Source organism: Paraburkholderia dinghuensis (assembly GCF_003837865.1).
GTDB lineage: Bacteria > Pseudomonadota > Gammaproteobacteria > Burkholderiales > Burkholderiaceae > Paraburkholderia > Paraburkholderia dinghuensis.
On the sequence record NZ_RQIS01000007.1, the window covers coordinates 1 to 113261 of the forward strand.

Genomic DNA, 113261 nt, shown 5'->3' on the forward strand with positions numbered 1-113261 from the left:
CATCGCCCTCAACGAATCGCTTCATGAGTCACCCGGTCTCAGTGCGTTGATTCAGTTTAGGCGATCAACACGTTTTCACACAGGCTGGACCCGTTGCAGCCATTGAAGATTCTGGAAAGCAGACGGCTGTTTAATCTACTTTGCGGACATCCGTCGACGAGCGGCTGGCCGTACTGACTGTTGCTCACGAGCGGGGCCCTCCACGCTCGTTTTGCCTTTGCGTGAGACGGCGCGCTTGCTGGCACCCTTCGACGAGCGCTGACGATTGCCAACGAGTTCGACCAGCCGTGTCTCGCATTCGGAAAACGAGTACCCGCGCCGCTGCGAGATCATGAACGTGAGGGGCCGCATGTGCCATGCGCGCCGTTTGAGTTCAACAAGTGTGCCGTTCGCGAGGTCTTCCGCAACCAGATGATGCGGCATGTGCCCCCAGCACATGCTTCCCCTGAGCAGATCGTGCTTCGCGCCGAGGTCGTTCACCAGCCACTGGCGTTCACTCGCTACCCCTTGCTGTGTCTTTTCCGCATCGGGCTGATTGTCAGTTACGACGAGCTGGATGTGCCGGCCAAATTCCTCCCGCCGGATCGGCCCCGCGATTGCGGCCAGCGGATGCGATGGCGCACAGACGGTCACCATTTGCACTTCGCATAAATGCTGCCTTTCTATGGTGCTGGGGCTCAGTTCCGGCACGTCCATGATCGTCACCGCCAATGCGCACGTGCCTTCGAGAACCAGGCGCTCGCCACCCTGCATGGTCGTCATTCGCAGATTAATTGCAACCGTTGGAAAGTCCGCCTGCAGGGTACGCAGGCATTCGATCAGGTGTGCACGCGGAAAATAGGTATCCACGGCAATCGAGACCTGTGGGACCCCGGCTTCAGCAATCGAAACCGCGCGCATCTTCATTTCCTCGGTGCGTGAGATCACCCCACGAGCATCAGGCAGGAGGCTGCGGCCCGCGGCAGTAAGCGTCGCTTTGCGAGTGTTGCGCTCGAACAGCAACACATCAAAGGCGCTCTCGAGCGCGTTGATCGCGTGACTGATCGCCGACTGTGCACGCCTCAACTCCCGCGCAGCCCCGGAAAAGCTTCCCTGGTCACACACGGCGACGAACGCCCGAAGTTGATTAATGGTGACGTGGTCCAACATGGCTATCTAAAAACTAGATGGAAAGTATAGATATTTAGTCAATTGGCTTCATGAATCAAGAGATTCAGAATCGTGCTTGTCGCTTTTGTTTCGAAGGATGCATGACATGAACAGACTGAATGGAAAGACCGCCGTGGTCACCGGTGGCGCTACCGGTATCGGTCGCGCCGCAGCAAAGCGCTTCATCGAGGAGGGCGCCTTCGTCTTCATCTTCGGCCGCCGGCAGGAAGCGCTCGACGCCGCTGTGGCCGACCTCGGGTCCAATGCCCGCGCGGTAAAGGGCTCGGTCTCCAATCTGGCCGACCTCGACCGACTCTACGCGGCGGTGAAGGCTGAGCGCGGAACCCTCGACATCGTTTTTGCCAATGCCGGCACGGGAAGCCCGCTTCCGCTCGGCAAGATCACCGCCGAGCACATTGACGAAACCTTCGACACCAATGTGAAGGGTACGATATTCACGGTCCAGAAGGCGCTGCCTCTGATGGGCCACGGCGGTTCGATCATCCTGACCGGATCGAGCGCGGGCACCACAGGCGCCCCGGCATTCAGCGCCTACAGCGCGAGCAAGGCGGCAGTGCGCAATCTCGCGCGGACCTGGGCGGAGGATCTGAAGGGCACCGGCATCCGGGTCAACGTGCTGTCGCCCGGGGCGACGGCGACTGAACTCGCGAAGGAAGCGCTGGGCGAGGAGGGCCAGAAGGTCTTCGCGTCGATGACTCCGCTCCAGCGCATGGCCGATCCGGCGGAGATCGGGGCAGCGGCTGCCTTTCTCGCATCGCCGGACAGCAGCTTCATGACCGCCAGCGAGGTCGCCGTTGACGGCGGCCTTGCTCAACTCTGATGCGCTACGCGCTACGGCGCTCAATTCGAATGTTCGGAGAGCCGCAGTGCGTGACAGACAAGGAAACTATATGAGCTACGCAATTATCGGCTTCGGCGAGATCGGCCAGGCACTTGCCAAGGCGTTTGCCCGCAACGGCATCGAAGTATCCGTTGCGACCACGCGCGACCCTGCAAGCTTTGCATCCGACGCAGCCGCAATCGGACCCGAGATCATTCCCAAAACCCTGGCGGAAGCCGTCGAGGCAAACATCATCTTTTTGGCTGTCCGTTTCGAGTCGCATCCGGAGGTCGCGAAGGTGCTCCCCAGCTGGGAGGGAAAGACCATCGTCGATGTGATGAACACATTAGCCCCACTTGAGGAACTGAACGGTCTCCCGTCCTCTGCCGTCGTCGCGAAGGCGTTCACCGGAGCCAGGCTGGTGAAAGGCTTCAACCATTTAGTCGCTGCCGTCCTTGGCCAGGACCCGGCCGTGCAAGGTGGCAGGAGAGTCGTGTTCCTGGCGGGCGACGATGACGGCGCCGCAGCCGAGATCGGTGCGCTTGCGGAAAAGCTCGGTTTCGCGCCGATCAAACTTGGTGAGCTTTCGGAAGGTGGGCTGCTTGTCCATGCGCGCGGAAATAGCTGGGGTCACCTGATCTTCAAGGACCTGGTCAAGTTCGATTGAGGGACAACGGTCTCCGGATATTTCAAACGGGCCTCGGAGCGAACCTGAAAGCCGTCAAACCGATGTGGTTGGGCTCGCCGTCATGCGAGTGCTCCAGCGCCGAAGTGCGGGACGAACTCGTACAACTGGAGAAGAGCGATTACAACGCGAGGGACGATGTGAACTATCCGGCCAACCTGCAGCGCGCAGAAGCCATCCTGGCTGAGCAGAAGAACGGGATTGCGGCTTACGGGCCGGATGAACACGGTGGATCCGAATCCGGTAAGTAAGCGTCCTGCTCCAGTTCTAGTCGTCGTACCTATATAACGGGCCCGATCGCATTGGCGATCGGGCCCGTTTTGGTTGTCCGCGCAACGTTTTCCGCTCCTCTTACAGCAAATGAGATTTTCATTACGGCGAGCGTGGAACTTCTCGCCGCACCTCCTGTCTTGAAAACTCCTCGGCTGCTCTTCTCCCGGTAGCCACCTTGGCCAGTCAGGGCCTCGTGCACCCCTCACGCGTGTTCAGGCACACGTGAGGGTGCAAGGCACGGCGGACCGTTCCCATTTCTGCTCACGCTTTGCACGGACACGCTGGTCCGTCGACATTGAGCCGAAGCCGCACGGCGCATCAGGGAAGGCAAGGGGGCCGGGCCGCCTGCAACGGCGCACAGGACGATCCGGTCGTGTTCTGCGACGTTTTGTCTGAGGTATATCCCTAGTGAAAACGATGATGCGTTTCGCGACGGTTATTCTTGCGCGGCGAAAAGTTATGCTGGAGAATCTACAAAAAATTCCACGAGCCACATCGTGGCATACACAAAGCGCCGAGATGGCCGCGTGTTCGTCAAACTGGAGACACCACAATGAACGAATTGACAGCCCAGAGCGGGGTAGCCAGGTCGAGTAGCGGCTTGTACCGCAGCTGGTTCCTGTTGCTGCTGGTCCTGATCTACGCGTCGAGCTTCGTTGACCGGATCATCATCGCCGTCGTCGGTCAGGCGATGAAGGTGGAGATGAACCTGAGCGACCTGCAACTCGGGCTGCTGAACGGCCTCGCGTTCTCAATCTTCTATTCCCTGCTCGGATTGCCCATCGCGCGCCTCGCGGAACGCTTCAATCGCGTTGCGCTGATCGCAATTTCGATCACCGCGTGGTCGGTCATGACGGCGCTGTGCGGTACGGCCGGCGCGTACTGGCAGTTGCTGCTCTATCGCCTTGGCGTTGGCATTGGCGAAGCGGGCAGCACGCCGACCTCCCACTCGCTGATCTCGGACCAGTTCGGTCCACGCCGCCGCGCAAGCGCGCTTTCGATCTATGCGCTCGGTCCGCCCATCGGCGTGCTGTTCGGCGCGCTCGGCGGCGGCTGGGTGGTGCAGCACATGGGCTGGCGTCCGGTGTTTTTTGTGGTCGGATTGCCGGGTCTCGTATTCGGTCTGCTGGCCTGGATCACGCTGCGCGAGCCGAAGCGGGGCGGTGCCGAAGAAGGCGCCGCGCGCAATCTGGAAACGGTGCCGCCGCTTCGCGATGTGCTCAAGGTATTGCTGAAGAGCCGGGTGTTCGTCCAGATGCTGTTGGGAACCATGATCGGCGGGTTCGGCCAGTACGGCATCAATCTGTTCATCCCCGTCTACCTGACGCGCGTCTACGGTCTGAGCTATGCAGAGGCTGGTCTGATCTTCGGTCTCGTGATCGGCGTGGGTGGTCTCATCGGCAACCTGCTCGGCGGCCCACTGGCCGACTGGGCCAGTGCAAAGGACCGCCGCTGGTATGCCTGGGTCCCCGCGATCGGCACCGGGATTGGTTTTCCGCTCGTCGCGACCGCGTTCATGTTGAACCAGTGGCCGGTTGCCGTTGCGCTGCTGTTTGTCGCCACGATCGCGCTCAGCATGTGGAACGGCCCCACGTTCGCAATCGTGCACAGCATCGTCGAGCCGCGCATGCGTGCCACGGCATCGGCATTCGTGTTCCTCCTCATGAACCTGGTCGGCCAGGGCCTCGGCCCGGCAACGGTCGGCATGTTGAGCGACCGCTTCGCCTCGCGTCTCTTCACACAGGGCCAGTTCCACCTGTCCTGTGCAGTCGCTGGCCCTCACGGCGCGCATGGTCCGGCGGTGCAAATGCAGGGTCCGCTCGCTGCAGCCTGCCACGATGCGTCGGCCAATGGAATCCGCTACGCGATGCTGGCAGTGAGCATCGCGCTCGTCTGGTCGTCAGTGCACTACTTCCGCGCTTCACGTCATTTTTATCGCAATAAGCAGTCCTAAGAGGTAAACGTAGATCAATAGCAATAAAGCGTGCTCGATAGCCCGCGATACATGGAGATCATAAAGTGAAGAAGAAGTTCGTTCTGGGTGCGATGGCGGCCGCATTGGCAGGAACCGCACATGCGCAAAGCAGCGTGACGCTGTACGGGATCATCGATAACGGCCTCACCTATGTGAACAACGCTGGCGGACACTCGCTGTTCCGCATGGATGACGGCATCAACCAGGCTTCGCGCTGGGGCTTGCACGGGGTCGAGGATCTCGGCGGCGGCCTGAAGACAATCTTTACCCTCGAAAACGGCTTCTCGCTCAACACGGGGCAGGCCGGCCACGGCGGCGCGCTTTTTGGTCGTCGTGCTTACGTAGGACTGCAAAGCGAGACGTTCGGTACGCTGATCGCCGGTTACGACTACGACTTCATTTACGACTATGTGTCGTACTACACGAACGTTGCGCAGTTCGCGCCGTCTTACTCGTTCCATGGTGCCTACGACATCGACCGCCTCGCGGGCGAACCGGTCAGCAACATGGTGCGATATGAAACGCCGAACTGGCACGGCTTTGGCGCCGGCGTGATGTATGGCTTCAGCAACATCCCGGGCGCCTTCGCCGGCACGCCGTCCGGTACCCCGCGCGTGATCAGCGCGGGCGTCAAGTACAGCCCGACCGGCTCGTTCAATGCGCCGTATTCGATGGCTGCGGTCATCACCAAGACCGATGGCGGCAACGCGGCACGCGGCGTCGGGACGATGGCCCAGGTCGCGCTCGATGCTCAATCGATCTATACGGTCGCGGTCGGCGGTATGGTGAGCCTGACCGACAAGCTTGCGCTGAACGGCGTGTACACGTACACGAACGCTTCGAAGAGCCCGCTTGGCGTCGTCGTGGTCAACGCGTACGAGGCCGGCCTGAGCTACAAGCTCTCGCCGTTCCTCACGCTGGGCGGCGGTCTCACGTATGTGGACCAGCGCAAGCTCGGCAAATACAACCTCTACAGCGCCGGGATCGACTACCGCCTTTCGAAGCGGACCGACGTGTACACGTTCGGCACCTTCCAGCACGCATTCGCGGGCCAGAAGTTCGCCGACAACTTCCTCGTCTCGACGCCGTACTCGGTGCCGGGCGCGGGCGGTTCGCTGTTCGGCAACAACGCTTCGACCACGGCCAATCAGCTGGCCGTCCAGGTGGGTATCCGCCACACCTTCTAAGCGCGCCTGCGCTGCGGGTGCCGGTGCCGGTCAACCCGGCCCGGTACCCGCTGCGGCGTGCTCTGCGCCGCGTCATACGGACAGGATTGGGTCGCGTTTGGGTTGGGTATACCAACGCGGTATCATATGGACTTTCAATATCCCTGCAGGCCACTGGCTGGCCTGCAGCCTTCTCAAACCCCAATGTCCGCCATTCGATGAGTCAGCCCCCAAAAATGAGCCGTTCGGCCGAAATCAAGGTGCTCCTGGAATCGGAAATCGAGCGAGGTGACCTTGTGCCCGGCGCGGCGCTCGACGAGCGAGCGCTCGCAGCGCGCTTCAACGTGTCGCGCACGCCCATCCGTGAGGCGCTGCAACAGCTTGCCGCGCAGCAGTACGTACAGATCGTGCCGCGCCAGGGTGTGTTCGTCACCAAGATGACCGTGCCGCAGCTGCGCAACATGCTGGAGCTGCTCAATGAGCTGGAGGCCGTCTCGGCGCGATTCGCCGCACGGCGCATGAGCGATTCACAGCGCGTCGAACTGCAACGGACTATCGAAGAAGGCGTCGATGCCCTGAATCAAAGCGACGCGCGCCGGTTTGCCCGCAGCAACGCGGAATTCCACGAGGTCATTTGCCAGGCATGCCATAACGAATATCTGGCCGATCAGATCCGTTCGATCCGTCGCCTGATCTCGCGTTACCGGCCCAAGCCGTTTCTTGCGCCCAGCCGGCGCGAGAAGGTGATCGCGGACCATCAGAAGCTCGCTCAGGCGCTGGTTTCGGGCGACGAGGCCACCGCCGAGGCCATCATGGCCGAGCATTCGCCGGGCGGCGATGCCGGGTTTTCCGAGTTTCTCGCCACCTTGCCTGCTGAGTTCTTCAACGATGCGCCGGTCACCATGCCGCGCGAAATGTCGACGGCGGAAGGTGACCACGAAAATAACGGGTCGCACGTGAATTGATCACGCGGATGATTGCGTGGGCCCGACAAAAAACCCGGCATTGCCGGGTTTTTTCATTTGGGGGCGCCTGATTTGAGTCAGGTCTTCGCCGCGGAGGGAGAGCGACGTGGACCCCCGGCCACGTTTCGATGCCGGGGGCAAGAGCCAGGTGCTCAGAGATCGGCGAAACGGCCGTTTTCCGCTGCGAGCTTCGCGAGCAACGGGGCCGGCTTCCACCAGTAGCCGTACTCTTCGTACAGGCGCTTGATGTCCGCACAGACATTCGCGAGGCCGATCTGGTCCGCGTAGTACATCGGGCCGCCCTTTCTGGCCGGGAAACCATAGCCGGTCACATAGACGATATCGATGTCGCTGGCGCGCAGTGCGATGCCCTGTTCGAGCAGCTTCGCGCCTTCGTTGATCATGCCGTACATGCAGCGCTTGATGATCTCCTCCTGCGAGATCGGACGGCGCGTGATGCCCATGCGAGCCGATTCCTCGACGATGTACCGCTCGACTTCCGGATCGCGATGCGGCGTGCGGTCGCCGGCTTCGTAACGGTACCAACCCTTGCCGCTCTTCTGGCCGAGGCGACCCATTTCGGTCAGCTTCATGATCAGGTCGTTCCAGCGGCGGTCGGTCGGACGCGTGGCCATCTGGGCCTTGCGCGTCTGATAGCCGACGTCGTTGCCCGCCATGTCGTGCACCGCGAAAATACCCATCGCGTAGCCGAAATCCTTGAGTGCGGCATCGACTTCGTGCGGCAGGGCGCCGTCTTCAACGAGGAAATGGGCTTCGCGGTTGTAGTTGCGGAACAGCGCGTTGCCGATAAAGCCCGGATACACCTTCGCATAGACCGACACCTTGCCCATGCGGCGGCCGAGTTCCATCAGCGTGACCACGGCTTCGTCCGAGGTCTTGTCGGCCTGCACCACTTCCAGCAGGCGCATCACGTGTGCCGGGCTGAAGAAGTGCGCGCCGACCACGTCCTGCGGACGCTTCGTGACACCCGCGATCTCGTCGATGTCGAGACCCGAGGTGTTGGTCGCGAGAATCGCGCCAGTTCTGGCGTGCTGGTCCAGCTCGCGAAAGATGCCTTGTTTGAGGCCCAGGTCTTCGAACACGGCCTCGATGATGATGTCGGCGTCCTTGACGTCCGCGATCGCGGTCGTGCCGGTGATCAGCGCCATACGCTGGTCGCGCATGGCCTCGTCCAGCTTGCCGCGCTTGATGCTGCCGTCGTAGTTGTCGCGGATTCGCCTGAGGCCGCGTTGCAGGCCCTCATCGTTGGCGTCGACGAGCACAACCGGAATGCCGGCCGCCACGAGTGCCATGGCGATACCGCCGCCCATGGTGCCCGCGCCGATCACGGCGGCCTGCCTGATCTCCAGCGGCTTGACGTCAACACCGACCGGAATCTTCGCGGCGGCTTTTTCGGCGGCCTTCACGTGCGCGAGCGCGGCGTTTTCCTGCAAAGTGAGTTCTGCGGGTGCGTTCATGCGGGCGTCACTCCGGCTTGACGAGTTTGGCATTACCGTCCACGAAATTCTGCAGACGTGCGGCGGTTTCGGGGGAGCGCATCATGTTCGAGCTCATGTACTCGAGGAACAGGCCGTCCTCGTGCGAGAGATCGTTGACGCGCGGCAGCAGGTTGGTGATGCGCCAGTTCGTGTCGGGCACGTTCTGGGCGATCTTCGCCGCGATTTCCTTCGCCTTCGCGAGTGCGCCGCCTTCCGGCGTCACATAGGTGATGATGTGCTCGCGCTGGCCTTCTTCGGCGTTGAGCAGACGGCCCGTCAGCATCATGTCGGCCATCACGGTGTAGCCGACCACGCGCTGGATGCGCACGGAGCCGCCGCCACCCACGAAGATGCCGCGCTGGCCTTCGGGCAGGCCGAAGAAGCAGGTGGTGTCGCCAACGCGCACATGCGCCGCAGTCGCCAGTTCGAGGCCACCGCCGACCACGGCGCCGTGCAGTGCAGCGACGAACGGGATCGGTCCGCGCGCGATGATGTCGAACACTTCGTGCCACGAATGACGGCGGCGCTTTTTCGGCGGCGCGGTCTGGCCGGTGGCGCGCGACAGCGCTTCACGCAGATCGAGGCCGGCCGAGAAGTTGCCGCCGTGGCCGAAGATCACGCCGCACATGGCTTCGTCGCCGGCGCGGTTGACGGCGTCGCGCAGTTGCGCGATCACATCCTCGTTGATGGCGTTGCGCTTGTCGGGGCGGTTCAGCCCGATCATCGCGACGGCGCCGTCGAGTTCATAGGTAACCAGGGTGTCGCTCATTCTGAATTCCGTTTGCTGAATGCGTGGGGTAATGGCCGTGCGTTACAGGTCGAGCACGACGCGGCCGCTCTTGCAGCGCGACACGCACACCTGCATGACCTTGCCGCTCGCCTTGTCCGCGTCGGACAGGTACGTGTCGCGGTGATCGATCTCGCCGCTCGCGACCTGGACCGTGCACAGCCCGCAATAACCAGAGCGGCAGTCGTACATGACGTCGGTGCCGTTTTCGATGAGCGTGTCGAGCAGCGATTTGTCGGCGGGCACCGTGAGCAGCTTGCCCGACGACTTGAGTTCGACTTCGAACGCAGTGTCCCCTTCCTGCGGGGTGGCCTCGGTGAACAGTTCGTAGTGCAGATCGCACTCATGCCAGCCGCGCTTGCGCGCACTCGCGAGCACGGCGTCGATCATCCCCGCCGGGCCGCACACGTAGATCGGCTGGTTCACCTGCGCGTCGTCGAGCAGCGCGTCGATGGACAGGCGCGTGGCCGCGTCGTCGTCGGCGTGCAGCACGAGACGCTCGCCCGCGAGCTTGCGCAGTTCCTCGACGTACGGCAGTGCGTCGCGCGTGCGGCCGCTCAAATGCAGTTCGTAGTCGCGTTGCTGCGCGGCGAGTTCGGCGGCCATCGACGCCATCGGCGTGATCCCGATGCCGCCCGCGATGAGCAGCACGCGCGGGGGCGCGGCGAGCGGGAAGTGATTGACGGGCGCGCGCGCGTTGAGCGTCGCGCCGACCTCGAGGGCGTGCATGTGGCGCGAGCCGCCACGCCCGTCGTCTTCCAGCCGGATGCCGAGCCGGTACGCAGGTACGCCATCGCGCGGATCGACGGACGCGTCCAGATTGATGAGCGAGTACGATCGCCATTGCGGCACGCCGCCCGCGCTCGCGGGAATCTCGATCTGGAGGTGCGCGCCCGGCTCGTAGCCGGGCAACGGTGCGCCGTCCGCCGCTTCGAGCATGAACGACTTGATCAGCGAAGTCGTCGTGTCGACCGCGGCGACGCGCAGCGTGAGCAACAAGGGGGCAAGCATCGAAGTCATTCCCGGTTACGCGTTTTCGGTCAGGACGCGCCAGTCGGTGCCGGTCGGCAATACGCCGCCGATCGACACCGCGCGCGCGTAGTCGAGCTCGGGGTTGTCGGCGAGCGTGGGCGTCTTGCCGGCCATGAACTCGCGCGCCGACTTGAGCAGCAGCGCACGCACGCGCAGCACCGCGCCGTCGGCGGAGCAGAGCTGTTCGGTGGTGCGGTCCGCAATCGGGCCCTGTCCGAGGAACATCGCGAAGTCTTCCGTCCCGAGGTGCTGGTAGAAGCCCGTCGCGTGGCCGCGCTTCATCAGATCGCGGTTCTGGCCGAAGTTCTCGGCACGCGTGCCCGGCGGCAGCGGCGGGAAGTTCCACACGTCCGGCGTCGCCGACATGACGGTCATGCCGAGCTTGCGCGTTGGGTTGAAGTGCACGAACCATGCGCGGTGCGTGACGTCGTCGACCGGCGTCGAGAAGAACACCGTGCTCGGGCTGTTCGCATCGGGCGCGCAGATGATGCCGTACCACGGCATCACAAAGTTGTTCACGCGCGCATAGGTCTTGCCATCGGGCAGATCGCGCAGCGCGGCATAGCGATAGCCGTACGGACGGTCCTCGAATTCGAGGCGCGGCGCGAGCGCCTTCGTCATGTGCATGCGCTCATTGCCGCCGCCCGCGGTGATCTGCGTGGTCGATTCGTGCAGTACGCCAACGTGCGACGAATCCATCGACGCTTCCACGCCCTGCACCCAGTTCGTCGGCACTTCGACGCTCGTCACCGAGCGCTGTTCGGCGGGGAGGTTCGTGAACGGCAGGTCGGGGAAGCGCGGCGGCGTCTCACCCTTGCCGAGCCACACCCAGACGATGCCGCCGCGTTCCTCGACGCGGTACTGGCTCGTCTTCACGCGCTTGCAGAACTGCTCCTGGTCGCCGACCTGGTTCGGCGCTTCGACGACCTTGCCCGCGACGTCGATCTTCCAGCCGTGATAGATGCAGCGCAGGCCGTTGTCCTCGTTGCGCGCGACCATCATCGACGTTCCGCGGTGCGGGCAGCGCTCGTCGATCACGCCGGCGTGGCCGTCGGTGCCGCGAAACGCCACGTAGTCGGTGCCGAGCAGGCGCACGAGCACGGGCGCGCCGTCCGCGACGAGCTTCACCGAGGGCACGGCCGGAATCCAGTAGTGCTGGCGGATCATTTCGCCCATCGGCGCGCCGTTGTCGACGCGCGTGAGCAGGACGTTGTCTTCAGCGGTCATCGCCATGATCACGCTCCTTTGTAGTTGCGGAACGCGCGCGTGTAGACGCGTGTGCAGTTGCATTCGAAGATGTTCTTGCGCTGCTCTTCGGTCAGCCACTCGATGCTGTCGATCACCGGCTTCATGTCGTCGTAGTCGCGGCCCGTAACGGGATCGCGCGCGCTGCCCGTACCCGGCTTTTCGGTGCCGAACAGCACGTTGTCGGTGCCCGCCACCTTCAGCAGCAGTTCGATCGAATCCTTCGAGTAATTGCAGGTGTCGAAGTAGAGCTTTTTCAGTTGTTCGTCGAACGTCACCGGGCTGTTGCGGCGCACGGACCACGAACGGAAACGGCCCATCTGGTAGGGGATCGCGCCGCCGCCGTGCGCGACGACGATTTTCAGATTCGGGAATTTCTCGAACACCTTCGATTCGAGCAGCGAAATGACCGCGATGTTTTCTTCGTTGATGAACTTCAGTGTGTACGACTCGCGCGGATTGCAACTGCCGGCCGAGTGGATCAGCGCGGGCACGTCGAGTTCGGTCATCGCTTCGTAGAGCGGATACCAGAACGGGTCGCCGAGACCGGCCGGCGCGGGGCCTTCACCTTCGGTCGGGTCCGGATTCAGCAGCGTGCCGACGAAGCCCAGTTCGTTCACGCAACGTTTCAGTTCGGCGACGCACTTCTCGGCCGGCGATTCATTCATGTGTTGCGGCAGGCCCGCCACGCCGCGGAAACGGTCCGGGAACATGTCGACGAAGCGCTTGATCAGGTCGTTGCAGTGACGCGTCCACAGTTCGGTCACGCGCGCCGGCTTTACCGAGTGCATCTGCAGGTACGGGCGCGGCGAGATGAACTGGATATCGGTGCCGACTGCGTCCATGCTGCGCACGAGTTCCTCGGCCTGCTTGCGCACTGCCTCGTCGGGGATGTTCGGGTTCGTCGACGGGTTGGCGCGGCCGCCGACCAGTTCCGCCATGTAGCGGAAGCTTTGCGGAGGCATGACGACGTGGGCGTGGGAATCGATGATCATGGTTGAGCCTTGGGTATCGTGACGGGGATGTTCAGTGATGCGATCGATCGCGCCGTTCAGGCGATGACCGCGAGGGTTTCCAGTTGCAGCGCCATGCCGTGCTGAAGGTCGTGCACGACGATGTGGCGCGCCGGCCGTTGCGCCGGGTCAGGCCAGAAGGCGAGCCAGTGCGCGTTGATGTATTCGCGCACCGAATCGTCCTTGACGTAGATGGTGAGCTTCACTACGTCGGCGAGCGTCGCGCCTCCGGCATCGAGAAAGTGCTTGAGGTTGTCGAACGCGAGGCGGGCCTGGTCGGCGGGGACGGCGGCGAGCTTGCCGGTTGCCGGGTCCTTGCCGGCGATCGCCGACGAGCACAGCACATTGGCGACGCGCGCGCCCACAGGGATCGGGGCATTGTGCGCGAGGCCGGGGACGTCGATGGAGCGGGGCATGGAGTCTCCTCCGTATCTAGGTTTGTTCAGGACGGCCTGGAATCGCGATCCACGCCGAAATCGAAAAAGTGGCGCGGCACGGCCGCGAGGAATTCGGAAAAGCCGGTGGTGCCGGCGGGTACGTGACGCAGCATCACCTCGGCGGCTTTCTTTTCGTCGCCGGCCTGGATCGCGCGGGCGATCTCGAAGTGCTCCTGCAGCGAGCGGCTGATCTGGCTGCGGTTGCGGAAGTCGGCGACGCGATAGCGCTCCGACTGGCGGCGCGCTGCGCGGATCTGGTCGGCGAGGCATTCGTTGCGGCTGCCGTCGTAGATCGTGTTGTGGAAGAGCGCGTTGGCGCGCGCATACTCGGTGGCGTCACCCTCTACTGCAGCCTGCTGGCAGGCAATCAGCGCGCGGTCGAGCGCTTCGTGCAAGTCATCGCTCGCGCGGCGGGCGCAAAAGCGCGCGCAGAGCGCTTCCAGTTCGCCGATGTATTCGAGCATCGAGCGAACCTTTGCGATCGACAGACGTGACACGGCAACGCCCTGACGCGGCGAGATCACGACGAGATCGCGCGCGGCCAGATGCTGCAGCGCCTCGCGTACCGGCGTGCGGGACACGTTGAAACGTGCCGCGAGCGCGCGTTCGTCGATCGGCGTGCCCGGTGCGAGGACGCCGGTCTCGATCTCCGCCTGCAGCGTCTCGCGGATGTCGTTCGCAAGGCTCGCGCGCATGCGCGGCGCCGCTGCCGGCAGATCGGTCGTTTCGCTGTCGCGCTCGACGGAAAGGTCGTCTACAGGTTTCATGGAAGGCGGGGTTAGTGTTCTGATGGCTTAAATATACCAATGTGGCTTGCTGGTATTCAATAGCGGGTTTTTCTTATGCGCAGGTTTTGGGCTGGGCAGGAGCTCGCCATTTCCGACTAATATGTTGTAAATCAATTGGATATCGGCGATATATACATTCGCCAAGCCGGAGATAGGGGAAAACGCTAACCGCAAAAATTGGCCTCTGGTGTATTGAGAACCAGCTTCTGGTATGCCAGAATGCTCCTCATTCGACGTGATCCTGGTATGCCAGCGCCGGGGTCCCTATCAAGTCAAGAAGAGGCAAGATCCGATGAGTCAGTCATTACCCGATACCGCAGGCGTCCAGTCTGTGGAGCGAGTCCTCAAGCCGAAATCGATTGCGATCGTCGGCGCTTCCGCCGACCCGCGTGCGTTCGGCAATTTCGTGCTGCAAAACCTCGAACGGTTTGCTTACGCTGGTGAGATCCACCTCGTTTCGCGCAGCAGCCAGGAAATCAACGGCCATCCGTGTGTCAACAGCGTCGAGGCATTGCCCAGGGGCATCGATCTGGCGGTGCTCTGCATTCCGGAAGCGGGCGTGCTCGATACGGTGCGCACGCTCGGTACGCTGGGCGCGGGTGCCGCGGTGATCTTCGCGTCGGGCTATGCCGAAGCCGGTGATGAAGGCCGTGCCAAACAGGAAGAACTGGCGCGTGTGGCCGCCGAGGGTGGTGTTGCGCTGATCGGCCCGAACTGCATGGGGTTCACCAACTTTGAAGCCGGCGTGCCGGTGACGTTCGAGGCGGTCAACCCGTACCCGGCCGGCGGACGCCGCGGCGTGGGCGTGGTGGCGCAGAGCGGCGCGATGGCCGCTAACCTGCGGGACGCCTTCATGGGCCGCGGCCAGCCGCTCACAGCCACGGTGTCGACCGGCAACGAGGCCAACCTCGGTATCGAGGACTATCTGGCGTGGTTCGTCGCCGATCCGCAGACGAGCGCGATCGCGGTCTATGCCGAGCAGATCCGCCGTCCGCAGTTGTTCCTGCAACTGGCGCGCGAAGCGCGCGCGGCCGGCAAGCCCATTGTGATGCTGATGCCGGGCAAGAGCGCCCGCGCCCGCGAAGCGGCGCAGTCGCATACGGGCGCGCTGGCCGGCGACCACGCCACCGCAAGCGTGCTGCTCTCGCGCGAAGGCGTGGTGGTGGTCGATTCGCTTGACGAACTGTTCGATACAACGACGATTCTGGCGCGTTTCCCGGTGCCGCCCGCAGCCGGTACGGCCGTGATGACGGCCTCGGGCGCAGTCAAGAACATCACGCTCGATTTTGCCGAGGATATCGGCCTCGTGCTGCCGACCCTGACCGAGCCGACCATCAAGAAGCTGACCGATCTGCTGCCCGACTACGCGGTGGCCGACAACCCACTCGACTACACCACGATCGGTGTGCGCAATCCGGGTCTGATTGGCGAACTGATCGATACCGTGCTCGCCGATCCGAATATCGGCAGCCTCGTGCTGTCGATCATGGGCGGTCCGTCGATCGCGCAGCGCGACAAGGCCGACCACCTGGTGCCGGCGCTCGCGCGCGCCACCAAGCCGGCTGTGCTCGCCGTGATGGGCGACAACAACCAGCTCGAAGATTTCTTCACCGACGCGATTGCGGCGAGCGGCGTGCCGTTCTTCCGTTCTCCTGATCGTGCGCTGCGTGCCTGCGCTCGTGTGACCTCCTACGGTGAATCGCTGGCCCGCGCGGAGCGTGCCCGCAAGGACGAGCCGAAACCGATCCCCCTGCCGGGCGCGGTGCCGGCCAACGGCATCTTCGCCGAATACCAGGGCAAGGGCTGGCTCGCGGCTGCCGGTCTGCCGGTGCCGAAGGGCGGCCTCGCCACCTCGATCGACGAGGCGCTGAAGATTGCCGGCGACATCGGCTATCCGGTCGTGCTGAAGGCGCAGGCAAGCGAATTGCCGCACAAGAGCGACGTGGGCGGCGTGGTGGTGGGTCTCGCCGATGCGGCCGCGCTGCGAGCCGGCTGGGACAAGCTGCACGCGAGCGTGTCGTCGCATCGTCCCGAACTGAAACTCGACGGCGCGCTCGTCGAAGCGATGGGCCCGCGCGGTCTGGAACTCGTGGTCGGCGCGAAGCGCGACGCGGACTGGGGCCCGGTGGTGCTGGTCGGCCTCGGCGGCATCTTCATCGAAGTGCTGAAGGACGTGCGCCTCATTCCGGCTGACATGGCCGAGGCGGACATTGTCGTCGAACTCGGTCGTCTCAAGGCCGCTGCGATGCTGCAGGGCGTGCGCGGTGCAGCCGGTGTCGACGTGCGGGCCGTTGCGAAGGCCGTGGCCGCTATCGGCGACCAGATGCGCGCCAACCCGGAGATCACCGAAATCGACGTGAATCCGCTGGTCGCCTATCCGGATCGCGTGCTGGCGCTCGACGCACTGGTCGTGTGCGGCGCGCAGGGTCCGGCGCATCACTGAATACTGCAGAGAGAGGGGACACAAAAATATGAAGCTCGAATTCTCCGCAGAGGATCAGGCTTTCCGCGCCGAAGTGCGCGAGTTCGTGAAGAACAACCTGTCGCCGCGCCTCAAACGCAAGGTCGAACTCGGCCTGCGCATCGAGCGCGAGGACTACGTCGAGTGGTACACCAGACTGTACGAGAAGGGGTGGATCACGCCGTCGTGGCCGAAGGAGCACGGCGGTCCGGGCTGGACGCACGTGCAGCGCTATATCTTCGACGAGGAGACGCTGCTGGGCGGCGCCCCGCGTATCGTCGCGAGCGGCATCAACATGCTCGGACCGGTGCTCAACGCGTTTGGCACACCTGAGCAAAAAGCCAGATACATTCCGGCCATCCGCCGCAGCGAAACCTGGTGGGCGCAGGGCTTTTCGGAGCCGGGCGCGGGTTCGGACCTCGCTTCGGTGCGCACCACGGCCGTGCTCGATGGGGATCACTTCGTCGTCAATGGCCACAAGGTGTGGACTTCTTACGCTCACTGGTGCGACATGATGTTCGCGCTCGTGCGCACCGATCCGGCCGCCAAGCCCCAGGAAGGCATCTCGTTCCTGCTGATCGACATGCATGCACCGGGCGTGGAAATCCGTCCGATCAAGATGCTCGAGGGCGGCACCGATCTCAACGAGGTCTACCTCGACAACGTGCGTGTGCCGAAGGAGAACCTCGTCGGCGAGCTCAACAAGGGCTGGACTTACGGCAAGTATCTGCTCGGCCACGAGCGCACCGGCATCGCGGGCATCGGGTCCTGCAAGCAGCAGCTCGCGCGCGCCAGGCATCTCGCGAAGCAGCAGGGCCTGGACAACGATCCGCTGCTTCAGTCGCGCATTAGTCGCTTCGAGGTCGAACTGATGGCGCTCGAATTCACGGGCCTGCGCATGCTTAGCGCGAATCAGGCTAGCCGCGTGCCGGCCGTCGAGGCGCCGATGCTCAAGGTGCGCGGCACCGAACTGCGTCAGGGCATCTATGCACTCCTGACCGAAATCGCCGGTCCATACGCGTTGCCGTTCGACGAGCAGGCGATGCAGGACGAGTCCGGCTACGAAGGTCCGAGTCCCGATGAGCTGATCGCAGTCGCGGCGAACTATTTCGACGCACGCAAGGTGTCGATCTACGGCGGGACCAACGAAGTGCAGCGCAATCTGATCAGCCGCGCGTTCTTCAATGCCTGATTCGGAACACGGAATACGAACATGGATTTTTCTCTGACTGAAGACCACGTCGCGCTGCAGGATGCGGTACGCCGCTTCTGCGATGGCGAATATCCCGCGCATCTGCGGGGCAATGCGGAAGACCCGGCGCTTGCGTCGCTGCGCCGCAAGGGGCTGGCCGAACTCGGCGTGACGGGCCTGACGATCGACGACGAGCATGGCGGCAGCGGCTATGGCGCCGTGGAGACGATGCTGGTGGCGCAGGAACTTGGCCGCGCGCTGGGCGGCGCGGGCTGGCTCGCGAGCGGCCTGCCTGCTGCGGCGCTGATCGGCGCGGCCGGCAGCGATGCGCAAAAGGACGCGTGGCTGGCGGATGTCGCCGCTGGCGAGAAGGTGCTGGCGTTCGCGGTCGGCGAGGCCGACGCGCGTTATGACACGGCGCGTATTGCGGTCTCGGCGACCGAAACCGGCGATGGCTGGAAGATCAGCGGCACCAAGACCATCGTGTTCGACGCCGCCATCGCCGATGCATTCGTGGTGGCAGTGCGTACCTCGGGGCAGCGCGGCGACGAGCAGGGTCTGTCGCTGTTCCTCGTGGACGCGAAGACGCCGGGCATCAGCCTGCGCCACTTCGAAACGATCGACGCACGCGAGGCCGCGCACGTCGCGTTCAAGGACGTGGCCGTGAGCAACGCCGACCTGATCGGCGAAGCGGGTCAGTCATACGAACTGATTGAAGCCGCACTCGACCGTGCGAACGCCGCGCTGGTCGCGGAGTCGGTCGGCGCACTCGAAGCGTTGCTCGATCACACCGCCGAGCACCTGAAGACGCGCACCCAGTTCGGTGCGCCGCTCGCCAAATTTCAGGGCCTCCAGCACCGCATCGCCGACATGTTGATTTCGCTCGAGCAGAGCAAGTCGATGGCCTGCGCCGCTGCGATGGCCATCGACGAGAACGATGCCAGGCGTCGCCGCCGCTTTGTCTCGGCCGCAAAGGCCTATGTCGGCGATGCCTGCCGCACCGCGGGCGAATGGGGTATCCAGTTGCACGGCGGCATGGGCATGACCGAGGAATGCCGCGCGGGCCATTACGCCAAGCGCATGTTCGCGATCAACATGAGCTACGGCGATGCCAGCTGGCATCTGCAGCGCTTCACAGAGCAACGTCTTGCGCAACGGGAGGCCGCATGACGCTGAACGGAGCAGCCTACATCGTCGGCGCCTACGAGCACCCGACGCGCAAGGCCGATAACCTTTCGGTGCTGCGCCTGCATGCCGATGTGGCAAAGGGCGCGCTCGAAGACGCGGGCCTGACCAAGGACGATATCGACGGTTACTTCTGCGCGGGCGATGCCCCGGGCCTTGGCACCACGACGGTGGCGGAGTACCTGGGCCTCAAACTGCGTCACGTCGATTCGACGGAATGCGGCGGTTCGGCGCCGATCCTGCACGTCGCGCACGCGGCGCAAGCCATCAAGGCTGGCCGCTGCAACGTCGCGCTGATCACGCTGGCGGGCCGTCCGCGCGCGGCCGGTGCCGCACTCTCGCTCAAGGCGCCGGACCCGGACGCCCCCGAAGTGCAGTTCGAACTGCCGTTCGGCCCGTCCACGCAGAACCTGTACGGCATGGTCGCGAAGCGCCATATGTACGAGTTCGGCACCACGAGCGAGCAGCTTGCCTGGATCAAGGTGGCCGCGTCGCATCACGCACAGCACAACCCGAACGCGATGCTGCGCAACGTCGTGACGGTCGAGGACGTCGTCAATTCGCCGATGGTGGCCGATCCGCTGCATCGTCTCGACTGCTGCGTGATGAGCGACGGCGGCGGTGCGCTGATCGTCGCGCGCCCGGAGATCGCGAAGAAACTCAAGCGTCCGCTCGTCAAGGTGCGTGGCACCGGTGAGGCGCCGAAGCACTCCGCTGGCGGCAAGATCGACCTGACGTGGTCGGCGGCGAAGTGGTCGGGCGCTGCGGCGTTCGCCGAGGCAGGCCTGACCGCGCAGGACATCAAATACGCTTCGCTGTACGACAGCTTCACGATCACGGTGCTGATGCAGCTCGAAGACCTCGGCTTCTGCAAGAAGGGTGAAGGCGGCAAGTTCGTGATGGACGGCAACCTGATCTCGGGCGTCGGCAAGCTGCCGTTCAACACCGATGGCGGCGGCCTGTGCAACAACCATCCGGCGAACCGCGGCGGCGTCACGAAGGTGATCGAGGCGGTGCGTCAATTGCGTGGCGAGGCCCATCCGGCCGTGCAGGTCAAGAACTGCGACATCGCGCTCGCGAATGGTATTGGCGGCGCGCTCGCGTCGCGTCACACCGCAGGCACGCTGATTATGGAGCGGGAGTAATCATGAGCACGACGAACCAATCGACCGCAGGCGCGCCCGCTCAGGGCGCCACACTCGCGGCCGGTGCGAAACCCGCCGCGAAGCCGGCCGGTCCGCGCCGCATTCCGGCGCCACGCGTGCTGCCCGAGGCGATGCCGTTCTGGGAAGCCGCGAAGGAAGGCCGCCTGCTGATCAAGCGCTGCCAGGACTGCGGCGAGACGCACTACTACCCGCGCGACATCTGCCCGCACTGCATGAGCTCGAACACCGGGTGGATCGACGCGAAGGGCGAGGGCACGATCTATTCGTTCAGCACGATGGGCAAGGACGAGGCGCGCTACACGCTCGCTTACGTGACGCTCGACGAAGGCGTGACGATGCTGACCGATCTCGTTGACTGCGATTCCGCCGCACTGGCGATTGGCCAGCGCGTGAAGCTCGTGTTCAAGCCGAGCGAGGGCGACTATCCGGTGCCGATGTTCACGCCGGTCTGAGACTCAGGGAGGAGACAAGGCATGCCTGCCGATTTCAGGGAACAACATAGCCGGCACGACCCGAAGAAAGGTCCGCTGTCGCGCTTCACGATCATCGATGCTTCGCGCGTGCGCGCGGGCCCCACGGCCATGCGCGTGTTCGCCGACATGGGCGCCCGCGTGATCAAGCTCGAAATCCCGCCCGGCGCGCCCGGCGGCGACGACATGATCGGCGGCCGCGACCACAATCGCGCCGATTACGAGAATCTGCACCGCAACAAGGAAAGCCTGACGCTGAACATGAAGGACCCGGCGGGTCTGGAAATCCTGCGTGAGCTGGTCACTCGCGCGGACGTGTTCATCGAGAACTTCCGTCCCGACGTGAAGGATCGGTTGGGCATCGGCTATGAGGCGCTGCGGGCGATCAATCCGCGTCTCGTGTACGCAAGCATCTCCGGCTTCGGCCAGGACGGTCCGTATGCGCGCTGGCCCGGCTTCGATTCGATCGCACAGGGCATGGGCGGTCTGATGAGCGTGACGGGCAAACCGGGCGAAGGTCCGATGCGCGTCGGCATTCCGATCGCCGACCTGTGCTCGGGCCACTTCTGCGCGCAGGCGATCATGACGGCACTGCTCGAGCGCGAGGCATCGGGCGAAGGGCAGTGGGTGCAGACGTCGCTGCTCGAAGCGCAGATCGCGATGCTCGACTTCCAGGCCGCGCAATGGCTCGTGGACGGCAAGGTGCCGCAGCAGGTCGGCAACGAGCACCCGCTGACCGTGCCGACCGGCGTGTTCCCGACGAAGGACGGGTATCTGAACCTGGCCGCGATCGGCAACTCGATGTTCGCGCGTCTGTGCGAAGCGCTCGGATTGCAGCATCTGGTCGGCCAGCCCGGTTACGAATCGGACCCGGCGCGTGTGGAGAACCGCGATGCGGTCAACGAGGCCGTGAGCGAGCAGTTCCTCACGCGCACCACGCGCGAATGGACCGACGTGCTGATCAAGATCGGCGTGCCGTGCGGGCCGATCTACAAGATCAATGAAGTGTTCGACGATCCGCAGGTCCAGCATCTCGGCGTCGCGTGGCCGGCCTCGCTGCCGGGCAAGGGCGATGTGGCGTTCGTCGGCACGCCGTTCCGTCTGTCGCGCTATCCGCGCGCGGAGCAACCGCGTCTCGCGCCGGAGCAGGGCGAGCACACGCAGGCGATCCTGAACGAGCTGGGTTACTCGGATCAGCAGATTGGCGAGTGGCGCTCGGCCTACGTGGTCTGACGCGCATTCACGAAAGAAGATCAACAGGAGATAGACGAAATGGCACGACTGGTCGCCGGTTTCGGTTCGTCGCACAGCATCATGCTGGTTTGCCAGCGTGAGGACTGGCAGCACGGTTTCAAGCAGGTCGATCCGAAGAACCCGTATTACTTCGATCGCCTCGGCAATCCCACGACCTACGAAGAACTGCTCAAGATCGCGCCCGCCGACTCCGAAGCGATGGTGACCGCCGAAAAGATGGGCGAACGCTACGACCAGGCAGAGGCCGCGATGGACGAGCTGGGCGAGCGCATTCGCGCGGCGAAGCTCGACGTGCTGCTGGTCGTCGGCGACGATCAGACGGAACTGTTTCGCACGACGAACAACCCGGCCTTCGCGATCTACTACGGCGAGACGATCCGCAACGCGAAGCGCGTGAACAGCCCGAACGAAAGCTGGTACGCGCGCGCCCGCACGATGCGCCAGGAGCCGGACGCCGACGTGCATTACCCGGTCAAGGCCGACATGGCGAAGTGGTTGATCCGCGAACTGTGCGACCGCGATTTCGACATCGCCGCGATGGACGGCCTCGAGCGCGACCAGTACGAAGGCCATGCGTTCTCGTTCGTACACCGTCGCCTGATGGGCGGCGCGACCGACCTGCCGGTGATTCCCGTCATCATCAACACCTTCGACGATCCGAACCAGCCGACGCCGCGCCGCTGCATCCAGCTCGGCCGCGCGCTGCGCGAGCTGATCGAGGCGTATCCGGAAGATCTGCGCGTCGGCGTGCTGGCTTCGGGTGGCCTGTCGCACTTCGTCGTCGACGAGGAACTCGACAACAACATCATCGACGCGATCCGCCGCAAGGACAGCGACTGGCTCGCCGCGCTCGATCCGAAAAAACTCCAGGCCGGCAGTTCGGAAATCCGCAACTGGATCATCGGCGTCGAGACGCTCAAATCGCTCGACCTCGAATGGGTCACTTACGTGCCGGGTTATCGCACTGCGGCGCTCACCGGCACCGGTCTCGCGTTCGCGTCGTGGAAGACGCTGGACTGAGCGCTGGGCTGAACATCACTTCGCATTCAACGGAAAGAAGAATTCCATCATGGCTGACCAAAACGTACACCGTCTGCGCCGCCTCGACTGCTGCGCCGTGTCGGACGCGCTGGACAAACTGAAGAAGAGCGGCGTCGTGAGCGGCCTCCCGCAACGCGCGGGCGCCGGCCGCGTCGCGGGCCGCGTCATCACCGTCAAGCTCGGCACGGGCGAAGCGCCGCCGGGACCGCCGGTACACCTCGGCTGCACGGCGATCGAACAGGCCGATGGCGACAACGTGATCGTGGTCGAGCAGCGCAGCGGCGTGGAAGCGGGCTGCTGGGGCGGCCTGCTTTCGCTGGCGGCGAAAGTGCGCGGCGTGGCAGGCGTGGTCGCCGACGGCCCGGTGCGCGACATCGACGAAGCCATTGCCTACGAACTGCCGGTGTTCAGCCGCTCGACCACCGCGCGCACCGCGCGTAGCCGCGTGGTCGAGAAGGGCACCAACGTGCCGGTCGAGATCGGCGACGTGACCGTGCAAGCGGGCGACTACGTGGTGGCCGACAACAGCGCGGTGATCTTCATCGGTGCCGCGGATATCGAAGTCGTGCTCGAAGCTGCCGAAATGATCGTCGCGAAGGAAGCCGCGATGGCCAAGGCGATCCAGTCGGGCACGCCGGTCGGCAAGGTGATGGGCGGCAACTACGAGCACATGCTCAAGTAAGCGCTCTGATAAAAGTTCGGACAACTTTACGAATTCACGCAGGAACTTACTTTATGACCACTCAGGACAATAACGTCGAGCGCGCATCGAAGCTCGATACCGCGACGATTTCGGATGCACTGGACAAGCTCGGCATCGTCGGCCAGTGCTACAAAATCAAGCCGCGCAGCACCGATTTCCGCACCACGGGCCGCGCGTTCACGATCAAGTACGGCCCGCCGTCGACACCGGTGGGCACCGTCGGTGACTTCATCGACGACGTGCCGGTCGGCAGCATCGTCGTGCTCGACAACGGCGGCCGCGAAGACTGCACGGTGTGGGGCGACATCATGACCGAGATCGCGCATCGCCGCGGCATCGCCGGCACGGCGATCAACGGTATCTGCCGCGACGTCGCGCTGTGCCTGAAGCTCGGCTATCCCGTGTTCAGCCGCGATCACTGGATGCGCACGGGCAAGGACCGCGTGCAGATCGAGGCGACCAACATCCCGGTGAACCTCGGCGACGCGCGTGTGGCGCCGGGCGACCTGCTGCGCGGCGATGCTGACGGCATCGTCGTGATCCCTCGCGAGCACGAGGACGCGGTGCTCGACGTGGCCGAGGCGATTCACAACACCGAAGAAGCGATTCGTGAAGCGTGCCGTGGCGGCGTCCGCCTCGACGAAGCGCGCAAACAGTTCAAGTACCACCAGCTGCAAACCAGGGGGAAGTAATGAGCGCTGCGAATAACGTCAAAGAACACGATTCGTCGACCACGATCCGCGCGGACATCGAGCGCCTCGACGCGCGCGTGATCGAGGCCGCACGCCGTCTTCCGGCTGCGTCGCTGCATGAAGCGGGCGGCAAGATCGGCGCATTGCCGATGGCGCTCAAGCCGGTCGCGCAGAACTTCAGGATCTGCGGCTCGGCCTTTACGGTTCACTCGCCGGGTGGCGACAACCTGTGGCTGCACCGCGCGATCGACCTCGCGCAGCCGGGCGACGTGCTCGTGGTCTATGCGAGCGGCGTGTACGAGCATGGCTACTGGGGCGAGATCATGACCACGGCTGCGAAGGTGAAGGGCCTTAACGGTCTCGTGATCGACGGCTGCGTGCGTGACGCGGATCTGCTGGAACAGATCGGTTTTCCGGTCTTCTCGCGCGGCTTGTCGATTCGCGGCACCGGCAAGGACTATGGCGCGATCGGCTGGCTCAACGCACCGGTGATGATCGGCAACGTGGTGGTGTCGCCGGGCGACCTGATCGTCGGCGATCGTGACGGCATCGTCGCGGTTCCGCGTGCGCGCGCAGCCGATGTGGTCGAGAAGGCCGCGAAGCGCGAGACGGACGAGGCCGCGATCTGCAAGCGCATCGAGGCTGGCGAGACCACCATGCAGATTTACAGCTTCCACTGAGAAAACGATGACCTCGAAACCCTCCGCTCATTCGGCAGCGCATTCGGTCGGCCTGGCGCCGGAATTGATCATCGCCGGGCCCATCGCGACGATCACGTTGCGCCGTCCCGACATGGCGAACCGGCTCGAACCCGAGGACCTGCATCTCATCCGCGCCTACATTCGCAACGTGAATGCGCAGCGCGAAGTGCTCGTGCTGCGGCTCTGCGCCGAGGGCCGGCAGTTTTGCGCCGGCTTCAACATCGGCCGCATGGCGGACGGCAATGCGGGGGCGAGCTTCGAGGCGCTCACGAATGAACTGGAGCAGGCGCGTCCGGTGACGATCGCCGCGATCAACGGTGGCGTGTATGGCGGCGCGACCGATCTCGCGCTGGCTTGCGACTTCCGCATCGGCGTCGAGACGACTCAGATGTTCGTGCCGGCCGCGCGGCTCAGTCTGCTGTTTTATCGCGGCGGGCTGCAGCGCTATGTGTCGCGGCTTGGCTTGAACGTCGCCAAAAAGGTGCTGCTTCAGGCGGCGACATTCGATGCCGCGCAAATGCTCGCGTGCGGCTTCCTCGACACGGTCGTGGCGCCGTCGGCGTTGCGCGAGGAGACCGACCGGCTGACCGGCGAGCTGGCCGCGATGGCGCCGCTCGCGCTGCTTGGTATGAAGAAGCATCTGAACCGGATTGCGGTGGGCACATTCGACGCGGCCGCGTTTGAACGCGACATAGCAGAGGCGGACGCATCGGACGATTTGCGTGAAGGCGCGTTGGCCTGGAAAGAAAAGCGCAAGCCCGTGTTTCGCGGTGAATAAGTCGCCTGAAAAAAAGAAATGGAGAGCATAGGTGGAGACCAGCGAAAAGCCGACACTCGCGCGCCTGTACGGTGAAAACGGCGCGCCGCCCATCACGACGACGCTCGGTGCCACGTTTGTGTCGCTGAGCGAGGACACGCTCGAAGCGCGGTACGTGGGCACGCCGGCGTTTCTGAATCCCGCGGGTCAGATACAGGGGGGCATGCTCTGCGCGATGCTCGACGATGTGACGGCAACGCTCGTCACTTCGACGCTAGCCGTTGGCGAGCATTGTGCGACGCTGAATCTGAGCACATCGTTCCTTCGGCCCGCGAAGCCCGGAACGCTGACTGGCCGCGCAACGCTAGTACGCCGCGGGCGTGGCGTCTGCAACGTCAACGGCGAGCTGTGGCAAGACGACCGCCTTCTCGCAACGGCAACGGCGGTGTGCATGATCGTCGCACGCTGAGGCCCGCGCGCGCACTGCAAAGCGCCGGGACATCTTCCGAAGTATTTTCGTCAGCCTTAAAAAAGAAAAAATGACGTTAAACCGAAAACTCCTTTCGATGATCGTCGTGCTGTGGATTGGCCTCGGGGCAATCGGCGGGTTCGGCGCGTGGAAAACGCGCTCAACCATGCTCGCCGACCGCCATGAACAGTTGAAGACGCTCGTTCAGCAGGCACAGACGCTCACCACGCACTACTACAATCTCGCGCAGCAGGGCGCTCTGAACGACGCCGAGGCGCGCAAAGCGGCGCTCGCGGCGCTCGCAGAATTGCGCTACGGCCAGGGCGGCTACATCGGGATCATCGATTCGCATCTCGTGATCGTGATGAATCCGTTTTTGCCGCAAATGGTCGGCAAGGACGTGAGCCACATGATGGACGGCGCCGGGCAGCCGCTCTTTCCGAAACTCGTGGCAGCAGGCAACGAGCCCGGCGGCGGCTTCGCGGACTACGTGGGCCGCAAGCCGAACAGCGATATTCAGGCGCTCAAGACTAACTTCGTCGTGCATTTCGAGCCGTGGGACTGGTACATCGCAACCGGTATGTACATGGACGACATCGACCACCAGTTCCATGAAGACCTGCTGATCTGGTTCGTCGTCACCGCGTTGCTCGGCGGCAGCTGCACGCTGGTGATGGCGTTGGTGGTGCGCAGCGTCTTGCAGGCATTGGGCGGTGAAATGGAGGTCGCTGTAGCGGCGGCGTCGCGCATGTCGCAAGGCGATCTCGTGGAAAGCGTTCCCGTGCGCAGCGCCGGGCGGCCCAGCCTGATGCTGGCGCTTTCCACCATGCGTGACGGGATCGTCCAGACCGTTGCGCGCGTGCAGGCGAGTGCGGAGAACATAAACGTAGGTGCCGGGGAAATCGCGGCGGGCAATACGGATCTCTCCAGCCGCACCGAAAAGCAGGCGGCGGCACTGGTGCAGACGGCGTCAAGCATGGAAGAAATGACGGCCAACGTGAAGCGTAATGCCGACAGTGCCGGACACGCAGCGCGCCTTGCGAGCGAAGCCGCCGACGTGGCACGGCGCGGCAGCGAGGCCGTCGATGGCGTCGTGCTGACCATGGGTGACATCACGAGCCGCTCGCGCGAGATCGCCAATATCGTCGGCGTGATCGACGGCATTGCGTTTCAGACCAATATTCTCGCGCTGAATGCTGCGGTCGAGGCGGCGCGCGCGGGCGAGACCGGACGCGGCTTCGCCGTGGTCGCAGCGGAGGTGCGCAGCCTCGCACAGCGCTCGGCGGCGGCGGCGCGCGATATCCGGGATCTGATCGGCGCATCCACACACGCCGTGGAAATCGGTGCCGGGCAGGTGTCGAATGCGGGCGCGACGATGGGCGACATCGTGCAGTCGGTCACACGCGTGCACGCCATCCTAGAGGAAATCAGCAGCGCGTCGCAGGAGCAGAGCGCGGGTATCGAACAGGTAAGCCGCGCGATCGGCGAGATGGATCAGGTTACGCAGCAGAACGCGGCGCTCGTCGAGGAGGCCGCCGCGGCTGCGCACTCGCTGCGCGATCAGGCAGCCAGCCTGCGCGTGGCTTTGGCAGGGTGGCGAACGTAGAGCCGCGTGACTGCAGTGTAAATATCGTTCTCAGAAGTCAGGGCGACGCGAAATGTTGCCCGATTCCAGCGCCGCAACGCGTGCGCGCATCTCTCGATTGACGTTTGGCCGTTTAGCCGTTTCGACGGACATCCGCCCCATAGCGCAATGCAACACCCTTCGCCACGCGAGTTTTGACGGACTGCCGGTTCGTCAACTCGTGGGCATCGCGATGTTCTTCCGGCCCTTTCAGCGCGGTTCTACCGTGTGGCAAACAGACTATTCGTCGCCGTGTGCATTCCATGCACATCGCCGAAAAAAATTTCGGCCGACGACGCACCTTCCTGGAACCATCTGGAATCGCCAGCCAGCCTGGAGACAAAGCTATCCGGCACGCGCCACGCGTGCGCGGCAACGCGATTGGATGCAACCTGATTTGCATCGGGTTTAATTCGTTCTTCTTCTGCAAAGCAGGTTGACGAGACAACAACTACAGGAGACCGGTTGTGACGACCCTCGAACTCAAATATCGAAGTGATGCCTGTGATCAGGAAGGGGCGGATGCAGGGCGATGGCATGGCGCGAACAGCCGCGCCGCAATTCGACTCGTTGCGTATATAAAAAATCCTGCGCGCGTAGGATAAAACGTACTCTTTCGTCAGTATCGCGACAAGACCGTTTATGTCAGGTGGTTTGAGCTAACGCTTGGTTGGCAGGAAGGCGGCGACGCCGCGCGGCTGCTGGCGTTGGTCGGGCCCTAAGCGATGCAGCCGTGACGTACAGGGAAAGCGATTTTACTTTTTTCATGACGCAATCTTGCTCGACCAGTTCGGCAACGTTACAGTGCCGTTTCTTGCAGAATTGGGATAGTTGATGCACGAATTGGATAGTTCACTAAAGGACGGTGGAATAGTCTGCGCGGAACGATCTTGATCTCGATCAAGTGGTGATCAGGCACTAAAATAGAGCGGTCGAAAAGATGGAGGCGGTGCGAATGCACATGTACGAAGACGGTATGCGGCTCCGCAATGCCAATTACACCCCGCTGACAGCTGTGGACTTTTTGGTTCGCGCACTGGACATCGATACCGAGTACGCATCCGTCGCGCAGGTCGTAGCCGAGGCTCAGAGCTGTGGCGACCTGATCGCCCATGGCGATGCGAATTTCCAGTATCTGCTTGCCCTCGATAAGGGGGACACCATCGCGTTCGACTACAAGTCAGGTACGACTGGCAATCCCAGGGGCGTGGTCTATCCCCATCGAGCGTATCTGACGGCGACGAGTCACGTCCTCGAATTGGACCTGGCAAAGCCGTCCGATCTACCTGTGGACGCTGCCCACACGTGCGCTTCTGTGAGTTGCCTGAGATATTGACGGGTAACTTTCCATAGTTCGCCTTGCGTAAGCAGCGGACTTCCGTCAGCGCAATTGATCAGGACTATTCCGCATTGTTGATTGGGGAAATGCATGGTTTGATTGTTGGTCGGAATGCAATACTGGCTAACATTTCAGTCCAGCTTCTGGTCGGACATTTCTGAACTGTGAAATAGGTGACACAAAGAGAGGACCTGAGTTGCAAGCTGAATCCAATGACGAATCCGACCCTTTACTTGCTGCCGAGCTGTTTCAGACACGTGACATAGAGCAAGCCCGGCAATGGGGGGTGCGTACGTTTTGCGAAAACGAACTTCGACACATTGACGTTCGCAGCGAGCTGAATGCACGCCTGCTATATCGGAAGTATGGCTCCATCGGCATCGGACGAATGACTTACGGTGGCGAAGTCACAATCCGACCTGATACGTTCGATGATTTCTATCTAGTGCAAGTGCCGCTGAGTGGTGGTGAGCGCATCACCCATGGCAACGAGACTATCAACTCGTCGCCCACTGTCGGTTCGGTACTCAATGCCAGGCAACAACACGAAATCAATCACAGGACGGGTACTGAGAAATTGATTCTCCGTATTGATCGCGATTTGGTGGAACGTTTGTGTGGGCAGCTTCTCGGTAACGGTGCGCAGACGAAGGTGGAATTTGAAACTGCTATGCCACTGGATTCCGAATCCGGCAGGCGGTGGGCTTCCACCATGCAATGGTTGTTTGACTACCTGGGGGGAACTCAATCGCCATCGCCTTTGTTGACGGCACAAATCGAGCACATGATTGGCTCGCTGTTGCTCATCAGCCAGGCAAGCAATCATAGCTCGGCACTGAATGAAGATCGCTCTCGTTCCATAACCCCGTCGTTTATCAGGAAAGCAGAACTTTTCATCGAAGAGCGGGCGCATGAGTCGATTACCGTAGGGAGCATTGCGGAGCACGTGGGAGTTAGTACCAGTTCGTTATACACAGGATTCCGTAAGTATAGAAACACATCACCCATGCACCTGTTAAAGAGCATCAGACTCAATAGGGTGCGGGAGCAGTTGTTGAAGTCTGATGCCAAAAACACAACAGTTACAGCAGTAGCGTACCAGTGGGGGTTTTCCCATCTAGGGCACTTCACCACTGACTACAAACGTTGGTTTGGCGAGAGTCCGGGTGAAACCCTGGCCCGCTAAGTCGATAAACCCACTGACTGCAACTGCCAATATCGGTCCCCGCTGCATCCGGAAATACCTCGGGACTGTCCTCGCGCTTGCGTTTCGCCTGCCTCGTCATCGTGGGCGGACTGCAATCCAGTGGGAAGCGTCGCTATTGACTCGATGCGCAGAACAGGATGCGGCTTGCGTCGATCACCCCTGTCGCCGACGATTCCCGGACCATGCTGACAAGCGGGCTGACTACCATTGCACCATGGGCTTGTCGGTCATCAGGGCACTGCCCGTCCGGCTCTATATCCTGATCCTTGAATCGCAACGGTTCTCTGCAGACGCCGACCCGGTCGCCGGCTTGAATTGCTGTTAACTTCGACGCACTCTGCGGATATTCCTGCTCTTTGGCGGGAATATCCGCGGGGACGCCAACAAGCTGGCGCTCGCTGAACTGCCGGTGCCGAACTGCACGACCTTGAGCCGTCGCGCGCAGACCCTCAAGGTCGCGCTTCCAGCGCAACGTCCGAATGAATCCATGCACCTCGTGCTCGACAGCACTGGCCTGACGGTCTGCGTCGAGGGTGCGTGGAAGGTAGGCAAGCGCGGCTGGTCCAGGCGCCGTACCTTGCGCAAGGTCCATATCGAGGTGGACGTGAACGCCGGTCGGATCTGCATATAGATTAGTGCGGGCGTGTTCAACCGCACGATGTCGCTCGCGCACCCGCTGTCCGCCGTATCGCCTGAGATCGAAAACAGAATGTTCACTTTGCCTTTGCGTTCTATTTGCGCAACAACGCCTCGCAGAAGCCCCGTTTTCTCTTATCAGGATAAACCCTGGAAATGTATGTTGAATGCACGGACGGGATAGATCGCGTAGTCATTGGAGTGTCTGAATCTGGGTGAGGAAATAGTATTTCCTTGCGGTCACTCTTTACCGGGTCCGCAAAAGATCCGGTGCAAAACCGTACCGGTAATAAAGTGTGTTCAACACACGCCCCCTAGATATCCAGGAGACACATAGATGTCCGATCAGCCGGCTGTTCGTCGTCGCGTTGTTCAACATTCGATCAGCGACAATCGTTACAACGATGCAAAGTCGCAATCGCAATATCAGCCCTACAAGGACGCGGCATGGGGCTTCATCAACCACTGGTACCCGGCGATGTTCAGCAAGGAACTCGTGGAAGTTGTCGACGGCGAAGGCGGTGATGAAGATATCATCCCGAGTGTGAAGGGCATTCAGATCGCAGGCGTTCCCATCGCGCTGCGTCGCGTCGACGGCAAGGTTTTCGCCGTCAAGGATCAGTGCGTGCACCGCGGCATTCGCCTGTCCGAAAAGCCGATGTGCTTCAATAAAGAAACGATCACGTGCTGGTACCACGGCTTCACGTTCAATCTGGACGACGGCAAGCTCAGCACCATCGTCGCCAATCCGGAAGACAAGTTGATCGGCACGACCGGTATCACGACTTATCCGGTTGAAGAAGTCGCGGGCATGATCTTCGTCTTCGTGCGTGAAGACGACTTCCCGCTCGAAGACGTTCCCCCGTTGTCGGACGACCTCCCGTTCCGCTTCCCGGAAAACTCCGAGCGTTTCCCGCACCCGCTGTGGCCTGCAGCTCCGTCGATCCTCGACGAGGGTGCCGTTGCGCACGGTATGCACCGTACGGGATTCGGCAACTGGCGTATCGCGTGCGAAAACGGTTTCGACAACGCACACATCCTGGTTCACAAGGATAACTCGATTGTTCACGTGAACGACTGGGTGCTCCCGCTGGGCATTCTGCCGGTCGCGGACGACTGCATTCAAGTCATCGAGGACGAAACGGGTCCGAAGGGCATGATGCAATGGCTGTTCACTGACAAGTGGATGCCAGTCCTCGAGAACAAGGAACTGGGCCTCAAGATCGACAACCTGAAAGGTCGCTTCTACCGTACGTCGGTGGTTCTCCCCGGCGTCCTCATGGTCGAAAACTGGCCGGAAGAGCACGTCGTTCAGTACGAGTGGTACGTTCCGATCACGGACGACACGCACGAGTACTGGGAAGTGCTGGTCCGCGTCTGCCCGACCGAGGAAGATCGCAAAAAGTTCAAGTACCGTTTCGATCGCGTTTACAAGGAACTCTGCTTGCACGGGTTCAATGATTGCGATCTCTACGCTCGCGAAGCCATGCAGCACTTCTACGCTGACGGCACGGGCTGGGACGACGAGCAGCTGGTGTCTACCGATATTTCGCCTGTCACGTGGCGCAAGCTGGCCTCGCGCCACAATCGTGGCATCGCGAAGCCGGGCAAGGGCACATACGGCTCGGTGAAGACCCACAGCACACGCTTCAAGGACACGGCTGACGGCAAGCGCCCCTCCTACTTCGTGAATCAGGTCTGGTTCTAAGCGTGTATTGACTGGGGTTCGACTCTCGAACCCCTAACAAAGCGGTCCTCGTAGCACCCCTGACGCCCGGTGATGAGGATGGAGTGAAGTTCACTCCATCCCTGGTCTTCATCCACATTTCTGCGTGCGTCAGGGCCTGGACCTGACTTAACTATCTTTAGCCTTCTAATCCGTAATGAGCAGCATTCCAGGCGAACTGCATAACCTCGAAATCTATGATCTTTCGCTGCTGATTCGCAATGGCGAAGTCAGCCCGATTGAAGTCACGAAGGCACAACTGGCCCGCATAGAAGCGCTGGATACGGATTTGAAAAGCTACGCGCGCGTGACTCCGGAAGTAGCGATGCAGCAAGCGCAGCAGGCATCGAAAGAGCTGCAAGCCGGGAGCGTCAGAAGTCCCCTGCACGGCATTCCGCTCGCAGTTAAAGATCTGTTCGATACCCAGGGCGTCGTTAGCGCAGGCGGTATGCCGATTCACGCACAGCGCGTGCCTGCGGAAAACGCGACGGTTGTGCAGCGCCTGCAAGATGCAGGGTCGGTAATGCTGGGTAAGCTTCAAATGACGGAAGGCGCATTTGCCATCCACCATCCGACGATCCCTGATCCCGTCAATCCGTGGGGGGGCGCGCATTGGTGCGGCGCTTCATCGTCGGGTTGCGGCGTCGCTACCGCGGCTCGGTTGTGCTATGGCACGATTGGGTCGGACACAGGTGGTTCGGTGCGCTTCCCTAGTGCAGCTAACAATCTGACTGGATTAAAAACCACCTACGGGACTATCAGCCGTCACGGTGCGATGGAGCTGGCTGCGTCGCTGGATCACGTGGGTCCCATGGCTCGCTCTGCCCGCGATGTGCTTCTTCTTCTTGCGGTTATCGGGGGCCACGATACACAACGGTTGCTCGCCACCATCGACGAGCAACGATTCGCTGATTTCCTGAAGGGCTTTAAGGGATTGCGAATTGGCATGGATGAGTCGTGGATTTCGGATGGCGTCGATCCAGTGATCCAGCGCGCGATTCAACAGGTGAAGGTCATCCTTGCCGAAGCAGGCGGGACGATCAAGAGCATCAAGGTGCCGGATACACGCAAAACCAGTTCCAACTGGGAGCTTCACTGCGGGGTTCAAACGGCTGTTGCTCATGAGGCGACGTACCCCGCCAAAGCCGGTGAATACGGTCCCGCACTGGCCCGGTTGATTGATCAGGGACGCGAACTCAAGGCCGTCGACTACGAGCGAATCATTCGCGATGCCAGACAGTTCACGCGAGAGATGGACGCCGTATTCGCCGACGTGGACATCGTATTGGCTCCGGTACAACCGTATGCGGCTCCGACTTACGAACAGTTGGCGGGCCTCGCTTCCGACCCGGAAGCTAATCGAAGGCTGATTCAATTTACGTCGCCGTTTAACGCCTCGGGTCATCCAGCGTTGTCGGTACCCATCGGATTTACAGAACCTGGATTGCCCATCGGAGGGCAACTAATCGGCCGCAAGTATCAAGATGACCTGCTATGTATGGTAGGCATGGTACTGCAGAGCCACAGTGATTGGCATCGTCAGGTCCCCCCTGGATTGGCTTGATTGTTTTTGAATACGTTTTATTTCTGGATTTAGTCATGACCCAAGCCCACCAGATCACTGTTAATTTCGCTGATGGTGTCAGCCATACCTTTGCCGCTGAACCGGGCGAAAACATTCTTGATGCTGCTATCAGGGCCGAAGTGCCCGTGCTGTATCAATGCCGGGCCGGTGCCTGTGCCTCCTGCACGTGCAAGCTCGCAGAAGGCGAGGCCACGAACATTGCCGGCGCGAGTTCGACGCTGCTGGCTTCGGAGTTTGCGGAAGGCAACCGTTTGCTGTGCGTTACCAAGGCCGATTCCGATTGCACGTTCCAGGTCGCATACAGCAGCGAAGTGGGATCGAGCGTTGCACAAGAGGTCAGCGTTTTTATCGACTCTATCGAGCGCATCGGTTCGAACGTCATGCGGCTGACGGTGGAACTGGCTGAAGGCAATTGGCTTGAATTCCGCCCCGGTCAGTTCATGCAGATCACGGTGCCGGGATTGGGCGTTCTTCGTTCGTACTCGCCGTCGTCTACGTCGCTGACGCTGCCCAAGATGGAATTCCTGGTCCGTCTGCTGCCCAACGGCGCGATGTCCACGTACCTCGAAAATCAGGCGCAGGTTGACGAAGTGCTGAAGCTGAAGGGTCCGTACGGTGCATTCTTCCTTCGCGAAGAACACAAGCGTAGCCCACACATCTTCGTTGCCGGCGGCACGGGACTGGCCCCCATCATGTCCATGATCGATAGTCTCCGGCAGGCGGGGGGTAAAAAGCCGCCGATGCTGCTCAGTTTCGGCTGTGCGGTTCCGGAAGCGCTTTTCGGTCTGGAGGACATCGAGTTGCGGCAGCATTGGTTGCCCACGCTGAGGACCCGCGTCTGCGTTGACCGTAATGCCACGGAAGGCCTGCATCAAGGTTCCCCGGTCTCGGCACTCAAGGAGGAGGACGTTACGGACCCCAATACCGTGGCCTACCTGTGCGGCCCCCAGCCGATGATCGACGCAGCAACGACGCGATTGATTGAATTGGGAATGAAACCGGAATTGATTTTCGCAGAGCAGTTTGTCGCGTCGAACTAAGGAAGCGAAGATGGAATTCAACCCTACGAAACAAGTGCCGTTTTCAGCTCAGCAGACCGAATGGTATGAGAAAGCGAAAGCCAGGCTGAACCCGAAGCGTCTGCAAAAACTGCTGTTCGAGTTGACGAATATCCATAGTCCTACGGGGGCAACGCGTGATGCTGCAGATTACATGCAGCGTCACATGGAAACGGTCGGCCTCGAAACGAAGACTCATGATCTGTCGCCGATCAGTCGTTCCGTGATGGGGGAATATCGCGGTTCGGGTGGCGGCGCATCGTTGCTCCTCTACGCTCCGCTCGACACGCACCTGGATCGCACGAAGGAGGAAGAGATTCTTTCTGGTGAGGGGCAGGAGGCGGATGTGCAGCCCTACGCACAGCAAGTCGACGACTGGGTATTTGGCCTCGGGGCTTCGAATCCCAAGGGCATGATCGCTACGCATACCGAGGTGTGCACGGCACTGCTCGAAGCGGGTATCCCGTTGAAGGGCAATCTCCTGCTGGGTATGGCGGATGGCGGCATGCCTGTCGATATCAAAGAGCGCCATTCGGGTATGTCCAACGGCGTGCTGGGATTGCTGAATCGTGGAATGTATCCCGATTTCGCGATCATCATGAAGCCGTGGAACTGGGTTTACCACGAAGAGCCGGGCATGGCCTGGTTCAAGATTCGCGTGCGCGGCACCATGGGCTACGCAGGCATTCCCCATGATGTTCCGGGCTTCCGGTCGTCCGTGGTTCCCGCAGCTACGGTGATTCAGGAATTGCAGGCCTGGCTCCCCGAGTACACGAAGCGCAATACCTCGGGCGTCATCGCCCCGCATGGCTGGATTGCAGGGGTGCGCGGTGGCCAGATGGAAAGGCCTGCGTTCCCTTCGGCTGTAACCGACATCTTCTTCGACGTGCGCGTCAATCCGCGAGTCAGCCCCGCTGATGTCAAGGCGCAGTTCGCAGCGTTCATTGCCGATCTGAAAGCTCGCAAGCCCGAACTCGAACTCGATTGGGAAATGTACGGCTCGGTCCCTGGCGGTACCACCGATCCGGACAACTGGATCATCCAGTCGGCCAAGCGCGGTTGGGAGCATATAGAAGGTCGTCCGCACGGTACGCCTGATTATCTGGCTGGCCAGACTGATGGCGCAGCGCTCCGTCGCTACGGTGTGCCGACTGCGCGCATCGGTTGGCCGTGGCCAGCTACTGGCGCTCCGATGCCGGTCGCTGAAGGGTTGGGTGGTATGGGGGCCACCTACGTGCCAGATCTCATGCCCTGCGCTGAAAAGATTCTGTACGCAGTGGTCGATACGCTTACGCGCGATCGAAGTGAGCTTGGTCTGTAAGTGCGTAATCCTGAGCCAGAAAACGAGAACGGAGACAAGAGATGAAGAACGACAAGGATCAGCCGTTCGTCGATTTAACGATGGCAGACGCCGCACGGGCTTTTCACGACGGTTCGATGACAAGCACGCAATTGGTGTCGGCATGTCTGGAACGCATTGACTCAGGTAAAGACCTGAATGCGTTCGTTACCGTCGACGCCGAAGGTGCGCTGAAGGCGGCTGCAGCGGTAGATCAGGCCCGGAAGATGGGGAAGCCCATGGGGCCTTTGAGCGGTATCCCAATCGTCGTGAAGGACAACATTCATAGCGCGGGTCTTCGCTGCACTGCGGGTAGTCCCGCTTTCGAGAAGTTCGTTCCTGCTGCGGACGCGCCGACATTGCGCAAACTGCGTGAAGCCGGGGCCATCGTGTTGGGCAAGACGAACATGCACGAACTGGCCTATGGCGCTACGGGCTATAACGGGGCATTCAATACCGGTGTGGGTCGTGGCGTTCGTAACGCATACGACCAGTCGAAGATTGCCGGTGGCTCATCCTCGGGTTCGGCTGCGGCTTTGGGCGCTCGTATGGCGCTAGGCGCCCTGGGTACCGATACGGGTGGTTCGATGCGTATTCCCCCGGCCTTGAACGGCGTGGCATCGCTGCGTCCGACATGGGGACGCTACTCGGGTCTGGGTGTGATTCCGATCGCCAGGACCCGGGATACGGTCGGCCCCATGGCATTGAATATGAACGACGTAGCGTTGCTTGACGGCGTAATCACCGACGACTACGCAATGCCCTCCGTCAAACTCAGTGAACTGCGGTTGGGGCTCCCCGCTGAGTTCTGGGAAAACCTCGATCAGGATACGCGTGAGGTAGCGGGATCGGTCGTTACAAAACTCACTCAGCTGGGTGTGACCTTCGTTGATCTGGGGCGTACGGGATTGATGGAGCTGAACAACGCCGTTGGCTTCCAGGCCGTGGTTGGCGAGTCGCGATCCAGCATGGAGGAATACCTGAAAGAGAATGGTCACACGATGACCATTGAAACGCTGGCGAAGAACATCGATAGCCCAGACGTAAAGTGGATTTACGAAAACTGGGTGCTGCCCGGGAGGTTCCCGAATGCACAAGGCGAACTCGCGGATGTTGCCCCAATGTACGAACAGGCACAAAAGGCAGGCGGCGGACGAGATGCCTTGCGCTCTCGCTACGTCGAACTGTTCGAGCAACATCAGCTGGATGCGCTGATGTTCCCCACGACCGCCTGCGTGGCACCCGCAGCTGATGACAGCATTTACGAGGAAGAGAACTTCCGTCGCCTCATTCAAAACACTGAGCCGATGGCCAGTGCGGGGCTCCCCGGATTGAATCTGCCCGTGGGCAAGGGTTCGAGTTCAGGACTTCCCGTCGGAATGGAATTCGATGGCCCCACGAATTCGGATCGACGCCTCCTGGCCATCGGGATTTTGCTGGAAAGCATTTTGGGCTGCATTTCGCGACCCTGATGAATTTCTGTCGATGGAGTTGATTGCGGTGCCCGAGCACATCCCGGCCCCGTGACGGACCTGTGAGTTGCTTCTATTGGGATTGAACAGAGATGATTAACGCGCTGAGTTACATCGTGGTGCAGACACCGCATATGCAGGCATGGATCGATCAGGTGACAAACCACATCGGCATGCAGGTCGAAGTACTCGAAGCTGGCAAGACCATGCGCATTCGTGCGGACGAAAAGATCCAGCGATTCGTCGTCACTGCAACCAGCGGGGAGTCGACGATGGGCATGGGCTTCGAAGTGCCGGATGCTCCGACCATGGCGGCCTGCACGATGGCACTTGAAGCCGCGGGGTACAAAACCACGCCGGGTACCGCTGAGGAAATCGAATTTCGTGGTGTGCAGGACATGGTGCACTTCGTGGACAACGATGGTCTCAGGCTGGAAATCGCCCATGGCTTGAAGGATGCATCGACTGAATTCAAACCCGGTCGTCCTATCGGTGGATTCCGCACCGGCAAAATGGGCCTCGGCCATGTGGCATTGATTACCGGGCACTTCGAAGCGATTTCGAATCTTTATCGCAACGTGTTGGGCATGAAGCTCACCGATTACACGTACAAGCCGTTCAAGGTCGAGTTCCTGCACTGCAATCCCAGACATCACACGATTGGCATTGCTCATACGGGGCAGCCAGCAAAGATCTATCACCTGATGCTGGAATACAACGACTTCGATGACGTGGGCAGGGCCTACGACATCGCGTTGCCGAATCCGGATTCCATCGGTGTCACTTTGGGTCGCCATATCAACGATCACGCGACCTCGTTCTATCTGAAGAATCCTGATGGCTGGATGTTCGAACTCGGCTGGGCCACTCGCACCGTGGGACCGGACTGGGAAGTCGAAGAACTGAAGGGCATGAGCTTGTGGGGCCATGATCGGACATGGCTTCCCGATCACAAGCGCGAAGAAGCACGACAAATTCTGAGGGATCTGGCAGCCGAAGGTATGCGAGCGCCCGTCGTTCTCCCCGAGAATCAAACGCAGCTGAAACAAAATACGAAGGATTGAAGATGAATGCCACTGTAAGCCCCGAGATTGCGAATCAGATTGAACTGGGTGAGTTCACGCTGAACTATCACGATCAAGGTCACGGCGAACCGATTCTGTTGATTCACGGTTCAGGTCCTGGCGTTACCGCATGGGCTAACTGGCGCGGCATCATTCCCACGCTGAGCCAGAAAGCACGGGTCGTCGCTCCGGATATGCTGGGGTTTGGCTATACGAAGTGCTCCCCCGATGCGGTGCTCACGCCTGCCACGTGGGTGCAGTCGCTGATTTCCCTGCTCGATGCACTGAAAATCGACCGGGTGTCAGTGGTGGGCAATAGCTTTGGCGGTGCCATCGCATTGGCACTGGCCAAGGCGCACCCGGAGCGTGTGAATCGTCTGGTTCTGATGGGTGCGGCGGGTATCAATGCTCCAATCAGCGAAGGGCTTGAGAAAGTGTGGGGCTATACGCCGAGCCTGGAAGCCATGAAGGGATTGATGGAAGTGTTCGCCTACGACCACTCGATCATTACCGAAGACCTGATTCGCATGCGCTACGAAGCCTCGATTCGTGCCGACGTACAAGAGCGATTCGCCCGTCTGTTTCCGGCGCCGAGGCAAAACGGCGTGGAGATGCTGGCCCTTGCGGAATCCGACTTGAAGGGGATCACGAACAAGACGTTACTCATCCACGGCCTGAACGATCAGGTGATTCCGGTCGAATGGTCGGAGCGCATGGTTCGTCTGCTTCCCCATGCTGAACTGCACACGTACGGCGAGTGCGGCCACTGGGTACAAATTGAAAAGGCTGAGCAGTTTTCGCAGCTGGTTTCGAATTTTCTGATCGGCAACTAACGGGGCGCCAGAAACAGTATGGAAAATCTCGACGTTAAGGGCCGCTGGCAAATCCTCGCGTGGGAACAGATCTTCGACGATGGTCGCGTCACCTATCCGATGGGCCGGGAACTGGAAGGGTTCATGGAGTACGGTCCGAACGGCATGTTCTGTGCCATCACCAGGAAGGATCGAGCGAACTTTACGACCGGGGGCCAATGGAACGCGTCGGACGCGGAAAAGGCCGGCGCCTACAACACTTATCTGACGTATGCCGGTGACTGGAACGTCGAAGGCAACGTAGTGACACACAAGGTCAAGCATTGCCTGTTTCCGAACTGGGTAGGCGGTGAACAGAAGCGCTATGCAGAACTCGACGGCGATCAGTTGTCGTTGACCACGCACAAGCTGGAAGCAGGGACGTCGGAAGCCCGCGTTGCCCGTCTGACGTTCAGACGCGTTTAAGGCACACGTATGCCAGCTATTCTTGAGTGCCTGTCCCATACGCCTTTGCATGGGTATTTCGACCCTAAGCCCGAAGTGGTGGCCGAAGTTGCCCGGGTCAATGCAGCCTCGCGGGAACGTGTTCGTGCCTTCGATCCTGAGCTGGTGGTCGTGTTTGCTCCCGATCACTACAACGGATTTTTCTATGAGTTGATGCCCAGCTTCTGTGTTGGCGCGAGGGCCGAGGCCATTGGCGACTACAAGAGCCTGGCGGGGACGCTTCCCGTTCCGGCAGAAGAAGCTCGGGCAATGGTCGAGTATGTGCTGAGCCGCGATATCGATATGGCGATTTCCTATCGTATGTCGGTGGATCACGGCGCAGCTCAAGCCCTGGAAGAAGTCACCGGTGGACTCGATAACTACCCAGTTATTCCGGTGTTCATCAATTCGGTGGCTCCACCGATGTCGACGCTTCGACGGTCCCGCATGATGGGGCAGGCCATTGGCGAGTTTCTGAAGTCGACCGGCAAACGCGTGCTGATCCTGGGTTCGGGTGGCATATCGCATGAACCACCGATTCCCGAGTTGAAGGGCGCTACTCAGGAAATTTCTGATCGCCTGATTTACACCGGGCGCAATCTCAGCCCTGAGGCCCGGGATGCCAGACAGGAGCGGGTGATCAACGCAGCCAAGGCGTTCACAGCAGGAGAGGCCCCGAACATGCGGGCGCTGAATCCTGAGTGGGATATGGCATTCCTGAAGATGATGCAAAACGATTTGCTGGCCGTTGACCGGTTGAGTAATGACGATGTATCGAGGGACGCAGGCAAGAGTGCACACGAGATCCGCACCTGGGTTGCGGCCTTTGCCGCGCTGTCTGCGTTCGGCGATTACACCGCAGAGATCGATTTTTATCGCGCCATTCCTGAATGGATCGCGGGATTTGCGTGCATGCACGCATCGCCTAACGCCTAAGGAGCGCACGGATGCAACAAGAGAGACTGAAGGCAATTGCGGCCCGCCTTAAGGAAGCCGAAGCCAGCCGCCAGGTTATCGCGCCAGTGCGCGGTGAAATCGCATTGGATGACATGCAGTCTGCCTATGCGGTGCAGCAGATCAACGTGGATGCGCGGGTCGCTCAGGGCGAGCGAATCGTGGGTCGCAAGATCGGCTTGACATCGCTGGCGGTGCAGAAGCAGTTGGGTGTCGATCAGCCGGACTTCGGTGCGCTGTTCGCCTCCATGACGTACGGCGACTCGCAGCCGATCCCGCTGTCGAAATTGATTCAGCCAAAAGTCGAGGCCGAAATCGCACTGGTGCTCAATCGTGATCTGACGCACGAGCGCCATACGTTTGCCGATCTGATCGGCGCCACGGACTACGCAGTGGCCGCGCTGGAAGTCGTGGACAGCCGAATTCAGAATTGGGACATCAAGTTCGTGGATACCGTTGCGGACAACGCTAGTTCTGCGGCTTTCGTGTTGGGCTCGCGTCCGATACCGCTGTCGCAAATCGATCTCACCGGTTGCGCAATGCGGCTCGAATCGGTCGGTCAGGTTCTATCCACGGGAAGCGGTGCTGCATGCCTCGGCAATCCGCTGAACGCTGCAATATGGCTGGCTGATCGTATGGCCGCACTGGGTACGCCGCTGCGTGCTGGTGACGTGGTATTGACCGGCGCATTGGGTCCCATGGTTGCAGTCACCAAACCGGGTACTTACACCGCAGTGATCGAAGGTCTGGGCAGCGTTCGCGCAACTTTCATCGAGTAAAGAATATGACAAAGAAACTCAAAGTAGCAATCATCGGTTCGGGCAACATCGGCACCGACCTGATGATCAAGGTGATGCGCAACAGCAAGTACCTGGAGATGGGTGCGATGGTCGGTATCGATCCGAAGTCGGATGGTCTGGCTCGCGCGGATCGTCTGGGCGTTGCCACCACCCATGAAGGCGTCGAAGGACTGACTCGTCTGCCGGTGTTCGCCGATATCGATTTCGTATTCGATGCGACTTCGGCGGGTGCTCACGTGAAGAACGACGCGTTTCTGCGCGCCTTGAAGCCTGGTATCCGGATGATCGACCTGACGCCGGCGGCAATCGGTCCGTACTGTATTCCCGTGGTGAACGGCGAGGCAAACGTCGATGCACTTAACGTCAACATGGTGACGTGTGGTGGTCAGGCCACGATCCCGATGGTGGCTGCGGTTTCCCGGGTCGCCAAGGTTCACTACGGCGAAATCATTGCCTCGATCTCCAGCAAGTCGGCTGGCCCCGGTACCCGGGCGAACATCGACGAGTTCACGGAGACCACGTCGAAGGCTATCGAAGTCGTGGGCGGTGCATCGAAGGGTAAGGCCATCATCGTTCTGAACCCGGCCGAACCCCCGGTCATTATGCGCGACACGGTTTATACCCTGTCGGAGCTCGCAGATCAGGCAGTTGTAGAGGCCTCCATTGAAGAAATGGTCAAGGCCGTGAATTCGTACGTCCCGGGCTATCGTCTGAAACAGAAAGTGCAGTTCGACGTGATCAGTCCCGAGGCACCGTTGAACGTTCCGGGGTTGGGCAAGTTGAGCGGATTGAAGACGTCGGTATTCCTCGAAGTGGAAGGCGCCGCACACTATCTGCCCGCCTATGCCGGCAACCTGGACATCATGACCAGTGCAGGTATGCGTACTGCAGAGCGCATGGCTCAATCCATGATGAACGCGTAAGGAGCCATCGCAAATGAGCAATCAAGGCAAGAAACTCTACATCTCCGACGTGACGCTGCGCGACGGCTCGCACGCCGTTCGCCATCAGTACTCGATCCAGAACGTGCAGGACATCGCACGTGCGCTGGACAAGGCAAAGGTGGATTCGATTGAAGTTGCACACGGCGACGGCCTGCAAGGTTCGAGCTTCAATTACGGCTTCGGTGCTCACTCCGATCTGGAGTGGATCGAAGCGGTAGCCGATGTCGTCACGTACTCGAAGATCGCCACGCTGCTGCTCCCCGGCATTGGCACCATTCATGATCTGAAGGCGGCATATAACGCTGGGGCACGTGTGGTTCGTGTCGCTACGCACTGCACGGAAGCGGATGTGAGCAAACAGCATATCGAGTACGCGCGTGAACTCGGTATGGATACCGTGGGTTTCCTCATGATGTCGCATATGACGACGCCGGAAGCACTGGCCCAGCAAGCGAAGCTGATGGAAAGCTACGGCGCTACCACGATTTACATTGTCGACTCCGGTGGCGCACTGTCGATGAATGATGTGCGGGATCGGTTCCGTGCCGTTAAGGCTGTATTGAAACCCGAAACGCAAACGGGTATGCATGCTCACCACAACCTGTCGCTGGGCGTTGCCAACTCCATCGTTGCAGTGGAAGAAGGCTGCGATCGTATCGATGCGTCGCTGGCGGGTATGGGTGCCGGTGCGGGTAACGCCCCGCTCGAAGTGTTCATTGCCGCCGCCGAACGCATGGGCTGGAATCACGGCACGGATCTCTACACGCTGATGGATGCGGCAGACGATATCGTGCGCCCCCTTCAGGATCGTCCGGTGCGCGTGGACCGCGAGACCCTTGCTCTGGGTTACGCAGGTGTCTACTCGTCGTTCCTGCGCCACTCGGAAGTCGCGGCTGCAAAGTACGGCTTGAGCACGGTCGATATCCTGGTCGAGCTGGGCAAGCGTCGTATGGTCGGCGGTCAGGAGGACATGATCGTGGACGTGGCTTTGGATTTGCTCAAAGTGAAAAATTAAAAACGGTGACGCTCAGGCTTCGCTGCAGGAGGCGACTCCCTCCAAAGTAGAGGGAGTCATACATCGCGGTCCCCATGGACATAGCGTAAATCACAGTGCCGCAGCAAAGGGCGAGCGCTGACAGGTGAGGAGAATCAGGTAGTGAAAATCAAACAATCTGCACTGCTTATCGGTGTGATGGTGGCAGCCACCGCCAACGCACAATCCGTTTCAATGTACGGGCTTATTGATTCGGGTGTCATGTACACCTCGAATGTCGGTGGTAAAAAACTGTTCTCCATCGATCCGGATAGTCAAGCGCCTGATCTGTTCGGCTTGTTCGGAACTGAGGATCTGGGTGGCGGCACCAAAGCGATCTTCAAGCTCGAAGGTCAGTTCAACATGAACACCGGTGCGATGGTGAACGGACTGTTCGGTCACTCTACCTACGTCGGCGTCGAGGACGAAAAGTGGGGCAAGCTGACGGCCGGCAATCAGATCGACTTTATGTTCGATTCGCTGGTTGTGGACCGGTGGGGCCCTGCATTTCCGATCGTCAACGCAATGAATCTGCGTCAGAGCTCGTTCCAGGGATTGAACAGTCCGCGTATTCCGGGCAACGGTTCGTTCGACTTCGACCGTCTCCTGGGCTCGGCGGTGCCGAACTCGATCAAGTACCAGAGCCCGACGTACGACGGTTTCTCCTTCGGGGGCCTGTATAGCTTTGGCGGTGTTGCGGGTAGCTTCGGTACGAATTCGGCACAAAGCTTCGGGGTCAACTATCACAATGGCGGCTTCTCGCTGAACGGTGCCTATACGTACATCAAGTATCCGGAACTGAACAACGGTAACGACGGTATCCGGAATTTTGGTGTCGGCGCATCGTGGATGTTGGGCGCTGCTGAACTTGCCGCCCTGTATACGAACACGGCTAATACGCAGAACGGTGCGCGCATTAACGTGTACGAAGCGGACGTCACATACGCGTTTTCCACTCCGCTGCATGCCCACCTCTCGTATCAGTACCAGAAGGGCAACGACGTGTTGAATGAGCAACACGTGAATCAGGAAACGCTGTCGCTTATCTACCTGCTGTCGAAGCGCACGAGCCTGTACTCGACGCTGGCATTCCAGCAGTCGTCCGGTGGACCGGCATGGATTCTGATGGCATCGGGTCCCGCATCAGGCGGCCGTCAAACCGCGTTCAGCCTCGGCCTTATCCACTCGTTCTGATCTGGATCGGCAGACCTGTAATGAAAGTTCCTGACGCGCAGAGCATCAGGAACCATCTGAAGGAGACACAGAGATGAGCAACAATCGAACGATGCGCGCTGCACGCGTTCACGACGCATCGGGTAGCTTCACTATTGAGACTATTCCGTATCCGAAACTTCAGCGTCCCACGGATGTGATCGTTCAGCTGAAGGCATCGGGTGTGGTTCCGAATCTGCGCAACGTCATCAGCAACTATGCGAATGACAAAGCATATCTGACGCTGCCCGATCTGCCGGCAATCTTCGGTCTGGACGCATCAGGCGTCGTGGCCGAAGTCGGTAATGCAGTGACGGGCCTCAAGGTCGGTGATCGCGTATACATCAATCCGGGTCGCTCATGCGGTTCGTGCCACGCATGTCGCGTAGGCGAAAGCATTTTCTGCGAAGCCTATACGTTCCAGGGCTACTTCGGCTTCGGTCCGAAGTCGAAGAAAGTGTACGAACAATACCCGTATGGCGGTTTCAGTCAGTACGCTACGGCACCGGCGGATGGCCTGGTGAAGCTTGGTAACGAAGTCAGCTTCGAAACCGGCGCACGTTTCGGCTATCTGGGCACGGCATACGCAGGTCTGCGCAAGGCTGGTGTTGCAGCTGGTAAGAGTGTTCTGATCATCGGCGGTACGGGGACGCTGGGTCTGGGCGCAACGCTGATTGCACGGGCTATGGGCGCGACCAAAATCCTGGTCGTTGCCCGCAACGAAGAAACACTGGCCCGCGTAATGGCTATCGATCCCCGGCGAATCTCCACGTTTGCATCCGGTTCGGGCGACATGGCTGCATGGGTCAAGGAGCAGACGGGCGGCGTTGGCGTTGACGCAGTGGTGGACGCAATCGCCCCGAGTCCGACCAACATGCACGTGACGAAAGACGCATTGGGTTGCCTGCGTCGCGGTGGTCGCCTCGTGGAAATTGGCGCACAGATCAATGAAGTGCCGATCAACATGCACGAAATGATGTGCTCCGCGCTGTCGGTCATCGGGTCACTGTGGTTCACGGTCGGTGAAGGCCAGGATCTGGTGAACATGATCGAAGCAGGTACGCTTGACGTATCGGTTTTCGAGAACCACACGTACACGCTGGATCAGGCAAACGAAGCGCTGCGCGATGCAGAAAAGCGAGCCGGTGGTTTCGTCAATGTGGTCATCACTCAGTAACCGGGAGTAAGAAGATGGTACGTCGTGTTGTTACTGGTCAAAAAGACGGTAAGTCTGTGATCCTCAGTGATGGTGAAGCGCAAGGCCATGAATTCGCCGCGGTGCCGGGATTCAAGACCACACAGGTGTGGGCTACCGATCCGTCAAACGTTTTGCCGCATACCGGTGGTGATCCGGTTGGACAGTCTGTTTCAGTGCTGCCCGCGTTGAATGGTTCGCGATTCATGATCGTGCAATTTCCGCCGGATTCAGTGATGGCGGACCCTGGGTTCGACGGAGCCGCTGCTGGTGCCGAATATGCCACGGTGCTGCCGGGTCTCGCTGAGTGCTTCGAGCCGGATGGTTCGGGATTTCACATCACCGATTCGATTGACTACGATATCGTCCTGGCCGGTGAATTGACGCTTGAACTGGATGACGGTGAAACACGTGATCTTCGGGCGGGTGACATCGTGATTCAGAATGGCACGAGACACGCCTGGCGCAATCGCAGCCCGCAAGCGGCTGTGATGGCTTCGGTTCTTCTCGGCGCCCCGCGCAAGTAACCATTAGTCAAGAATCGTAGTGGGAAGTCAGAATGAGCAATCTGCAATCGAACGAACATCACGCACACCATACACAGCGAACGACCAGGCATGTCGAAAAGCTGGAATGGAATGACGGCCTGCTTCTCGGCCACGGGCCGATGGATGACGAGCATAGAGAATTCGTGCACGTTGTCATGGCACTGAGGAACAGTACGGTGGAAACCGCACTGACGGCTCTCGCGGCGGTGGAAGCACATCTGATTGCCCACTTCGATCTCGAACATGAATGGATGGATAAGACAGCATTTCCTGATGTCTATTCCAGGTGCCATCGCGATCAACACGATGAGGTCCTCGCCTCGGTGTTTCAGGTACATCAGTTGGCCGCTATTGGTCAGATCGGCTTGGGGGCCGTTCATCGTCTTGCACAATCCCTGATGGACTGGTTTCCGGGGCACGCCGACTATATGGATTCGTCGCTCTCCGCGTGGATTAACGGCCAAACGCATGGTGGACAGGCAGTAGTTTTGCGGCGCAATTTAGTGCATGAAGACCGGATTCCGGGCAGTGAATCGAATTACGAAGTAGACGCCAAAGCCGCTTAAGCGGTGTTGTTAAAAAAACGGAGAGAATATTAGATGTTGATGAAGGGCAAAGTTGGGCTGATCACAGGCGGCGGCTCGGGTATGGGCATGGCAGCAGCGCTGGAATTGGCGCGAGAGGGTGCCACTGTGGTTGTGTCGGGCCGCACAGAAGACAAATTGCTTTCGGTTCGCGACCGCATCGTTTCCCAAGGTGGGAGTGCTGAGATCTATGTCGCGGATGCAGCGTCGCGAGAAGATAACGAAGCCCTGGTGGCGTTCACCGAATCCCGCTTCGGCCGTCTCGACTTCGCGTTCAACAACGCGGGCGGTCATGGCGACTTCCACCCCATCCATGAGACTTCGATTGAAGAAGCAGAATGGGTAATCGATCTGAACTTCAAGGGCGTCTACTACGGCGTGAAGTATCAGGTTGAAGCGATGCTTCGCTCGGGCGGCGGTTCCATTGTCAACAACGCATCGATTTTCGGGCTTCGTGGCATGGATGGGATCGCCCACTACGTAGCGTCGAAACACGCGGTGGTTGGGTTGACCAAAGCAGTAGCGAAGGAGTATGCGAAATCCAATATTCGGGTCAATGCTATCTGCCCAGGGGCCACCGAAACGCCGAACTACATGCGATCGACCGGTGGCGACGTGCATCTGCTGGATGAAATGATTCCTATGCGCAGAATCGGTCAACCGCAAGAGATTGGAAATGCGGTCTTGTGGCTGCTGTCTGATCAAGCCAGATATGTCACGGGTTCCACGTTATCCGTGGACGGTGGCATGAGTATCTAGAATCGTTCAGGGACGATATATCGCCGATAGGACGCGAGGGTTAGTCATCGGATGCCATTAATTTAATAATAAGGGCTAACTCGCGTTTAATGATGGGCAGTTGGAAGGCTGGCGTGGGTCCATTGTTCTAATAGGAATCTAATTTTGATGAACCTCACTATAAAGGCTCGACTTATCCTTTCCATGGGATTATTGAGCGTGCTACTGCTAGCTGGGGGCCTGATGGGGCTCTGGAGCACCTGGAACGTAAATTCGTCTCTTCAAACCGTATACGAAAAGCGATTAGCGGCGATTCAGCGCGTGGATGTGATGACCAAGGCGCTGAATCGCCTACGTTATTCCATTGCGTCGTCTTCGCTGGATACGAAGCCGGAAAGCGTCGAGGCGAAACTCAAAAGCTTTCAGGCGGATTTGACGCTCGGGAACAAGGCATGGGCTGACTTCGTTGCCGATATCGATCCTGAGGAAAAGTCGAGGGCGGATGCGTTCTCGCAGTCCTTTGGCAAGTATTTCACGGTGGCGATCAAACCTGCTATGGAAGCTATGGAGGCTCATGATGTTGCCACTGTTGGCGAACTCGTTAGAGGGCCCCTGGAGTCAGAATACAAACCGATACAAGATGGATTGGACGATCTGATCGCTATGGAAAATGAGTTGACTAAAGGCGAGTATGAACGCGCGCAAGCCAACTACCAGGCGGTACGGATCATTTGTATTCTCGGCGTGGCTAGTGGGTTCGCACTGGCATTAGGATTCGGCGTATGGCTGATTCGTGCTATTTCGACTCCACTGAATACTGCAGTGCAGGTTGCACAAAGCGTGAAAGATGGCAATTTGACCCAGAAAATCGATGCCAGCGCAAAGGATGAGACGGGTCGTGTTCTAGGCGCACTTAGCGACATGAGCAGTAGCCTGCGCCATATCGTCGGTGAAGTGCGACAGTCTTCGGAAGAGATCAGGAACGCGAGTTCGCAAATCGCACAGGGCAATGCGGAGCTATCGACCCGTACCGAATCCCAGGCGGCTTCTCTGGAACAAACTGCGGCTTCGGTTGAAGAATTGAGTTCGACCGTTCGTTTGAACGCTGAAAATGCGATTCAGGCGGACACCTTGGCTCGCAATGCCGCTGAGGTAGCCGTGCGTGGTGGTCAAGCCGTGTCACGCGTTGTGGAAACGATGCAGGATATCAATCGGAGCGCCAACAGTATTAGCGACATCATTGGCACTATCGAGGGCATCGCCTTCCAGACCAACATCCTGGCGTTGAACGCAGCGGTTGAAGCCGCTAGAGCCGGGGAAGAGGGGCGTGGCTTTGCTGTGGTGGCCGGGGAAGTGAGGAGCCTGGCACAACGTTCAGCCAATGCTGCTAAGGAGATCAAGGACCTGATTGACGATTCGGTTACCAAAGTCGGTGCCGGCACGCGGTTAGTGGACGAAGCCGGATCAACAATGAACGAGGTAGTGCAGAGCATCACCCGGGTAGCGGACATCATGGGTGAAATCAGTTCTGCATCTCAGGAACAGGCTTCGGGCATAGATCAGATTTCGAAGGCCGTGACGCTGATGGACGAGCAGGTGCAGAGTAACGCCGCGATGGTCGAACAGGCATCAGCGGCGGCACAAGCACTGCGGGATCAATCGAACCAGTTGTCGCAGACGGTTGCAGTTTTCAAGGTTGCCTGAGTTTTCAGAACCGGATGGGGGCAACTCCATCCGGTGTTTTGACTTCGATGCGAGATCAGATATGAGTTTGCTTTTCAATGAAGCGAAGACCAGCCACGAGGTTGTGGTTCGAGTGCATGATACCGATTACAGGGTGCACTACAACGACGTGGGTCGCGCTGAAGGTCCTGTCGTTGTCATGCTTCATGGTTCAGGCCCCGGGGCGACCGGATGGGCTAATTATCACCGAAATATTGATGCCTTTGCCGGCGCCGGATATCGCGTTTTGCTTATCAACGTTCCCGGATTTGGCAAGAGTGATCCGGTTGTAATTGCTCAAGGTTCGCGGTCGGAATTCAACGGTCACGTTATTCGTGCAGTTCTGGATCAAATTGAAATCGATAAAATCAGTTTGATCGGAAACTCGATGGGAGCGCATTCGGCTACGGCGTTTGTGCTTGCCAATCCGGATCGCGTCAATCGTCTGGTCTACATGGGTGGCGGTACCGGTGGGCCCAGCACGTTCGTTCCCCAGCCGACAGAAGGGATCAAGCTACTGAATTTCGTTTATCGGGAGCCCACGCTGGAAAACGTCAAACGCATGATGGATGTGTTTGTTTATGATCCTTCGGCGCTGACCGATGACCTGCTGCAACAGCGGGTCGATAACATGCAAGCCAACAAGCATCACCTTGAAAACTGGGTGGCGAGTATGGCAGCAAATCCGAAGCAGTTCACGGACTACCAACTGCGATTGCCGGAGATCAAGTGTCCGACGCTGATCGTATGGGGCAGGGAGGATCGATTCTTGCCCTACGATATCGGGTTGCGTCTGCTATCCGGATTGCAGGAGGCAGAGTTCCACATGTTCAACCGCTGTGGACATTGGGTGCAGTGGGAGCACGCGGAGAAGTTCAACAGGATGGTGTTGGATTTCCTCGCCCGCTAAGTGTTTCGGGTAACGGTGTTGAAGGTTGGGCGTTTGACTGAGTAGCCTAAATCAAACCAATACGCCACGCGCATATAACGTAAATCTGGCGTCCGCGGTCGGCCTGAGTTTGCGAGAATTTGGCTAATTGGAAGTTTCTGAAACCAGATCGTAAGCATGATTCGAGTTTGACGAAAGGCGGTGCGCGTAAGCGGCCGCTTTTTTTCATCAGGGATCAACGGAAAATATAGCTGCGAGCGCAGTTAAGGTTTCCTTCAGCTTCACACAGTACGATCCTCGGCGCAGCAAATAAATGTGAATAACGCCCCAAGGTTCCTGTGCACGACACCCAATCCGATATCTGGTCAAACTGGCTTCTCAATCATCGACACGGCGGCGATCCCAGGTACGAACCGCAGTTGCGCGCGGAAATGACGGGATACGCGGATCGCCTGCTGGATTTCGTGGGTCTTGAGCCTCACATGGTGCTCGCCGACATTGGGACCGGCGACGGCCTGGTCGCGTTTAGAGCCATCGAGCGTGCGGGTGACGCCTTGCGGGTGCTCATGACGGATATCTCGGCGCCCATGCTTTGGCACGCCAGTGAGCGCGCCAGTGCCCTTGCCATAAGTGGTCAGTGCGAATTCCTTCAATGTTCTGCCGAAAAACTCGAAGGGATCGAGAGCGCATCGGTCGACGCTATCGTGATGCGCGCCGTGCTCGCCTATGTGGGGGACAAGCCTGCGGCCATGCGGGAGCTATTCCGGATACTAAAGCCCGGCGGGCGCCTCGCGATGGCAGAGCCGATCCTTCGCGACGAAGCCCTGGAGGTTTGCGCGTTAAAGAAGATCGTCGATGCGGAAGGCGAAAATCCGCAGGATCCGTTCTTCTCGCTGCTGCTTCGCAGTCGTGCCGCACAGTTTCCCGATACCGCCGAAAAGATCCGGTCTCTACCGATCACGAATTACGGCGAACGCGATCTTGTGCGATTTGCGATCGATACTGGATTTACCGATATTCACCTCGAACTGCATATCGACGTGTGCAGAAGTGATTCGCCTTCGTGGGAAACGTTCCTGCGTACGTCGCCTCATCCACTGGCGCCCCCGCTCGAATGGATACTCGAAACACAATTCACACCTGAAGAACGCCATTACCTGGAATCGCGGCTCCGACCTGTATTCGAAAGTGGACAACAGTTCGGCGCGTCGCGCATTGCGTACCTCACGGCTCAAAAACCGCATTTGTCGGACATGCCCCGACGAGCCTGATACGGCCAGCGACCGATCCGGAGCATGTCCTGAGTTGGACAATGCGTTGGACTATGGATTGTCCGTGCGTAACGTCCAGACTGTCGCCGTGTTCGTGTTGTCGTCTACCGCCGCGAACTGCAAATGGCGCTTGCTATCGAGACCGAACGCCAGGCCGAACGCGGATCCCGACGCGGCATCGACCGACAATTGCGCGATGAATTGCCCTTCCGGCGTGAACTCGACGATTTCACTGGGCTGCTGCGGATCGGGATTGACCGCGTCGCCGTTTGCGGTAACAAGGTGTCCGTTGGGTGCGAGCGCCAGCGCAAGCGGGCCATGGAGGTGCGTGTTGTCGTGATAGATCATCCTGCCGACGCCGCCATCATGACTCGCACCGGCTGCGCCGAAAACGGCGAACACGGCGTTGTCACCGGTCGACGCGACGTAAAGCACGTCATGCAGTGGGTCGTAAGCAAGCCCGGTCGGGCCCACGACGAGTGCCGCGGGATCGGTGCGGTGCATGTAGCCTGATGCGATGACGGTCGAGGTGGGCAGCACTTCCACACCGTTCGCGCCGATAGCCAGATCGAGGCGCGCGACTTTTCCGCTCAGCACATCGGAGACGAAGACTTTAGCGGTTTGCCCCATGTCGATCACGGCGAGATCCCAGGGGCCATCCAGCAGGTTGGGATCCTTCAGTTCCTTGATCAATCGACCCTGCGGATTGATCACGAGCAGCGAGCCTGGCGCAATGACGTTTTTGCCGTCCTTGGTCGGGACATTACCCACCAGCACGAATCCGCTTCTTAGCACGCCGAGCGCCGTCGTGAGGCCGAGATGGCTTCCTTCGAAGAAAGTCACCGGATTGCCGTTGGGTACGAGCTTGACGATGGTGGTACCCGTGCCCTGCAGATTCGACTGCGCATTGAAATTCGATACGACCACATCGCCGGGTTTGAGCGTGCTAAAGGATGGCACGCCGGCGGGTACGAACGCGATGCCGTACGGGTTGACATCGCCGTTGGCCGGAACAGTCGATGAGGTGGCCGACTGTGGCGGCAGGATCGTTTCCTGCGCATCGACCCAGGAAGTTCCTGCCGACAAAGCCAGTAGACCGGTTCCGCAAACGGCGCGGCGCACAAAGCGATATGTGCGTGCCACTTTCGCTGGCTTGTTAAAGCCAGTGTATGAAATAAATGCAGACAACGAACGCGAAGCTTCCACTTGACACCTCCTTCCCGCGCGGACAGCGCGAGTCGTCAGGGTGCGTAGCATCAGCGCCGGCGTTGCTTCGCGCGACTCGCGTCCTGCGTAAACGAGGAGGTGCTTCGATTATTCCCTGCAGAGGGTGATGTCTGCTTGATGTTGAACGCAGCGATATGTCGACGGCCGCAGCGGCTTCGCTATGCGTTTCGAACGGGACAATGCGATCGCCCTGGAGCAGTGCATGCACGCCGGCGCAAGCGCTCGCATTGACGCTCGAAATATTTTTGTGTCTGAAGACCGCCGATAGCTGAAATCACACCGAATCGCGTCCGAGCCGCGCCGCTTCAATTGTGGCGATGTCGATCTTTTTCATGCTCATCATCGCATCGAATGCACGCTTCGATGCTGCGCGATCGGGATCACTTATCGCCGCCATAAGCGCGCGCGGTGTGATCTGCCAGGACACGCCCCATTTGTCCTTGCACCAGCCGCAGGCGCTTTCTTGACCGCCATTGCGCACGATCGCGTCCCACAGGCGGTCTGTTTCCGCCTGGTCGTCTGTTGCGACCTGAAAGGAGAAGGCCTCGTTGTGTTTGAAATGCGGGCCACCGTTCAGCCCGAGGCAGGGAATGCCGATGACAGTGAAATTGACGGTCAGGACGTTCTCGTGTTTGCCACCGGGATAGTCGCCCGGCGCTTTGAACACCGCGCCCACAGCACTGTCGGGAAATGTCGCGGCATAGAATTTTGCCGCGTCAAGAGCATCGCCGTCGTACCACAAGCAGATGGTGTTCTTGCTGCTCATATCGTGTCTCCAGAGGGGAATCGATGAGACGAATCGTCATGCTAGCGCGGCATCTGCATGGCGTATACCGCGGCGGAATTACGTTCCGCACCCCCTGCGGCATCCGGAATGAACGACCGCTTCCGGAAATCCGGAAATCGCGATTGTCCCTTTCGATTCGGCTACAACGGCGCCCTTCGAATGACTATTCGATCGCGGCTGAATGGCTTCCCTCAAACCACGCCGAGCCACTCCTTCAGTTGCCCGGCCCGTGACCGGCTCACCGGCACGACAGTGCGCTCGCCATCGTCCATTACGAGGTTCACGCTGTCGTCGGCTTTGACGAGTTCGACGGCGTACTGCAGGCTCACGATGTGGCTGCGATGCACGCGCAGGAAAATACTGCTGTCGAGGCGTTGCTCCAGATCCGCGAGCGAGAGGTTGGAGAGGTAGCGATCGTCCTTCGTTGCGATCGTCGTGTAGTGGCCGTCGCCCTGAAATCGCACGATATCTTTCAGATCGATCAGGATCACGCGGTTCTTGCGATAGACCGGAATCTTGAAGAGCCGCCGCGGCGGCGAAGGCGTGCCGGCAAGCGACTCACGCGACTCGGATGAAGGCTCAGTCGTGATGTCGGTGAGATCGTAGAAAATCATGCAGGTGCCGCACGTACCGTTCATGTCCGACATGCGGGACACCTTGAGCATGAGAATCCGGTCGGGAATATTGATCATCATCGCAACGGGCGGCGGCGATTTCACCGGGCAGCCGCCGGCATCGCGCGACTCGATCAGGAAGCGTAGCTTCTCGCGGCTTTTCTCTGGGTGCAACTGCACAACGTCGATACCGAACAGTTTGTCCTGGGCGACGCCGAGCGATTGTTCACCAGCGGGACCGAGAATCTGCAGCGCGACGTCGTTGAATGCGCTGACTCGCCCCTGAGCGTCCAGCCACACCACACCCGGATTGAATTGTTCCAGCCTGTGCTGGAAGGTCTCTGTGCGGCGCGCTTCGGTGGTCGGCATGGTGTGCTCGAGCGGTTTCATTCAGGGTTCTCCCCGATGTATCCGAGGCTTTGTGCGCGGCATCTAACGCGCCGGGACGCTGCCTCCTTTTTAGGTCCTTTCCCCCTTTCGCGCAAGTTTTACCGCTCCCGGCGCAGCCAGTCCGCCGTTGGCGAAATACCGTTGAATTGCTGCGTTGCATTGTGAAATCCTGAAGTTCAGGACCATGACAACAGCAGTGTTTTTTTGGATCCGGCGGAAGGCGTTATGGGACCAGAATAAGTGCTCTGCATGGGGCAGGAGTAAGCGCTCCGTGTGGGGCTGGAGTAAGTGCTCTGCATGGGACCGGAGTAAGCGCTAAAGCGCTAACTCCGGCCGACAGCTAAAGCGCCAACTCCTGCCGACAGCTAAAGCGCTGACTCTGGTCGACAGCTTTGCATGGGACCAGAGTAAGCGCTGAAGCGCCAACTCTGGTCGACATGCCAAATCAGGTCAACAGGAGACCAATGTGATTCCGCGCCCATTCGAATATCACGCGCCACAAACGTTGCCCGAGGCGTTCGCACTGCTCGGCGCGCACGGCGACTCGGCGAAACTGCTCGCAGGTGGCCACAGCCTGTTGCCCATGATGAAGCTGCGCTTTGCAGCGCCCGATCATCTGATCGATCTCGGCAGGATCACCGACCTCAAGGGCATTCGCGAGGAAAACGGCGTACTGTGGATCGGTGCGATGACGACCGAGAATGAGCTGATCTGGTCCACGCTGCTGCAAACACGCTGCCCGCTCATCTGCGAAGGCGCACGGCAGATTGCCGATCCGCAGGTCCGCTATCGCGGCACGCTCGGCGGCGATCTTTCGCATGGCGACCCCGGCAACGACCATCCGGCGTTGATGGTCGCGCTCGATGCGTCGTTCGTGCTGCAAAGCGCGGCGGGCGAGCGCGTGGTGCCGGCCGACGGCTTTTTCATCGGCACCTATGCGACGCTGCTCGAACCGGGCGAGATCATGACCGGTATACGCATTCCAATGCCGCCGCCCGGAACCGGTTATTGCTACGCGAAGCTCAAGCGCAAGACCGGCGACTTCGCGACCGCGGCGACGGCCGTCACACTGCGCCTGGCCGGCGGCAATGTAGAACATGTGCGCATTGCTCTGACGAATGTCGGCGACACGGTGATTCGCGCGACGGACGCCGAGAATGTTCTGACCGGCAAGCCGCTCGACGAGCACGCGCTCGACGAAGCCGTGCGGCTCGCGATGGCGGCGTGCAATCCGGCGCCGGATCTGCGCGGCGACGAGGACTACAAGCGCGCGATGGCGGGCGAGATGACCCGCCGGGCGCTCAATACGGCCCACGAAAGGGCCGTTAACCCGGCTCGTCCCTGATCCCCCGGAGAACGCGAAATGGCCAGCAAAACCATGGTGACGTTCAGCCTCAACGGCAGCGAGGTCGACGTCGTCGTCGAGCCGCGCGAGTTGCTGATCCACACGCTGCGCGAAAAGTGCCAGCACACGGGGCCGCACATCGGCTGCGAGACGTCGCATTGCGGCGCTTGCACAGTCGATTTCAACGGCACGTCCGTGAAATCCTGCACGCTGCTGACCGTGCAGGCGCAGGGCGCGGAGATCCGGACCGTTGAAGGTCTCGCCGAGGGCGGCGTATTGCACGCGCTGCAGGAAGGTTTCATGCAGGAACACGGCTTGCAGTGCGGTTTTTGCACGCCCGGCATGCTGATGCGCGCGTATCGCCTGCTGCAAGAGAATCCGGACCCGACAGAAGCTGAAATTCGCTACTGGATGGCGGGGAACCTGTGCCGGTGCACAGGCTATCAAAACATCGTGAAGGCCGTGCAATACGCCGCGCGCAAGCTGCGTGGCGAAACGGCCGAAAGCTCGCACCCGCTCATCGCGGCGGATGCGGCTCAAGCACACTGAGCGACGGGAGACAGGTCATGGGCAATCAAGACGCCAATCTCGACCGTGTTGCCGCGCTCGAAGGCATGGGCTGTTCGCGCAAGCGCCGCGAGGACCCGCGCTTTATCCAGGGCAAGGGCACTTACGTCGACGACATCAAGATGCCGGGCATGCTGTTCGGCGTGATGGTGCGCAGTCCCTACGCGCATGCGCGCGTGAAGCGAATCGACAAGTCGCGCGCGCTCTCGCATCCGGGCGTGCACGCCGTGCTCACGGCGGACGATCTCAAGCCGCTCAAGCTGCACTGGATGCCGACGCTCGCGGGCGACGTGCAAGCGGTGCTCGCCGACGAAAAAGTCTGCTTCCAGAATCAGGAAGTCGCGTTTGTCGTGGCCGACGATCGTTACGTCGCTGCCGATGCGGCTGAACTCGTCGAAGTCGAATATGAGGAGCTTCCGGCGCTCGTCGATCCGTTGAAAGCGCTCGAACCCGATGCGCCCGTTATTCGCGAGGATATTCGCGACAAGGAAATCGGCGCGCACGGAACACGCAGGCATCCGAATCATATTTTCACGTGGACGATGGGCGATCGCGACAAGACGGACCGCGTGTTCGAAAGCGCACCCGTTACGGTCAAGCAGGATATCGTGTACCCGCGTGTGCATCCGTGTCCGCTCGAAACCTGCGGTTGTGTTGCGTCATTCGATAAAGTGCGCGGTGATCTCACGGTTTACATTACGTCGCAGGCGCCTCACGTCGTGCGCACCGTGGTTGGTCTACTTTCATCGATTCCTGAATCGAATATCCGCATTATTTCGCCCGATATCGGCGGCGGTTTCGGCAATAAAGTCGGCGTGTATCCGGGCTACGTTACTTCGATCGTGGCGTCGATCGTGCTCGGCCGTCCCGTGAAGTGGATCGAGTCGCGCAGCGAAAATCTTTCCACTACCGCGTTTGCGCGCGACTATCACATGACCGGCGAACTCGCGGCGGATCAGGACGGCCGCATCAAGGCGCTGCGCGTGAATGTCGTCGCTGACCACGGCGCCTTCGACGCATGCGCCGATCCGACGAAGTGGCCCGCCGGCATGTTCCATGTCTGCACCGGATCGTACGCGATCCCGAATGCGTTCGTGTCCGTGGACGGCGTGTATACGAACAAGTTTCCGGGCGGTGTCGCGTACCGCTGCTCGTTCCGTGTGACCGAGGCGGTGTATCTGATCGAGCGGATGGTGGACGTGCTCGCGCAGAAGCTCGGCATCGACAAGGCCGAGATCCGCTTGCGAAATTTCATCGCCAAAGACCAGTTTCCGTATTCGACGCCGCTCGGCCTCGAATACGATTCGGGCGACTATGAAACCGCGCTGAAAAAGGTGCTGGCCGCAGTCGACTACGACGCGCTGCGCGCGGAACAGGCACAGCGACGCGCAGATCCGGATGCGGAGTGGCTCATGGGCATCGGCGTCGTGAACTTCACCGAAATCGTCGGGGCAGGACCGTCGAAAATGTGCGACATCCTCGGCGTCGGCATGTTCGATTCATGCGAAATCCGCGTGCATCCGGACGGCTCGGCCATAGCGCGCATGGGCACGATCACGCAGGGCCAGGGGCACCAGACCACCTACGCGCAAATCATTGCGTCGGAGGCCGGTATTCCGGCTTCGAAGATCACGGTGGAAGAGGGCGATACGGCAACGGCGCCGTATGGGCTCGGCACGTACGGTTCGCGCTCGACGCCCGTGGCGGGCGCCGCGGTTGCGCGTGCCGCTCGCAAGATCCGCGAGAAGGCGCGCCGGATCGCCGCGCATCTGCTCGAAGCGAGTCCCGACGACGTCGAATTCGACCTCGACCGCTTCGTGCTGAAGGGCTCGCCGGATCAGTTCAAGACCGTCAAGGATGTAGCGTGGGCCGCGTACAACAACGTCCCCGAAGGGATGGAAATGGGCCTGGAGGCAGTCGACTACTACGATCCGCCGAATTTCACCTTCCCGTTCGGCGCGTATGTGTGCGTGCTCGACGTCAACCGCTATACCGGCGAGATCCGCGTGCGACGCTTCTACGCGCTCGACGACTGCGGCACGCGGATCAACCCGATGATCATCGAAGGGCAGATCCATGGCGGCTTGACAGAAGGTTTCGCCGTCGCGCTTGGGCAGGAGATGCCCTACGACGAAACGGGCAACCTGCTTGGCGCGACGCTGCTCGACTACTTCGTGCCGACATCGGTTGAAACGCCGCATTGGGAGACCGATTTCACGGTGACACCTTCGCCTCATCATCCGATCGGTGCCAAGGGCGTGGCCGAATCGCCGCACGTCGGCTCGATTCCGTGCTTCACGTCGGCCGTGGTCGATGCGTTCGCGCACCTCGGCGTCACGCACATGAACATGCCGCACAACGCGTACCGCGTCTGGCAGCAATGCCGCGACCTTGGGCTGACGCGGCCCGCGTGAGGCGGGGCGTTTAAAACACAGGAATCCATAATGAAAGTCGTAATCGATAAGGCTTTCCCGATTTCCGCGAGCGCCCAGAGCGCGTGGCAACTGATGCAGGACATCGAGGCGGTGGCTGGCTGCATGCCGGGCGCGAAGATCACGGAGCGCGTGGACGATACCCACTACAAAGGGACGATCACGGTGCGGCTCGGTCCAGCAACCATGTCGTTCAAGGGGGACATCGAAGTGCTCGCGCTCGATGCCGCGTCGCGCAGCCTGCATCTATTGGGCAAGGGCACCGATTCGACCGGCAGTTCGGCGGCAACGATGGATCTCACGGCCAGCGTGCAGCCAACCGGCGAAACCTGCACCCTGGCTGGCAAGAGCGAGGTGACGATGAGCGGCAAGGCCGCTGCGATCGGCGGGAGGCTCATGGTGCCGGTGTCGGAGCAGTTGCTCAAGCAGTTCGTCGCGAATTTCGCGGCGCGACTCGATGCGATGGCGACGCCGCAAGCCGCATCGGCCGACGTCGCGCGAGACGACGCGTCGTCCGACGCGACGGTTTCAAACGCGTCTGCTTCGCAGCCCTCGCAAGCCGCCGAGCTAAATGGCATTGCGTTTCTCTGGGCCATGATCCGCGACTGGCTGCGCGGACACTTCCCGCACAAGGCGCAAGGCCGCTAAAGGCAAGCCGTGATGTCGACCGATCGCATGCCGGACGTCCTCGCGCTACAGGCGAAGCTCGCGGGCCACAGGTTTATCGTCGAGCGCAGCTTCGCTGCCGCGCTGCTGTTGACGATGGAAATGCGCCGCCCGTTGCTGCTGGAGGGCGAGGCGGGCGTCGGCAAGACCGAGGTTGCGAAGGCGCTCTCGCGCCTCCTCGACGTGCCGCTGATCCGGCTGCAATGCTACGAGGGGCTCGACGCGCACACGGCGCTCTACGAGTGGAATTACACGCATCAACTGCTGGCGATCAAGCTCTTCGAGCAGGACGCGAGGTCGCTGCGCGACAAGGAACACGACATCTTCTCCGAGCGCTATTTGCTCAAGCGCCCGCTGCTCGAAGCGATCACGACCACGCCCGCGCCTGTGCTGCTGATCGACGAAATCGACCGTACCGACGAAGCGTTCGAGGCCTATCTGCTCGAACTGCTTTCGGACTTCCAGCTCTCGATCCCGGAGCTTGGCGTGATTCGCGCGATCGAGCGGCCCTACGTGATCCTGACCTCGAACGGCACGCGCGAAATTTCCGATGCGCTGCGCCGCCGCTGCCTTTATCAGTACGTCGACTATCCGACGTTCCAGCGCGAACTCGTGATCGTGCGGACCCAGGTTCCCGAGGTGCCGGAGGCCCTGGCACGCCAGATCGTGGAATTCGTGCACGCGGTGCGTGCGATGTCGCTGCGGCGCAAGCCCGGTCTCGCCGAAACGCTCGACTGGGTGGCCGCATTGCTGCGCCTCGGCGTGAGCGCGCTGGACGAGGGTGGCGTCGAGCGTGTGATGGATTCGCTCGCCGCGCTCGTGAAAACGCGTGAGGATCAGGCCGCGCTCACGCGGCCGGTTGTCGAAAAGCTGGTGGCATCATGCTGACCGGCATCGACAGCACCCGATCTGCCGCACCGCTGCAGGATCTCGCCGATGCGCTCGTCGCGCGCTATGCGGGCTTCGCGCACTGGCTGCGCGCGAACGCGTTTAGCGTAACGAGCGCGGACATCGCCGCAACGCTCGACGTGGCGCAGCGCATGGGCCAGACCGACAGCGACATGCTGCGCTGGAGCCTGCGTGCACTGCTGTGCTCGCGTGCGGAGGAATGGCGACGTTTCGACGAGTTGTTCGATGCGTATTTCCTCGTGCCGAACCGGCGCAAGCTCGTCGAAACTCGCGCTGGCGGCGCCGGCCCGCTCGCGCGCGATGATGAGGACTCCGTGCGGCCAGATGCGAGCGAAGGCACGCCGCTTTCGATCGCAGGATGCGGCGACGGGGCGCCGGGTGAGGGCGCCGTCGCCAATGAGGGCGCCACGCGCGCCGAGTCGCGTGTGCAAGCGGATTTCCGTCATTTGAACGATCGCACCGAACTCTTCGCCATCGACGCCGCGATTCGCCGCTTCGCGCAACGCCTTCGCGGGATCGAAACGCGCCGCGAGCAGCGCGCGAGCCATGGACGCACGATCGATCTGCGCTGGACGCTGCGACGCAGCGTCTCGCGTGGCGGGCTGCCGGTCGAGCTTGGCTGGCGGCGCAAGCGGCGGCAGCGTCCGCGTATCGTGCTGATGCTCGACGTGAGCCGTTCGATGAGCCTCTACAGCTTTTTCTTCCTGCGGCTTGCGCGCGTGCTGGGCTCTCGCTTGCGCGACATTCACAGCTTCGTGTTCCATACGCGGCTTGTTTGCGTCGATGAAGCGCTGCGCGATCCCGATCCGAGGTGCGCCCAGGAGCGCTTGCACCTGATCTCGGAAGGCTGGGCCGGCGGCACGCGCATCGGCGAGAGTCTCGCCGGTTTCAACCAGCACTACGCGCCGCGTCTGCTGCATGCGCGCACCACTGTCGTGATCGTCAGTGACGGCTATGACGCGGGCGATGTCTCCCAGCTCGGCGAGTCGCTTGCCGCAATGCGGCGGCGCTGCCATTCGATTGTCTGGCTCAATCCGCTCGCCGATCGTCCCGGATTCGAGCCGGTCAGCGCGGGCATGCAAGCCGCGCTGCCGCATCTCGACCTGTTTGCTGGTGCACGCGATCTCGCGGGCCTCGAACGGGTCTTTCCTCAAATTATCGAGGCGCTGCAATGAATGCCCACGACGAAACCACCGAGACCGGTTCGGACGCCGCGAATCTGTTGCTGCTCGAGCAGCAGTTGATCGAGGCAGGCGCACCGTTTGCCGTCGTCACCGTGATCCGTGCTGCGCCGCCCACTTCGACGCACGTCGGCGCGCAGGCGCTGGTGGAAGCCAACGGGGCGCTACACGGCTGGGTAGGCGGGGGCTGTTCGCAGACGATCGTGATCGAGGCCGCGCGCCAGTCGATTCGCACGGGGCAACCGCGGCGCGTGCGGATCAGCAACGAGCAGACAGCGCCCGACGCCGAAGTCGAAGCGCATGCCATGCCATGTGCGAGCAATGGCGCGCTGGAGCTGTTTATTCAGCCCACCTTGCCAGCGCCGCTCGCGGTCGTGTTCGGTGCAACGCCTGCGGCGCACGAAGCCTGCGTGCTTGCACGGCGCGTCGGCTTTCGCGCGATCCTCGCCCAGAGCGCTGCGAGAGCAGGGGAGCCGCGCTTTGACGCTGCCGCCGTGGACCGCGCCGGCGCATCGTTCGTGTTGATCGCGACACAAGGCGACGGCGACGAAGACGCCCTCGAAGCAGCGTTACGCAGCGCCGCTGCGGCTGTGCTGCTGATCGCGAGCCATCGCAAGGCCGATCGGCTGCGCGCCGCGATGCGCGTGCGCGGCATCGAAGAGGCCCGGCTCGCGGCGTTACTCGCACCGGCCGGGCCGGCGATCCACGCTCATACGCCACAAGAGATTGCTTTAGGCGCTGTTGCGGGACTTGTCGCCGTGCGGCATGAAATGGAAGCATCGGTTGCGTTCGCTCAGGGTGGCGTGGCGCGGACCATCGTCGCCACTGAAGCCGTGCCGCCGTTGCCACCGTGTGAGGCGCTCGGCGCAGCTGCGCCCGAGGCGGGCTATTACGTGAATCCTGTTTGCGGCATGCGTATCGAAATCGCGACTGCGAAGCATGTTGCCGACTATGGCGGCCGGAAGGTGTACTTCTGCTGCGATTGCTGCAAGACCGAGTTCGAACGGACACCCGAGCGCTACATGACTGCTGCGTCGGATCGCCCCGACTACCCGGACGACCACCCCACGGACGAGCAATGACCAGCGCGCGCTTTTCGGTGGTTGTGCTGGCGGCCGGTCTCTCGACGCGTATGGAGGGCCGCCACAAGCTGCTCCTGCCGATATGCGGCGAGCCTGTCGTGCGCCGCGTTGTCCGCGCGATCGGCGCGACGAAGCCGCAGGAAATCGTTGTCGTGACCGGATTCAATGAACATGCCGTCGTGGAAGCGCTCGACGGTTTCGACGTGCGCTTTCAGCACAACGCACGCTATCGGGAGGGGCAGCCGACTTCGGTTGCGGCGGGCGTTGCCGCGCTGCAGGCACCGTGCGATGCCGTGATGATCTGCCTCGCCGACCAGGTGTTGATTGAAACTGCTGACTATCGTGAACTGATCGACGCCTACACGATGATGCCGCACGGGTCGATCCTCGTGCCGATGTTCGACGGTACACGCGGCAATCCCGTAGTGTTTTCGTCGAGTCATTGTCCGGAGGTCGTGGGCGGGCGCATGAATCCGGGTTGTCGAAAACTGATCGCCGGGCATGGCGATGAGGTGTTTTTCCACGCGGCGGCGCACGATCGATTTTGTGTCGACATGGATACGCCAGCCGATTACCTGGACGTTATCGCACGAGTCGAGCGCGGGGTGCGGCTGATGGCGAAAGGCGGGTGACGCCGGGGCGGCTGGAATGTTTGGGCGAATTTCGTATGCGCACCCGCGCGGGCGGCTTTTCGCGACCCGACGCGGTCCGCTGCCAACACAGCCAGCAGCCGGAAAGGTCCGTTACGGCGGCCGCACAACGTCGTGCGTGCGTCAATTAGCAAACAAAATAGGCCCCAGGTTGCAGGCGGCTTTCGTTAGAATCAGCTTTCGTCGAGGCGCAAGGCATATTTGCATTGTTGCGGCGGTATCGAACCACAAATACCGCTCGCCCCGATACTGGTATTCATCTTTTAACGGAGGCGAGCGTGCCAGGTTTACTTCCCAATGTCGACCGCGAGGGGCTCCTCGAATATTCGGTGGTCTACACCGACCGATCGATCAATCATATGTCGCAGCTCTTTCAAGGCGTCATGCGCGATATTTCGGGCGCCCTGAAAAAAGTCTACAACGCGAAGTCGGCCGTTATTGTCCCGGGCAGCGGGACATTCGGTATGGAAGCCGTTGCGCGGCAGTTCGCGACGAACAAGAAGTGTCTGGTCATCCGCAATGGCTGGTTCAGTTTCCGCTGGTCGCAGATATTCGACATGGGCGGTATTCCGTCTGAATCGACGGTGTTGAAGGCGCGTCCGGTCGAACAAGGAAGGCAGGCCGCCTACGCACCGGCCCCAATCGAAGAAGTAGTGGCCGCGATCAGGGAACACAAGCCGGATCTGGTGTTTGCGCCGCACGTCGAAACGGCATCCGGGATGATGCTGCCCGACGACTATTTGCGTGCCGTGTCCGACGCCGTACATGCGGTCGGCGGCATGTTCGTACTGGATTGCATCGCCTCCGGTACGATCTGGGTCGACATGCAGGCTAGTGGCGTCGATGTCCTGATCAGCGCACCGCAAAAGGGATGGAGCGCGTCGCCCTGCTGCGCGCTGGTAATGCTCAGCCCGCTTGCTCGCGAAAGAATCGATGCGACGACGAGCACCAGCTTCGCCTGCGATCTTCGCAAATGGCTGCAGATCATGGAGGCCTACGAAAACGGCGGGTTTGCATACCACGCCACGATGCCCACGGACAGTCTCGCGACGCTGCGCGACGTGATCAAGGAAACCGAGGCATACGGCTTCGACAAGGTGAAAGCCGAGCAGCTTGAACTCGGCACGCGCATTCGCTCGCTGCTGGCTGAGAACGGTTTCCGAAGCGTGGCCGCCAAAGGATTTGAGGCACCGGGCGTCGTAGTCAGCTACACGGACGACGACGGCATACGGTCCGGCAAGAAGTTCGCCGATGCCGGCTTGCAGATCGCGCCGGGCGTACCGCTTCAATGCGACGAACCTGAAGATTTCAAGACCTTCCGCATCGGCCTGTTTGGCCTCGACAAACTGCATGACGTCGATGGTGCGGTCGCCAGATTCGCCACGGCGTTGAGCCGTATTCTCTAGATCGCTTCTTCGTGGCCACCCTCATCGCTCTGAGGGTGGCTTTTGCTCAACGCCATAAAGCCGACGTTCAGATCGGCGCACGAAAGGGTGAGGTCTGATTGAGTTGAGACCACCCAGGTGTGCCTCCTGAATGTCGGGTACCAGTCTGCCGGTTTGCCGACACAATTCCGTTTGCCCTCCCATTCACTGCTTGACGGACGGAGCAGCCTTTCTGAATCCGTCGCTTACTCGCCGTTCGCCAGCTCTACCTCCCCCATTGCCAGTGCCTCTTTCAAAAAAAGTGCATCGCGCATCCTGCACGGCAAGAACACCAGGAACGCAGCCAGCAGGCCATGGCGCCAGTGGCCGTGGGACGTCTGCGTGTGCCCCAGGTGGGACAGTGCAGCATGTGCGGCCTGTTGTGGAGGGATCGTGATGGCCGCTGGTTCGGTGCCCGCCGCCATGGCCGTTGCCATGACGGTGGGTTGGAAGGACAGCACATCCAACTGTTCGCGATACTCATAGGCCAATGGAACGCTCAGGTGGTCGATAAATGCCTTGCATGCGCCATAGAGCTGCGTGCCGGGCCAGTAAAAGCGGCCGACGATGGAGCCCACATTCAGCAGCGCCGCACGACGCCCCGTGGATGCGGCATGGCGCAGCAGCAACGGAAGCAGTGTGTGCGTCACGATGGCCGTGGTGCTGACGTTTACGGCCAGCAGATAGCGCAGGGTCTTGGCCGGTACATCGCCATAGCGCCGATGCACCGTGACGCCCACACAATTGACGAGCACAGACAAGTCCACATCCCGCGCGGCAGCGGCCAGCGACTCGTAGGTTTGGGGAGCGGTGTTCGACAGGTCTGCTGCCACCGTGCGAACTTGAACGCCCAGCGCCTGCATTTCATCCTTCAATCGGTCGAGTTTGGACTGCGTGCGTGATACGAGAATCAGGTTGAAGCCGTAGCGCGCCAGTTCCTGCGCGAAGGCTTTGCCCAATCCGTCGCTGGCTCCGGTGATGAGCGCCCAGCTCCCGGGACCAAAACGCTCGGCCAGGCGCTCTCCAGTCAAACGCTGCGGTAGCCAAAGATAGAGCCAAAGCCAGCGGGCCAGATTGGCCAGCGCCCAGATCAAAAGTGCTGCGCCGCCTGTTTGCAGCACAACATATGCATCAATCGCCATCGAAGGTCCTCCGGAATATGGGGGAAGTCGCTATGCCGTCACTCCACTTCCGTTGCGGTGATACGCACGCTGCGGTCCAACGAAAGTGATGATCGGCCGATGGTGCGTGGTCGATGCAATGCTGTCATTTACAAATGTTCAGAGCGCCTGTGATTCAGAGCCCGATTTCAGCTTTCGCCGAATGCGGCTCAAATGCACCGGGGTCACACCCAGATAGCCCGCCAGAATGTGCAGCGGAATACGTGCGAGCTTGTCCGGCTGTGTTGCCAGCATGGTCTGGTAGCGCTGAGTCGGCGTTTGGGCGATGGCGCTGGTGTAAAGATTGATGTAGTCGACGAGGCGCTGTTGCGTGAGTTCCAGTAGTTGGGATGGCATCGCTGCATCGGGCTGAACCTTGGTCAGCACCGTATCCCGATCCAGCGCGCGCAACTGGCATGCTTCCATGGTGATCAAATCGAATCCGCTAGGGCAACCGCTCACCATGCTTTCCAGCGAGCTGACCATGTCACCTTCGAAGAAGAACTGAACGCTGGTTTCCCCGCCTTCGGCATTGCGCACACAGAGACGCACGGCACCAGACCGGATGAGGTAAACGTATCTGGCGACCTCGCCCGCACGCAACAGTGGCTTGTTGGCCTCGACATGGAGGTCTTTGCCGAATTCCAGAAAATGGTCGCGCAGGACTGTGTTCACGTGCATGAGCCGCAATATGGCACAGGCCAGGTCGCGAGGCAAACGCCGTACTCATGGCGGCGAGGGTGGAACATCTTCTGACGGACGGGGCAGCCGTTTTGAATCTGTCTTTCAGGAAGCCTTCCGGCGCACATCCGCCACCGCACTCGGGGCCGTCACGTCGCAATGCCTCCGCAGGATCAAGGAGCGCGCGAAAGAAGGAATAGACGCCTCGCGAAATCGTTTAGACGACATGCGAACCCACGGCGGACTGTGATGAGCACTCGAAAACAGCACATCTTTCGTTTTGTCAGTGCAGGGCTGCAAATTGGCTCTGTGGCATTGCTCGCCAGTTGCGGCGGCGGTGGCGGTGGCGGAGGCGGTGGCAACAGCGCAAGCACCTTGCCGACGATGTCCATCACGGGTACGGCGGCAACGGGCAAGGCACTCGCGAACGCGACGGTTACCATCGACTGCGTGCAGGGTTCGATGTCGGTCGCAGCGGATGCGAACGGAAACTACCACGCGACATTCGGTGCAGCGGTGCCGTGCCTGATCACTGCGACTTCGGGCGGGACGATACTGCACTCGGAGGCGTTCGCTGGCGGTACGTTCAATGTCACGCCGGAAACCGATCTGTTGTTGACGTTTCTGGCGGCGCAACTCGGCACGAATGAAAGCGGGCTCATCGCAGGCTTCGCGACGAACACGCAATTTCAGCAGACGCTGCAGAATCAGGCTCAGGTTACGACTGCGCAGACCGCTGTTGTCCAGAATCTGCAGCAAAAGTACGGCGTTACGCTTTCCACCCCCAGTTTTCTGATCACCGCATTCACTGTCGGTCAGGCGGGCGAGGACAGCGATCTTGAAACGCTCCTGGCGCACGGCGCAATCGACAGCAACGGCGAGCCGGACGCAGCCGCCGTCACACTCATGGCGACGATGGGCGCCGCAAATCCGATTGCGACAACGCCTGCCACCGGCACAACCGGGACCGGTGGAACGGGTGGTACTGGAAGCACGGGCGGCATGATGTGAGGCGTTGCGCGATACTAGCGCCGACCCATTCCGCCGAACCCGCCCATACCGCGGAACTGACCCGTACCGCCGGATCCACCTGTTCCGCGAAATCCACTCATGCCACCGGCTCCACGCGGGCCACTGAACCCATGCATGCCACTGCCGGGGAAGGGTGCGCGATGAAAACCCCCGCCGACTGGTTTGAACCGGCCGCGACCGAACGGGCGAAAGTGGGCGAAGTGGTGAACGTGATGGAAGTGGTCGACGAAGATGAAGCTCACGCCTACGCCAATGAATACCGGCGGCCCCCACCACCAGGGGTCAGGGTAAGGATAGGACGCGACGGGGTACCACAGTGCGCTGCCATCCGAGCCTTGCACGATCTGCCACGTTCCGTCACTTTGCAGGCACGCCCGCTCGGCGACGTCCTGCGTCACTCCGTCGATTTCGGCCTGCCCGACAACTTCCCTGCAATTCCCGCTATCGGCGTAGTCCTGTTGCTCGTCATAGGTTTGCGCGAGTGCGAGTGCGGGTGTAGTGAGGCCGAGACAGACGAGCAATGTCTCTACGTGAAGCAGTTTGTTCATGATGTGCGGCTACATGAATCCCCGAGGTTTTCGACGTCGTATCGTCGACGTCTCCCCGGCATATCGGTGTGCTTGCGCAATACCACGCATTGGGGTTTGCGAAGGGGGCTGGCCGTTCCGGATGCGTCGCCCCAACGCGTAAACGACCAGGCGCACGGGCCTATTCCAGCAAAACGTATCGAGTGGCCATGTTCAGGGCGACGCAAACGGGCCGGACCGGCCGCAATGCTTCCGGCCTGCTAGACTGAAAACTCCCCATGCAATCCATGGAGGGAGACATGACGACCGTCTATGTCGTGAAGACCGGTGAGCAGTTCCTCTGCACCGCCGAGGACGGCGACATCGGCATGGCCCCGGTAATTAAAGACGCCACGTCTTTTGTCTCGTATGAGGAGGCGCAAAAAGCCGCAAACGCGCACGCCGACCCCGGATACGAAATCGTGGCCGTCGACCTTATCGGACGCTGATGCGCAGTGCGCCGCTGGCCAGTCAGCGGCGCAGGGCCATAGCAATTGAGCCGGCGCCATGCAATATGGCGCTCCGGTTGACTGCGTCCGAAATCATCTTTGCTCTCTGCCCGTTCGCTCAGCCCTGTAGCGCCGCGGGCCATCGTGGATCTACAGCTTCGCACGAGAGATCGCGGCGCTCCCGCGTGCGCGTGAAGGCCCCCCGCGCACTGCGCCGGACGCAGCGTGCGATCCGCTTTTGCTATCGCCTCATGCGCCTTTCGAATTGTTCCGCTATCGCGGCGCACCTATATTGATTGGGCAACGCCCGATTCCAATATCAGGAGACGCCGCATGCCGCTCGCGCGCTGGTGCAGCACGAAAGTGGAAAGGACAGTCCTGTGGCCCGTCGCAGCGAGATGTTCCGGGCACACCCGCAGCGTGACCGCTACGGCGCAAACGGAGGCCCAATGAACCAGCTCGATCTCAAGGACCGTGTGATGGTCGTCACGGGCGGCGCCCGCGGCATTGGCTATGCGGTGGCGCTTCGCGCGCTGCGCTCGGGTGCGCACGTCGCGCTCTGGGACATCGACGCCGAAAGGCTCGAACGCTCACGTGGCGAACTCTCGGCGCTCGGCCTCGGGCAGGTCTCGGTGGTGACGGTCGAACTCACCGACGATGCCAGCGTCGAAGCCGCCACACGCCAGACCATCGAGACACACGGCGCGATTCACGCGCTCGTGAACAGCGCGGGCATCACGGGCGGCAATGGGCTCACGTGGGAATTGCCGGTCGACGTGTGGCGCCGTGTGATCGAAGTGAACCTGATCGGTTGCTACCTCACGTGCCGCGCCGTCGTGCCGCGCATGATCGAAGCGGGGTACGGGCGCATCGTCAACATCGCTTCAGTTGCGGGCAAGGAAGGCAATCCGAATGCTTCGCACTACAGTGCTTCGAAGGCTGGGCTGATCGGACTCACCAAGTCGCTCGCCAAGGAACTCGCGACGAAGAACGTGCTCGTCAACGCGGTGACGCCCACGGCGGCGAAGACCGAGATATTCGATTCGATGTCGCCGCAGCACATCGAATACATGCTTTCCAAAATTCCGATGAACCGCTTTCTGTTGCCCGATGAAGCGGCCTCGATGATCGTCTGGCTCGCGTCCGAGGACTGCGCATTCAGCACCGGGGCCGTTTTCGATCTTTCGGGCGGACGCTCGACTTATTGACGGGTCGAACGCTACGCGCGGAAGCGGCGGCCCGTGGACGGCCGCCTGGTTCGAACCACGTCGAGGGCACGAGCAGTAAGCCACTTCAAGGAGCAACGCCTCATGGCAATGCCAACCATCAAACACGTGCGCGCGTTCACCGTGCGCGGTGGCGGCGCTGACTATCACGATCAGGCCGAAGGCCACTGGATCGACGATCACATCGCCACGCCGATGGCGCGCTATCCGGAGTACCGCCAGAGCCGGCGTTCGTTCGGCATCGATGTGCTCGGCACCCTCGTAGTGGAAGTGGAGGCGAGTGACGGCACAGTGGGCTTTGCGGTGACGACGGGCGGCGAGATCGGCGCGTTCATTGTCGAGAAGCATCTCGCACGCTTCCTCGAAGGCCAGCGCGTGACCGATCTCGAGAAGATCTGGGATCAGATGTATTTCTCGACGCTCTATTACGGGCGCAAGGGTGTGGTGCTCAATACGATCTCGGGCGTCGATCTGGCGTTGTGGGATCTGCTCGGCAAGCTTCGTGAGGAGCCTGTGTACCAGTTGTTAGGCGGCCCCGTGCGCGACGAACTTGTTTTCTACGCAACGGGTGCGCGCCCGGATCTCGCGAAAGAGATGGGCTTTGTCGGCGGCAAGCTCGCATTGCAGCACGGACCGGCCGAAGGTGAAGAAGGATTGCGCCAGAACATCGAACTGCTCGCGACGATGCGCGAGCGCGTGGGCGACGACTTCTGGCTCATGTACGACTGCTGGATGAGCCTCGACGTGCGCTACGCCACGCGGCTCGCGCAGGCCGCTCACGAATACGGCCTTAAATGGCTCGAGGAATGCCTGCCTCCCGACGACTATTGGGGCTATGCCGAACTGCGCCGCAATGTGCCGCGCGGCATGATGGTATCGACAGGCGAGCACGAAGCGACGCGCTGGGGCTTTCGCATGCTGCTCGAAATGGGCTGCTGCGATCTGATCCAGCCCGACGTCAACTGGTGCGGCGGCATGACCGAGCTCATCAAGATCTCCGCGCTCGCCGATGCGCATGGCGTGCTGGTCGCGCCGCACGGTTCGTCGGTGTACAGCTATCACTTCGTCGTCACGCGTCATAACTCGCCGTTCGCCGAGTTCCTGATGATGGCGCCGAAGGCCGATCGCGTCGTGCCGATGTTCACGCCGCTGCTGCTCGACGAGCCGGTGCCCGTGAATGGCCGCATGAAGGTGCCGGACACGCCCGGCTTCGGCGTGCGGCTCAATCCGGATTGCGCGTTGGCGCGGCCTTACACGCATTGACCACACCGCCACGAGGAGAACGACGTGCTGCTCAAGGACAAAGTGGTGATCGTTACCGGCGGATCGCGCGGCATCGGGCGTGCGATTGCCATCGCGAGCGCCCGCGAGGGTGCGGATGTCGTGATCAATTACTGGGGCGACAATGACGCGTCGTATGGCCGGCGCGCAGCCATCTCCGAAGTGCTCGACGAAATTGCGCGGCTAGGGCGGCGCGCGATCGCGGTGGAAGGCAACGTGGCTTCGCCGCAGACCGGCATCGATCTCGTGCGCCAGACGGTCGACAAATTCGGCCGCGTGGACGTGCTCGCTAGCAATGCTGGCATCTGTCCGTTCCATTCGTTCCTCGACATGCCGCCCGCCGTGCTCGAACGCACGATCGGCGTAAATCTGAACGGCGCGTTCTATGTGACGCAGGCCGTCGCGCGGCAGATGAAGGAGCAGGGCACGGGCGGCGCGATCGTCGCGACGAGTTCGATCAGCGCGCTGGTCGGCGGCGGCATGCAGACGCACTACACGCCGACCAAGGCCGGCGTGCATTCGCTCATGCAGTCGTGCGCGATCGCGCTCGGACCGTATGGCATCCGCTGCAATTCGGTGATGCCTGGCACGATCGCGACCGACCTGAACGCCGAAGACCTCGCCGACGATGCAAAGCGCGCGTACTTCGAAAAACGCATTCCGCTAGGACGCCTCGGCGCGCCGGACGACGTCGCCGAATGCGTGGTGTTCCTCGCCTCCGACCGCGCGCGCTATGTGACGGGCGCGGCGCTGCTCGTGGATGGCGGTCTCTTCGTGAATCTTCAATGATCCTCAGTGAGGAGGGAGCGCCCTGGCGCTGGCACGGTCATGAATGGCTTCGTCCACTTTGAACGGTTGCGAGAACCGGCGCAGCAAGCTGACGAAATGCTCGGCGGGTTCCGCGAGCGGTTCGTTGCTGCGCGTGAGCACGCCGAAGCCGGGCAGGCTTTTGCCGATCTCGAGTGGCAGCACGACGAGCAGTCGCCCGCGCACGTGATCGCGCACGACCGACTCGGGCAGCATGGCGACGGCGTCGAAGCTTTCGAGCAGTTGCAGCGTCGCGAAGATCGACGCGGATTCCGTGAGGTTGACGGGCGTGCCGAGGCCAGCGCGCGCGAGTTCGCCTTCGAACAGCTCGCGCGCGGGGCTCGTGATGGGTTGCGCCACCCACGGCCAGTCCATCAGTTCGGCGAGCGTGATGTGTTCGCGGCGCGCGAGCGGGTGCTGCGCGCGAACCACGAGTACGAGCGTTTCGCGTGCGAGCGGCTCGAAGCTGAAATCGTTGTGCTGCAGCGGCGTAGTGAGGCGCCCCAGTGCGAGTTCGACTTCGCGGCGATGCAGCAATTGCACGACCTGGTCGCTGGTTTCGCCGAGGATGCGCACGTTGAGCAGCGGGCGTTCGGTCTTGAGCATGGCGACGGCCTGCGCAAGCAGGTCGGGCGCGGCGCCCATGATCGCGCCCACGGTGAGCTGGCCGTGGCCGCCGCGGCGCTTGACGTCGAGATCGTCGGCAAAGCGCGTGAGGTCGGCGAGCGCGCGCCGTGCGTAGGCGAGCGTCACGACGCCGAGCGCGGTGGGCTCGATGCCGCGCGCGTTGCGATCGAAAAGCCGGAAACCGAAGGCCTCTTCGATGTCGCCGAGCATGCGGCTTGCGCTCGGCTGGGCGACGTTGACGGTGTCGGCGGCGTGATGGACGTTGCGCGTGTCGTCGAGCGCGACGAGCAGGGCGAGGTGCTTGAACCGGAGCCGGTTGACGAGCGCGACGGCGGAAGTCTGATGGTTCGTCTGATGGTTCATGAGTGCATGACCCTCTGCGATCCGGTTTAAGTATCGCCCGGCAGGCTGTCGATGCACGAATTATAGTCAGTTGAATCCGCAGAGGAATCCACGAAAACCAGAGGGCAGAACGGAGATCTGGTCATAGAGATGGAGATGGTGGCGTTTCGAATGAAGCTCAACCCGGGCCAGCGCGATGAATACGCGCGCCGGCACCGCGAGATATGGCCCGAGCTGGCGGCAGCCCTGCGCGATGCGGGCGTGAGCGACTACTGGATCTTTCTCGACGAAACGACTCATCATCTCTTCGCCGTGCTCAAGCGCCGCGACGATCACGCCATGGATGCGCTGGCGCATCTGCCCGTCATGCGCAAATGGTGGGATTACATGGCGGACATCATGGAGACCGGAGAAGGCAATGTACCCGTGCAGCAACCGCTCGTGCCGCTGTTCCATCTGCCTTGAACGCAGGAGATGCCATGCAGGTTGTCGATCCACACGTTCACTTCTGGAACCTCGATACGCATCACTATCCGTGGCTCGCGCAGCCTGGCGTATCGTTCGTGGGCGACGCGCGCGCGTTGCGCTTCAATTATTTGCCCGCGGACCTTCTGCACGACGCGGGCGACATTGACGTGTTGAAAGTCGTGCACGTCGAGGCGAATCATGATCCGGCCGATCCGGTGGAGGAGACGCGCTGGCTGCAAGGGCTCGCGGATTCGGGCGGCGCGCACGCATTTCCCGATGCGATCGTCGCCGCCGCGGACCTGAGCGCGCCGAATGCGCAGGCCGTGCTCGAAGCGCATGCGGCGTTTCCGAATACGCGCGGCATCCGGCAGATCCTCAACGTGCACGCAGATCCGCTCTACAACTATGTGGGTCGTCACTACATGCGCGATCCCGCATGGCGCGGGCACTTCGCGTTGCTAGCACGCCATGGCCTGTCGTTCGATCTGCAACTGTATCCGTCGCAGATGGAGGAGGCCGCCGCGCTGGCGAGCGAGCATCCGGATGTCCCCCTGATCCTCGATCACACGGGCATGTTCGTCGACCGCAACAGCGTGGACGGGTATCGCGCCTGGCGCGACGGGTTGCGTGCGCTCGCAGCGTGCCCGAACGTGACGGTGAAGATCAGCGGACTGGCGATGTTCGATCACGACTGGACCATCGAGAGCCTGCGTCCCTATGTGCTGGAGACGATCGATGCATTCGGCGCGGAGCGCGCGATGTTTGCATCGAACTTTCCGGTCGACCGGCAGTTCGGGAGTTATACGGACCTCTGGCGGGCGTTTGCGCGGATCGTGAGCGGTGCGAGTGATGACGAGAAGACCGCGCTCTTTCGCGGTAACGCCGAACGTATTTACCGCATCTAGCGCGGGCAGTCGCGCACGACGATCATGGAGACGCGCGTGGAATCGAATGCAAGAGAAGGCGGCACGGCCAGGCTGGAACCCAGGCTCGAACTGCAGCACGCGAGCAAGTCGTTCGGACGCGTGCGTGCGCTCATCGACGGCAGCCTGACGCTGTGGCCGGGCGAGGTGCATGCGTTGCTCGGCGAAAACGGCGCGGGCAAGTCGACGCTGGTAAAGATACTCGCGGGCGTGTATCTCCCCGATGGCGGCGAGTTGCGCATCGACGGCGCCGCGCGCCAGTTCGCAACGCCCGCACAGGCGCGCGATGCGGGCATCGCCGTGATCTATCAGGAGCCGATGCTCTTCTTCGATCTCTCCATCGCCGAGAACATCTATATGGGGCGTCAGCCGCTCGATCGCTTCGGGCGCATCGACTACGACGCGATGCATCGCGATGTCGCGGCGCTACTTGCTTCGCTTGGCGTCGACCTGAAGCCGGAGCGTGTCGTGCGCGGCCTGTCGATCGCGGATCAGCAAGTGATTGAGATTGCGAAGGCGCTGTCGCTGAACGCGAACGTGCTCGTCATGGACGAGCCCACCGCCGCGCTTTCGCTGCCCGAGGTGGAGCGGCTCTTCACGATTGCACGCAAGCTGCGCGATCGCGGCGCGGCGGTCCTCTTCATCACGCACCGGCTGGAAGAGGTGTTCGCGCTCGCGCAGCACGTGACGATCATGCGCGACGGAGCGAAGGTCTTCGATGCGCCCACGTCCGCGCTCACGACGCGGGAGATCGTCGCGAAGATGGTGGGCCGCGATCTCGCGACGTTCTATCCGAAGGCCGAGGTGCAGCCCGGCGAGGTATTGCTGCGCGTGCGCGGCCTCACGCGGCGCGGCGTGTTCAAGGACATTGCGTTCGATGTGCGCGCGGGCGAGATCGTCGCGCTCGCGGGTCTCGTCGGCGCAGGGCGCAGTGAAGTGGCGCGCGCGATCTTCGGCATCGACGCCTGCGACGCCGGCGAAGTGCAGATCGCCGGCAAGCCGCTGCGCATGGGCGAACCCGCGGCCGCTGTGCGGGCCGGGCTTGCGCTCGTGCCCGAGGACCGGCGTCAGCAGGGGCTCGCGCTCGAACTCTCGATTGCGCGCAACGCTTCGATGACCGTGCTAGGCCGGCTCGTGCGCTTCGGGCTCATTTCGGCGGGCCGCGAGTCGCAACTGGCCGGTCAGTGGGGTACGCGTCTGCGTCTCAAGGCCGGCGATCTCAACGCGCCCGTTGGAACGCTCTCGGGCGGCAATCAGCAAAAGGTCGTGCTCGGCAAGTGGCTGGCCACGGGGCCGAAGGTGCTCATCATCGATGAACCGACGCGCGGCATCGACGTGGGTGCGAAAGCGGAGGTCTACGGCGCGCTCGCCGAACTCGTGCGTGGCGGTATGGCCGTGCTGATGATATCGAGCGAACTGCCCGAGGTGCTGGGCATGGCCGACCGCGTGCTGGTCATGCATGAAGGCCGCATTACCGCCGATATCGCCCGCGCCGACGCGAGCGAGGAACGCATCATGAGCGCCGCGCTCGGGCAGGCCAACATCCATCTGGGGCACGCGGCATGATGCGCCATTCCACGACTCATCACCCGTCGCTGTCACCTGACGATGCGCCGGCCGCGCGCCGCAACGCGGGTGCGTTCGCTCAAACGCTCGCGAAGAGCCGCGAGACGACGCTGTTCGTCGTGCTGCTCCTGATCGTGGGCGGCACCGCGCTCGCACGACCGCAGTTCCTGAACCTGCAGAATCTGCGCGACGTCCTGCTCAACGTCTCGATCGTCAGCCTGCTCACCGCAGGCATGACGATCGTGATCCTGATGCGGCACATCGATCTTTCCGTGGGCTCGACGGTCGGCATCAGTGCCTATGCGGTTGGCAGCCTTTACGTCGCGTTTCCGCACATGCCGGTGGTCGTTGCGCTGGGTGCGGGGCTCGCCATCGGGCTGGTCGCGGGTTCGATCAACGCGCTGCTCGTCGCCGTGGGCCGCGTGCCATCGCTGGTCGCCACGCTCTCGACACTTTATATATTTCGTGGTGCAGATTATGCGTGGGTCCGCGGCGGACAGATCAATGCGACCAGCCTGCCCGACGCATTTTCACGGCTCGCCAGCGCCACCGTGCTTGGCATTCCTGTGCTCGCGCTGATCGCGATCGTGCTGCTGACCGCGCTCTCGGTGTACCTGAAACAGTTCCGGCCCGGCCGCGAGTATTACGCCATCGGCTCGAATCCCGAGGCCGCGAGGCTCGCGGGCATCAACGTGAACCGGCGCGTCGCCACCGGCTTTCTGATCTGCGGCGGTATTGCCGGGCTTGCGGGCGCGCTATGGCTCGCGCGCTTCGGCACCGTCGAATCCAGCACCGCGAAGGGGATCGAACTGCAGGTGGTCGCGGCGGCCGTGGTGGGCAGCGTCGCGATTACGGGCGGCGTCGGCACGATACTCGGCGCCACGCTTGGCGCGCTCGTGCTTGGCGTCATCAGCATCGCGCTCGTCGTGCTGCACGTCTCGCCGTTCTGGGAACAGGCGATCCAGGGCGCGCTGATCGTCGCGGCCATCGCCGTCGATACGCTGCTCGCCCGCTCCGTTGCCAAACGCATGATGAGGAAACGCGATCATGGCTAAACCCGATTCCGCGCTGCTCACGCGCAAGGCCAGCTTGCCGCTCAGTTGGGAGACGCTGCTCGTCGTGATCCTGATTGCGTCGCTGGCGGCGGGGCGCGTGCTGTCGCCCGTCTTTCTCACTGGGGACAATCTCGGCAACGTTCTCGCCGACCTCTCCGAAGTCGCCCTGATGGCGATGCCGATGACGCTCATCATCGTCGCTGCCGAAATCGATCTCTCGGTCGCATCGGTGCTGGGTGTATCGAGTGCGTTGATGGGCGTGTTCTGGCACATGGGCCTGCCGATGCCGCTCGTGATCGCGCTCGTGCTCGCGGCGGGCGCGCTCGCAGGGCTCGTCAACGGGCTCGTCATCGTGCGGCTGAATCTGCCGTCGCTGGCCGTGACGATCGGCACGCTCGCGTTTTTTCGCGGACTCGCGTATGTGCTGCTCGGCGATCGCGCCATTGCCGATTTTCCGCCTGCGTTTACCGCGTTCGGCATGAATACGCTCGGAGGCACGTTCATTCCGCTGCCATTCCTGATCGTGGCCGCATGCGCTGTTGCGTTCACGCTGCTGCTGCAAGCCACCGTGTTCGGCCGCAGCCTCTACGCCATCGGCGCGAACACGACGGCGGCCCTGTTTTCAGGGATCGCCGTTGCGAAGCTGAAGATACGTCTCTTCGTGTTGTCGGGCGCGATGAGCGCGCTCGCGGGCGTCGTCTACACGCTGCGCTTCACCAGCGCGCGCGGCGACAACGGGGAAGGGTTCGAGTTGTCGGTGATCGCGGCGGTGCTGTTTGGCGGCGTGAGCATTTTCGGCGGACGCGGGTCGATGTACGGCGTGCTGCTTTCGCTGTTGATCGTCGGCGTATTGAAGAACGCGCTTACGCTGGCGGACGTGTCCAGCGAGACGCTCACCATCGTCACCGGCGCATTGCTTCTCGCTTCGGTGCTGATCCCCAATCTCGCCGCGCGCTGGCGAATGGTGCGCGAAAGGCGGGCGCTGGCGCGCTCCGCTTGAATGTCGTGGTTAGTCGCAGCAATCAGGAGAAAAGTCGGGCACAACAACGCAGTCAACCATCCGGGCGGGCGTCCGGTATCCATGGAGGAGACTTTGCTATGTTCAAGCCAGTACGTCACATAGGCACGGCCTTGCTGTGCGCGATGCTTCTGGGGGCCGGCGTAGCCGCGCACGCCGCGGGCATCAAGGAAGGGCTGAAAATCGTTTTCATCCCGAAGCAGATCAACAACCCCTATGAAGTCATTGCCGATAACGGCGGCATGGCGGCAATCAAGGAATTCAAGGGTGACGGCAAGGTAGTCGGTCCATCGGACGCAGGCGCGACTTCGCAGGTTCAGTACATCAACACGATGATCACGCAGCACCAGGACGTGATCGTCATCGCCGCCAACGACGCGAACGCGCTCGTGCCGTATCTGAAGAAGGCGATGGCACAGGGCATCAAGGTCGTCACGTTCGATTCCGACACCGCGCCTGAGGGCCGGCAGATCTTCGTGAATCAGGCGAACGCCGAAGGCATCGGGCGCGGCCAGATTCAGCTCGTCGCGAAGCTGATGGGCGGCGAAGGCGAGTTTGCGATTCTCTCGGCGACGCCGAATGCGACCAATCAGAACACCTGGATCAAGTGGATGCAGGACGAACTGAAGAAGCCCGAATACGCAAAGATGAAGCTCGTGAAGATCGCGTATGGCAATGACGACGATCAGAAGTCGTTCGTCGAGACGCAAGGTTTGCTGCAGGCGTATCCGAACCTCAAGGCGATCGTCGCGCCAACTTCGGTGGGTATTGCGGCGGCGGCACGTTATATCTCCTCGTCGTCGAGCAAGGGCAAGGTGGTGGTCACCGGGCTTGGCACGCCGAACCAGATGCGCGCGTTCGTGAAGGACGGTACCGTGCAGGCGTTCCAGCTCTGGGACCCGGGTGCGCTTGGGTATCTGGCGGCGTATGCGGCGGCGAATATCGCTTTGGGAACCATCACGGGGAAGGAGGGCGATTCCTTCGAGGCGGGCAAGCTTGGTACGCGGACGATCGGCAAGCAGGGTGAAGTGATCCTCGGGCCGCCGACCACGTTCGACGCGAAGAATATCGATAACTTTAATTTCTGATCGGATGGCGCCGGATAGACGGCGCTGCGCTCCCGACGCAGGAGAAAGCCCGGTGCGCTGGCGCGGCCGGGTTTTTCTTTGGCGCTTCGCGGATTTCCGGGGGAGACCGCGTGGGGACAGGCTGTAGTCGGCGGTGGATTCAACCGGTCGACGCAACAGTTTGATGAAATCGCCCGGCCGGAGTATCGAAGTTTGGTGTTTTTCGGGGCACTTCGTTTTCCAGCCGGGCGTCGGAACCAGATCAGCCCCTCAATGCCACCTTTACCGCCTGCGCCAGCGTTGTCGTGCGCCGTCCGAGAAGCCTGGAAAGATCGCGAGAGGCGCTATCCAGTTCGCCTGCCGATGCCTTCAGGTCGGCGTCGACGACGACATCGGCAATCATCTTCGGCAGACCGAAGCCCAGCAGCGCGGCCTCATAATCGGCGGCGGACAGGTGGTTATACACGATCGTTCGGCCCGCCTGCTTCGATACTTCCTCGGCCAGTTCGGCCAGCGAATAGGCCTCGTCTCCCGCCAATTCATAAGTCTGGTTGGCATGCCCGGGTTGAGTCAGGACCGTCACCGCCGCATCCGCATAGTCGGCGCGAGATGCAGAGGCAAATCGGCCCTGCCCCGCGCTGCCGGTGATTGCCGAATTGGCGAGCGCTGCGGCAAGTCCGCTGGTGTGGTTCTCGAGGTACCAACCATTGCGTAACACCACGAAGTTCACGCCAGTGGTCTTCAAATACGCTTCGGTCCGGTTGTGCTCGTCGGCAAGAATCAGATTGGACGTGTCGGCGCGTAGCAGGCTGGTATAGGCAATCAGCTTGACGCCCGTTTGCCTGGCAGCGTCGATCACAGCCCGATGTTGCCGGAATCTCTCCCCCGGCTGCACCGCCGAGATTAGCAACAGCTTCTCCACACCCTTGAAAGCCTCGACCAGCGTCTCGGGACGATCGTAGTCCGCCTCGCGTATCTGGACGCCGAGGGCGCGCAAGTCATCGGCCTTTTCAGGGCTCCGGACTGCCGCGACGATCTGGCCGGCAGGGACGGATTGCAGAAGACCTTTGACAACCAGTCGGCCGAGATTTCCATTGGCCCCGGTAATGGCGATCATTTTGTATTTCCTTTTTTCTAGAAAGTGACGTTGAATAAATTATGTACTGCTACGTATTTGATGTGGTATGGGAGGCTTGACGTTTCTCGATTCAGGCGGGAATCATCCGCGCCGTACGATCAGTGCGATCGGCAGACCGAGGCCGAACATATGGATGAGCAGGGCGGGCAGGAAGGGCATCGGCGATACCGATGGAGGTGTGATGAACGCGCTGTGCGGCAACACGACGAAGCCCATGAAAAAAAATACGATGATGCCGAGTAGCGGGCCGCCGAGCCACGCCAGGCGGTTCACGATCGGCAGGCGCGACGCGACCAGAGCGTAGGCGATTGCCGGAACGATCGATACAAAGAAGTGAAGCAGGGTACCCAGAATAAGGCCGGTGGTGCCTCCGTAGGCGGCCATGCCCATCAGGCTGCTGGCCGCCAGTTGCATTTCCGGAATGACGCCGATGCCTCGCGCCAGTTGCAGGATTAAAACCGGGACCAGCACGATAATGCCGGCGGCCACGCCGGCGGTCGTTCCCCGGGGCAGCGCGGGGGGGAAACGGATTTGCGAATTCGCCGACCGCGTCGATTGTAGATCCGGCGTTGTGTCTGTCGTTTTCATGATCTGCTTCCGCATAAAACTGGGTGGGATGTGGACACCGGAGCGTTGCCCCGTCGTCGAAAGCAGTCTAAAAACCTCGGCCCGTCTGAGAAACTCCTGCTTTATCAAAAGATTGTTGTCGAATACCCCCCTGAATCGAACCAGAATTACGACGACTGCTGCGATGGATGCCGGGCAAATAGCTCGATGACCCAGTCCGCGAAAACACGCACTTTGTTGCTGATATGCCGATTCGGCGGATAGACGATCGATACCGGCATTGGCGGAAGCTGCCAAAGCGCGAGGCAGCTCTCCAGTTCGCCCGAGGCAATCAGCGGTGCGGTCATGAACGTTCCGCCGCTGATGATGCCCAGTCCGGTTCTGGCAAGGTCGGTGCAGGTCGAAACATCGTTGCAGAGAATGGTTTTCCTGCCGTGGATATCGACGGTTTCGCCGTCGCGACTGGCGATGATCGGGAAGGGTCTGGCCGTTCTCGCCGAGATCATGTGGATCACCGTATGGTGAAGATCGATCTCGCTCGGGTGCTGCGGCTTGCCGTGCTTTTTCCAGTAATCCGGCGATGCGCAGAGTTCGAAATGGCTGAGACCAATCCGTCTCGCCACCAGCGATTGATCGGTTACGGTTCCGATGCGGATTGCGCAATCCACATTGTCCGCGAACAGGTCGACAGGCGTGTCGCTGGCACCGATCTCCAGGTCGATATCCGGGTATCTCGCGAGAAAATCGGGCAGGGCAGGCGCGACCACCGAATGGGCCAGCGGACGCGGAAGATTGATGCGCAGTCGGCCTTTTGGATTGGACCTTGCGCCGGTCATGGAGTTTTCCAGCTCCTCGAGGTCGGCCAGCAGGCGCACGGCCCGGTCGTAATAGGCCGAGCCGTCGGGCGTCACGGTGACGCGCCGGGTCGTGCGATTGAGCAGTTTCGTCGCTAGATCGTCTTCCAGCCTCTTGACCAGTCGCGTGACGGTCGCCTTCTGGAGGTTGAGGGTCTCGGAGGCTTTCGTAAAGGTTCCCGATTCCACCACGCGCAAAAACACGCGCATTGCGTCGAATTTGTCCATTTATCTTTTACACGACTGACTGGCGCTATAGCGATACGGTTGTTGGGCACGAAACAGTACTCAATCTGCGCCGGATTATCGCATCGTCGAGATAAGCGATGCTTCCCTTGCGTCGCGAGCCTGTCTGCGAGGCTGTCTGTCTCCCTGGCGTCCGAAAGCAGACCGTCTTGACGACGTATTGGAGGGCAACTTCGGATCGAACAGAGCCCTTCCCCGGAAATCTGCGAAGACCCTTCTTTCATGGTCGGACAAGCTCGAAAAGCCATCGAGACACGTCGACCGCGGCCAATGTGTCTCGCGGTGTGCGCGATGGTGACCGGGCGTTCGTCCAGTTCAGTCGGCATTTCCAGAAAATTCAAGGAACCATTCAGGCACAGAGCCTAAAATGTCGTATTCCCACGCCGACGGCTCACTCCAACACCCGAAATCCGCATGCAAGCGCCGAGCGCAACCGTTCCCATCTCCCTTGTCAATGGCTTTCTCGCGGCCGCGGGCGCGAAGGACGATGTCATTCACCGCTATCTGAAGCAGGCGGGCGTCGCGCCTGAACTGCTGGGCGAACCCGGCGCGCGCGTCACGGAAGAGCAGTTTTCGGCTTTCTATCAAGCGCTCGCGATCGAACTCGACGACGAAATGCCCGGCATCTTCAGCCGGCCGTTCCGTAGCGGCACGCTCAAGTTTCTCTGTTTGAGCCTGCTCGATGCGCGCAACCTCGACACGGCGCTGCACCGGTTTGGCCAGTTTTTCCATATCGTTCTTGACGATTTTCGGGTCGCGTCGCGCCGCAGCGGTCCGCTTGCGCAGGTCGAACTGTGCCCGAATCCGGACTTCGGGCCCATCGGCCCGCTCGGGCAGGAGTTGATGCTCAAGCTCGTCCACGGCGTCTGTTCGTGGCTGATCGGGCAGAAGATTCCGCTCTTGCAGGTTGAATTCGCCTGCCCGCAGCCGCCGCACGCCCGCGATCACCGCTATTTTTTCTCCGGGCCTGTGCGCTTCGGTTGCGAGACCACGCTGATGCGCTTTGGCGCGGCGTATCTCGACATGCCGATCCGCCAGAGCAAGCGCAATCTGCGGACCTTTCTCGCGCGCTCGCCGGGCGACTGGATCTTCGAATCGTTCAGTGAGCAGCGCGTCGGACATCGCGTCCGGCAATATCTCGCGGGGACGCTGCCCGATCTGGCGACGATCGAGGATGCCGCCGGGAACCTCCATTGCTCGGTTCGGACGTTGTGCCGGCACCTTGCCGCCGAAGACACGTCGTTTCAGTCGCTCAAGGACGAACTGCGCCGCGACATCGCCATCCAGCGGCTCATCGACACGCAGGACACGATTGCGGCCATCGCGGGCGACATTGGCTTCGACGATCCGAGCGCCTTTCATCGCGCGTTCCGTCACTGGACGGGCAGCACGCCGGGCACGTATCGCGCGCGCGGTTGATCGCCGTGGCCCTTGCCGCGGGGGCGCCGCACGGCTGCGGCAGCCGGCGGGCGCAAGCGGGCACACGGGTGAAAGCAGGCGGCGGCAGGCGCAACCGCACGGCTCGGCGTGGCCAAATTTGTCACCAGGTGGTCCGGTTTGGACAGTCCATAGAAGCGTCGTTGGCGATACGATCTGCTGTAATCCGCGCGCCCCTCGTGCCTTGCCGGCCGTTGGCTGCCGCGGCGTTTCCTCAATTACCGCGTCACTGGAAGGACCGTCATGAGCTATACCGCCCCCGTCAAGGACATGCTGTTCGTGCTGAAGGAACTGGCTGGCATGGACACCGTTGCTGCGTTGCCGGGTTTCGAGGATGCGAACCTCGAAACGGCGCAGGCCGTGGTCGAAGAAGCCGCGAAGCTGTGCGGCGAAGTGCTTGCGCCGCTGAACGTGGAAGGCGACCGCGCGCCGAGCACCTGGCGTGACGGCGAGGTCACCGCGACGGCAGGTTTCAAGGGCGCGTTCCGCCAGTTCGTCGAGGGTGGCTGGCAAGGTCTGCAGCATCCGCTGGAGTACGGCGGCCAGGCGCTGCCCAAGCTGATCGCCACGCCGTGCATCGAAATGCTGAACGCGGCGAACCTTTCGTTCGCGCTGTGCCCGCTCCTGACCGACGGTGCCATCGAGGCGCTGCTCACGGCCGGTACCGACGAGCAAAAATCGCGCTACGTGCCGAAGCTGATTTCAGGCGAATGGACCGGCACGATGAACCTCACGGAGCCGCAAGCGGGCTCCGATCTCGCGCTGGTGCGCTCGCGCGCCGAGCCGCAGGCGGACGGTTCGTACCGTGTCTTCGGCACCAAGATTTTCATCACGTGGGGCGAACACGACATGGCCGATAACATCGTCCACCTCGTGCTGGCCCGCACGCCCGACGCGCCGGAGGGCGTGAAGGGCATTTCGCTTTTCATCGTGCCGAAGTTCCTCGTCAACGAAGACGGCGGCCTCGGCGCGCGCAACGACGTGCACTGCGTTTCCATCGAGCACAAGCTCGGCATCAAGGCGAGCCCCACGGCGGTTCTGCAATACGGCGATCACGGCGGTGCGGTGGGCTATCTGGTCGGCGAGGCGAATCGCGGCCTCGAATACATGTTCATCATGATGAACGCGGCGCGCTTCGGCGTCGGCATGCAGGGCATCGGCGTGGCCGATCGTGCATATCAAAAGGCCGTGACGTATGCGAAGGAACGCGTGCAGAGCCGTCCTGTCGACGGTTCGGCTTCGCAGTCCGTGTCGATCATCCATCATCCCGACGTGCGCCGCATGCTCGCGACGATGCGCGCGCTGACCGAAGGCGCACGCGCGCTGTCGTACGTGGCGGCCGCGCACAGCGACCACGCACATCGCCATCCCGACGCAGCCGAGCGCGCGCGCCATCAAGCGATCTACGAATACCTCGTGCCGATCGTGAAGGGCTGGAGCACGGAGATGGTCAACGACGTGACGAGCCTCGGCGTGCAGGTGCACGGCGGCATGGGTTTCATCGAAGAAACGGGCGCCGCGCAGCTCTATCGCGATGCGCGGATTCTCGCGATCTACGAAGGCACCACGGCCATTCAGGCCAATGATCTCGTCGGCCGCAAGACCGTGCGTGACGGCGGTGCGGTCGCGCGTGCACTGCTCGCGGAAATCGCCGGCACGATCGAGGCGCTCGGCAAGGTGGACCGGGCCGCAGCGGCATCGATGGGCGCGCAACTGAAGAAGGGCGCGGAGTCGCTCGCGAATGTGGTCGATTATGTCGTGGCGAACACGAAGCGCGATCCGAACGCGGTGTTCATGGGCAGCGTGCCGTACCTGAAGCTCGCAGGCATCGTGCTGTGCGGCTGGCAGATGGCGCGCGCGTTGCTGGCGGCTCACGCGAACCGCGCAGACGATCCTGCGTTCCATGATGCGAAGATCGCCATTGCGCAGTTCTACGCGGAACATATCCTCCCGCAGGCGGGTGGTCTCGAAGCGTCGATCCTCGCCGCGCGCAACGGCGAGAGCGCGCTTGCGATGAGCGAAGATCAGTTCTGATGTAACTGATGTGACGGCAAGCGCGCCTTCATTCGCGAGGCTCGTGTTTCCTGTAAATGAGGCGCACCCGTTGTGGTGCGCCTCGTTGCGTTTACGGCGCAGTCGATTCCGCGAAGTGCCTGCAAAACGCACGTTCCCGCGCCTGAACTCGACGACGAGGCGATGAAAGCCGGCACGCTGATCGTCGATTCGCGTGAGGCCGTGCTGCTGGAATCGGGGGACGTGATCCACTCGGGGGCGTCCGTTTACGCGGAAGCCGGGGAGATTTTTGCCGGCGTGAAGCGAAAACCCGCCGGGGGGATCACGGTGTTCAAGTCGGTGGGCCTTGGGGTCGAGGACATCGCGGCGGCGAAACTCGTCTACGACGCGATGTCCAGGTCCTGATCGACGCTAAACAGACTGGAATGTCGGCCTGTTCGTCAGAAGGTGTACGTGATCTTTCCGAACGCGGTCCTTCCCAGCGTGTTGTAACCGTAGGCGGTCATGTAATCCCGGTTGAACAGGTTCGACAGCGACGCGGATATCGTGAGATGCGGATTGACCGCGTACGTGGCACGCAGACTGACCGTCGTATACGACGGCAGATAGAGCGTGTTGAACTGGTCGTCCCAGGTCGATCCGCCGTACAGCACCGAAAAGCCGGTGCTGAGCGCGTGCAGATGCAACTCATCCCACGTGTGATCGACGTTCAGGCTGACCGTCTGCCGTGGGCGCCGGGGGAGCCAGGTCGCGTTGGTGACGTTCTGTGGATTCAGAATGCCGACCGCGAGACTCACGGGCGTCGATTTGCCAAGCGAGCCTTTGTACGAGAGATCGATGCCCTGGATGTGCGCCTGTCCCACATTGATAGGCTGAAGGAGCACCGAGTCGAACGCGATGAGATCGTGAATGCGCGTGTCGTAGACGGCCGCAGTGAACGTGCCGAACGACGTCGTGGCATCGAGTGCCACCTCGACGGAATTGCTGCGCTCGGGCTGAAGATCCGGATTCGAAAACCCCGGATAGTACAGATCGTTGAACGTCGGCAGACGGAACGCGTTGCCATATGAGACGCGCGCCGTGTAAACCGGCGTGATCGCCCACGCGAGCGCGACGTTGCCCGTGTTGACCGATTGACCCTGCACGATCTCATGGCGGCCCGCGAGGAAAAGCGTCCACGGACCCAGCGTAGTCGACTGATGAAGCGATACCGCGGAATCGTTGCGCGCCGGGAGGCCGCTCGGCACCTCCACCGGCAGGTAGGCCTGCTCGCGTGTGAAGTCGTATGCGAGCTTCGTTTCCCCGGTCAGCCGCTCGCCGAAGACCGTGTGGCCGGTTTCCTGATGCGTGATCGACGTCGATGTGGAGAAGCGTGTCGAATTGATTTGATCCGTGGGAATTGTCGGATCGTTCGCATACAGAAACTGGCGGTCGTTCGCGTAGCCGACCGACTGGTCGAACTGCGTGAACGGCGTGATGTCCCAATGGAACGCAACGCCGGTCGTCAACTGGTGATCGAGTTGCCGGTTGGCGTAGCCCGCGTTGTCATAGGAAAGGTCGGAGCGATGGTAGAGCGCGAAGGTGGAAATCGACCAGTTTTCGCGCGCGTATCCGAGCCGCGCATCGATATTCTGTGCGTGATACGGGTTGCGTCCGTCCTCGTGATAGTAGAGCACGGGCTTCGTCGCGTCGATGCCTGCCGTGTTGTAGTCGTGCAGGCCGAGCGAGTAGGTGAGCCCGCTCAGCGCGGCGAGCGATCCGGTCGAGGGGATCGTGCCGGAAGTGCGGAACTGCGTGTCGAACGTCTTGTTGGAACCCCCTCCGAACGACACCGTGGTCTGGTTCGGCAGGTTCGACGCGTAGCGCGTGAAGAGCTGCACGACCCCGCCGACGGCGTCCGCGCCAAACGAGGCCGCCGCCGGGCCGGATATCACCTCGATGCGATCGAACGCGGACGTCGGCAGATCCGCCCATTCGGCCTCGCCGGTGGTGGCCGAGCCGATGCGGATACCGTCGATGAAAACGGCGACCTGGTTGCCCGCCGAGCCGCGAATGCTGACCGATGCGAGCGAACCCGGCCCGCCGCTTTGCGAAACGGTGATGCCAGGCAGCGTCGTCAGCGCCTGCGCGATGCTTGGGTCTGCGGGGGAAAGACGGTCGAGATCCGCGCGCGTGAGGACCTGCGTGGTCGCATAGCGCTGGTCGAACGATTGCGGCAAATGCTGCGCGTCGCCGACGACAAGAATGTCCTGCGGCGGGGCTTCGGCGCCCGGCGGGTCCTGTTGGGCGAGTGTGGCAGTGTCCGCGGCCTGGGCGCTTTGCCACGCGCAGGCGGTCATGGCGGACGTGACGATGAAACGGCGAAACTTCATGTGTGGCTCTTCGAATGCGTTATTGGTCTGGCTCGATTGCGGCGGCTGGCAGGGCCACGAAGCACGCGCACTGGCGGCACCATCCCGAACCGGAATCGGGGCGTGGCGGCCATGCGGAGCGCGGCCCGGTGCGGCTAGTCCGGCTAATGCGGGGCGCAGCCGGGCGAGGCAGATGAGGCAGACAGAACGGATCGGCGAGCGATTCTTGCAATTCGCGTGATTGGCGCGTTTTGGGAATGGCGGCCGCTGACGCGGCGGCGTAACGCTTCCTTTCGGGAAGCGGGTTCCAGATGGTTGGACATGTGACGGATCCTGAGGTCGGGCTGTCCTTGCAACTCGCGACCGCTCAAAAGCGGTGCTGGCGCATCGGGACACCCCGCCCGGTGCGGCTGCTTGGACCTCGGTCGATGGCAGGTCTCCTGGCTTGCGGGTCGCCGTCCGGTGCCGACCTTCCCGGTCACCCAGTGGTCATGATTGGCACGGACTCGCCGCTTACAGTTGCGGGGGCAGCCGCAGACTCGAAGCGCGTACGCTTCAACTGCGTTCCCATTTGATCCCTGTGACGGGAACCATCAGCGCGGAGGGTACCGAATCCGGTTTGCCGCCGTCAACTTTTTCTGGCAAACGCTGTTGTAAGTTTGACGGTGGTGCGACGGTCCGGGTGCGTGCGTCCCGCAAGCGCAGGTCCGGGCCGATTCACATTTGCCGGAACAGGTGCGCGTACTGTTTGCTCACCGCGACGACGCCCGCGTGGCCGCGCAGCTTCAGTGTCATTTTGCCCAGCGCATTGGTCGAAGCGCTGTCCACCTGATCGACATTCACCACTGTGCTGCGATGAACCTGCCAGAATCGCGCGGAATCCAGTTGCGCACACAATTCCTTCAGGCTCGTGCGAATCAGCAGTTCACCGGTACGCGTTGTGACGACGACGTATTTATCGGCGGCCTCGAAGAACAGCACTTCGTCGACCGGCACCATGCGGACTTCGCTGCCGCTCGATGCGCGCAGATAACGCAGCGGCGCGTTGCGTTCACCGCTTTGTGTGCGGCTTTCCTGCGCGACGGTGCGCGTGATCGTATCGAGCTGGCCGAGTACGCGTTGCAGATCCGCGTGCAACTGCGTTTCGTGCGTGCCTGCCGCGCGAGGTTCGTCAAGACGCGCACGCAACCGCTCGACCGTGCGCACGAGCCGGGCGGAATCGACGGGCTTCAGAAGATAGTCGATGGCTGCCGCGTCGAACGCGTCCAGCGCATAGTCGTTGTAAGCGGTCACGAACACGATCTGCGGCGGCGCGGCGAGCGCGGCGCATGCACGCGCAACGTCGAGTCCTGTCGCGCCCGGCATCGAGATATCGAGGAACGCGACGTCCGGTTGCAGTGCCGCGATGCGTTCGATGGCGTCGCGACCGTTGTCGACCGTCGCCGCAATGCTCAACGCGGGCCAGGTGGCCGCCAGTTCCCGCTTGAGCGCGGCGGCGATCAGCGGCTCGTCTTCGGCGATCACGGCGGTGGGGGTGCGCGTGGCTCCGGCGCTATCGTGCCGGTTGAGCCGGTCGTGCTGGTTCGGTGCCATGTCGGCTGGCGGTCGATGTTTCATCGGGCGGCTGTCTCTGCGTTGATGCTGTCCGCCTCGGCTAGCGGCAGACGAACTCTCGCGACAACGCCATGCGGCGCATGCTCGACCAGCGTCAGCGCAGCGCGATCGCCGTAGAGCACCGCAAGCCGCTCGCGCACATTCGCGAGCCCGATGCCGGTGCCCTGTGTGTCCGGCGTTGCGCCGAAGCCGGGGCCGGTGTCGGTGACCGTCAGTTCGACGTCCGGGCCGTCACGTTTCGCGCTCACGTCGATGCGGCCGCCCACGACCGTGCCCTGGATGCCATGCTTGAGTGCATTCTCGACGAGTGGCTGCAGCAGCATCGGCGGCACCGCGAGGTCCGCGCAGTCGCCGGGCAGATCGAGCGAATAGGCCAGCCGCTCGCCGAGGCGCATCCGGTGCACGGCAAGCATCGCGTCGAGCACCGCAAACTGGACCGCGAGCGTTTCGCTCCCGGTTCGCGATGCTTCGAGCGTGGCGCGCAGGAAGCGATTGAGGCGGCCGAGCAGTTCGCGTGCGCGCGGCGGATCGGACACGATCAGACTGTCGAGCGTCGCGAGCGTGTTGAACAGGAAGTGCGGCTCGATCTGCGCCTGCAACGCCTGCAGACGGGCGCTCACTGCGGTCCGTTCGGTGGCTTCTTTCTGCCACGCGGCGCGCGCGACCTGCTCGCTCAGGACTGCGATCCGGGCGCGCGACCAGCCGTACCAGGTCGCCAGCAGCGTGGCGACGAGCGCCACCCAGCCCGTCGTGGCCAGATCATGCGCGCCGAAGGTCTTGCTGATGTCGAGGCCGAGCAGCACGCTCGCGATTGCGCGCCCGATCAAGGAGCCGGCCACCAGCGAAATCGCTATCGCCACCACGAGCCGGGGGCCAGTGAGGGCGTTCGTCCGCTCCAGGACAAAGCGCCCGACGTCGAGCAACAGGATGATCGACAGGCCGATGGCCTGGCTAAAGACGAGGTTTTCGCCGAGGCTTCTGCCGATGCCGACCGCAGTCAGTCCGGCCGCGATCAACGCGTTGCCGATGACGACGATGATCGCCTCGCGTGCGAATCCGGCCAGCCGCTGTTTCGTCGTGACGGCGGAGCAGGCGGCAACTTCGGTGAATTTTGTGGTTGTGCCAGGCATCATGGGATCCAGCGGGTCACGATGAGGTTGAGTAGCCTGTCCGGCGTGGCGACGGCGGCGATGCCGGCAATCATGAGCCCCGCGAACGTCCCGCGCATGGCGAACCGGTGGCCGCGGACGTTGCCGTGCCGGATTGCCCAGATGGCTCGTGCAAGGCTTGCTAACGTCAGTAACGAGAGCCCGTGTATCCAGGAAAAATGCCCCGGATTCAGTTCGCGAATATCGAACGAACTTACCGCTGCGACGACCATGGCCAGGACCCACAGGCGCCCGAGCCAGCGGTGGCGCAGGCTTCCTTTTTCGGCGAGCGACACGGCGGTTCCGAGTATGACAGAAAGCGTTGCAGTGGCGAGATGGACAGCGACGGCGGCAGGCATGGCGGCGCTCCAGAAGCGGGCGAGCGAACTCGACGGCTGCAGTTTGTGCGGTGTCCGGGGTGTTTTCGAGGTGCTTGCGACGAAGCGCGTGGTTCTCGTCGCGAATGATGATTTTGACGGCGTGAAGGGCGGCGGGAACGGTTTCAAATCCGCGCGCGCCGGAAAGCGCCGGTTTTCGTTAGCGAGCCAGTCGCGCAGGGCGTAGACCTTGGGGGGAAGCCCGTTGATGATTCGATAGACGAGGTCGTAGCAGCAGTGGATTTTCGCGTTTCTAAACCGCGATTTTCCGCACTCTCCCGATACAAGCGGTAGCGTTGCGCCGCATCAGATGCCGGGCAACGCGTTCACTTTGCTCTGTGCGTTCGCCCACATTTGAGGGGAATCGCCGCGCCTACGATGCCACTTGTCGTTTCAACCCGGCAAGGAGGAGACATGAACCAGAACAAAGCGCTGTGGGAAAAGGGCGATTTCACACGTGTTGCTGCGAGCATGCGCGAGAGTGGCGAAGCACTCGCCAATAGCCTCGGCATCGCAAGCGGACTCAAGATTCTCGATCTCGGGTGTGGCGACGGAACGACGGCTCTGCCCATGGCGCGACTTGGCGCGGACGTGCTTGGCGTCGACATCGCGAGCAATCTTGTCGTCGCGGGCAACCGCCGCGCCCATGAGGCGAACCTCACGAACTGCCGGTTCCAGGAAGGCGACGCATCCGATCTGCACGAACTGCCGGACGAATCGTTCGACCTCGTCGTGAGTATCTTCGGCGCGATGTTTGCGCCGAATCCCGCCGATGTCGCGCGCGAGATGGTGCGCGTGACCCGGCCCGGCGGGCGGATAGTCATGGGGAACTGGATTCCGAACGATCCGACGTTCGTCGCACAGGTTCTCAAGATCAGCAGCGCCTATTCGCCGCCGCCACCGGAAGGATTCATTAGCCCGATGACCTGGGGTAATGAGGCGATCGTCAGAGACCGGTTCGGTGCTGCGGGGATCGTGCCGGACAACGTTAATTGCACACGGGATACCTGGTTTTTTAATTTCCCAGCTCCTCCTGCGCAACTGCTCGACGTCTTCCGTGATTTCTATGGGCCAACCATGAACGCCTTCGCCGCGGCGCAAGCGAACGGTCGGGCCGACGATCTTCAGCGTGAGCTGGGCGAAGTGTTCGAGACCGAGAACCGGAGTGACAACAGCGCATTCACGTCGATACCGGCCACATTTCTGCGAGTCACGGTTACCCGCAACTGACGCGACGACGCGAAGAACGGATCTTCGGCATGATGGGGCCTACCCATTTAATAGTGTCGGGTCTGGCAATCGCGTGAGTTTCGTCGCGTACCAGGCCCCCCTAACACTGCACGCAACACGCTGCGGAATCCGAAGGGCGAGTTAAGCGTCTGTTAACACTGGAGCGTTTATATTCGGAAACTCATTTGTCTCGTCGGTCTACGACACAAGGAGTTTCCCAATGCATTCCAGGTCCCGGGATCTGGTCGAGCACGCTGTCACCAAGGTTCCTGCGGTGACGCTCGGCTTCTGGATCATCAAAATCGCCTGCACCACGCTGGGTGAAACGGGCGGCGACTGGGTGACCATGTCGCTCAATCTCGGTTATCTGATCGGTTCCCTAATTTTTCTTGCGGCGTTTCTCGTGCTGGTTTCGGCGCAAATCCGCGCGCGCAAGTTCCAGTCGACGCTTTATTGGGCCACCATCGTCGCCACGACGACGCTCGGCACGACGCTTGCTGACTTCTGCGACCGCTCGCTCGGCGTCGGCTATCCGGGTGGCGTCGCGATCGTTTTCGCGCTGCTGGTCGCCAGTCTCGCGATCTGGTATCGCGTGGAGGGCACCGTTTCGGTCGAAAGTGTCGTGAGCGCGCGCGTCGAGTGGTTTTACTGGGTCACCATCCTGTTTTCGCAGACACTCGGCACGGCGCTCGGCGACTGGGTAGCAGGCGAAGATCGGGGCGGTCTCGGCCTCGGCTATGAAACGAGCGCGGCGATCTTCGGTGCCGGGCTCGTCATCATCGGTCTGCTCTGGCTTTGGCCTCGCGTTTCGCGCACGGCACTCTTCTGGAGCGCGTTCGTCCTGACGCGACCGCTTGGCGCGACTCTCGGCGATTTTTTCGACAAACCCATCGCACAAGGCGGTCTGGAGTTCAGCCGGTTTTACGCGTCAGGCATTCTGGTTGCGTTCATTGCGGGGTGTCTCCTGCTGATTCCGCAACGCGCTGCGCGTCGCGCGGCTCGCGATTAGTGCCGCCCAGCCGGATTACGCGTGCGGGTAAAGCGCTGCGATAGCCTCCGAGTACGCAGTGACGTTGTCCGGGTTGTCGATGCTGACCGAATCGAGCACATGCCGCGACCGTTCGCGGTACGCGTCGAGATTCGCATCGTGTTCGGCAAATGCTTTTAGCAGCGCGCGTCCGCCCGCCTGACAATCGAAGTCCGGATAGTAATACCCTGCGTCGCCCATGAACGGCGAGTTGTGGATCAAGGGATAGTCGCCGTACAGCAATTCATAATATAGATAGTTCTGCGCGTTTTCCCACGTGTGCGATACGACGGCGTCGCCATAGGCAGCCATCAACTCGTACACCGCATGGCGGCCTTCAAATGTCGCGATGCCATGCTCGACGATGTCGAGACGTTTTGAAAAATGCACGAAGGTCGTGTGATCCTTGACGTGCAGTGTGTTGCACACGCGCACGATTTCAAGGAAATCGGGTTTCGCTCGATACGCTTCCTCGACGACCAGCATCGGGATAATGCTCGTCTTCACCATGCAGATGTTCGGTTCGAATATCGCTACGCGCCAGCGCGGTTTGCCGGGTTTGTACCCGAATTCGAGGTCCGGCCCGCAGGCCGCGCGCGCCTTGTCGAACAGCATGGGATGCCAGATGTGCGGAACGATCGTCACCGGCGCGCGCAGTCCGGTCTGAAAATAATGCAGACACGAGCGCCTGAACTCCGGAATCGTCCACACGCCATCGTAGTGCGCGCCGGAGAACAGGAAACCCGAGGGTTTGTCGAACATGGCGCGCTCGATGTCGATGACGTAATCGTTGCCCACGCGAAGGGTCACCGCTTTGCCGCCGCGCTGCCGAAATGCGGCGATCCAGTCCCGATTGAGCTGCGCACTCATCTCGATCAGTAAATCGCAGCGTTGCATCGCTTCATCCATCGACCATAGCGGCACGCTCCATTCTCCGAGCATCATCTGCGGATCGATGATCTGATCCCCGCCATTCACCATGACGGCTTGCGCCACGAGCGGCGATTGGCGCAGCAGCAGAATCAACAGCAGGCAGTTCTGGAAAATCCCGTTTTCCCACAGCGATTGTCCGGCTCCGCGCACGAAAAGCGAAACGCCGACGACGAGCCGCTTGTCTGCATTGCGCGTGTGGAGGGATCTGGCGTCGGGCATGCGTTTCCTCCGGGTTCACGCGATGAGGCGAGCGACGTAGGTGTCGAGATTCGCCTGGTTTTCGATGAAAACCGATTTCAGCAGGGCGTTGGCCTTCGCTCGGTAATCGTCGAGTTGCGCGTCGTGATGGTGCCATGCGTGGGCGAGCGCACGGCCGCCTGCGACGGAATCGAAGTCGGGATAGTAGTAGCCGGCGTCGGCGAGCAGCGTCGAATTGTGGATTAGCGGATAGCCGCCGTATAAAACATCGTAGTACAGATAGTTCTGCGGATTTTCCCAGTGGTGGGACACGACAGCGTCCGCATGGCGGGCCATCAAGCCGGGCAGGTCGACGCGCGGGTCGAAGGTCGCCTTGTGATTGCGCACGAGATCGAGACTGTTTGCGAAATGCAGGAACGTCGGATGTTCCTTCAGGTGCATCGCGTTGACAACGAACAGATGCTCGACTGCCTCCGGCTGGGCGCGGTAAAACTCGTCGCACACGAGCATCGGATAGTGGCACGTCTTGACGACTGAAATATTCGGCTCGAGCGTTGCGAGCCGCCATGTTTTGCGGCCCGGCCGGTAACCGAACGTTGCGCTTTCGCGTGCGAGCGCGGCGATGCGCCGTTCGAGAAAATACGGCGACCAGATGTGCGGCATCGTGTAGACCGGCGCGCGCGTCAGCGTGCGCAGCAGAGGCTCGTCGGTCATTGCTGCCTTCGGCAGCACCCAGACCTCGTCGAACGGCGCGCCATTGAAGATGTGCCCCGATGGCTTGCCGAATATCGGCGTCTCGGCGAGGCTGCAATAAATGTGGCCGACGAAGCACGCGATGAGCTTCGTACCCAGTGCCTTGACGTGCCTGAGCCACTCGAGCGGCAACTGCGCACCCATTTCGATCACGATGTCGATTTCGTGCGTGACGTCGTGCGGTTGAACGAGCGGCACATCGAGACCGTCGAGGTCGAGCCCGGCGGGCAACGTGCGGGCGTCGCCGCCGTTCAGGAACCAGACCGGACCGATCTGATCGGAGCGCTTGAGCATCATCGCGAGGAACGCGATGTTCTGATGAATGCCGTTTTCCCAGATCGCCTGGCCGTCTCTCGCGAACAGCGAGATGCCGACCGCCGGGCGGCGCCGGCGGGTGTTTTCCGAAGCGAAACGTAGGCTGTGGATGTCGTCCGTCACCAGCTATACCCATATCCTGCGCCGTAGGTCTTGTTGCTTCCGGCGACGCCGATACCGAGTTTGACAATGCCGTTGGTCGTCACGTGCGCGCTCGCGGCCAATGCCATTCCGGACTCACCGGCGAACCGCGCCACGCCGACACCAACGTTGATTATCTTGCCCGGTTCGACTTGCGGAACCATCGTCAACGCAGTGGCCGCGGCGATCCCCTGGCGGGCCATCTGGTCGGTTTGCTGCAGCGCACTATCCAGCGTGTTGATCTGGAGTTGCTGATTCTGCATCGATTGCGAAACCGATGACGCCAGGATGTTGAGCTGGTTGACGTTGACCGCATCGGTGCCTTGCGTGCCGGCGGCCACGTTGACGATCTGGCGCTGCTGCGTGTCGCTGCCGACCGAGACGACGTTGGAACGGCCGCCGTCATTCGAGTTAGCACCGACCGCCACGGAGTTCGAACTGGGTGTGACCGTTGGAGGCGCGGTGCCGGTTCCGCTCATGTCGGCGGCGATACCGCTCTTGTTGCCAGAGATAGCCGGATTGCTGTTGATGGTCGTCGAGAGCTGGTTCACCGTGGCCGCAATGCTGGTCTCGCCGGTCGATAGTGTTGCCATCGTGCTGTTGGTCGTGCTGAGTCCGGTGGATAGCGAGGACACGTTGTTGTTGGTGCTGGCGAGGCCGGTGGACAGCGAACTGAGTCCTGTCGACAGCGAGCCGATACCGGTCGATGTCGCTGCGGACAGGCTGTTCACGGCCTGGTTCGTGGCGTTCAACTGGCTGCCGTTGACCGCATCCGTGCTGGTCGAGGAGAGCCGACCCGCGGCGACGTTCGTGACCTGGCGTTCCGCGCCAGGCGCGCCGACGCTCACGACGCTCGTCGGTGAAGTCCCCGCGAACGGGTAGACGATTCCGCCGATCGTCGCGCTCGGCGTCGGCGTCGGCGCCGCGGTCACGGAGCCCGAGCCGAGCGCGACATCGTTGGCGTTGTTGGCGACGGCGTTCGAACCGAGCGCGAGCGAGCCTGCGCCTGCTGCATTCGACGCGTTGCCCAGTGCGACCGAACCTGTGCCTGTTGCGATGTTGGCGTTACCGATCGCCACTGCGCCTTGACCCGTCGCCGTGTTGGTGCCGCCGAGCGCGACTGCCCCTGTGCCGGTAGCGACGTCCGGGTCGCCGATCGCCACTGCGCCGTTGCCGCTTGCGGTATTGGCGACGCCAACGGAGACGGCCTGGCCACCCGTTGCCGTCACTTGCTGACCGATTGCGACGGCGCCGTCGGCGCCTGCGCTGGCGCTGGTGCCGAGCGCCACGCTGCTGCTGCCGGATGCCGATGCGTTGACGCCGATGGCCATCGCGTTCGCGCCGGTTGCACCGTCGCCGTTGAAGTTGTTCTGCTGCGTGCCCGTGAAATTGATGCCGAAGTAGGCCGGTCTGGCGGCGGCGATTGCGGTCGAAGTCGAGGTGGAGAGTGAGGCGACGTTGCTGTTGGTGGTGCTAAGACCGGTGGATAGCGACGTGACGTTGCTGTTGGCGGTGCTCAGACCGGTGGACAGCGAGTTGATGCCGGCGGCGGTTGATGTGGATAACGAATTAACTGTGCTGTTAGTCGACGAAAGGCCAGTCGATAGTGCGGTGACGTTGCTGTTGGTTGTGCTGAGTCCGGTGGACAGCGAGTTGATGCCGGTGGAGGTTGAGGTCGAGAGTGATGTGACAGTGCTGGCTGTCGTGCTTAACCCTGTCGACAGCGAACCGACGCTAGTCGAGGTTGATGTTGAAAGGGACGTGACGTTGCTGTTGGTCGCGCTCAGGCCGGTCGATAGTGATCCGACGCTTGTCGAAGTCGAAGTTGAAAGGGACGTGACGTTGCTGTTGGTCGCGCTCAGGCCGGTCGATAGCGAGCCGACGCTTGTCGAAGTCGAAGTTGAAAGGGACGTGACGTTGCTGTTGGTCGCGCTCAGGCCGGTCGATAGCGAGCCGACGCTTGTCGAAGTCGAAGTTGAAAGGGATGTGACGTTGCTGTTGGTCGCGCTCAGGCCGGTCGATAGCGAGCCGACGCTTGTCGAAGTCGAAGTTGAAAGGGACGTGACGTTGCTGTTGGTCGCGCTCAGGCCGGTCGATAGTGATCCGACGCTTGTCGAAGTCGAAGTTGAAAGGGACGTGACGTTGCTGTTGGTCGCGCTCAGGCCGGTCGATAGCGATCCGACGCTTGTCGAAGTCGAAGTTGAAAGGGACGTGACGTTGCTGTTGGTCGTGCTCAAGCCGGTCGACAATGAACCGATGCCAGTCGATGTCGACGTAGAGAGCGAGGTAACCGTGCTGTTAGTCGATGAAAGACCCGTCGACAGCGAGCTAACGTTGCTGTTGGTTGTGCTCAGCCCGGTGGACAGCGAGCCGATGCCGGTCGAAGCCGACGTCGACAAGGATGTGATCGAGCTATTGGCCGACGAGATCCCGGTGGATGCGGAGGTCGACAGCGAGGTAACGTTGCTGTTGGTGGTGCTCAGCCCGGTAGATAGCGAGCCGATACCGGTAGACGTCGACGTGGAGAGCGAGGCCACCGTGCTGTCCGTTGACGACTGAGCGGTGGACAATGATGTGACGTTGCTGTTGGTCGCACTCAAGCCGGTCGACAATGAACCGATGCCGGTCGACGTCGACGTAGAGAGTGAGGCAACCGTGCTGTTAGTCGACGACAGACCTGTCGACAGCGAGGTAACGTTGCTGTTGGTGGTGCTCAGCCCGGTGGACAGCGAGCCGACGCCAGTCGAAGCCGACGTCGACAGGGATGTGATCGAGCTACTGGCCGACGAGATCCCGGTGGACGCGGAGGTCGACAGTGAAGTGACGTTGCTGTTGGTTGTGCTCAGCCCGGTAGATAGCGAGCCGATACCGGTGGACGTAGATGTAGAGAGCGAGGCTACCGTGCTGTCCGTTGACGACTGAGTGGTGGACAGCGATGCGACGCTGCTATTGGTGGTGCTTAACCCAGTGGACAGCGATCCGATGCCAGTCGATGTCGAAGTGGAGAGCGTAGTGACGGCACTGTTGGTCGTGCTCAATGTCGACGATACGGACGTCGATAGCGAATTGAGCTGATTGACGTCCACTGCGTCGGTGCCGGCAACACCCGGCGCTACGCCCGAGAGCAATACACCGCCGCTCGCGTTCGACATGGTCAGCACGTTTCCACTATCTCCACTGACGCGAAAAGAGATGTTCCCGGTTGAGCCGTTCAGGACAATCTGGGTATCGTCGGCGGATATGCCAGCCCAGTCAAAACTGCTGCCGACGGTGACCCCTCCCGCCCAGGAGTTAACCCCGCTGCTGCACGTCGAGGATCCACTTCCACTGGCTCCATAGCCGGTGTTACTTACGCCGCCAAACAAGCCGGGCGTGAAAAAGTTCGCGCAAAAGACAGTGTTGGCTTGCGCAAATGCCGGCGATTCTGGAAACACCGTCAATCCAATTACGGCCGCAATCGCCAGCACGCTACTGCGCGGCACTGACCAAATCGTTTCCAGCGCCACAATGCCTTTGCGAGTCGATGCGCCACATCCCTTTACCGATGCAAGTTCCGATACCGCGACCCAACTGCGAGTGGCTTCGCACCAGATTGTCCTGAAGATCCTGTTCATAGTCACGGTACTCCTACTGCAACGAAAAAGATTTTTACAAAATATGGATACCTAATAAATGAAAGCGGCTAATCACAATGTCACCACAAGCCTGGACGTAGGCAAACAATTCGATACCGCCAGGTGCCAGGGTCATGGTGCCTCGCGCCTGGTCTGCAATCGGCAGGTCGCGCGGGAAGTCAGAGGCGGGCTTGCCACTACCGGCATTGCCACGCTCCAAATCCTGCAAATTTTTCACTTCAGAACACATGACGGAGCGGCTCCCTGACGCTCCAGATAATAGGAAAGAAGTGATGGAAGTGCTGAAGGGGTCGGACCGCCCGTGTGAGTGGACAGGCAAGAAGCCAGCAATAGTTCGAAACGGATGGCGTGATGATCGACGCTGCGCGGGCATGTCTGCTCCAGGCGGTCGAATCTGGTTTGCCGGATATTCGCGTACGGCTTATCGATACTCCCGCAAATGTCGGCGGACAGTGCATTGCGTTCTATCCGAAGCAGCCCGTCTATGCCGTGTCGTCGGCGACATTTAAAGCAAGCGTCGCAGTTCTCCGTTTGAAGTCCTGCTACCGACAGAAGGCGCGTAAAGCGCCTTGCTAAAACCCCCATCGTGCACTAAAAAATTAGCTACCAGGTCTGCGTGTCGTCCAGTCGTCCGGCCACGAAAACGGCGCTCCCACCGGGGCGAGCGGACAGTCCATGAGTCTTCTTGAACTCAAAGGTGTTTCCAGGCACTTCGGCGCGATTCACGCTCTGAATGACGTGACGCTGAGTCTCGAGCCAGGCGAGGTGCTCGGGCTAATGGGCGACAACGGCGCCGGGAAATCGACGCTGGTGAAGGTCATTGCCGGTAACTTTCCTCCCACGCACGGCGAAATGCTCATAGACGGAAAACCGGTGCACTTCGCCAAGCCGATCGATGCGCGCGCCCGCGGGATCGAGGTCGTTTATCAGGACCTCGCGCTTTGCGACAACCTTACGGCGGCTGCCAATGTCTTTCTCGGTCGTGAACTACGGTTCGGTTTCGGACCGTTCCGCATTCTCGATCACGCGACGATGTATCGGCGCGCCGGTGAGTTATTCAAACAACTGAAATCCGAAACACGGCCGCGCGATCTCGTCCGACAAATGTCGGGTGGCCAGCGCCAGGCTGTGGCGATTGCCCGTACGCGCCTGTCCGAAGCGCGGCTCGTTCTCATGGACGAGCCGACCGCGGCAATCAGCGTCCGGCAGGTTGCGGAGGTGCTCGAGCTCATCAAACGCCTGTCCGAACACGGCATCGCGGTCATTCTCATCAGCCACCGCATGCCTGACGTTTTTGCCGTCGCGCACCGCGTGGTCGTCATGCGGCGCGGGCGCAAGGTTGCAGACAAGAAGACTGAATCGTCTTCTCCGGAAGAGGTGACCGGTCTCATCACCGGCGCCATCGCCGCCGCCTGAACCTGCTTCGTCCGGGAGCCACGAAATTGAACGACGCGCCCCAAAGGCCCACTTCCATGCCGACATCGCTCGATGATCCGCAAGCCGAGAAGACGCATACGCGCTGGACGGGCCTTCTCGCAAGCCAGGTGTTCTGGGTGGTGCTGGCGACGTTCATCGCGTGCATCGCGCTCTCGATTGCGACCTCGACCTTCGCGACCCCGGAGAATCTGTTCAACGTCACGCGCAACTTTGCCTTCGTCGCCATCGTCGCGCTCGGCATGATGGCGGTCATCGTCACGGGCGGCATCGACATTTCGGTCGGCTCGACGATCGGCATCAGCGGCATCGTGCTCTCGGTGGTCATGAATGCCGGCTATCCGATCTGGGCCGGCATCGGCATGGGGCTCCTGACCGCAGGGCTCGTCGGTCTCGTGAACGGTGTGCTGATTGCTTATCTAGGCATGCAGCCTTTTGTCGTGACGCTCGCGATGTTAAGCGTCGGCCGCAGCCTCGCGCTCGTGATTTCCCGCAGCCGCACCATTTTCGAATTCGGCCCCGACGGGAGCAAACTGCTTGCGCTCGGCGGCGGTTCGACACTGGGCGTTGCCAATCCCGTGTGGTTTCTCATTGTCCTTGCCGTGCTTTTCTGGTTCGCATTCGGCTGGACGCGCTGGGGCCGCTATGTCTACGCAATCGGAGGCAACCGTTACGCAGCGAATCTCACCGGCGTTCCGGTGCGCCGCATCATCTGCTCCGTCTATGTGCTCTGCGGCCTCATGGCGGGCGTCGCGGCGATCCTCGAAGTCGGCTGGCTCGGCGCGGTGACGACGGGCCTCGGCACCGGCGATGAACTGCGCGTGATCGCCGCGACGGTGGTCGGCGGAACGAATCTCGCTGGCGGCGTTGGTAGTGCGTTCGGGACGGTTGTCGGCGCAGCGCTCATCGAAGTTATCCGCAACAGCCTGATCCTGCTCGGCGTCGATGCGTTCTGGCAGGGGACGGTTGTGGGCACGTTCATTGTCGTCGCCGTGCTTTTCAACCGGCTCGGCGGCGAGCGGCAAGGAGAGTGAAATGGCTTCGGGCGCACCGGCCGCGACATGGCCAGTGCCGCGCGAAGCGGGCGCGCCCGGGCGACACGCGGAACTGCCGGACGCAAGGCTCAGGAGCCCGCGAATTCCGCAAAAGGCACAAAGGCCGATTGCGGGCTTTCCCTGAGATCGTTGTGAAAATCGAGCGGGCAGACATGGGCACCGCGAGCCGGTGCTGAACAGGAGGCAACAATGAAGAAAAGGTGGATGTGTCTTGCTGCGATCGGAGGCCTCGCGATGCTGGCTTCTGCGGCCTTTGCAGCCGATAAGACCGTGGCGCTGGTGGTGAAGGGTCTCGACAACCCGTTTTTCGATCTCATGCATCAGGGATGCGAGCGAGCGAACAAGGAGCTCAGCAAGCAAGGCGTCAACTGTTACTACACGGGTCCGGCGACGGCGGCGGACGAGAGCGCGCAGGTGCAGATCATCGACGACCTGCTGACGAAGGGCGTGGCGGCAATCGCGATCTCGCCTGCGAATGCGCCAGCGGTGGCGGAAGTGCTGCGCCGCCGCAACTCGCCGATCCCGATCATCACCGCGGACGCCGACTTGCTGCCGAAGGATGCCTCGCTGCGCAAGAGCTACGTCGGCACCGACAACTACGAAATGGGCGTCAAGCTCGGCGAGGAGTTGAAGGCGCTGATGCCGAAGGGGGGCAATGTCTGCCTCGTGATGGGCAATCCCGCGGCCGATAACATCAACCAGCGGGCCCAGGGCGCACGCGATGCGCTTTCAGGGAAGAAGGGAATTGCAAAGCTCGCAGGCGAGAACGGCTGGCATGAAATCAGCGCTTGTCCGCTCTACGTGAACGACGACGCCGCCAAGGCGAACCAGATGATGCAGGACACGTTGACCGCCAACCCCACCGGTCTCGACGCTTTCCTGCTCGCGGGCGGTTGGCCGCTCTTTGCCCCGCAGGCGTATGCGCAGGTCGTCGCGCCGATCATGGACAGGATCAAGAGCGGCAAGTTCGTCATCGTCTCGGCTGACACGCTCGGACCGGAACTGCAGGCGCTCAGGGATCACAAGGTGAATGTCCTCGTCGGTCAACGACCGGAGGAAATGGGCTATAAGGCCGCGATGGTCATGCGCGATCTCGCTCAGGGGAAGACGGTTCCTCCGGTCATTCATACCGGCCTCGACGTCTGCACCTGGAAGAACGTAGAGACTTGCCTCAAGCATTGAGAGAGGAGTGCGCGTAGCAAAGGACGATGCTGGGGCCGGGGCACGTTTGAACCGGCTCCAGCACGCCTCGCGATCTACGTGATCTGCCCGGTCGCCGGATTCCTGACTGCCTCGTGGCGGCATTGACACCCGTTGCCGCAAGGCTGGGCTGTACGGGCAATATCTGAAGGAGTGCAAAGCATGCAGATGGCCCCCCTCGTTCGCCATAAAAGGCTGCATCTGACCGTCCGCCAATGACCGCTCATACGGCGTTTGATACCACCGTCCCGCCGAGAAGGCTCATCAGCGTCCTCGCGTTGCGTTGTCCTTGATCTTCGTAGTTGTTGTTGAAGAGCACATGCGTTTGCGCAACGTAAGCGGCGATCTTTCGAATTTCCTCGGCGAGCCCGGCCAGTTCGTCATCGTTGTAGTCGTAGTTAAAACGTTCACTCGACGCCGTCGCGCCCTTGATATTCCACGTTTCGTGATTGCGCCCGTGCAGACGAACCAGCGCGAGGTCGTCGCCCGTGACTTCCCATACCGCGGGAATGGTATTCGCGCCTCCCTGCGGTTCGTCGACTACGACGTGCACGAGGCCGCGCTCGCGCTCGAACGCGAGCGTTGATTCGGTGTGGGCTTCATCGAACCATGAACGGTTGCGAAATTCGACGGCCATCCGGTAGCCGGGCGGCAACCGGTCCGCGCAGTGCGCGACGTGTGTGTGCCCGTCCGGCCCGGACGTGACCCACGGCGCGAACTGGAAATGCACGGCACCTAGTTTGCCCGCATCGTGAAGCGGTGCGATGGCTTCGAGGTAGCGCCGCCAGAGTTCGTCACGGATCGCGTCCGGTATGTCCTTGTAGTAGAGATTGGCCTTGCCGTTCTGGGGCAGTGCCGCCTGCATGTCTTTCGGGAACATGTCGCGCGGCGTCTGATGACCGGTGAAAAGGCGGAACGCCTTGATGTTGAAGACGAAGTGCGGTGGCGTGCGTTCAACCCAGAGCACGGAATTCGAGCCGTTCGGCATTGAGTAGTAGCTGGAGTCCACCTCGACGATGGGGAACTGGCTCGCGTAGAAGCGCAGGCGCGCCTCCGCGCTGTTGCAGCCGCTCGGGTAGAACCGCTTGCTCTTGATGAGCGTGGGGTCGGTCCAGGATGCGGTGCCTACCAGAATGCTCATGGCGTTTCTCCGTGCCGTCGGGGCCGGGTGGCGGGGCGTAATGTGCTCCGCAGGCGATATTCTGCGCGCGATCGGAGCGGGTCGCGCCGTGCACTGATGTATTAACGGCGAACACCGCGGCGAGACTGTGTATTCAGAAATAGCAATGACATAAACGACCGATCTGCGCAAACCGGGTCAAAAAGATCTGGGCAATCGGGGTAAATCCGGGGGGGGCGCGTGAAGCGACGGCGCTGAAAGCGCAATTCAATCGTATGCGATGAACCGGCGTGTTTTCCTGACAATTCGTAGGCTTGCCTGAAATTTGGTTGTAAGTCGCCGTTGCTAGAGTCGTTCCAGGCGTTTTACCGACTGCCCCCGTGCTGTGTCCAGGCGCAGAGGCAGAAAATGACGAGAGCGACCTTTCATGAATAAAGTCCGCGCATTCTGGATCGTTTTGGCGCTGCTCTTTTCCAGTCCCGTCTGGGCCTTCCAGTCCCGGGTCGTAGCTATTCCGAGCGCCGCAATGCGGCAATCGTTCGACGCGACCGTCGTGCTGCCCGACGACTACGCGCGCGGCAATCACACGCGGCGTTATCCGGTGATTTATGTGCTGCACGGCTCGGGTGGGGATTACACCGACTGGACGTCGAACTCACGTATCGGCCGGCTCGCGGATCGTTATCACGTGATTCTCGTGATGCCGGACGGTGGCCATGAAAGCTGGTACATCGACAGCCCGTTCAATCGGGATAGCCAGTACGAGACCTACGTGGGCAACGAAGTGGTCGCCTGGGCCGACGCGCATTTACGCACGATCGCCACGAAACAGGGGCGCGCCATCACGGGCCTGAGCATGGGTGGCTTCGGTGCGCTGCGTATTGCACTCGACCGGCCCGAAACATTCGGCGCCGCGGGTAGCATCAGCGGCGCGGTCGATCCGCGCGCGTGCGAAGACGAGCCAGGCATCGCCCACGTGTTCGGCGATCCTGCGCGTCACGCGTCGTACTGGAACCGCAATGCGATCATCGTGCGCGCGCGCGACTTCGAACGCGACCATATCGATCTGACCATCGACTGCGGTGTGAGCGATGATTTCGTCTCATCGAACCGCACGCTGCACCAGCGGCTCGTCGAACTCGGCGTTCCACATGACTATGCCGAGCGTACCGGCGGACACACTTGGGCTTACTGGTCAAACGCGATTCGCTATCAGGTTTTGTTCTTCGCCAACGCGTTCCGGCGTAACGGCGGGTATCAGCAGTCCACACGGGCGTGATTCTGGTTCTGTGCGCTACGTTTGCGGGTTTTACCGGTTTGCGAGCGGCTAAGTTCCTCCAGGCGCGACCGGTACGGTCGGCAAAGAACGCGTCGTACATTCAATTGCTCTTGCCGCCGCCGTCCAGCCCGGCGCCGCGATGCCAGACGTCCTTGCCGCGCGGCGAGAGTTCGCCGCAGCTATGTTCGCGGTCGGGTTCGGTGCCATAGACAGCCATTTCGCCGCCAGGCGGCTCCTGGGCACGTTGAATTTCGCGCTTGCGCTCTGCTACACGTTCATCCTGCGAGCGGCCTGCGTAGACGTTCACGATGGCTCTCCTTTTGCGTCGTCGTCAGATAGATTCAATATGCAAAACCAGTAACACGCCCGCCACGATCGCGCATTCGATTGCCACGAGGCCGGTCAATGAAATCACGCTCATCAGCGCCGGATGGGATCGGTGTGAAGATTTCATGTTTGTATCCAGTAACCTTTTGCACTTCCATTGATGCATTGCGCGTGCCTTGATTCTCCGGGCTCACGGTATGTAATCACGAAATACAACTCAAAAGACTAGTTGAAGAATCCAGAAATGGATGCGCGCCGCTCACTGTGTCTGCACCCGGCGCAGGATGGCGAGCAACTGCGAACGGGCGAACGGTTTGCGCAGAAAACCGGCAAGCTGGGCATCCGGCGGCGGCGTCACCAGCGCGGACACCAGCACGAGCGGCACGTTCGCCAATACGCGATTGCGGCGCATTTCACGCATCAACGCAAGGCCGTCCATGCGCGGCATTGAGCAGTCGGATATCACGACGTCGGGCGGATCGGCGAGCGCGCAGCGCAACGCATCCCTGCCGTCCGCTGCGGTCGTGACCTTGTAGCCTTCCTGGCCAACCAGTTCCCTTAGGGCATTGAGTGCGTTCGCGTCATCGTCGACGAGCAATACGGTAACCATTCGTCTTTACCTGAGGTGGCGAGGACGCGCATATCGATGCGTCCCTGTTCGTCGAAAATCCGATGCCGGTGGTTGCGCGCGTAGATTCGTACCGGGTCCGGAGTTCGTAAGAGAAACCGCAAGCGCTGTGCCTGCGATTGGCCGTCGCTGTGGACGAGGGACAAATCGCTACGTCTTTGCGTCGTTCGCTAACGGGAGAAATCGGAAGGAAACACTTCGATCGCCGCAGACCGCGAGCATGTGGCCGATGCGCCCAGCGATGCCGAACTGTCGCGAACGGGCGAGAACCGGCACAAGCGCGCGCGTCACCAGCGCAACAGCTTCGGCCCGAGCCACGCACCAATGGCAGCCGGAATTGCCATCCCGAGCACATACCAGACGGCCCAGAACGGCACGGCCATCTCGGGACAGTGCAGGCAGTAGGCGAGCGTGGCCGTGGCGCTCGCGAGCAGCCCGCCTGCGAAGCCGGCGGCGCGCAGGCGTGTTGGCGCAAGGCCGCGCAGCGCCCAGATCACGGCGATGAACGATGGCACCGAAAGCAACGTGATGTTGAGCGGGCACCCGCGCCATGTCTGCCCCATGACGAGCGGCAGGCGTGTGTCGGGCGGCGCAAGCCAGAGGAGCACGAGCGCGCCGATCCACACGGCGGCCACCGGCCACGCCGTGGCGGCCCACGCGATACCTGCCTTGCCGGCGGGCCGTGCGAGGCGCGCAGTGACCAGGAGCGCACCCAGTGCGATGAAAAACGGTAGCGCGATCTTGAACCAGAATATCGGCGTTGCGGCAACCGTCGCGATGTCGTCGCGCACGCCGAAGACGAGCGACATCAGCAGCGTAGAACCCGCGCCGCCCGTGATCAGCGCCCAGCCGAAGCGGCGCGCAACCACGTGACGATCCACGGGCGCCGCGCCGGTGGCAAGCAATGTAATCAGGTCCTCTGTTTTCATGATGCGTTCTGAAACTTCATGGCGAGCGCCTTGAGTCCGCGGTGCACGCCTACTTTCACGGCCGACTCGGAAAGCCCGGTCAGTTTCGCCGTCTCCGTCACCGAAAGGCCTTGCAACTTCACGTGCACGATCGGCAGACGCTGGCGGTCGGGCAACTGTTCGAGCAGCTTGCCCAGATCGCGGCTCGCGTCGGCGGCCTCGGTGTCGGAAGTCGCAAAGATCTCCAGTTCTTCATCGAGCGGTGTCTGCAACGCCTCACGTCGCGAGCGCGCGCGGAAAAAGTCGGCCAGCTTGTAGCGAGCAATGGCATGGACCCACGCGGTAAGCGGTTCGTCCGGTCGCCACGTGGCTCGCCCGTTGTGCACGGCCAGCAGGATTTCCTGCACCAGATCCTCGACGTCGTCCTGTAGCGCGTAGAGGCGTTTGCGCAGGAAGCCGCGCAGGTGCGCGCTCAGATCGGCGAGAAATGCGTGATAAGCGTTCGCGTCGCCGTTGAGTCCACGCACGAACAGGGCCTTCAGCCGTTCCTCTGTTTTGCGCACAGCCTCACTGTCCGTAGTTCGGTTCATTGCGAACTCCGGTTACAGCGTGGACGAAACAAAGTGCGGGTGTTGACGCAACGCAGCGCAACGCGCGTCAGGCTGGCAGCTTGTCCGCGAGGACATCGGCGCGACGGATCTGCGGCGCTTGCGCGAGCAACTCCGCGGCGTTTGCCATCAGCGCGGCGGCTACCTTGCCGCTCAGATGCGCGTCGCGGCCGGCTTCGTCATCGAAGGCGTCGAAGATTGCAAACGTCTGTTCGTCGAAGCGTACCCCGAACCATGCGCGCGTCGCGGGTTCGGCATCGACGAGCGGTTTTGCACCAGCCAGAAAGGCGGCCAGTTCGTTTTCCTTGCCGGGACGGGCTTTCAGTTCGACGTATAGCGCGTGGCGGGTCATGGCGATGCTCCGGTGACGGGGTGGGGAAACATCATCATCAATAGTCGCGGTCGTTCGAGTCGTTCGTCAAGTGCGGGCTGTTCAGCTTTTTTCTTTCCGATGGCTTTCGGTCGCGGCGTCAGGGTACTTGTGCGTCGATTGTGTGTCGATTGTGCACGCCACTCGTTCGGCGTTCGCTTTCAGTTACAGCGCGCCGCAAAAATAAATCTCGATGAAAACGCGCATTTCGATGTAACCGCTGCACGCGCTACGCCGAATTTACAGGCAGATCGCTCGTGCAACGATCGCGAAGCCGAGGACGATCTGGATACTGTCCGATTTTCAACGCGATTTTCAATCGATGGAGTTCATATCATGAGCACGCTTAAAGTGTCTGCAGCCGCCATTATTCTCGCAACGCTCGCCTCGGGCGCCACCGTTGCACAGGCTCAGGGTGGTGGCGTCGAAAAGTGTTACGGCGTCGCTATGGCCGGCCACAACGACTGCAAGGCGGGCGCCGGGACGACCTGTGCCGGTTCGCAGAAAATGGATTACGACGGCATGCACTGGAAGAACGTCCCGACCGGTACTTGCACGACGATCACGACGCCGAAGGGCCACGGCTCGCTCGCGCCGATGGAATCCTGACGCACCGCCGCCCGACGATCATGGAAACGTCAGCCGAATGCGGCGCCGGACTCGGCCTCAAGCCGCAGCACTTCGACGAAGCGCGCAAGTGCGATGCGCCCGGCTTGTGGTTCGAGGTGCACCCCGAAAACTACATGGTCGCGGGCGGCCCACGAATCGCGTGGCTCGACGCGGTGCGCGAGCGGCATGCACTGTCGTTGCACGGCGTGTCGATGTCGCTCGCCGCTGATCGCGCGCCGGACACGACGCATCTGCGGCGCCTGCGCGCGCTCGCGGATCGCGTGCAGCCCGCACTCGTGTCAGAGCATCTGGCGTGGTCCGCGTGGGGCGGCCACTACCATCCGGACCTGCTGCCGTTCCCGCGAAACGGCGCAGCGCTCTCGCGCATCGCGGCGAATATCGCGTGCGCGCAGGACGTACTGGGGCGGCGCATCGCCATTGAAAATCCCTCGCACTATCTGCGCGTCGAGGGGCACGAGTGGAGTGAGCAGGCTTTTCTCGCCGAACTGGTGCAGCGAACGGGGTGCGGATTGCTGCTCGACGTGAACAACGTCTACGTGAGCGCGCGGAACATGGGCTTCGATGCAATTGAATGGCTCGACGCCTTCCCAGGCGAGGCCGTCACGGAGATTCACCTCGCGGGTCACAGCGTCGATGTGAATTCGCAGCCGCCACTCCTGATCGACTCGCACGACGCGCCCATAGCCGACCCCGTATGGGCACTCTATCGGCACGTAATTGACCGCATCGGGCCGCGCCCCACGCTGATCGAGCGCGACGAGCACATCCCCGCATTCCCGGTGCTGTTAGCCGAGCGCGCACGTGCGCAGGCGATCCTGGCGAGCGCGGAGGTGGCGGCATGAACACCTCGCTGGCGGCTTTCCAGGAGGGCTTCGTTCGCGCGCTGTATGGCGCTCCGGCAAACGATCCGCGTGCGGCCGCGGTCGCGTCGCAGCCTGGGTTTGCCGTCTATCGCAACACGGTGATCAAAGGTTGCGTCGACGCCTTGCAGGCGAATTTTCCGACCGTTCTGCAACTCGTCGGCGCGGATTTTTTTCGCGCAGCAGCGGCCATCTATGCGCAGAACACGCCGCCCGACGATGCGCGTCTGCTGTTCTACGGCGCGACGTTTGCAGCGTTTCTCGAAGCCTTCGAACCGGCGCGCGAACTGACTTATCTCTCCGGTGTGGCGCGCCTCGACCGTCTGTGGATAGAGGCGCATGTCGCACGCGATGAGACTGCGCTCGCTTCCGCCGACGTCGCGTGTCTTTCGCCGGAGGCTTTCATGCGCACAGTCCTGCGTCCGCACGCGAGTGCGCGCTGGGTGTGGTTCGACGCGCAACCGGTCTATACGATTTGGCGTGCGCACCGCGAAGCTGTGGCGTTGCCCGACCAACTCGACTGGCGCGGCGAGGGCGCATTGCTGCTGCGCACGGGCGGCAACGTGACGTGGCGAGCGCTCGGAAAGGGCGGCTGTGCGCTGCTCGACGCGTGCGCGGCGGGGGCCCCAATGGGCGAGGCACTCGAGCGCGCGCTCGGCATCGAGCCGGATCTCGATCTGGCGAGCCTCATGGCCGCGTTGTTTGCCGATGGCGCGTTTGGCGCCGCCATCACTGGCCCTGATAAGGGGCATTTCGAATCGAACGGAGACTGAAATGGACACGATCCGCATCATCGCTGCTTCGCCGCTCACGCATTTGCGCGCGGGCTGGAATGCCGCCGCCGATCTGGTCAGCCGATGCATCGGACACTCGCTGCTCGCGCTGATTTGCCGTGTTTCTATTGCAGCGATCTTTTTCATGTCGGGCCGCACGAAGGTGACCGGCTTTTTGACGATCACGCAGGGCACATACGCGCTCTTTCGCGACGAATACAAAATCCCTCTTATTCCGCCGGAGATTGCGGCACATATCGCCGCGTACTCGGAGCACCTCTTCTCGTTGCTGCTCGTGCTGGGCCTGTTCACGCGGGGCGCGGCGCTCGCCTTGCTTGGGATGACAACGGTGATCGAGGTGTTCGTCTATCCCGACGCATGGCCGACGCATCTTTCGTGGGCCGGTCTGTTGCTCTACATGATCGCTCGCGGTGGCGGCTGGCTGTCGCTGGATCAGGCGCTCGGCGTCAAATAGGTGGGGTTATACCGTATAACAGCTCGCAGTAAATCGCAGATATATTGCACTGCGAAATAAAAGCCAGTGTCCGGAAAATTGTGTCATTCGCGCGAAGCCACGGTCCTCCGTTGTCGCGATACGCGTTTCGCGCGTTACTGTGCGCGTCGCGATTTCATGACGGACTGGCGCGTGCCGAATCACACGTTATGCGTAATGAATCGCTCGACGTCGCCAACCTTAACTCGAACTCGTTATCCGAGAAATTTCTCGATGCGACGCGCATATTTGCGGGCGAGAAGTCGATAGTCTCATCTCATTTTTCACGGATAATTATCAAACTTGCATCTGACGCGAAGCACTACGTTCCACCCGGAACGTAGTGCTTCGCGCTTGGCTGGCGCAGCTATGCCGGTGTACCCGTTGCATCGTCAGTGCGCATCTTCCTTCGTCAACACTGGCGATCACGAGAGGCGGGATTCGTGCGGATGTTGGGGCGTCCGTTCATGGTGGCCAACGGCCGCGAGCGATATTGCCGTTTTCGCTCGGCCGGGCTGGCTTCATGACGCCGCTGCGCGGCCTCGCGCACGTCCGCTCCGTATTTACGAACTCACACTGGTGCTGCAGGCATGAATTCCGTCTGTCGCGCATCGCGATGGACGCTGTCGTCCGTCTTCGTTTTATCCGTTTTTTTCAGCCTGTGACCGGGGCGCCACGCACGATGTTTCATCGCGCGTGGCGCTGCCGCATGGGCGTTTTTTCGGCCAGCCATTCCCACGAAATTCCAGACACACGCTTCACCTGAGGGATGGCGGTCTTTAACCACAAGGAGAGTGAAATGAAAGTTGCTAACAACTGGAATCGTGCACGTAACAACGACGCAGCATTGCCGGCGTTTGTCACAACCCGCGTCGAGCGCTATTACAGGGAGCGCGTGCAGCAGACCTGGGCTGGCGGGAACATCATGCGGGGACGCATACCGGGGAGCGATGCGCTGCAACTTTCGAGCAACGACTATCTGTCGATCGCGCGCCATCCCGAGATTATCGACGCGGTGTGCGCAAGCATGCGGGCCGAAGGCAACGGTATTCTGATGTCGGGCGTTTTCCTTCACGGCGACGATTGTCCGCAACTGCAGCTGGAAAACCGGTTTGCCGCGTATATGCACGCGCCAGCCGGAGTTTTGTGCCAGTCGGGTTATGCAGCCAATACAGGGCTCATCCAGTCGATTGCGAATGACAAGACGCCGGTCTACATCGACATGATGGCGCACGCGTCGCTGTGGGAAGGCATTCGCAGTGCCGGGGCACGCGCGATCAGCTTCCTTCACAACGACGTCGATCATCTCGAGCAACGCATTCAGCGCAATGGCCCCGGCGTCGTGATCGTCGATTCGGTATACAGCACGAGCGGCAGCATCGCGCCGCTCGCCGCCATCGCAGACCTCTGCGCGGAGCACGACTGCGTGTTCGTGGTCGACGAATCGCATTCACTCGGAACGCACGGGCTGCACGGTGCCGGGCTCGTCGTCGAACTGGGGCTCACTGACCGTGTCCACTTCCGCACCGCCAGTCTCGCCAAGGCGTTTGCGGGCCGTGCCGGATTCGTCGCCTGCTCGGAGCGATTTCACGAGTACTTCAAGTTCGAGGCGCTGCCCGCGATCTTCAGCTCGACGCTGCTGCCGCACGAAGTAGCGGGGTTCGCGGCTACGCTCGACGTGATCGAACGCGACGACTGGCGGCGCATGCGGCTTGCCTCGAATGCGCACTATCTGCGCATGCGGCTCACGGAACTCGGCTACAACCTCAACGGCAGCGAGGCCCAGATCATTGCGCTCGAAGCGGGCCCCGAACAGCAGACCATCGTGTTGCGCGATGCGCTCGAAGCGCGCGGCATCTTCGGTTCCATCTTCTGT

At 61.5% G+C, this 113261-nt stretch carries 108 protein-coding genes, 2 pseudogenes and 1 riboswitch (1 of these 111 running past the window's edge); of the genes and pseudogenes, 77 read left to right on the forward strand and 33 right to left on the reverse strand.

The window, feature by feature from the left end; translation table 11 throughout:
- Positions 1-135 precede the first annotated feature (135 nt).
- Positions 136-1149, reverse strand: coding sequence for a LysR family transcriptional regulator (locus D1Y85_RS10870; RefSeq protein ID WP_124151063.1), 1014 nt, complete (start codon positions 1147-1149; stop codon positions 136-138).
- 106 nt (positions 1150-1255) lie between these two features.
- Between D1Y85_RS10870 and D1Y85_RS10875 the strand changes: the two genes are divergently transcribed.
- The 6 genes from D1Y85_RS10875 to D1Y85_RS10900 all read left to right on the forward strand — a co-directional run bounded on the left by D1Y85_RS10875 (position 1256) and on the right by D1Y85_RS10900 (position 7054).
- Complete coding sequence (locus D1Y85_RS10875; protein WP_124151064.1) at positions 1256-1990, forward strand: SDR family NAD(P)-dependent oxidoreductase; 735 nt, start codon at positions 1256-1258, stop codon at positions 1988-1990.
- Positions 1991-2060: 70 nt separating this feature from the next.
- Positions 2061-2657, forward strand: a complete 597-nt coding sequence (locus D1Y85_RS10880) for an NADPH-dependent F420 reductase (RefSeq protein ID WP_124151065.1) — start codon at positions 2061-2063, stop codon at positions 2655-2657.
- A 62-nt stretch (positions 2658-2719) separates the two neighbouring features.
- Complete coding sequence (locus tag D1Y85_RS10885) at positions 2720-2926, forward strand: DUF4148 domain-containing protein (protein ID WP_124151066.1); 207 nt, start codon at positions 2720-2722, stop codon at positions 2924-2926.
- 575 nt (positions 2927-3501) lie between these two features.
- Entirely contained in the window at positions 3502-4902 is a 1401-nt protein-coding gene (locus tag D1Y85_RS10890) for a spinster family MFS transporter (RefSeq protein WP_124151067.1), read from the forward strand.
- Between the two features lie 65 nt (positions 4903-4967).
- Positions 4968-6110 carry a porin gene (locus tag D1Y85_RS10895; RefSeq protein ID WP_124151068.1) on the forward strand — a complete coding sequence of 381 codons (1143 nt, stop codon included), beginning with the start codon at positions 4968-4970 and terminating at the stop codon, positions 6108-6110.
- A gap of 23 nt (positions 6111-6133) precedes the next feature.
- Positions 6134-7054, forward strand: coding sequence for a GntR family transcriptional regulator (locus D1Y85_RS10900; protein ID WP_246024873.1), 921 nt, complete (start codon positions 6134-6136; stop codon positions 7052-7054).
- 152 nt (positions 7055-7206) lie between these two features.
- On the opposite strand, the gene D1Y85_RS10905 is transcribed toward D1Y85_RS10900, so the two are convergent.
- Genes D1Y85_RS10905 through D1Y85_RS10935 form a run of 7 tightly spaced genes read right to left on the reverse strand, consistent with a single transcriptional unit; the run spans position 7207 to position 13834 of the window.
- Entirely contained in the window at positions 7207-8532 is a 1326-nt protein-coding gene (locus tag D1Y85_RS10905) for a 3-hydroxyacyl-CoA dehydrogenase (protein WP_124151069.1), read from the reverse strand.
- Positions 8533-8539: 7 nt separating this feature from the next.
- Positions 8540-9322 carry a crotonase/enoyl-CoA hydratase family protein gene (locus tag D1Y85_RS10910; RefSeq protein ID WP_124151070.1) on the reverse strand — a complete coding sequence of 261 codons (783 nt, stop codon included), beginning with the start codon at positions 9320-9322 and terminating at the stop codon, positions 8540-8542.
- Between the two features lie 42 nt (positions 9323-9364).
- Positions 9365-10360: a PDR/VanB family oxidoreductase gene (locus D1Y85_RS10915; protein WP_246024874.1), complete on the reverse strand. Its 996-nt coding sequence runs from the start codon at positions 10358-10360 to the stop codon at positions 9365-9367.
- 6 nt (positions 10361-10366) lie between these two features.
- The gene (locus D1Y85_RS10920) at positions 10367-11605 is read right to left on the reverse strand and encodes a Rieske 2Fe-2S domain-containing protein (RefSeq protein WP_124151071.1); all 1239 of its coding nucleotides are present in this window, start codon (positions 11603-11605) and stop codon (positions 10367-10369) included.
- A gap of 2 nt (positions 11606-11607) precedes the next feature.
- Positions 11608-12612: an amidohydrolase family protein gene (locus D1Y85_RS10925; protein ID WP_124151072.1), complete on the reverse strand. Its 1005-nt coding sequence runs from the start codon at positions 12610-12612 to the stop codon at positions 11608-11610.
- A gap of 56 nt (positions 12613-12668) precedes the next feature.
- The gene (locus D1Y85_RS10930; RefSeq protein ID WP_124151073.1) at positions 12669-13046 is read right to left on the reverse strand and encodes a RidA family protein; all 378 of its coding nucleotides are present in this window, start codon (positions 13044-13046) and stop codon (positions 12669-12671) included.
- Between the two features lie 26 nt (positions 13047-13072).
- On the reverse strand, positions 13073-13834 hold the full coding sequence (locus D1Y85_RS10935; protein ID WP_246024875.1) for a GntR family transcriptional regulator: 762 nt from the start codon (positions 13832-13834) through the stop codon (positions 13073-13075).
- Positions 13835-14147: 313 nt separating this feature from the next.
- Here D1Y85_RS10935 and D1Y85_RS10940 point away from each other — a divergent pair, with 313 nt between their 5' ends.
- The 36 genes and pseudogenes from D1Y85_RS10940 (at position 14148) to D1Y85_RS11115 (ending at position 52181) form a co-directional block, all read left to right on the forward strand.
- Positions 14148-16298 carry an acetate--CoA ligase family protein gene (locus D1Y85_RS10940; RefSeq protein ID WP_124151074.1) on the forward strand — a complete coding sequence of 717 codons (2151 nt, stop codon included), beginning with the start codon at positions 14148-14150 and terminating at the stop codon, positions 16296-16298.
- A 28-nt stretch (positions 16299-16326) separates the two neighbouring features.
- On the forward strand, positions 16327-17508 hold the full coding sequence (locus tag D1Y85_RS10945) for an acyl-CoA dehydrogenase family protein (RefSeq protein WP_124151075.1): 1182 nt from the start codon (positions 16327-16329) through the stop codon (positions 17506-17508).
- Positions 17509-17529: 21 nt separating this feature from the next.
- Positions 17530-18678, forward strand: coding sequence for an acyl-CoA dehydrogenase family protein (locus D1Y85_RS10950; RefSeq protein WP_124151076.1), 1149 nt, complete (start codon positions 17530-17532; stop codon positions 18676-18678).
- Positions 18675-19838 (forward strand): thiolase domain-containing protein, encoded by a 1164-nt coding sequence (locus tag D1Y85_RS10955; RefSeq protein ID WP_124151077.1) that lies wholly within the window; start codon positions 18675-18677, stop codon positions 19836-19838. The genes D1Y85_RS10950 and D1Y85_RS10955 overlap by 4 nt, the downstream gene beginning before the upstream one ends.
- A gap of 2 nt (positions 19839-19840) precedes the next feature.
- Complete coding sequence (locus tag D1Y85_RS10960; RefSeq protein ID WP_124151078.1) at positions 19841-20311, forward strand: Zn-ribbon domain-containing OB-fold protein; 471 nt, start codon at positions 19841-19843, stop codon at positions 20309-20311.
- Between the two features lie 21 nt (positions 20312-20332).
- On the forward strand, positions 20333-21562 hold the full coding sequence (locus D1Y85_RS10965) for a CaiB/BaiF CoA transferase family protein (RefSeq protein ID WP_124151079.1): 1230 nt from the start codon (positions 20333-20335) through the stop codon (positions 21560-21562).
- Positions 21563-21601: 39 nt separating this feature from the next.
- Entirely contained in the window at positions 21602-22603 is a 1002-nt protein-coding gene (locus D1Y85_RS10970; protein WP_124151080.1) for a DODA-type extradiol aromatic ring-opening family dioxygenase, read from the forward strand.
- 49 nt (positions 22604-22652) lie between these two features.
- On the forward strand, positions 22653-23306 hold the full coding sequence (locus tag D1Y85_RS10975; protein WP_124151081.1) for an RraA family protein: 654 nt from the start codon (positions 22653-22655) through the stop codon (positions 23304-23306).
- A gap of 53 nt (positions 23307-23359) precedes the next feature.
- Entirely contained in the window at positions 23360-24019 is a 660-nt protein-coding gene (locus D1Y85_RS10980) for an RraA family protein (RefSeq protein ID WP_124151082.1), read from the forward strand.
- A complete protein-coding gene (locus D1Y85_RS10985) occupies positions 24019-24699 on the forward strand; it encodes a 4-carboxy-4-hydroxy-2-oxoadipate aldolase/oxaloacetate decarboxylase (protein ID WP_124151083.1) in 681 nt (226 codons plus the stop codon). Before D1Y85_RS10980 ends, D1Y85_RS10985 begins: the two co-directional genes overlap by 1 nt.
- A 7-nt stretch (positions 24700-24706) precedes the next feature.
- Positions 24707-25498, forward strand: a complete 792-nt coding sequence (locus tag D1Y85_RS10990; RefSeq protein ID WP_124151084.1) for an enoyl-CoA hydratase/isomerase family protein — start codon at positions 24707-24709, stop codon at positions 25496-25498.
- Between the two features lie 31 nt (positions 25499-25529).
- Positions 25530-25946, forward strand: a complete 417-nt coding sequence (locus D1Y85_RS10995) for a PaaI family thioesterase (RefSeq protein WP_124151085.1) — start codon at positions 25530-25532, stop codon at positions 25944-25946.
- Positions 25947-26016: 70 nt separating this feature from the next.
- A complete protein-coding gene (locus D1Y85_RS11000) occupies positions 26017-27552 on the forward strand; it encodes a methyl-accepting chemotaxis protein (protein ID WP_124151086.1) in 1536 nt (511 codons plus the stop codon).
- Positions 27553-28525: 973 nt separating this feature from the next.
- Positions 28526-28906 carry a hypothetical protein gene (locus D1Y85_RS11005; RefSeq protein ID WP_185218953.1) on the forward strand — a complete coding sequence of 127 codons (381 nt, stop codon included), beginning with the start codon at positions 28526-28528 and terminating at the stop codon, positions 28904-28906.
- 199 nt (positions 28907-29105) lie between these two features.
- Entirely contained in the window at positions 29106-30095 is a 990-nt protein-coding gene (locus D1Y85_RS11010; protein ID WP_124151088.1) for an AraC family transcriptional regulator, read from the forward strand.
- Positions 30096-30498: 403 nt separating this feature from the next.
- Positions 30499-30741 (forward strand): annotated as a pseudogene (locus D1Y85_RS11015) (transposase); the annotation flags it as partial.
- Between the two features lie 348 nt (positions 30742-31089).
- Positions 31090-32460: a Rieske 2Fe-2S domain-containing protein gene (locus D1Y85_RS11020; protein WP_124151089.1), complete on the forward strand. Its 1371-nt coding sequence runs from the start codon at positions 31090-31092 to the stop codon at positions 32458-32460.
- A gap of 175 nt (positions 32461-32635) precedes the next feature.
- Positions 32636-34042: an amidase gene (locus D1Y85_RS11025; RefSeq protein WP_124151090.1), complete on the forward strand. Its 1407-nt coding sequence runs from the start codon at positions 32636-32638 to the stop codon at positions 34040-34042.
- Positions 34043-34077: 35 nt separating this feature from the next.
- Complete coding sequence (locus D1Y85_RS11030; protein WP_124151091.1) at positions 34078-35103, forward strand: FAD-binding oxidoreductase; 1026 nt, start codon at positions 34078-34080, stop codon at positions 35101-35103.
- Positions 35104-35113: 10 nt separating this feature from the next.
- The gene (locus D1Y85_RS11035; RefSeq protein ID WP_124151092.1) at positions 35114-36442 is read left to right on the forward strand and encodes a M20 family metallopeptidase; all 1329 of its coding nucleotides are present in this window, start codon (positions 35114-35116) and stop codon (positions 36440-36442) included.
- 41 nt (positions 36443-36483) lie between these two features.
- Entirely contained in the window at positions 36484-37932 is a 1449-nt protein-coding gene (gene iaaH, locus D1Y85_RS11040) for an indoleacetamide hydrolase (RefSeq protein WP_124151093.1), read from the forward strand.
- 92 nt (positions 37933-38024) lie between these two features.
- Positions 38025-38996 carry a VOC family protein gene (locus tag D1Y85_RS11045; protein ID WP_124151094.1) on the forward strand — a complete coding sequence of 324 codons (972 nt, stop codon included), beginning with the start codon at positions 38025-38027 and terminating at the stop codon, positions 38994-38996.
- A gap of 2 nt (positions 38997-38998) precedes the next feature.
- The gene (locus tag D1Y85_RS11050; RefSeq protein WP_124151095.1) at positions 38999-39829 is read left to right on the forward strand and encodes an alpha/beta fold hydrolase; all 831 of its coding nucleotides are present in this window, start codon (positions 38999-39001) and stop codon (positions 39827-39829) included.
- A gap of 18 nt (positions 39830-39847) precedes the next feature.
- Positions 39848-40273: a lipocalin-like domain-containing protein gene (locus D1Y85_RS11055; RefSeq protein ID WP_124151096.1), complete on the forward strand. Its 426-nt coding sequence runs from the start codon at positions 39848-39850 to the stop codon at positions 40271-40273.
- Between the two features lie 9 nt (positions 40274-40282).
- Positions 40283-41227 (forward strand): 3-carboxyethylcatechol 2,3-dioxygenase, encoded by a 945-nt coding sequence (locus D1Y85_RS11060; RefSeq protein ID WP_124151097.1) that lies wholly within the window; start codon positions 40283-40285, stop codon positions 41225-41227.
- Between the two features lie 11 nt (positions 41228-41238).
- Positions 41239-42024, forward strand: coding sequence for a 2-keto-4-pentenoate hydratase (gene mhpD / locus D1Y85_RS11065; RefSeq protein ID WP_124151098.1), 786 nt, complete (start codon positions 41239-41241; stop codon positions 42022-42024).
- Between the two features lie 5 nt (positions 42025-42029).
- Positions 42030-42968: an acetaldehyde dehydrogenase (acetylating) gene (locus D1Y85_RS11070; RefSeq protein ID WP_124151099.1), complete on the forward strand. Its 939-nt coding sequence runs from the start codon at positions 42030-42032 to the stop codon at positions 42966-42968.
- 13 nt (positions 42969-42981) lie between these two features.
- Positions 42982-44004, forward strand: coding sequence for a 4-hydroxy-2-oxovalerate aldolase (gene dmpG, locus D1Y85_RS11075; RefSeq protein WP_124151100.1), 1023 nt, complete (start codon positions 42982-42984; stop codon positions 44002-44004).
- 141 nt (positions 44005-44145) lie between these two features.
- Positions 44146-45216, forward strand: coding sequence for a porin (locus D1Y85_RS11080; protein WP_124151101.1), 1071 nt, complete (start codon positions 44146-44148; stop codon positions 45214-45216).
- A gap of 73 nt (positions 45217-45289) precedes the next feature.
- Positions 45290-46411, forward strand: a complete 1122-nt coding sequence (locus D1Y85_RS11085) for an alcohol dehydrogenase catalytic domain-containing protein (protein ID WP_221410279.1) — start codon at positions 45290-45292, stop codon at positions 46409-46411.
- A gap of 14 nt (positions 46412-46425) precedes the next feature.
- Positions 46426-46956 (forward strand): cupin domain-containing protein, encoded by a 531-nt coding sequence (locus D1Y85_RS11090; RefSeq protein WP_124151102.1) that lies wholly within the window; start codon positions 46426-46428, stop codon positions 46954-46956.
- Positions 46957-46988: 32 nt separating this feature from the next.
- Positions 46989-47543, forward strand: a complete 555-nt coding sequence (locus tag D1Y85_RS11095; protein WP_124151103.1) for a hemerythrin domain-containing protein — start codon at positions 46989-46991, stop codon at positions 47541-47543.
- Positions 47544-47576: 33 nt separating this feature from the next.
- Positions 47577-48320 (forward strand): SDR family NAD(P)-dependent oxidoreductase, encoded by a 744-nt coding sequence (locus D1Y85_RS11100; RefSeq protein WP_124151104.1) that lies wholly within the window; start codon positions 47577-47579, stop codon positions 48318-48320.
- Between the two features lie 147 nt (positions 48321-48467).
- A complete protein-coding gene (locus D1Y85_RS27895; protein ID WP_124151105.1) occupies positions 48468-50003 on the forward strand; it encodes a methyl-accepting chemotaxis protein in 1536 nt (511 codons plus the stop codon).
- A gap of 61 nt (positions 50004-50064) precedes the next feature.
- Positions 50065-50931 (forward strand): alpha/beta fold hydrolase, encoded by an 867-nt coding sequence (locus D1Y85_RS11110; RefSeq protein WP_124151106.1) that lies wholly within the window; start codon positions 50065-50067, stop codon positions 50929-50931.
- 317 nt (positions 50932-51248) lie between these two features.
- Entirely contained in the window at positions 51249-52181 is a 933-nt protein-coding gene (locus D1Y85_RS11115) for a class I SAM-dependent methyltransferase (protein ID WP_124151107.1), read from the forward strand.
- Positions 52182-52232: 51 nt separating this feature from the next.
- Here D1Y85_RS11115 and D1Y85_RS11120 read toward each other — a convergent pair whose 3' ends face one another.
- From D1Y85_RS11120 to D1Y85_RS11130, 3 genes are all read right to left on the reverse strand, one after another.
- Entirely contained in the window at positions 52233-53387 is a 1155-nt protein-coding gene (locus D1Y85_RS11120) for an NHL repeat-containing protein (RefSeq protein WP_246024876.1), read from the reverse strand.
- Positions 53388-53682: 295 nt separating this feature from the next.
- Complete coding sequence (locus D1Y85_RS11125; protein ID WP_124151108.1) at positions 53683-54174, reverse strand: VOC family protein; 492 nt, start codon at positions 54172-54174, stop codon at positions 53683-53685.
- 212 nt (positions 54175-54386) lie between these two features.
- Positions 54387-55199 carry a LytTR family DNA-binding domain-containing protein gene (locus D1Y85_RS11130; RefSeq protein ID WP_124151109.1) on the reverse strand — a complete coding sequence of 271 codons (813 nt, stop codon included), beginning with the start codon at positions 55197-55199 and terminating at the stop codon, positions 54387-54389.
- 466 nt (positions 55200-55665) lie between these two features.
- On the opposite strand from D1Y85_RS11130, the gene D1Y85_RS11135 reads away from it, so the two are divergent.
- The 9 genes from D1Y85_RS11135 (at position 55666) to D1Y85_RS11175 (ending at position 65437) form a co-directional block, all read left to right on the forward strand.
- Positions 55666-56544 (forward strand): FAD binding domain-containing protein, encoded by an 879-nt coding sequence (locus D1Y85_RS11135; protein WP_124151110.1) that lies wholly within the window; start codon positions 55666-55668, stop codon positions 56542-56544.
- A gap of 18 nt (positions 56545-56562) precedes the next feature.
- Positions 56563-57093: a (2Fe-2S)-binding protein gene (locus D1Y85_RS11140; protein ID WP_124151111.1), complete on the forward strand. Its 531-nt coding sequence runs from the start codon at positions 56563-56565 to the stop codon at positions 57091-57093.
- Between the two features lie 17 nt (positions 57094-57110).
- Positions 57111-59525 carry an aerobic carbon-monoxide dehydrogenase large subunit gene (locus tag D1Y85_RS11145; RefSeq protein WP_124151112.1) on the forward strand — a complete coding sequence of 805 codons (2415 nt, stop codon included), beginning with the start codon at positions 57111-57113 and terminating at the stop codon, positions 59523-59525.
- 30 nt (positions 59526-59555) lie between these two features.
- The gene (locus D1Y85_RS11150; protein ID WP_124151113.1) at positions 59556-60191 is read left to right on the forward strand and encodes an SRPBCC family protein; all 636 of its coding nucleotides are present in this window, start codon (positions 59556-59558) and stop codon (positions 60189-60191) included.
- 12 nt (positions 60192-60203) lie between these two features.
- The gene (locus D1Y85_RS11155; protein ID WP_124151114.1) at positions 60204-61097 is read left to right on the forward strand and encodes an AAA family ATPase; all 894 of its coding nucleotides are present in this window, start codon (positions 60204-60206) and stop codon (positions 61095-61097) included.
- Positions 61091-62293: a vWA domain-containing protein gene (locus D1Y85_RS11160; RefSeq protein WP_124151115.1), complete on the forward strand. Its 1203-nt coding sequence runs from the start codon at positions 61091-61093 to the stop codon at positions 62291-62293. Before D1Y85_RS11155 ends, D1Y85_RS11160 begins: the two co-directional genes overlap by 7 nt.
- Positions 62290-63381 carry an XdhC family protein gene (locus D1Y85_RS11165; protein WP_124151116.1) on the forward strand — a complete coding sequence of 364 codons (1092 nt, stop codon included), beginning with the start codon at positions 62290-62292 and terminating at the stop codon, positions 63379-63381. Before D1Y85_RS11160 ends, D1Y85_RS11165 begins: the two co-directional genes overlap by 4 nt.
- Complete coding sequence (locus D1Y85_RS11170; RefSeq protein WP_124151117.1) at positions 63378-64013, forward strand: nucleotidyltransferase family protein; 636 nt, start codon at positions 63378-63380, stop codon at positions 64011-64013. Before D1Y85_RS11165 ends, D1Y85_RS11170 begins: the two co-directional genes overlap by 4 nt.
- 296 nt (positions 64014-64309) lie before the next feature.
- Positions 64310-65437: an aminotransferase class V-fold PLP-dependent enzyme gene (locus tag D1Y85_RS11175; RefSeq protein WP_124151118.1), complete on the forward strand. Its 1128-nt coding sequence runs from the start codon at positions 64310-64312 to the stop codon at positions 65435-65437.
- A gap of 224 nt (positions 65438-65661) precedes the next feature.
- Here the strand turns inward: D1Y85_RS11175 and D1Y85_RS11180 are convergent, their stop codons facing one another.
- On the reverse strand, positions 65662-66597 hold the full coding sequence (locus D1Y85_RS11180) for an SDR family oxidoreductase (protein ID WP_124151119.1): 936 nt from the start codon (positions 66595-66597) through the stop codon (positions 65662-65664).
- A gap of 138 nt (positions 66598-66735) precedes the next feature.
- Positions 66736-67290 (reverse strand): Crp/Fnr family transcriptional regulator, encoded by a 555-nt coding sequence (locus D1Y85_RS11185; RefSeq protein ID WP_246024877.1) that lies wholly within the window; start codon positions 67288-67290, stop codon positions 66736-66738.
- Positions 67291-67545: 255 nt separating this feature from the next.
- On the opposite strand from D1Y85_RS11185, the gene D1Y85_RS11190 reads away from it, so the two are divergent.
- Positions 67546-68307 carry a hypothetical protein gene (locus D1Y85_RS11190; protein WP_124151120.1) on the forward strand — a complete coding sequence of 254 codons (762 nt, stop codon included), beginning with the start codon at positions 67546-67548 and terminating at the stop codon, positions 68305-68307.
- Positions 68308-68321: 14 nt separating this feature from the next.
- Here the strand turns inward: D1Y85_RS11190 and D1Y85_RS11195 are convergent, their stop codons facing one another.
- Positions 68322-68876: a hypothetical protein gene (locus D1Y85_RS11195; RefSeq protein WP_246024878.1), complete on the reverse strand. Its 555-nt coding sequence runs from the start codon at positions 68874-68876 to the stop codon at positions 68322-68324.
- 278 nt (positions 68877-69154) lie between these two features.
- Here D1Y85_RS11195 and D1Y85_RS11200 point away from each other — a divergent pair, with 278 nt between their 5' ends.
- The 4 genes from D1Y85_RS11200 (at position 69155) to lra1 (ending at position 72639) form a co-directional block, all read left to right on the forward strand.
- Positions 69155-69343 (forward strand): hypothetical protein, encoded by a 189-nt coding sequence (locus D1Y85_RS11200; RefSeq protein WP_124151121.1) that lies wholly within the window; start codon positions 69155-69157, stop codon positions 69341-69343.
- Positions 69344-69792: 449 nt separating this feature from the next.
- A complete protein-coding gene (locus D1Y85_RS11205) occupies positions 69793-70551 on the forward strand; it encodes an SDR family NAD(P)-dependent oxidoreductase (RefSeq protein ID WP_124151122.1) in 759 nt (252 codons plus the stop codon).
- Positions 70552-70653: 102 nt separating this feature from the next.
- Positions 70654-71832 (forward strand): L-rhamnonate dehydratase, encoded by a 1179-nt coding sequence (gene rhmD / locus D1Y85_RS11210; RefSeq protein WP_124151123.1) that lies wholly within the window; start codon positions 70654-70656, stop codon positions 71830-71832.
- Between the two features lie 24 nt (positions 71833-71856).
- Positions 71857-72639, forward strand: coding sequence for an L-rhamnose 1-dehydrogenase Lra1 (gene lra1, locus D1Y85_RS11215; protein WP_124151124.1), 783 nt, complete (start codon positions 71857-71859; stop codon positions 72637-72639).
- 3 nt (positions 72640-72642) lie between these two features.
- On the opposite strand, the gene D1Y85_RS11220 is transcribed toward lra1, so the two are convergent.
- Positions 72643-73647 carry a LysR family transcriptional regulator gene (locus D1Y85_RS11220; RefSeq protein ID WP_124151125.1) on the reverse strand — a complete coding sequence of 335 codons (1005 nt, stop codon included), beginning with the start codon at positions 73645-73647 and terminating at the stop codon, positions 72643-72645.
- Between the two features lie 129 nt (positions 73648-73776).
- Here D1Y85_RS11220 and rhaM point away from each other — a divergent pair, with 129 nt between their 5' ends.
- From rhaM to rhaS, 6 genes are all read left to right on the forward strand, one after another.
- Complete coding sequence (rhaM, locus tag D1Y85_RS11225) at positions 73777-74091, forward strand: L-rhamnose mutarotase (RefSeq protein WP_124151126.1); 315 nt, start codon at positions 73777-73779, stop codon at positions 74089-74091.
- A gap of 14 nt (positions 74092-74105) precedes the next feature.
- The gene (locus tag D1Y85_RS11230; RefSeq protein WP_124151127.1) at positions 74106-74999 is read left to right on the forward strand and encodes an amidohydrolase family protein; all 894 of its coding nucleotides are present in this window, start codon (positions 74106-74108) and stop codon (positions 74997-74999) included.
- A gap of 24 nt (positions 75000-75023) precedes the next feature.
- Positions 75024-76583 (forward strand): sugar ABC transporter ATP-binding protein, encoded by a 1560-nt coding sequence (locus D1Y85_RS11235; protein WP_124151128.1) that lies wholly within the window; start codon positions 75024-75026, stop codon positions 76581-76583.
- Entirely contained in the window at positions 76580-77638 is a 1059-nt protein-coding gene (locus tag D1Y85_RS11240; RefSeq protein ID WP_124151129.1) for an ABC transporter permease, read from the forward strand. Before D1Y85_RS11235 ends, D1Y85_RS11240 begins: the two co-directional genes overlap by 4 nt.
- Entirely contained in the window at positions 77631-78638 is a 1008-nt protein-coding gene (locus D1Y85_RS11245; RefSeq protein ID WP_124151130.1) for an ABC transporter permease, read from the forward strand. The genes D1Y85_RS11240 and D1Y85_RS11245 overlap by 8 nt, the downstream gene beginning before the upstream one ends.
- Positions 78639-78736: 98 nt before the next feature.
- Positions 78737-79744 (forward strand): rhamnose ABC transporter substrate-binding protein, encoded by a 1008-nt coding sequence (rhaS, locus tag D1Y85_RS11250; RefSeq protein WP_124151131.1) that lies wholly within the window; start codon positions 78737-78739, stop codon positions 79742-79744.
- 241 nt (positions 79745-79985) lie between these two features.
- Here rhaS and D1Y85_RS11255 read toward each other — a convergent pair whose 3' ends face one another.
- From D1Y85_RS11255 to D1Y85_RS11265, 3 genes are all read right to left on the reverse strand, one after another.
- Positions 79986-80840 carry an SDR family oxidoreductase gene (locus D1Y85_RS11255; RefSeq protein ID WP_124151132.1) on the reverse strand — a complete coding sequence of 285 codons (855 nt, stop codon included), beginning with the start codon at positions 80838-80840 and terminating at the stop codon, positions 79986-79988.
- 102 nt (positions 80841-80942) lie between these two features.
- Positions 80943-81449 (reverse strand): hypothetical protein, encoded by a 507-nt coding sequence (locus tag D1Y85_RS11260; RefSeq protein ID WP_246024879.1) that lies wholly within the window; start codon positions 81447-81449, stop codon positions 80943-80945.
- Between the two features lie 146 nt (positions 81450-81595).
- Entirely contained in the window at positions 81596-82510 is a 915-nt protein-coding gene (locus tag D1Y85_RS11265) for a LysR family transcriptional regulator (RefSeq protein ID WP_124151133.1), read from the reverse strand.
- A gap of 432 nt (positions 82511-82942) precedes the next feature.
- Between D1Y85_RS11265 and D1Y85_RS11270 the strand changes: the two genes are divergently transcribed.
- The 3 genes from D1Y85_RS11270 to D1Y85_RS11280 all read left to right on the forward strand — a co-directional run bounded on the left by D1Y85_RS11270 (position 82943) and on the right by D1Y85_RS11280 (position 86383).
- Positions 82943-83947: an AraC family transcriptional regulator gene (locus D1Y85_RS11270; protein ID WP_124151134.1), complete on the forward strand. Its 1005-nt coding sequence runs from the start codon at positions 82943-82945 to the stop codon at positions 83945-83947.
- A gap of 261 nt (positions 83948-84208) precedes the next feature.
- Positions 84209-85999, forward strand: coding sequence for an acyl-CoA dehydrogenase (locus tag D1Y85_RS11275; protein WP_124151135.1), 1791 nt, complete (start codon positions 84209-84211; stop codon positions 85997-85999).
- 72 nt (positions 86000-86071) lie between these two features.
- Positions 86072-86383, forward strand: coding sequence for a hypothetical protein (locus tag D1Y85_RS11280; RefSeq protein ID WP_221410280.1), 312 nt, complete (start codon positions 86072-86074; stop codon positions 86381-86383).
- A 35-nt stretch (positions 86384-86418) separates the two neighbouring features.
- Here the strand turns inward: D1Y85_RS11280 and D1Y85_RS11285 are convergent, their stop codons facing one another.
- From D1Y85_RS11285 to D1Y85_RS11300, 4 genes are all read right to left on the reverse strand, one after another.
- Entirely contained in the window at positions 86419-88350 is a 1932-nt protein-coding gene (locus D1Y85_RS11285; protein WP_124151136.1) for a TonB-dependent receptor domain-containing protein, read from the reverse strand.
- 392 nt (positions 88351-88742) lie between these two features.
- Positions 88743-88939: riboswitch (cobalamin riboswitch) on the reverse strand.
- A gap of 107 nt (positions 88940-89046) precedes the next feature.
- Positions 89047-89922: a LytR/AlgR family response regulator transcription factor gene (locus D1Y85_RS11290; protein WP_124151327.1), complete on the reverse strand. Its 876-nt coding sequence runs from the start codon at positions 89920-89922 to the stop codon at positions 89047-89049.
- A gap of 20 nt (positions 89923-89942) precedes the next feature.
- Positions 89943-91073 carry a sensor histidine kinase gene (locus D1Y85_RS11295; protein ID WP_185218955.1) on the reverse strand — a complete coding sequence of 377 codons (1131 nt, stop codon included), beginning with the start codon at positions 91071-91073 and terminating at the stop codon, positions 89943-89945.
- A complete protein-coding gene (locus tag D1Y85_RS11300) occupies positions 91073-91450 on the reverse strand; it encodes a DUF2306 domain-containing protein (protein ID WP_124151138.1) in 378 nt (125 codons plus the stop codon). The genes D1Y85_RS11295 and D1Y85_RS11300 overlap by 1 nt, the downstream gene beginning before the upstream one ends.
- Here D1Y85_RS11300 and D1Y85_RS11305 point away from each other — a divergent pair.
- From D1Y85_RS11305 to D1Y85_RS11315, 3 genes are all read left to right on the forward strand, one after another.
- Positions 91449-91655 carry a hypothetical protein gene (locus tag D1Y85_RS11305; protein ID WP_124151139.1) on the forward strand — a complete coding sequence of 69 codons (207 nt, stop codon included), beginning with the start codon at positions 91449-91451 and terminating at the stop codon, positions 91653-91655. The genes D1Y85_RS11300 and D1Y85_RS11305 overlap by 2 nt on opposite strands.
- Positions 91656-91882: 227 nt before the next feature.
- Positions 91883-92698 (forward strand): class I SAM-dependent methyltransferase, encoded by an 816-nt coding sequence (locus D1Y85_RS11310; protein ID WP_124151140.1) that lies wholly within the window; start codon positions 91883-91885, stop codon positions 92696-92698.
- A 220-nt stretch (positions 92699-92918) separates the two neighbouring features.
- Entirely contained in the window at positions 92919-93707 is a 789-nt protein-coding gene (locus tag D1Y85_RS11315; protein ID WP_124151141.1) for a COG4705 family protein, read from the forward strand.
- Between the two features lie 15 nt (positions 93708-93722).
- On the opposite strand, the gene D1Y85_RS11320 is transcribed toward D1Y85_RS11315, so the two are convergent.
- The 4 genes and pseudogenes from D1Y85_RS11320 to D1Y85_RS11335 form a co-directional block, all read right to left on the reverse strand.
- Positions 93723-94877 carry a DUF2827 domain-containing protein gene (locus D1Y85_RS11320; RefSeq protein WP_124151142.1) on the reverse strand — a complete coding sequence of 385 codons (1155 nt, stop codon included), beginning with the start codon at positions 94875-94877 and terminating at the stop codon, positions 93723-93725.
- Between the two features lie 15 nt (positions 94878-94892).
- Positions 94893-96050 carry a DUF2827 domain-containing protein gene (locus D1Y85_RS11325; RefSeq protein ID WP_425466925.1) on the reverse strand — a complete coding sequence of 386 codons (1158 nt, stop codon included), beginning with the start codon at positions 96048-96050 and terminating at the stop codon, positions 94893-94895.
- A pseudogene (locus D1Y85_RS11330) lies at positions 96044-99628 on the reverse strand (YadA-like family protein); the annotation flags it as partial. The pseudogene D1Y85_RS11330 and the gene D1Y85_RS11325, both read right to left, overlap by 7 nt.
- Before the next feature lie 85 nt (positions 99629-99713).
- A complete protein-coding gene (locus D1Y85_RS11335; protein WP_124151145.1) occupies positions 99714-99929 on the reverse strand; it encodes a hypothetical protein in 216 nt (71 codons plus the stop codon).
- Between the two features lie 446 nt (positions 99930-100375).
- Here D1Y85_RS11335 and D1Y85_RS11340 point away from each other — a divergent pair, with 446 nt between their 5' ends.
- The 3 genes from D1Y85_RS11340 to D1Y85_RS11350 all read left to right on the forward strand — a co-directional run bounded on the left by D1Y85_RS11340 (position 100376) and on the right by D1Y85_RS11350 (position 103371).
- Entirely contained in the window at positions 100376-101116 is a 741-nt protein-coding gene (locus D1Y85_RS11340) for an ATP-binding cassette domain-containing protein (protein ID WP_124151146.1), read from the forward strand.
- Positions 101117-101172: 56 nt separating this feature from the next.
- A complete protein-coding gene (locus D1Y85_RS11345; RefSeq protein ID WP_124151147.1) occupies positions 101173-102168 on the forward strand; it encodes an ABC transporter permease in 996 nt (331 codons plus the stop codon).
- A gap of 210 nt (positions 102169-102378) precedes the next feature.
- Complete coding sequence (locus tag D1Y85_RS11350; RefSeq protein WP_124151148.1) at positions 102379-103371, forward strand: sugar-binding protein; 993 nt, start codon at positions 102379-102381, stop codon at positions 103369-103371.
- Positions 103372-103612: 241 nt separating this feature from the next.
- Here D1Y85_RS11350 and D1Y85_RS11355 read toward each other — a convergent pair whose 3' ends face one another.
- Positions 103613-104530 carry a DUF72 domain-containing protein gene (locus D1Y85_RS11355; protein WP_124151149.1) on the reverse strand — a complete coding sequence of 306 codons (918 nt, stop codon included), beginning with the start codon at positions 104528-104530 and terminating at the stop codon, positions 103613-103615.
- Positions 104531-104936: 406 nt separating this feature from the next.
- On the opposite strand from D1Y85_RS11355, the gene D1Y85_RS11360 reads away from it, so the two are divergent.
- Entirely contained in the window at positions 104937-105788 is an 852-nt protein-coding gene (locus D1Y85_RS11360; protein ID WP_124151150.1) for an alpha/beta hydrolase, read from the forward strand.
- A gap of 100 nt (positions 105789-105888) precedes the next feature.
- On the opposite strand, the gene D1Y85_RS11365 is transcribed toward D1Y85_RS11360, so the two are convergent.
- The 6 genes from D1Y85_RS11365 to D1Y85_RS11385 all read right to left on the reverse strand — a co-directional run bounded on the left by D1Y85_RS11365 (position 105889) and on the right by D1Y85_RS11385 (position 108611).
- Positions 105889-106095, reverse strand: a complete 207-nt coding sequence (locus D1Y85_RS11365; protein WP_425466920.1) for a hypothetical protein — start codon at positions 106093-106095, stop codon at positions 105889-105891.
- Between the two features lie 24 nt (positions 106096-106119).
- Positions 106120-106242 carry a hypothetical protein gene (locus tag D1Y85_RS27905; RefSeq protein ID WP_281278275.1) on the reverse strand — a complete coding sequence of 41 codons (123 nt, stop codon included), beginning with the start codon at positions 106240-106242 and terminating at the stop codon, positions 106120-106122.
- Between the two features lie 132 nt (positions 106243-106374).
- Positions 106375-106725: a response regulator gene (locus D1Y85_RS11370; protein ID WP_124151152.1), complete on the reverse strand. Its 351-nt coding sequence runs from the start codon at positions 106723-106725 to the stop codon at positions 106375-106377.
- Between the two features lie 305 nt (positions 106726-107030).
- Positions 107031-107672 (reverse strand): DUF1109 domain-containing protein, encoded by a 642-nt coding sequence (locus D1Y85_RS11375; protein WP_124151153.1) that lies wholly within the window; start codon positions 107670-107672, stop codon positions 107031-107033.
- Positions 107669-108241 carry a sigma-70 family RNA polymerase sigma factor gene (locus tag D1Y85_RS11380; protein ID WP_124151154.1) on the reverse strand — a complete coding sequence of 191 codons (573 nt, stop codon included), beginning with the start codon at positions 108239-108241 and terminating at the stop codon, positions 107669-107671. Before D1Y85_RS11380 ends, D1Y85_RS11375 begins: the two co-directional genes overlap by 4 nt.
- Positions 108242-108308: 67 nt before the next feature.
- Complete coding sequence (locus D1Y85_RS11385; RefSeq protein ID WP_124151155.1) at positions 108309-108611, reverse strand: putative quinol monooxygenase; 303 nt, start codon at positions 108609-108611, stop codon at positions 108309-108311.
- A 354-nt stretch (positions 108612-108965) separates the two neighbouring features.
- Here D1Y85_RS11385 and D1Y85_RS11390 point away from each other — a divergent pair, with 354 nt between their 5' ends.
- The 5 genes from D1Y85_RS11390 to cqsA form a co-directional block, all read left to right on the forward strand.
- The gene (locus D1Y85_RS11390) at positions 108966-109238 is read left to right on the forward strand and encodes a BufA1 family periplasmic bufferin-type metallophore (protein ID WP_124151156.1); all 273 of its coding nucleotides are present in this window, start codon (positions 108966-108968) and stop codon (positions 109236-109238) included.
- A gap of 20 nt (positions 109239-109258) precedes the next feature.
- Positions 109259-110101: an MNIO family bufferin maturase gene (bufB, locus tag D1Y85_RS11395; protein WP_124151157.1), complete on the forward strand. Its 843-nt coding sequence runs from the start codon at positions 109259-109261 to the stop codon at positions 110099-110101.
- Entirely contained in the window at positions 110098-110892 is a 795-nt protein-coding gene (locus tag D1Y85_RS11400; RefSeq protein WP_124151158.1) for an HvfC/BufC N-terminal domain-containing protein, read from the forward strand. Before bufB ends, D1Y85_RS11400 begins: the two co-directional genes overlap by 4 nt.
- 1 nt (position 110893) lies before the next feature.
- Entirely contained in the window at positions 110894-111367 is a 474-nt protein-coding gene (locus D1Y85_RS11405) for a DoxX family protein (protein ID WP_124151159.1), read from the forward strand.
- 817 nt (positions 111368-112184) lie between these two features.
- Positions 112185-113261 carry the 5' portion of an alpha-hydroxyketone-type quorum-sensing autoinducer synthase gene (cqsA, locus tag D1Y85_RS11410; protein ID WP_124151160.1) on the forward strand. 228 nt of this gene lie beyond the right edge of the window, so 1077 of the gene's 1305 nt are visible here — the first part of the coding sequence; its start codon is at positions 112185-112187; its stop codon lies beyond the right edge, outside the window.

What these genes read in the sequence shown, in the direction of transcription:
- D1Y85_RS11205 (WP_124151122.1), top strand. Translation starts at nt 69,793, where the DNA reads ATGAACCAGCTCGATCTCAAGGACCGTGTGATGGTCGTCACGGGCGGC.
- D1Y85_RS11340 (WP_124151146.1), top strand. Translation starts at nt 100,376, where the DNA reads ATGAGTCTTCTTGAACTCAAAGGTGTTTCCAGGCACTTCGGCGCGATT.
- D1Y85_RS11180 (WP_124151119.1), bottom strand. Translation starts at nt 66,597, where the DNA reads ATGGCGATTGATGCATATGTTGTGCTGCAAACAGGCGGCGCAGCACTT.
- D1Y85_RS11100 (WP_124151104.1), top strand. Translation starts at nt 47,577, where the DNA reads ATGTTGATGAAGGGCAAAGTTGGGCTGATCACAGGCGGCGGCTCGGGT.
- D1Y85_RS10925 (WP_124151072.1), bottom strand. Translation starts at nt 12,612, where the DNA reads ATGATCATCGATTCCCACGCCCACGTCGTCATGCCTCCGCAAAGCTTC.
- D1Y85_RS11165 (WP_124151116.1), top strand. Translation starts at nt 62,290, where the DNA reads ATGAATGCCCACGACGAAACCACCGAGACCGGTTCGGACGCCGCGAAT.
- D1Y85_RS11320 (WP_124151142.1), bottom strand. Translation starts at nt 94,877, where the DNA reads ATGCCCGACGCCAGATCCCTCCACACGCGCAATGCAGACAAGCGGCTC.
- D1Y85_RS10905 (WP_124151069.1), bottom strand. Translation starts at nt 8,532, where the DNA reads ATGAACGCACCCGCAGAACTCACTTTGCAGGAAAACGCCGCGCTCGCG.
- D1Y85_RS11270 (WP_124151134.1), top strand. Translation starts at nt 82,943, where the DNA reads ATGCAAGCGCCGAGCGCAACCGTTCCCATCTCCCTTGTCAATGGCTTT.
- D1Y85_RS11310 (WP_124151140.1), top strand. Translation starts at nt 91,883, where the DNA reads ATGAACCAGAACAAAGCGCTGTGGGAAAAGGGCGATTTCACACGTGTT.
- D1Y85_RS10870 (WP_124151063.1), bottom strand. Translation starts at nt 1,149, where the DNA reads ATGTTGGACCACGTCACCATTAATCAACTTCGGGCGTTCGTCGCCGTG.
- D1Y85_RS11360 (WP_124151150.1), top strand. Translation starts at nt 104,937, where the DNA reads ATGAATAAAGTCCGCGCATTCTGGATCGTTTTGGCGCTGCTCTTTTCC.
- D1Y85_RS11005 (WP_185218953.1), top strand. Translation starts at nt 28,526, where the DNA reads ATGCACATGTACGAAGACGGTATGCGGCTCCGCAATGCCAATTACACC.
- D1Y85_RS11260 (WP_246024879.1), bottom strand. Translation starts at nt 81,449, where the DNA reads ATGAAAACGACAGACACAACGCCGGATCTACAATCGACGCGGTCGGCG.
- D1Y85_RS11230 (WP_124151127.1), top strand. Translation starts at nt 74,106, where the DNA reads ATGCAGGTTGTCGATCCACACGTTCACTTCTGGAACCTCGATACGCAT.
- D1Y85_RS11025 (WP_124151090.1), top strand. Translation starts at nt 32,636, where the DNA reads ATGAGCAGCATTCCAGGCGAACTGCATAACCTCGAAATCTATGATCTT.
- D1Y85_RS11255 (WP_124151132.1), bottom strand. Translation starts at nt 80,840, where the DNA reads ATGATCGCCATTACCGGGGCCAATGGAAATCTCGGCCGACTGGTTGTC.
- D1Y85_RS11155 (WP_124151114.1), top strand. Translation starts at nt 60,204, where the DNA reads ATGTCGACCGATCGCATGCCGGACGTCCTCGCGCTACAGGCGAAGCTC.
- D1Y85_RS11030 (WP_124151091.1), top strand. Translation starts at nt 34,078, where the DNA reads ATGACCCAAGCCCACCAGATCACTGTTAATTTCGCTGATGGTGTCAGC.
- D1Y85_RS11400 (WP_124151158.1), top strand. Translation starts at nt 110,098, where the DNA reads ATGAACACCTCGCTGGCGGCTTTCCAGGAGGGCTTCGTTCGCGCGCTG.
- D1Y85_RS27895 (WP_124151105.1), top strand. Translation starts at nt 48,468, where the DNA reads ATGAACCTCACTATAAAGGCTCGACTTATCCTTTCCATGGGATTATTG.
- D1Y85_RS11290 (WP_124151327.1), bottom strand. Translation starts at nt 89,922, where the DNA reads ATGGCACCGAACCAGCACGACCGGCTCAACCGGCACGATAGCGCCGGA.
- D1Y85_RS10885 (WP_124151066.1), top strand. Translation starts at nt 2,720, where the DNA reads ATGTGGTTGGGCTCGCCGTCATGCGAGTGCTCCAGCGCCGAAGTGCGG.
- mhpD (WP_124151098.1), top strand. Translation starts at nt 41,239, where the DNA reads ATGCAACAAGAGAGACTGAAGGCAATTGCGGCCCGCCTTAAGGAAGCC.
- D1Y85_RS11385 (WP_124151155.1), bottom strand. Translation starts at nt 108,611, where the DNA reads ATGACCCGCCACGCGCTATACGTCGAACTGAAAGCCCGTCCCGGCAAG.
- bufB (WP_124151157.1), top strand. Translation starts at nt 109,259, where the DNA reads ATGGAAACGTCAGCCGAATGCGGCGCCGGACTCGGCCTCAAGCCGCAG.
- rhmD (WP_124151123.1), top strand. Translation starts at nt 70,654, where the DNA reads ATGGCAATGCCAACCATCAAACACGTGCGCGCGTTCACCGTGCGCGGT.
- D1Y85_RS11265 (WP_124151133.1), bottom strand. Translation starts at nt 82,510, where the DNA reads ATGGACAAATTCGACGCAATGCGCGTGTTTTTGCGCGTGGTGGAATCG.
- D1Y85_RS11060 (WP_124151097.1), top strand. Translation starts at nt 40,283, where the DNA reads ATGCCAGCTATTCTTGAGTGCCTGTCCCATACGCCTTTGCATGGGTAT.
- D1Y85_RS10970 (WP_124151080.1), top strand. Translation starts at nt 21,602, where the DNA reads ATGGCACGACTGGTCGCCGGTTTCGGTTCGTCGCACAGCATCATGCTG.
- D1Y85_RS10940 (WP_124151074.1), top strand. Translation starts at nt 14,148, where the DNA reads ATGAGTCAGTCATTACCCGATACCGCAGGCGTCCAGTCTGTGGAGCGA.
- D1Y85_RS11335 (WP_124151145.1), bottom strand. Translation starts at nt 99,929, where the DNA reads ATGTGTTCTGAAGTGAAAAATTTGCAGGATTTGGAGCGTGGCAATGCC.
- D1Y85_RS11170 (WP_124151117.1), top strand. Translation starts at nt 63,378, where the DNA reads ATGACCAGCGCGCGCTTTTCGGTGGTTGTGCTGGCGGCCGGTCTCTCG.
- D1Y85_RS11345 (WP_124151147.1), top strand. Translation starts at nt 101,173, where the DNA reads ATGCCGACATCGCTCGATGATCCGCAAGCCGAGAAGACGCATACGCGC.
- D1Y85_RS11315 (WP_124151141.1), top strand. Translation starts at nt 92,919, where the DNA reads ATGCATTCCAGGTCCCGGGATCTGGTCGAGCACGCTGTCACCAAGGTT.
- D1Y85_RS10980 (WP_124151082.1), top strand. Translation starts at nt 23,360, where the DNA reads ATGACCACTCAGGACAATAACGTCGAGCGCGCATCGAAGCTCGATACC.
- D1Y85_RS11000 (WP_124151086.1), top strand. Translation starts at nt 26,017, where the DNA reads ATGACGTTAAACCGAAAACTCCTTTCGATGATCGTCGTGCTGTGGATT.
- D1Y85_RS11370 (WP_124151152.1), bottom strand. Translation starts at nt 106,725, where the DNA reads ATGGTTACCGTATTGCTCGTCGACGATGACGCGAACGCACTCAATGCC.
- D1Y85_RS11035 (WP_124151092.1), top strand. Translation starts at nt 35,114, where the DNA reads ATGGAATTCAACCCTACGAAACAAGTGCCGTTTTCAGCTCAGCAGACC.
- D1Y85_RS11240 (WP_124151129.1), top strand. Translation starts at nt 76,580, where the DNA reads ATGATGCGCCATTCCACGACTCATCACCCGTCGCTGTCACCTGACGAT.
- D1Y85_RS11305 (WP_124151139.1), top strand. Translation starts at nt 91,449, where the DNA reads ATGGCGGCGCTCCAGAAGCGGGCGAGCGAACTCGACGGCTGCAGTTTG.
- D1Y85_RS10915 (WP_246024874.1), bottom strand. Translation starts at nt 10,360, where the DNA reads ATGACTTCGATGCTTGCCCCCTTGTTGCTCACGCTGCGCGTCGCCGCG.
- D1Y85_RS11050 (WP_124151095.1), top strand. Translation starts at nt 38,999, where the DNA reads ATGAATGCCACTGTAAGCCCCGAGATTGCGAATCAGATTGAACTGGGT.
- D1Y85_RS11295 (WP_185218955.1), bottom strand. Translation starts at nt 91,073, where the DNA reads ATGCCTGGCACAACCACAAAATTCACCGAAGTTGCCGCCTGCTCCGCC.
- rhaS (WP_124151131.1), top strand. Translation starts at nt 78,737, where the DNA reads ATGTTCAAGCCAGTACGTCACATAGGCACGGCCTTGCTGTGCGCGATG.
- D1Y85_RS11275 (WP_124151135.1), top strand. Translation starts at nt 84,209, where the DNA reads ATGAGCTATACCGCCCCCGTCAAGGACATGCTGTTCGTGCTGAAGGAA.
- D1Y85_RS10935 (WP_246024875.1), bottom strand. Translation starts at nt 13,834, where the DNA reads ATGAAACCTGTAGACGACCTTTCCGTCGAGCGCGACAGCGAAACGACC.
- D1Y85_RS11095 (WP_124151103.1), top strand. Translation starts at nt 46,989, where the DNA reads ATGAGCAATCTGCAATCGAACGAACATCACGCACACCATACACAGCGA.
- D1Y85_RS11375 (WP_124151153.1), bottom strand. Translation starts at nt 107,672, where the DNA reads ATGAAAACAGAGGACCTGATTACATTGCTTGCCACCGGCGCGGCGCCC.
- D1Y85_RS10950 (WP_124151076.1), top strand. Translation starts at nt 17,530, where the DNA reads ATGGATTTTTCTCTGACTGAAGACCACGTCGCGCTGCAGGATGCGGTA.
- D1Y85_RS10920 (WP_124151071.1), bottom strand. Translation starts at nt 11,605, where the DNA reads ATGGCGATGACCGCTGAAGACAACGTCCTGCTCACGCGCGTCGACAAC.
- D1Y85_RS10985 (WP_124151083.1), top strand. Translation starts at nt 24,019, where the DNA reads ATGAGCGCTGCGAATAACGTCAAAGAACACGATTCGTCGACCACGATC.
- D1Y85_RS11055 (WP_124151096.1), top strand. Translation starts at nt 39,848, where the DNA reads ATGGAAAATCTCGACGTTAAGGGCCGCTGGCAAATCCTCGCGTGGGAA.
- D1Y85_RS10955 (WP_124151077.1), top strand. Translation starts at nt 18,675, where the DNA reads ATGACGCTGAACGGAGCAGCCTACATCGTCGGCGCCTACGAGCACCCG.
- D1Y85_RS10930 (WP_124151073.1), bottom strand. Translation starts at nt 13,046, where the DNA reads ATGCCCCGCTCCATCGACGTCCCCGGCCTCGCGCACAATGCCCCGATC.
- D1Y85_RS10965 (WP_124151079.1), top strand. Translation starts at nt 20,333, where the DNA reads ATGCCTGCCGATTTCAGGGAACAACATAGCCGGCACGACCCGAAGAAA.
- D1Y85_RS11200 (WP_124151121.1), top strand. Translation starts at nt 69,155, where the DNA reads ATGACGACCGTCTATGTCGTGAAGACCGGTGAGCAGTTCCTCTGCACC.
- D1Y85_RS10975 (WP_124151081.1), top strand. Translation starts at nt 22,653, where the DNA reads ATGGCTGACCAAAACGTACACCGTCTGCGCCGCCTCGACTGCTGCGCC.
- D1Y85_RS27905 (WP_281278275.1), bottom strand. Translation starts at nt 106,242, where the DNA reads ATGAAATCTTCACACCGATCCCATCCGGCGCTGATGAGCGTGATTTCA.
- rhaM (WP_124151126.1), top strand. Translation starts at nt 73,777, where the DNA reads ATGGAGATGGTGGCGTTTCGAATGAAGCTCAACCCGGGCCAGCGCGAT.
- D1Y85_RS11125 (WP_124151108.1), bottom strand. Translation starts at nt 54,174, where the DNA reads ATGAGCAGCAAGAACACCATCTGCTTGTGGTACGACGGCGATGCTCTT.
- D1Y85_RS11070 (WP_124151099.1), top strand. Translation starts at nt 42,030, where the DNA reads ATGACAAAGAAACTCAAAGTAGCAATCATCGGTTCGGGCAACATCGGC.
- D1Y85_RS11350 (WP_124151148.1), top strand. Translation starts at nt 102,379, where the DNA reads ATGAAGAAAAGGTGGATGTGTCTTGCTGCGATCGGAGGCCTCGCGATG.
- D1Y85_RS11140 (WP_124151111.1), top strand. Translation starts at nt 56,563, where the DNA reads ATGGCCAGCAAAACCATGGTGACGTTCAGCCTCAACGGCAGCGAGGTC.
- D1Y85_RS10890 (WP_124151067.1), top strand. Translation starts at nt 3,502, where the DNA reads ATGAACGAATTGACAGCCCAGAGCGGGGTAGCCAGGTCGAGTAGCGGC.
- D1Y85_RS11405 (WP_124151159.1), top strand. Translation starts at nt 110,894, where the DNA reads ATGGACACGATCCGCATCATCGCTGCTTCGCCGCTCACGCATTTGCGC.
- D1Y85_RS10910 (WP_124151070.1), bottom strand. Translation starts at nt 9,322, where the DNA reads ATGAGCGACACCCTGGTTACCTATGAACTCGACGGCGCCGTCGCGATG.
- D1Y85_RS11045 (WP_124151094.1), top strand. Translation starts at nt 38,025, where the DNA reads ATGATTAACGCGCTGAGTTACATCGTGGTGCAGACACCGCATATGCAG.
- D1Y85_RS11245 (WP_124151130.1), top strand. Translation starts at nt 77,631, where the DNA reads ATGGCTAAACCCGATTCCGCGCTGCTCACGCGCAAGGCCAGCTTGCCG.
- D1Y85_RS10945 (WP_124151075.1), top strand. Translation starts at nt 16,327, where the DNA reads ATGAAGCTCGAATTCTCCGCAGAGGATCAGGCTTTCCGCGCCGAAGTG.
- D1Y85_RS11160 (WP_124151115.1), top strand. Translation starts at nt 61,091, where the DNA reads ATGCTGACCGGCATCGACAGCACCCGATCTGCCGCACCGCTGCAGGAT.
- D1Y85_RS10990 (WP_124151084.1), top strand. Translation starts at nt 24,707, where the DNA reads ATGACCTCGAAACCCTCCGCTCATTCGGCAGCGCATTCGGTCGGCCTG.
- D1Y85_RS11235 (WP_124151128.1), top strand. Translation starts at nt 75,024, where the DNA reads ATGGAGACGCGCGTGGAATCGAATGCAAGAGAAGGCGGCACGGCCAGG.
- D1Y85_RS11090 (WP_124151102.1), top strand. Translation starts at nt 46,426, where the DNA reads ATGGTACGTCGTGTTGTTACTGGTCAAAAAGACGGTAAGTCTGTGATC.
- D1Y85_RS11085 (WP_221410279.1), top strand. Translation starts at nt 45,290, where the DNA reads ATGAGCAACAATCGAACGATGCGCGCTGCACGCGTTCACGACGCATCG.
- D1Y85_RS11145 (WP_124151112.1), top strand. Translation starts at nt 57,111, where the DNA reads ATGGGCAATCAAGACGCCAATCTCGACCGTGTTGCCGCGCTCGAAGGC.
- D1Y85_RS11390 (WP_124151156.1), top strand. Translation starts at nt 108,966, where the DNA reads ATGAGCACGCTTAAAGTGTCTGCAGCCGCCATTATTCTCGCAACGCTC.
- D1Y85_RS11355 (WP_124151149.1), bottom strand. Translation starts at nt 104,530, where the DNA reads ATGAGCATTCTGGTAGGCACCGCATCCTGGACCGACCCCACGCTCATC.
- D1Y85_RS10960 (WP_124151078.1), top strand. Translation starts at nt 19,841, where the DNA reads ATGAGCACGACGAACCAATCGACCGCAGGCGCGCCCGCTCAGGGCGCC.
- D1Y85_RS11130 (WP_124151109.1), bottom strand. Translation starts at nt 55,199, where the DNA reads ATGAAACCGCTCGAGCACACCATGCCGACCACCGAAGCGCGCCGCACA.
- D1Y85_RS11300 (WP_124151138.1), bottom strand. Translation starts at nt 91,450, where the DNA reads ATGCCTGCCGCCGTCGCTGTCCATCTCGCCACTGCAACGCTTTCTGTC.
- D1Y85_RS11020 (WP_124151089.1), top strand. Translation starts at nt 31,090, where the DNA reads ATGTCCGATCAGCCGGCTGTTCGTCGTCGCGTTGTTCAACATTCGATC.
- D1Y85_RS11220 (WP_124151125.1), bottom strand. Translation starts at nt 73,647, where the DNA reads ATGAACCATCAGACGAACCATCAGACTTCCGCCGTCGCGCTCGTCAAC.
- dmpG (WP_124151100.1), top strand. Translation starts at nt 42,982, where the DNA reads ATGAGCAATCAAGGCAAGAAACTCTACATCTCCGACGTGACGCTGCGC.
- D1Y85_RS11285 (WP_124151136.1), bottom strand. Translation starts at nt 88,350, where the DNA reads ATGAAGTTTCGCCGTTTCATCGTCACGTCCGCCATGACCGCCTGCGCG.
- D1Y85_RS11150 (WP_124151113.1), top strand. Translation starts at nt 59,556, where the DNA reads ATGAAAGTCGTAATCGATAAGGCTTTCCCGATTTCCGCGAGCGCCCAG.
- D1Y85_RS11190 (WP_124151120.1), top strand. Translation starts at nt 67,546, where the DNA reads ATGAGCACTCGAAAACAGCACATCTTTCGTTTTGTCAGTGCAGGGCTG.
- iaaH (WP_124151093.1), top strand. Translation starts at nt 36,484, where the DNA reads ATGAAGAACGACAAGGATCAGCCGTTCGTCGATTTAACGATGGCAGAC.
- D1Y85_RS10880 (WP_124151065.1), top strand. Translation starts at nt 2,061, where the DNA reads ATGAGCTACGCAATTATCGGCTTCGGCGAGATCGGCCAGGCACTTGCC.
- D1Y85_RS11380 (WP_124151154.1), bottom strand. Translation starts at nt 108,241, where the DNA reads ATGAACCGAACTACGGACAGTGAGGCTGTGCGCAAAACAGAGGAACGG.
- D1Y85_RS11195 (WP_246024878.1), bottom strand. Translation starts at nt 68,876, where the DNA reads ATGAACAAACTGCTTCACGTAGAGACATTGCTCGTCTGTCTCGGCCTC.
- D1Y85_RS10875 (WP_124151064.1), top strand. Translation starts at nt 1,256, where the DNA reads ATGAACAGACTGAATGGAAAGACCGCCGTGGTCACCGGTGGCGCTACC.
- D1Y85_RS11110 (WP_124151106.1), top strand. Translation starts at nt 50,065, where the DNA reads ATGAGTTTGCTTTTCAATGAAGCGAAGACCAGCCACGAGGTTGTGGTT.